At 64.1% G+C, this 106,781-nt stretch carries 76 protein-coding genes and 6 pseudogenes (1 of these 82 cut by a window edge); 38 read left to right on the top strand and 44 right to left on the bottom strand.

Features of this window, described 5'->3' with window-relative positions:
• Positions 1-450 precede the first annotated feature (450 nt).
• Positions 451-1,084 (top strand): annotated as a pseudogene (locus J2Y49_RS22210) (integrase core domain-containing protein).
• Between the two features lie 144 nt (positions 1,085-1,228).
• On the opposite strand, the gene J2Y49_RS22205 reads toward J2Y49_RS22210, so the two are convergent.
• Positions 1,229-2,413, bottom strand: coding sequence for a glycosyltransferase (locus J2Y49_RS22205; RefSeq protein WP_310117127.1), 1,185 nt, complete (start codon positions 2,411-2,413; stop codon positions 1,229-1,231).
• A gap of 242 nt (positions 2,414-2,655) precedes the next feature.
• Here J2Y49_RS22205 and J2Y49_RS22200 point away from each other — a divergent pair, with 242 nt between their 5' ends.
• Entirely contained in the window at positions 2,656-2,838 is a 183-nt protein-coding gene (locus J2Y49_RS22200; RefSeq protein ID WP_310117126.1) for a hypothetical protein, read from the top strand.
• A gap of 90 nt (positions 2,839-2,928) precedes the next feature.
• On the opposite strand, the gene J2Y49_RS22195 is transcribed toward J2Y49_RS22200, so the two are convergent.
• The 6 genes and pseudogenes from J2Y49_RS22195 to J2Y49_RS22170 all read right to left on the bottom strand — a co-directional run.
• Positions 2,929-5,223 carry a Wzz/FepE/Etk N-terminal domain-containing protein gene (locus J2Y49_RS22195; protein ID WP_310117125.1) on the bottom strand — a complete coding sequence of 765 codons (2,295 nt, stop codon included), beginning with the start codon at positions 5,221-5,223 and terminating at the stop codon, positions 2,929-2,931.
• Between the two features lie 200 nt (positions 5,224-5,423).
• On the bottom strand, positions 5,424-6,692 hold the full coding sequence (locus J2Y49_RS22190) for a glycosyltransferase (protein WP_310117124.1): 1,269 nt from the start codon (positions 6,690-6,692) through the stop codon (positions 5,424-5,426).
• Positions 6,680-8,044, bottom strand: coding sequence for an O-antigen ligase family protein (locus J2Y49_RS22185; protein ID WP_310117123.1), 1,365 nt, complete (start codon positions 8,042-8,044; stop codon positions 6,680-6,682). The genes J2Y49_RS22190 and J2Y49_RS22185 overlap by 13 nt, the downstream gene beginning before the upstream one ends.
• Before the next feature lie 444 nt (positions 8,045-8,488).
• Positions 8,489-8,857: a hypothetical protein gene (locus J2Y49_RS22180; protein ID WP_310117122.1), complete on the bottom strand. Its 369-nt coding sequence runs from the start codon at positions 8,855-8,857 to the stop codon at positions 8,489-8,491.
• Positions 8,858-9,061: 204 nt separating this feature from the next.
• A complete protein-coding gene (locus tag J2Y49_RS22175) occupies positions 9,062-11,329 on the bottom strand; it encodes a pre-peptidase C-terminal domain-containing protein (protein WP_310117121.1) in 2,268 nt (755 codons plus the stop codon).
• Between the two features lie 518 nt (positions 11,330-11,847).
• Positions 11,848-12,129, bottom strand: a pseudogene (locus J2Y49_RS22170) (transposase); the annotation flags it as partial.
• Positions 12,130-12,811: 682 nt separating this feature from the next.
• On the opposite strand from J2Y49_RS22170, the gene J2Y49_RS22165 reads away from it, so the two are divergent.
• A complete protein-coding gene (locus J2Y49_RS22165) occupies positions 12,812-14,032 on the top strand; it encodes a GNAT family N-acetyltransferase (RefSeq protein ID WP_310117120.1) in 1,221 nt (406 codons plus the stop codon).
• Positions 14,033-14,177: 145 nt separating this feature from the next.
• Here the strand turns inward: J2Y49_RS22165 and J2Y49_RS22160 are convergent, their stop codons facing one another.
• Positions 14,178-15,230 (bottom strand): polysaccharide deacetylase family protein, encoded by a 1,053-nt coding sequence (locus J2Y49_RS22160; RefSeq protein WP_310117119.1) that lies wholly within the window; start codon positions 15,228-15,230, stop codon positions 14,178-14,180.
• A gap of 339 nt (positions 15,231-15,569) precedes the next feature.
• Positions 15,570-16,251: pseudogene (locus J2Y49_RS22155) on the bottom strand (transposase).
• Positions 16,252-16,332: 81 nt separating this feature from the next.
• Between J2Y49_RS22155 and J2Y49_RS32460 the strand changes: the two are divergent.
• Positions 16,333-16,501 (top strand): annotated as a pseudogene (locus tag J2Y49_RS32460) (transposase); the annotation flags it as partial.
• 71 nt (positions 16,502-16,572) lie between these two features.
• Here the strand turns inward: J2Y49_RS32460 and J2Y49_RS22145 are convergent.
• Complete coding sequence (locus tag J2Y49_RS22145) at positions 16,573-17,430, bottom strand: GNAT family N-acetyltransferase (RefSeq protein WP_310117118.1); 858 nt, start codon at positions 17,428-17,430, stop codon at positions 16,573-16,575.
• Between the two features lie 463 nt (positions 17,431-17,893).
• Between J2Y49_RS22145 and J2Y49_RS22140 the strand changes: the two genes are divergently transcribed.
• From J2Y49_RS22140 to J2Y49_RS22130, 3 genes are all read left to right on the top strand, one after another.
• On the top strand, positions 17,894-18,184 hold the full coding sequence (locus J2Y49_RS22140; RefSeq protein WP_310117117.1) for a transposase: 291 nt from the start codon (positions 17,894-17,896) through the stop codon (positions 18,182-18,184).
• Between the two features lie 574 nt (positions 18,185-18,758).
• Positions 18,759-20,375 (top strand): amino acid adenylation domain-containing protein, encoded by a 1,617-nt coding sequence (locus J2Y49_RS22135; protein WP_310117116.1) that lies wholly within the window; start codon positions 18,759-18,761, stop codon positions 20,373-20,375.
• A 289-nt stretch (positions 20,376-20,664) separates the two neighbouring features.
• Positions 20,665-20,925: an acyl carrier protein gene (locus J2Y49_RS22130; RefSeq protein ID WP_310117114.1), complete on the top strand. Its 261-nt coding sequence runs from the start codon at positions 20,665-20,667 to the stop codon at positions 20,923-20,925.
• 175 nt (positions 20,926-21,100) lie between these two features.
• Here J2Y49_RS22130 and J2Y49_RS32455 read toward each other — a convergent pair.
• The 4 genes and pseudogenes from J2Y49_RS32455 to ftsH form a co-directional block, all read right to left on the bottom strand.
• Positions 21,101-21,621 (bottom strand): annotated as a pseudogene (locus J2Y49_RS32455) (transposase).
• A gap of 539 nt (positions 21,622-22,160) precedes the next feature.
• The gene (locus tag J2Y49_RS22120; RefSeq protein ID WP_310117113.1) at positions 22,161-23,858 is read right to left on the bottom strand and encodes a long-chain fatty acid--CoA ligase; all 1,698 of its coding nucleotides are present in this window, start codon (positions 23,856-23,858) and stop codon (positions 22,161-22,163) included.
• Positions 23,859-23,870: 12 nt separating this feature from the next.
• Entirely contained in the window at positions 23,871-25,748 is a 1,878-nt protein-coding gene (locus J2Y49_RS22115; protein ID WP_310117112.1) for an alpha/beta fold hydrolase, read from the bottom strand.
• Positions 25,749-25,906: 158 nt separating this feature from the next.
• Complete coding sequence (gene ftsH / locus J2Y49_RS22110; protein WP_310117111.1) at positions 25,907-27,838, bottom strand: ATP-dependent zinc metalloprotease FtsH; 1,932 nt, start codon at positions 27,836-27,838, stop codon at positions 25,907-25,909.
• A gap of 186 nt (positions 27,839-28,024) precedes the next feature.
• Here ftsH and J2Y49_RS22105 point away from each other — a divergent pair, with 186 nt between their 5' ends.
• Both J2Y49_RS22105 and J2Y49_RS22100 read left to right on the top strand, forming a co-directional pair.
• Complete coding sequence (locus J2Y49_RS22105) at positions 28,025-28,480, top strand: DUF3775 domain-containing protein (RefSeq protein ID WP_310117110.1); 456 nt, start codon at positions 28,025-28,027, stop codon at positions 28,478-28,480.
• 47 nt (positions 28,481-28,527) lie between these two features.
• Positions 28,528-28,806 (top strand): hypothetical protein, encoded by a 279-nt coding sequence (locus tag J2Y49_RS22100; protein ID WP_310117109.1) that lies wholly within the window; start codon positions 28,528-28,530, stop codon positions 28,804-28,806.
• A 412-nt stretch (positions 28,807-29,218) separates the two neighbouring features.
• Here the strand turns inward: J2Y49_RS22100 and J2Y49_RS22095 are convergent, their stop codons facing one another.
• From J2Y49_RS22095 to acsA, 6 genes are read right to left on the bottom strand one after another with little or no spacing between them, the layout of a single operon-like run.
• A complete protein-coding gene (locus J2Y49_RS22095) occupies positions 29,219-31,282 on the bottom strand; it encodes an isoamylase (protein ID WP_310117108.1) in 2,064 nt (687 codons plus the stop codon).
• A gap of 19 nt (positions 31,283-31,301) precedes the next feature.
• Positions 31,302-31,571: an acyl carrier protein gene (locus J2Y49_RS22090; protein ID WP_310117107.1), complete on the bottom strand. Its 270-nt coding sequence runs from the start codon at positions 31,569-31,571 to the stop codon at positions 31,302-31,304.
• A complete protein-coding gene (locus tag J2Y49_RS22085; protein ID WP_310117106.1) occupies positions 31,568-32,734 on the bottom strand; it encodes a dihydrolipoamide acetyltransferase family protein in 1,167 nt (388 codons plus the stop codon). Before J2Y49_RS22085 ends, J2Y49_RS22090 begins: the two co-directional genes overlap by 4 nt.
• Complete coding sequence (locus tag J2Y49_RS22080; RefSeq protein ID WP_310117105.1) at positions 32,734-33,744, bottom strand: alpha-ketoacid dehydrogenase subunit beta; 1,011 nt, start codon at positions 33,742-33,744, stop codon at positions 32,734-32,736. The genes J2Y49_RS22085 and J2Y49_RS22080 overlap by 1 nt, the downstream gene beginning before the upstream one ends.
• Complete coding sequence (pdhA, locus tag J2Y49_RS22075) at positions 33,741-34,748, bottom strand: pyruvate dehydrogenase (acetyl-transferring) E1 component subunit alpha (protein ID WP_310117103.1); 1,008 nt, start codon at positions 34,746-34,748, stop codon at positions 33,741-33,743. The genes J2Y49_RS22080 and pdhA overlap by 4 nt, the downstream gene beginning before the upstream one ends.
• On the bottom strand, positions 34,745-36,502 hold the full coding sequence (gene acsA / locus J2Y49_RS22070) for an acetate--CoA ligase (protein ID WP_310117102.1): 1,758 nt from the start codon (positions 36,500-36,502) through the stop codon (positions 34,745-34,747). Before acsA ends, pdhA begins: the two co-directional genes overlap by 4 nt.
• Positions 36,503-36,770: 268 nt before the next feature.
• Here acsA and J2Y49_RS22065 point away from each other — a divergent pair, with 268 nt between their 5' ends.
• Both J2Y49_RS22065 and J2Y49_RS22060 read left to right on the top strand, forming a co-directional pair.
• Complete coding sequence (locus tag J2Y49_RS22065) at positions 36,771-37,073, top strand: hypothetical protein (RefSeq protein WP_310117101.1); 303 nt, start codon at positions 36,771-36,773, stop codon at positions 37,071-37,073.
• Positions 37,028-38,728 (top strand): HAD-IC family P-type ATPase, encoded by a 1,701-nt coding sequence (locus tag J2Y49_RS22060; RefSeq protein WP_310117100.1) that lies wholly within the window; start codon positions 37,028-37,030, stop codon positions 38,726-38,728. The genes J2Y49_RS22065 and J2Y49_RS22060 overlap by 46 nt, the downstream gene beginning before the upstream one ends.
• 63 nt (positions 38,729-38,791) lie before the next feature.
• On the opposite strand, the gene J2Y49_RS22055 is transcribed toward J2Y49_RS22060, so the two are convergent.
• A complete protein-coding gene (locus J2Y49_RS22055; protein WP_310117099.1) occupies positions 38,792-39,352 on the bottom strand; it encodes an Hsp20/alpha crystallin family protein in 561 nt (186 codons plus the stop codon).
• A gap of 173 nt (positions 39,353-39,525) precedes the next feature.
• Positions 39,526-40,353 (bottom strand): trypsin-like peptidase domain-containing protein, encoded by an 828-nt coding sequence (locus tag J2Y49_RS22050; protein ID WP_310117098.1) that lies wholly within the window; start codon positions 40,351-40,353, stop codon positions 39,526-39,528.
• 196 nt (positions 40,354-40,549) lie between these two features.
• Between J2Y49_RS22050 and J2Y49_RS22045 the strand changes: the two genes are divergently transcribed.
• From J2Y49_RS22045 to J2Y49_RS22035, 3 genes are all read left to right on the top strand, one after another.
• Positions 40,550-41,005: a phasin family protein gene (locus J2Y49_RS22045; protein ID WP_310117097.1), complete on the top strand. Its 456-nt coding sequence runs from the start codon at positions 40,550-40,552 to the stop codon at positions 41,003-41,005.
• A 24-nt stretch (positions 41,006-41,029) separates the two neighbouring features.
• Positions 41,030-41,803, top strand: coding sequence for a phosphoribosyltransferase family protein (locus J2Y49_RS22040; protein ID WP_310117096.1), 774 nt, complete (start codon positions 41,030-41,032; stop codon positions 41,801-41,803).
• A gap of 70 nt (positions 41,804-41,873) precedes the next feature.
• Positions 41,874-42,185 carry a GYD domain-containing protein gene (locus tag J2Y49_RS22035; protein ID WP_310117095.1) on the top strand — a complete coding sequence of 104 codons (312 nt, stop codon included), beginning with the start codon at positions 41,874-41,876 and terminating at the stop codon, positions 42,183-42,185.
• Positions 42,186-42,250: 65 nt separating this feature from the next.
• On the opposite strand, the gene J2Y49_RS22030 is transcribed toward J2Y49_RS22035, so the two are convergent.
• Positions 42,251-42,700 (bottom strand): c-type cytochrome, encoded by a 450-nt coding sequence (locus J2Y49_RS22030; protein ID WP_310117094.1) that lies wholly within the window; start codon positions 42,698-42,700, stop codon positions 42,251-42,253.
• Positions 42,701-42,841: 141 nt separating this feature from the next.
• On the opposite strand from J2Y49_RS22030, the gene J2Y49_RS22025 reads away from it, so the two are divergent.
• On the top strand, positions 42,842-43,714 hold the full coding sequence (locus J2Y49_RS22025; protein WP_310117093.1) for a universal stress protein: 873 nt from the start codon (positions 42,842-42,844) through the stop codon (positions 43,712-43,714).
• Positions 43,715-43,748: 34 nt separating this feature from the next.
• On the opposite strand, the gene J2Y49_RS22020 is transcribed toward J2Y49_RS22025, so the two are convergent.
• From J2Y49_RS22020 to J2Y49_RS22010, 3 genes are read right to left on the bottom strand one after another with little or no spacing between them, the layout of a single operon-like run.
• Entirely contained in the window at positions 43,749-44,804 is a 1,056-nt protein-coding gene (locus tag J2Y49_RS22020; RefSeq protein ID WP_310117092.1) for a hypothetical protein, read from the bottom strand.
• Complete coding sequence (locus tag J2Y49_RS22015) at positions 44,791-45,771, bottom strand: ribose-phosphate pyrophosphokinase (RefSeq protein WP_310117091.1); 981 nt, start codon at positions 45,769-45,771, stop codon at positions 44,791-44,793. Before J2Y49_RS22015 ends, J2Y49_RS22020 begins: the two co-directional genes overlap by 14 nt.
• Before the next feature lie 37 nt (positions 45,772-45,808).
• Positions 45,809-46,696: a universal stress protein gene (locus tag J2Y49_RS22010; protein ID WP_310117090.1), complete on the bottom strand. Its 888-nt coding sequence runs from the start codon at positions 46,694-46,696 to the stop codon at positions 45,809-45,811.
• Between the two features lie 217 nt (positions 46,697-46,913).
• Here J2Y49_RS22010 and J2Y49_RS22005 point away from each other — a divergent pair, with 217 nt between their 5' ends.
• Positions 46,914-47,435: a BCAM0308 family protein gene (locus J2Y49_RS22005; protein ID WP_310117089.1), complete on the top strand. Its 522-nt coding sequence runs from the start codon at positions 46,914-46,916 to the stop codon at positions 47,433-47,435.
• Between the two features lie 165 nt (positions 47,436-47,600).
• Here the strand turns inward: J2Y49_RS22005 and J2Y49_RS22000 are convergent, their stop codons facing one another.
• Together J2Y49_RS22000 and J2Y49_RS21995 are read right to left on the bottom strand one after the other, a co-directional pair.
• Complete coding sequence (locus tag J2Y49_RS22000; RefSeq protein ID WP_310117088.1) at positions 47,601-48,425, bottom strand: Crp/Fnr family transcriptional regulator; 825 nt, start codon at positions 48,423-48,425, stop codon at positions 47,601-47,603.
• A gap of 21 nt (positions 48,426-48,446) precedes the next feature.
• Positions 48,447-48,821: a hypothetical protein gene (locus J2Y49_RS21995; protein ID WP_310117087.1), complete on the bottom strand. Its 375-nt coding sequence runs from the start codon at positions 48,819-48,821 to the stop codon at positions 48,447-48,449.
• A gap of 296 nt (positions 48,822-49,117) precedes the next feature.
• On the opposite strand from J2Y49_RS21995, the gene J2Y49_RS32450 reads away from it, so the two are divergent.
• Entirely contained in the window at positions 49,118-49,354 is a 237-nt protein-coding gene (locus J2Y49_RS32450) for a hypothetical protein (RefSeq protein ID WP_409017883.1), read from the top strand.
• Positions 49,355-49,461: 107 nt separating this feature from the next.
• Here the strand turns inward: J2Y49_RS32450 and asnB are convergent, their stop codons facing one another.
• The 3 genes from asnB to J2Y49_RS21975 form a co-directional block, all read right to left on the bottom strand.
• A complete protein-coding gene (asnB, locus tag J2Y49_RS21985) occupies positions 49,462-51,438 on the bottom strand; it encodes an asparagine synthase (glutamine-hydrolyzing) (RefSeq protein WP_310117086.1) in 1,977 nt (658 codons plus the stop codon).
• A 36-nt stretch (positions 51,439-51,474) separates the two neighbouring features.
• Positions 51,475-52,626 carry a glycosyltransferase gene (locus J2Y49_RS21980; RefSeq protein WP_310117085.1) on the bottom strand — a complete coding sequence of 384 codons (1,152 nt, stop codon included), beginning with the start codon at positions 52,624-52,626 and terminating at the stop codon, positions 51,475-51,477.
• 141 nt (positions 52,627-52,767) lie between these two features.
• Entirely contained in the window at positions 52,768-54,222 is a 1,455-nt protein-coding gene (locus J2Y49_RS21975; protein ID WP_310117084.1) for an oligosaccharide flippase family protein, read from the bottom strand.
• A 1,312-nt stretch (positions 54,223-55,534) separates the two neighbouring features.
• Here J2Y49_RS21975 and J2Y49_RS21970 point away from each other — a divergent pair.
• Positions 55,535-56,364: pseudogene (locus J2Y49_RS21970) on the top strand (IS110 family transposase); the annotation flags it as partial.
• Between the two features lie 47 nt (positions 56,365-56,411).
• Here the strand turns inward: J2Y49_RS21970 and J2Y49_RS21965 are convergent.
• From J2Y49_RS21965 to J2Y49_RS21935, 7 genes are all read right to left on the bottom strand, one after another.
• Complete coding sequence (locus J2Y49_RS21965; RefSeq protein WP_310117083.1) at positions 56,412-57,104, bottom strand: response regulator transcription factor; 693 nt, start codon at positions 57,102-57,104, stop codon at positions 56,412-56,414.
• Between the two features lie 478 nt (positions 57,105-57,582).
• A complete protein-coding gene (locus tag J2Y49_RS21960) occupies positions 57,583-58,308 on the bottom strand; it encodes a response regulator transcription factor (protein ID WP_310117082.1) in 726 nt (241 codons plus the stop codon).
• 348 nt (positions 58,309-58,656) lie between these two features.
• A complete protein-coding gene (locus J2Y49_RS21955) occupies positions 58,657-59,160 on the bottom strand; it encodes a hypothetical protein (RefSeq protein ID WP_310117081.1) in 504 nt (167 codons plus the stop codon).
• Positions 59,161-59,275: 115 nt separating this feature from the next.
• A complete protein-coding gene (locus tag J2Y49_RS21950) occupies positions 59,276-59,980 on the bottom strand; it encodes a hypothetical protein (RefSeq protein WP_310117080.1) in 705 nt (234 codons plus the stop codon).
• A 130-nt stretch (positions 59,981-60,110) separates the two neighbouring features.
• Positions 60,111-60,710 carry a hypothetical protein gene (locus J2Y49_RS21945; protein WP_310117079.1) on the bottom strand — a complete coding sequence of 200 codons (600 nt, stop codon included), beginning with the start codon at positions 60,708-60,710 and terminating at the stop codon, positions 60,111-60,113.
• Between the two features lie 188 nt (positions 60,711-60,898).
• A complete protein-coding gene (locus tag J2Y49_RS21940; protein WP_310117078.1) occupies positions 60,899-61,984 on the bottom strand; it encodes a CsgG/HfaB family protein in 1,086 nt (361 codons plus the stop codon).
• Positions 61,985-62,071: 87 nt separating this feature from the next.
• Entirely contained in the window at positions 62,072-62,491 is a 420-nt protein-coding gene (locus J2Y49_RS21935; protein WP_310117077.1) for a curli assembly protein CsgF, read from the bottom strand.
• An 811-nt stretch (positions 62,492-63,302) separates the two neighbouring features.
• Here J2Y49_RS21935 and atoS point away from each other — a divergent pair.
• The 6 genes from atoS (at position 63,303) to J2Y49_RS21905 (ending at position 71,009) form a co-directional block, all read left to right on the top strand.
• A complete protein-coding gene (gene atoS / locus J2Y49_RS21930) occupies positions 63,303-65,156 on the top strand; it encodes a two-component system sensor histidine kinase AtoS (RefSeq protein WP_310117076.1) in 1,854 nt (617 codons plus the stop codon).
• A complete protein-coding gene (atoC, locus tag J2Y49_RS21925; RefSeq protein ID WP_310117075.1) occupies positions 65,153-66,577 on the top strand; it encodes an acetoacetate metabolism transcriptional regulator AtoC in 1,425 nt (474 codons plus the stop codon). The genes atoS and atoC overlap by 4 nt, the downstream gene beginning before the upstream one ends.
• A 376-nt stretch (positions 66,578-66,953) precedes the next feature.
• Positions 66,954-67,616, top strand: a complete 663-nt coding sequence (locus J2Y49_RS21920; RefSeq protein WP_310117074.1) for a 3-oxoacid CoA-transferase subunit A — start codon at positions 66,954-66,956, stop codon at positions 67,614-67,616.
• Complete coding sequence (locus tag J2Y49_RS21915) at positions 67,609-68,265, top strand: 3-oxoacid CoA-transferase subunit B (protein ID WP_310117073.1); 657 nt, start codon at positions 67,609-67,611, stop codon at positions 68,263-68,265. Before J2Y49_RS21920 ends, J2Y49_RS21915 begins: the two co-directional genes overlap by 8 nt.
• A 106-nt stretch (positions 68,266-68,371) precedes the next feature.
• Positions 68,372-69,745, top strand: coding sequence for a TIGR00366 family protein (locus tag J2Y49_RS21910; RefSeq protein WP_310117072.1), 1,374 nt, complete (start codon positions 68,372-68,374; stop codon positions 69,743-69,745).
• An 88-nt stretch (positions 69,746-69,833) separates the two neighbouring features.
• Positions 69,834-71,009, top strand: coding sequence for an acetyl-CoA C-acetyltransferase (locus J2Y49_RS21905; protein ID WP_310117071.1), 1,176 nt, complete (start codon positions 69,834-69,836; stop codon positions 71,007-71,009).
• Between the two features lie 58 nt (positions 71,010-71,067).
• On the opposite strand, the gene J2Y49_RS21900 is transcribed toward J2Y49_RS21905, so the two are convergent.
• Positions 71,068-71,268, bottom strand: a complete 201-nt coding sequence (locus J2Y49_RS21900) for a hypothetical protein (RefSeq protein ID WP_310117130.1) — start codon at positions 71,266-71,268, stop codon at positions 71,068-71,070.
• Positions 71,269-71,579: 311 nt separating this feature from the next.
• A complete protein-coding gene (locus tag J2Y49_RS21895; protein ID WP_310117070.1) occupies positions 71,580-73,130 on the bottom strand; it encodes an FAD-binding oxidoreductase in 1,551 nt (516 codons plus the stop codon).
• 229 nt (positions 73,131-73,359) lie between these two features.
• Here J2Y49_RS21895 and J2Y49_RS21890 point away from each other — a divergent pair, with 229 nt between their 5' ends.
• From J2Y49_RS21890 to J2Y49_RS21865, 6 genes are all read left to right on the top strand, one after another.
• Positions 73,360-73,992 (top strand): response regulator transcription factor, encoded by a 633-nt coding sequence (locus J2Y49_RS21890; RefSeq protein ID WP_310117069.1) that lies wholly within the window; start codon positions 73,360-73,362, stop codon positions 73,990-73,992.
• Positions 73,993-73,997: 5 nt separating this feature from the next.
• Positions 73,998-76,028, top strand: coding sequence for an ATP-binding protein (locus tag J2Y49_RS21885; protein ID WP_310117068.1), 2,031 nt, complete (start codon positions 73,998-74,000; stop codon positions 76,026-76,028).
• 191 nt (positions 76,029-76,219) lie between these two features.
• Positions 76,220-77,317, top strand: coding sequence for a hypothetical protein (locus J2Y49_RS21880; protein ID WP_310117067.1), 1,098 nt, complete (start codon positions 76,220-76,222; stop codon positions 77,315-77,317).
• A gap of 103 nt (positions 77,318-77,420) precedes the next feature.
• The gene (locus J2Y49_RS21875) at positions 77,421-78,791 is read left to right on the top strand and encodes an NHLP bacteriocin system secretion protein (RefSeq protein ID WP_310117066.1); all 1,371 of its coding nucleotides are present in this window, start codon (positions 77,421-77,423) and stop codon (positions 78,789-78,791) included.
• Position 78,792: 1 nt separating this feature from the next.
• Positions 78,793-80,934 (top strand): NHLP family bacteriocin export ABC transporter peptidase/permease/ATPase subunit, encoded by a 2,142-nt coding sequence (locus tag J2Y49_RS21870; protein WP_310117065.1) that lies wholly within the window; start codon positions 78,793-78,795, stop codon positions 80,932-80,934.
• Between the two features lie 15 nt (positions 80,935-80,949).
• Positions 80,950-83,805, top strand: coding sequence for an ATP-binding cassette domain-containing protein (locus J2Y49_RS21865; RefSeq protein ID WP_310117064.1), 2,856 nt, complete (start codon positions 80,950-80,952; stop codon positions 83,803-83,805).
• Between the two features lie 191 nt (positions 83,806-83,996).
• Here J2Y49_RS21865 and J2Y49_RS21860 read toward each other — a convergent pair whose 3' ends face one another.
• Both J2Y49_RS21860 and J2Y49_RS21855 read right to left on the bottom strand, forming a co-directional pair.
• The gene (locus J2Y49_RS21860) at positions 83,997-85,487 is read right to left on the bottom strand and encodes an AMP-binding protein (RefSeq protein ID WP_310117063.1); all 1,491 of its coding nucleotides are present in this window, start codon (positions 85,485-85,487) and stop codon (positions 83,997-83,999) included.
• Complete coding sequence (locus J2Y49_RS21855; RefSeq protein ID WP_310117062.1) at positions 85,484-86,650, bottom strand: acyl-CoA dehydrogenase family protein; 1,167 nt, start codon at positions 86,648-86,650, stop codon at positions 85,484-85,486. The genes J2Y49_RS21860 and J2Y49_RS21855 overlap by 4 nt, the downstream gene beginning before the upstream one ends.
• 207 nt (positions 86,651-86,857) lie before the next feature.
• On the opposite strand from J2Y49_RS21855, the gene J2Y49_RS21850 reads away from it, so the two are divergent.
• From J2Y49_RS21850 to J2Y49_RS21820, 7 genes are all read left to right on the top strand, one after another.
• Positions 86,858-87,700, top strand: coding sequence for a phytanoyl-CoA dioxygenase family protein (locus J2Y49_RS21850; protein WP_310117061.1), 843 nt, complete (start codon positions 86,858-86,860; stop codon positions 87,698-87,700).
• Between the two features lie 5 nt (positions 87,701-87,705).
• Positions 87,706-88,821 (top strand): Zn-dependent alcohol dehydrogenase, encoded by a 1,116-nt coding sequence (locus J2Y49_RS21845; protein ID WP_310117060.1) that lies wholly within the window; start codon positions 87,706-87,708, stop codon positions 88,819-88,821.
• Positions 88,814-89,617: an enoyl-CoA hydratase-related protein gene (locus J2Y49_RS21840; RefSeq protein WP_310117059.1), complete on the top strand. Its 804-nt coding sequence runs from the start codon at positions 88,814-88,816 to the stop codon at positions 89,615-89,617. Before J2Y49_RS21845 ends, J2Y49_RS21840 begins: the two co-directional genes overlap by 8 nt.
• 102 nt (positions 89,618-89,719) lie before the next feature.
• Positions 89,720-91,000, top strand: a complete 1,281-nt coding sequence (locus J2Y49_RS21835; RefSeq protein ID WP_310117058.1) for an ABC transporter substrate-binding protein — start codon at positions 89,720-89,722, stop codon at positions 90,998-91,000.
• A gap of 133 nt (positions 91,001-91,133) precedes the next feature.
• Entirely contained in the window at positions 91,134-91,850 is a 717-nt protein-coding gene (locus J2Y49_RS21830; protein WP_310117057.1) for a GntR family transcriptional regulator, read from the top strand.
• Between the two features lie 287 nt (positions 91,851-92,137).
• Positions 92,138-92,500 carry a cupin domain-containing protein gene (locus J2Y49_RS21825; protein ID WP_310117056.1) on the top strand — a complete coding sequence of 121 codons (363 nt, stop codon included), beginning with the start codon at positions 92,138-92,140 and terminating at the stop codon, positions 92,498-92,500.
• A 59-nt stretch (positions 92,501-92,559) separates the two neighbouring features.
• A complete protein-coding gene (locus J2Y49_RS21820; RefSeq protein WP_310117055.1) occupies positions 92,560-94,080 on the top strand; it encodes an AMP-binding protein in 1,521 nt (506 codons plus the stop codon).
• Between the two features lie 173 nt (positions 94,081-94,253).
• On the opposite strand, the gene J2Y49_RS21815 is transcribed toward J2Y49_RS21820, so the two are convergent.
• Entirely contained in the window at positions 94,254-103,886 is a 9,633-nt protein-coding gene (locus tag J2Y49_RS21815) for a calcium-binding protein (protein ID WP_310117054.1), read from the bottom strand.
• A gap of 1,002 nt (positions 103,887-104,888) precedes the next feature.
• Between J2Y49_RS21815 and J2Y49_RS21810 the strand changes: the two genes are divergently transcribed.
• Positions 104,889-106,106 (top strand): DUF3616 domain-containing protein, encoded by a 1,218-nt coding sequence (locus tag J2Y49_RS21810; RefSeq protein WP_310117053.1) that lies wholly within the window; start codon positions 104,889-104,891, stop codon positions 106,104-106,106.
• Here J2Y49_RS21810 and J2Y49_RS21805 read toward each other — a convergent pair.
• A protein-coding gene (locus J2Y49_RS21805) for a hypothetical protein (RefSeq protein ID WP_310117052.1) crosses the window boundary here: on the bottom strand, positions 106,014-106,781 show its end. It continues 2,046 nt past the right edge of the window; only the last 768 of its 2,814 coding nucleotides appear in the window; the start codon falls outside the window, past its right edge; it ends in the stop codon at positions 106,014-106,016. The genes J2Y49_RS21810 and J2Y49_RS21805 overlap by 93 nt on opposite strands.

Here is a 106,781-nt window from a genome sequence, read left to right as displayed (position 1 = left end):
TAGGTGCCGCCGCGCAAGTAGATCGTGTCGCCCGGTTGCGCCAGGTTGTGGGCGTGCTGAAGCGAGCCAAAGGGCTGGGCAATGGTGCCGGCCTGGAACTGATCGGTGATTCCGTCCTGACTGTCCCGACCGGAAGGGGATACGTAATAGGTCGCCATCGTTGGGATCTCTCGTTGCGAGGTGATCCAGGCATGCGGCAGAGGGCCGCGCGCAAGCAGATTGCTCGTGCTGTTGCTCTTCTTACTAGAGTACGGTTTTCATCGGGTTCTCCGCACCAGCGGAACGCAACTTGAACATGGCTGTAAGCCCTCGGACATGAAAAGGAATGTTGAAACTTGTCGAATGCGCTTGCTCCTTCCGCTTCTGCCTGACGCCAAGCAGGCTGATCTGCTGACCTGAACCGCGCCGGGATTGTCGGAGGCCCCACTTCTTGAGAAACTTGGGGTCCTCATGACGAAACATGCATCCCCCAAATACGCCCCTGAAGTCCGTGAGCGCGGGGTTCGGATGGTGTTCGAGCACGAGGGCGAGCACGCCTCGTAATGGTCGGCGATCAGCTCGATTGCGGCGAAGATCGGCTGCGCGGCGGAGACGCTGCGCGGCTGGGTCCGGCAGACCGAACGGGAGCAGGGCGAGCGGCCCGGTCCGAGCACGAATGAGCAGGAACGGATCAAGGCGCCGGAACGCGAGAACCGTGAATTGCGCCAAGCGACCGAGAACCTTCGCAAGGCGTCGGCGTATTTCCAAGGGCAGCGGTCTCATTCACCACTCGAACCCCGGATCGCAATACGCTGCTATTCGGGACACCGAGCGTCCCACCGACGCTGGCGTCGAGCCGTCGGTCGGCAGCGTCGGCAACTCCTATGACAACGCCTTGGCCGAGACGATCAACGGCCTCTACAAGACCGAGGTGATCCGATGCCGTGGACCAGGGCGCACCCCGGAGGCCGTCGAATTCGCCACCCTGGAATGGGTCGACCGGTTCAACCACCGGCGCCTCATCGAGCCCATCGGCAACAGTCCTCCCGCCGAGGCCGAAGCACGCTACTATGCTCAATCCGAGGACGTCGCCATGGCGGCGTGACTCAACACAAATGGCCTCCGGAAAACCCGGTGCGGTTCAATGCTGTAGCTAAATCAAAGGTTTATCGGCAATCTGACCGTGGGTGTGTTTGCTACCGAATACCGCAGGACGGCGACCTGACCGGCTGCCGAGCAGCCGGGTCACTCACCGGATGGATACGGTCCGGGAGACGGTGGCCGCCTTGATGTCGTCATCGGGCGCCTCTGCCCCACCCATCATGACCGTCCAGTAGCGGTCCAAGACGGCATCGGTGGTGAACCTTTGAACCGCGCCCTTCAGATAAGCCGACGGCAGTGGATCGCGGAGCACGGCCTCGATCGCTCCAGCAAGCGCCGCCACATCGGCGGTGGGAACCAAGTGGCCATAATGACCATCCATCAAAATCTCGCGTGGACCGCTCGGACAATCGGTGGAGACCACCGGACAGCCGGCAGCCATGGCTTCGATAAGGACCGTTGGCAAACCCTCCCAGCGTGACGACAGCACCAAGGCGCCAGCACGCGCCATATAAGCTGCTGGATACTGCACGTACCCCGGCATGTCGATGCTGTCAGCTAGGCCGAGTTGTCTTGTCAAAGCAAGGAGTGCCTCGCGTTCCGGACCTTGCCCCAGAATGATGAGCCGGACCGGGCAGCCGCGGTCGTGAAGCAACGCGCAGGCCTTGATCAACGTGGAAAAATCCTTTTGCGGCACCATGCGCCCGACGCCCAAAAGGACCGGCGGTTCTCCATCCGAAAACCATCGATGCTGGACCGGCTCTCCGAACGAGGCTAGCAAATCCTGAGTGATCACTGGATTGGCGATGACGCCAATGCGATCCACCGGAATTTGCAGTTGCGTGGCAATATCGTCCCGGACCCCGGCGGACACGCACAAAATGGCGTCGGCGCGGCGATAAAGGCGCTTCATCAGCCATGGCAGGGCATGGCGGTCGATCCATGAAATCGCGTTGTCCCTGTTGCTGGACAAATGGCAGTGTTCGGCGACGATTATACGGGTGCGGGTGCCGGCAAGAGCGGCGGCCATAAGGGCGGCAGCGTTGGCATGTGACATCGCGGCCGTCACGGAGACGGGCCTTTCCCTGCGGAGAAAGGCTGCAAGCCGTGGAACGGCCGACAGGGTACGCGTGCACCCAAGATCATGGAGGCGCACGGTAGCATCCAGCTTTGATCGGAACGGCCCCTGGCCCTTGGCGACGACGAGGTCAACAGCAGCCCCACGACGAACGAAGCCATTCACCAGATTGACGACGACCCGCTGAGCACCGCCGTCGCCTAAGTCTGGCAAAAAGAACGCATGTCGCCCAGAATACGTTGGATGGCTCTGCATGGTATCTCCAATCACATGCGTCTCTTATCTTCGTGACACCGCCGCCCGCGGAAGGGGGCACCTTCTCGGACCAGCGATGGGGCAACCCGTTGGCTTGACGCCCGAAGGCCGTGCCCGGCGGCCCCGGCCCCGTCTGATGGCCCGCTGTGGGCTGCGCCGGCGCAGCGTCCTCGCCGCTCGCCTCGTCCAGGGGGGCGGCCATGCTCGTGGCGCGGAAATCCGGCCTTGCTGGTGCTCGTCCGGTGCCAGAACGCCTGGAACGCCTTGTCGAGGCGGAGCAGCCCGGCGGCGCGGCGGCGCTGACACCGCCCCGCGCCAGCCGGTCGTCGGCAGCCTGCAAGGAGCTGGGGCGGACTGCCGTGTCGGCGGCATACCTCGATCCGTTGCTGCAGGGCCGCGTTGCGCAGATCGCACAAGGCCCCTGACCATCGCTTCCAGCGCCGCACATGGGGCGGCGTTGGGAGAAAGCCGGGGAACATGACGGAGCTGCCGTTCCGGGGCGATGGTTGCGGCCATCAGGTTCTGTAATACCGGGTAAGAGAGCCAGTATAGAGGCCGGAGTCCTTGTATCCGTACCGCCGGTTCTTCTTTACGTTGACACGAGTCAGCACCACGCCGGCCAGAGGAGCCCCGCAGCGCTCCAACTCCTTGAGCGCAACATCGGCAAGCTTCCAATCCGTCGATCCCCACCGAACCGCAACCATCGTCCGGTCGACAAGTTTGGCCAGGATCGGCGTTCCGGTGACCGCGAGAACTGGCGCGGAGTCAAAAATCACAAGGTCGTAATGCTGGCGCAGCTGATCGATGACGTCAACCATTTGCACCGATGACATAAGGCTGAATTCATCATCTTCCGGTGTGCCGGCAGGCAGAACGTGAAGCCCAGACCGCTCATCAATCTGAATTGCTTCTGAGAACGGGACTGCACCCGCCAGCACCTGCGCCAATCCAGGAGCGCTGGGCAAGTTCAAAAGGTGGTGCACCCGTGATCGATGCAGATCACCATCCACCAGCAACGTGCGGCGCCAGGTAGCCGCGGTCAGCGCCAGCGAAACGGCCAACGTGGTCTTGCTCTCACCGGGAAGCGCCGAGGAGATCAGGAGGCACTCACCGCGGCCCAGATTGAGGTGCATGTAGAGGCGGCGGACAGCCTCGGTGTAAGCCGTCTTGCGCAGCCGCAAAGGAGAACGGAAAAGGCTGCGCTGTACGGCCGGATCCGTTGGCACAAGACCAAGAGCGGGGGCCCCAAGCCACTCCTTGACCTGCTCCATGCTGCGCAACGATTGGTCTGAGTGCTCGATCGCCAATGCTGCTCCCGAGCCCAGAATAACCCCGATGACCACACCCATGATCACCAAGACGTTGGTTCTGGGATAAGACGGCGTTGCTGGCACACGAGCGCTCGACACCACTTGCGCTTCTGGCCTTTGGAAGCTGTCGATCTGCTGTACCTGTTTGGCTTGCGTCAGGTAGCGCTCCAAAATACCCCGCGCCACCGTGGCCTTGCGCTCCAAATCACGCAGCTGGATTGAGGCCTGATCGACTTTCATGAAGGCAGCCTTCGCGTCCTCCGTGGCTCCCACCAGCAACTGCTCTCTCTTGCGAGCGGCCTCCAGTTCCCCACGCAAGGAGGACAGCACCTGCGCGGTTTCCTCCTGGATCGATTGCTGTACAGAAGCGATTTCGGCGCCGAGCTGAACGCGTGTCGGATGGAGCGGCCCCATGGACTGATCCAGCTGCGCGCGCCGTGCCAACAATTGCGCTTTGCGATCACGCAACTGCTGCAGCCCCAACGACTGCCGCAAATCGGGCGAGCTGATCCCGTCACGGAGTCCAGACGCCAGATCAGCCTCGGCGGTGCGCAGGCGGCTTTCGGCCAACATGCGCAAAGCTTGAGCCTGGGTCTGCTCCTGGTTAAGGACAAGGAGCTTTTGCGACGACGGTGAGACTTCCCGCTCGCCGACAAGCCCATTGCGTTCGCGGAACTCGTGCACGGCGCTTTCCACCGTTTTGACCTCATCTTCCAGTTCACGCAGCCGCCCGTTGAGCCAGCTGGTGGCGCTGTCTGCCATCTTCTGCTTTGTCGCTTCACGGTCGGCGATGTAGAGGTTGGCGATGGTGTTGGCCGCCTTCATCGCGGCCGAGGGGCTGTCAGAGGTGTAAGCGATCCGAACAACGCGTGAACGCCCTTCCTGATTGACCGTCAAGCGGCTGGCGAACCGCCGGATTGCCAAGCCGCCCACATCCTCGGGCGCCGTGGCTGCTTCCGATGCGCTGAAGGGTTGCTGGCTCGATGGAGCGGGTGTCTCCTCGTCCGTCAAAGTCGAAAGCCAAGCCGGCCCCCAGGAGCGAAGGTTGGCCTCAAGCCATGCGATCGACGCCTTCCCCCAATCCTGAACGCGTTCGCTCCAACTGGCGAGGCGAAGCTCCCAAGAGCTGGGCTTGCGGCTCAGCTCCGGCAGTTCCTTGATGCCCAACTCATCCAAGGCCCTAGCGATGATGTGCGTCGAGCGGATGATCTCAATTTGAGTTTGCACCAGTTCGGCATCGGCCGGCGGAGCGGCACTCCTGTCCTGGCTGACATCGGGCAACTGCATATAACCCGGCTCGATCATGACCAAGGCCTCTGCCGTATATCGTGGCACGGCGTTCATAGCGAGGGCCCCGGCTGCACCGGCCGTCAGCAACGCGGCGCTGACGATCAAGCCGCTGCGCCGGCGCAGCCGGCGCAGTATTTCAGGCAGATCGACCTCGGAGGTCGGCGGCAGCCGCTTGTATGCACTGATGTGCATCTGAGGAACGTCGGTCATGCCCTATCCTCATCCTCTTGAGCGCATCGGGGAGGGAGCGGCAGAGGCGGCGTGGAAGCGCATGCCCTTGGCGTGCTGTTCTTAAGAGATCGCAGCGGACCATCCGAATGCCTCGCCACCTCGCTACGTATGCACATCACCATCACCCCCTGACCCGCAGCGTTGGATTGTGGAGACTTTCACTTCGGCCGCTCGCTGGATTAAATATCCGGTATGGAGCGAGGCGTAGTCTTGTTTATCAAAGGAAGCGCGGCAACTGGACATGTACTTGTCTCCAGTCCCGCGTCTTCAATTAGCATGTCGTAGAAGCCAACCACCCTTTCGATCATGCGCTCGACTTGGAAGATGCCGAAGACGCGGCGATACAGGTTGTCGCGCTGGAGCAGCAGCGGTTGGGGATCGTCGAGGAAAGCCGCCATGGCCGCACTCAACGCGTCGACGTCCCCCGGCGGCAGCAAGGCCTTGGCATGCGTCGGCCCAAAGATCTCCGGAATTCCGCCGACCTTCGTGGTTATGAGCGGCTGGCACGCGGCGGCCGCTTCGAGCACGATGTAGGGGAGCCCCTCAGCGCGGGATGGCACCACGAGGCAGCGGCCCAGGCGAAACGCACAAGACGCCGGACACACCGCCCCCAGCCACGCCACACGCTCAGCAATTCCCAACTGCGCGGCCAATTCCCGAAAGTATTCGCCCTCGGCTCCGTCACCGGCGATGGCAAGGCGCAGAGTGGGCCGGTCGTCGCAAAGCCGCGCGAACCCCTGCAGCAGGACATCCACCCCCTTAAGCCGCCTCAACTCGCCGACAAAGACGAAGTCGTAATGGCATTCGGCCAAGGGCGGCACGCCCCCGTCGAGGGCAAATTCCGAGGTATGCAGGCCATTGTAAACGACCCGGAAATGCCCGCCGCTGAGGCCCACTTTCGAGGCGTAGGTCGACATACTGGCCGTGCTTTCAAAAATGAGCCCGGCCGTCAGAGAGCGTAGTGCCCGCTCGATGCTGAGAAAGGTGAAACCCGCCAGCGACGTCTTGGAATAGTGCAGCGAGCCACCATGCGGCGAGTACACCGCCAGCGGGCCGCCCGGACGCGCAAGACATCTGGCCAGAATGCCACCCTTGGCACCATGCCCGTGGATGATGTCCGGGCGAATGTCCTTGGTGATCCGATGCGCCGCCGGCAACGCGACACAGTCGTTCAGATCCGGCGTGCGGGAGATCGGGACACGGTGCACCGCGATGCCGGCGTGCTTCGGCAAATCAGCCAGCTGTCTTTCGACGCCTTCGCTGTACTGGCCGGCGTCGCACAGAATGCCGACACGCATCCCACGCGCCACTTGGCCGTGCGCCAGATCAAGAACATGCCGAAACAGGCCGCCCACCGGACAGCGAAAGACATGAAGGACCGAGCACGGCTTACGCGTTTCTATCCTGCCCCTCCGGAGAGGCACAGCGTGGCGTGCTAGCGTGTGCATTCGTTTTCCTCCGACATGAGGCTTGCAGGAACAGATTCGCAGCCCGCAGCACGAGGAGTACTGCCTTCCCACGCACTCGCTTCCCGTTCTGCCGCTTCCCATGCGGCGAGCGCGGCAAGAAGGCCAATAAACACGTTGACCGGCCGGTCATCGAACAGATTGTGGTTAAAGAACGCGTATATAAAGAAAGCGATGGTGAACACCACGCCACGAGCGTCCCGGAGCCGAATGAAATGTGCGAACAAGGCGACGTACAGCACAACTGCCGAAATGAGCCCGGCCAAGCCCGCGCTGAGCCACAGTTCCAGGAACATGTTGTGCGGCCCGACTTCGTAGTAAAAGTGATAATAAAGCCCCCGCCCAAGAAGCGGCGACTCCTCGATCATCTCCAGGAAAAAGGCAAGTTTGCGCAGCCGCTCGTCATCCTGTACCGAGGCCACGTCGCCGCCCAATAGCTTCAGCAGCGAATCCATGCGACCCGACGTCACATAATATGTTGAAAACATCTCTTGTCCATTGATGAAAGAAAGGACAGTTGGACCAAGAACGGTTCCCACAAGGCTCAAGCCAAAAGCCAATCTCAAAAATGTCTGGAGACGGAGCGTGCCATTCTTTAGCATGATAATGATATACGCCGTCACGCAGACGAAATACACCAAAGCACCGGAACGTGACAGGGTGCAGTACAAGGCCAAGCCGGCGATTCCCCACAGGACTGTATCTCGCCAGAGAAAGCGCCGCCAATTAACCGCAGCGATAAGAGACAGGTTGACGACTTCGGATGCATAATTTGAGTTGAAAGCAAAGCCAGCGGCACGATCACTGAATGCGGCAAACATCCCAGGGTTTGCGATATCCATCGCAATGGAACCGGAAATAAGCAGCAGGCTAACGCCGGCGATTTTGCGATGGTGTTGGCGGAAAGTCGGAATGGCGACCACTCCAGTCGCCAAGAAGAACAAAATGAAATCGTACAGTGGAATATAGATGTATTCACTCTTTATCCAATAAGTATCGGGCAACCAAGCGCCGCTGGTGCGAACGATGGCGACCATAGCACTTGCAACCAAAACGGGAACGATGCCGGAATAGGCGAAGACCAACGAGCGACCGTTGTCGGCGTGAACACTGCGGACAAGGGCTATGGCGAACATGGCGCCAACAAGGAAGAGCCCCAGTTCCGTTGACCGGAGAGGCACCAAGCCTGCGGTCCCGGACCCCATGTAAGTGTCCGCCGAAGAGAGTACAACACTTAGGCCCATCAAAATGATGAGCACAGAAGCATCGCCACCACGATTATGTGAATTTCCGTTTGTGTCTGCCATCAGCTGCCTAGTGGTGGTATTCACCACTCCCCATTAACCTCAACAGCTTCACCATAATTTTGCCGATCTCCCGAAGCGATGGCAAGTGGCGATGGGGTTTGTTTGCCAGAGAATCAGTAGTATGTGACCAGCTGATTTGGTGGCAACTTACCGTCTGATAGTATGCTAGCGCCCCACTGCATAATCCTCTTTGTCGAAATCTATACGTTCTTTATTTCCTGATTGGGCCGCGCAATGCGCGCGTCTTGCGCCGGGCGGCGGCAATGGCGTGGGTGGTGTATTTTAAATTGACGGCAGAATACTGTGACTATGATTTTTGCTGAAGTTTTCTAAAATAAAACCTCGATTCGGCTTGGGACGAATGCCAATCGCTTGTGTGCGCGTGCTCCAAAACAGAGTGGATCAGCCCCTTCGAACCGTCATGGGAACGCGGAGTTCGGCAACAGTGCCGCTGGATTGCAGCAGGTGCTGTCAGGCTGCCGACCGCCGGATTTTGGCATGGCAGGGTGCCGGGCATGAACACGACGCCGCATTCTCCAAGTTCGGCCCGAGTTGCCAGGAGAATTTGGCCCGCACAGTGTCGATGCCCTGATTGGCGTATTCGACGACTGTGTCTTCCGGCCCGTTCATCCAGAAGGTATCATTTCCGAGCGCGCCAGCCAGACGATCGGGAGCGGCGTCGTCACCGGCGTAAAGCACATCGTCGCCCGAACCCCCATCCATAGTGTCGGCCCCGTCGCCACCGTCCAGCGTATCATTGCCGACCTCGCCGTACAGAAGATCTCTGCCGGCGTGCGCATAGATGAGATCGTTTTCCCGGAGCAACAAAGACGGTGTCATTGCTTGCCTTGGTCGAAAAGATGTCATTGCTATCTGTGCCGCGAAACCAGTTATTGGAATCGTTTACTCAGAAGCACCCCATCTTGCAACACTCCTCTTGCCGATACGCGCGGCATATCGTTTTTATGGAAATATGCAGCAAATAAGGATGGTGCCTTGACTGGAGAGCACTGTTTGACTTGCGGATAAACCCCTCAGACTCGCTCAGATGATAATGAGATCACTGCTACCCAGCCGCTGTTGGCCGAAGTCGCTGATCGTCAAGACAGGAACGTCTTGGCCCCTCTGTCGCACCGAGAGCAGAAGATCCTCTCCAACCGAGGACTGGAGAATGTCAGCAGGGCTCAGCCCCAGACCACCGAAGCCGATGATGTCAGAGCCGGGCGTGAAGTCGGTCAGCGTGTTCGGACTGTCCGGCAAGGCGGCCGCCGTCACCCAAAACAGGTCGTCGCCTGCTCCTCCAGTCATGGTGCTGCCGCCCGGCCCGGCGAACAGTTCGTCCGCGCCATCGCCGCCAAAAAGAAAATCCCCCTCACCGGCAAATAGGACGTCGCCATCGGGACCGCCGTACAGCCGGTTTCTACCCCCACCAGCCGCGGCATTGAGAACGTCCGCTCCACCCTCCCCGAAAAGTTGGTCATGTGATCCGGCCAGCAGTTCATCGTTGCCGGCTCCTCCGAACAGCAGGTTCGAGCCGGGCGACTGGGAGGAGTCGACGAGGTCGTTCCCAGCACCGCCGAGCACCGTAATGGACCCGCCGGACAAATTGATGACGTCGTCACCCGCCGTTCCAAATACCCGATCCGTTCGCCCCTGATTGAGGGCCTCGACATTCAAGACATAGCGCCCCACGCCGAAACCGGCAGAACCGCTGCCCTCAATATTTGGATCGTAGTTGGAGTTCGCGAAACCACTGACGCCGACGATGTAGGTTCCCTGTTCCGGCGCAGTAAATGTAATTCGCGAGTCCAGCCCATCTGAATCGTCGTTGTAAGCGAGTTGATTGCCTTGATCGTCGAATATGCGCAGGATCGTGTCTAGATTGGACACACCAGCATTGGCCGCGTCCGTATCGATCAGGACCCGCTGTCCCGGTGGAAGCCGGAACTTCACCAGGTCAACTTCATTGGGCCTGCTATCAACGCCAACATTATCGCCAAGGAAACCACTCAACGAGAGCTTTCTTTCCTGTCGGAGTTCGGCAGTAAAGTCCCCCGCCTGCTGAATTGTATCGTTGGGTTCTATGACATCGACTGTCTGGGACGGAATCAAGGCCGGGCGCAGAGTAGGATCCCCCTGCATGGTCATCCCGTAGAACCAGTCGACTTTCCAATCATCCGATGGGACGTCAGTTGGCGCGACGTTCGCGTTGAACCAGTCTTTGAATGCCTGCCCCATACTAGCAAGACCGCTTTGGGGAGAATAGAAATCCGCAAAATTCAGCATGCCGCCGGTTTTGGTACTGCCAACGGCATTGACGACATTGCCCTGCCCAAACACGTAGGCGCCGATCAGGTTGTCCGCCGTCGTATAGTCGGCACTGGAACAATTAAACATATTCAGGAAGCCAAAGCGTTTATCGATCTGAGCAACCTCTTGGCTTGTCAAAATCCCGCCGTCGACACCACTCACCGAATGGCCCGCTGACCAACTGTGGATCTGCTCGATCACAGTTTCGGCATTCTCACCGAGCGCCTGAATATAACGAGGCAGCGTTGTCCCGCTGGGGTTCCGGATGTCTGTGACATGACTGTAAAGCGATCCCAAGCTTTGCAGGTCTCCGACATAGGGAGACCAGTCGTCGTCGGCAAACCAGATCGCACGATCCTCATACTGAAGCGCGCCCATGCGGACGTTGTGGACCTTCTGGAAGTACGAATTGATGAGGTCTGCCTCGGTTCCGGCAATGATTCCCTGGAGGTTATCCGCAGACAGTCGTGACACGTAGATCTCGCAATCGACGTCGCCGGTGTGGCTGTCCAGCCCCTGCTCATTCAAGACATATGTTCCATCGAGATCCATGAAGTACAAGTCGTGGGGATAGGTTGTTTGAGAAGCTCCGCCCCAATTGTCTTCGCTGGTAAAATCGACATGGGGAATGTTGCCGACAAACAAAGCGCCTTCCAGCCCAGACTGCTCCCATTGCGCATGCAACTCGTCGCGTAGTTCCATATCGGAACCGTTCCAGGGCCGGATAGAGACATCATAGCCTTCGGCAGCGAGGTCCGCCGCATAGACGTCCAGTGAGCCCGCGATCTGTGGCATCAAGGAGGCTTCGACAAAAACGTCAAAGATACCGGTGTTCAAAGCCACGGAAGGTGCTTGGCGGCTTTCTGCATCGGACAGGTTTTCATTGAGAACGCCGGCACTAACGAGGCTCTCCAGCGAATTGGGCCCCTTGCCCTTAATCGACTGAATGGAGCGTTCAATGGATGCTCTATCGCAAATCTCGCATTCTTGTGCTCCGGTCATCGTTTATTCTCCCCCTGTGATACTCTTTACTGTCCAGCATAATGTTGGCACCCCATGAGATGCGGCACCTGCCGGGCAACGAGTTCACCTTCTGAACGGTCCCGCAATCTGCGGCCCTTAGGTCTTCACGCCGTTTGAGAGATAATTTGCCTTGCAGCCTTGTAGCACGGATGGTGAGGATTGAGGGACGAGGCAATGGGAGATGAGAGTTATCGGAGGTAGGTTTCGCGTATTGAAGTTGTGCATGTACTATTTTTCTCTCTGGCATGGACCAATACCACATCTGTGTCGCGTTCGAAGCTATTCCCTGTACAGGTGTGACCAGATACCTCCCCTTTGTAAGACAACATGTCTCCTTCGAGAGCTGGCACTGAATTTTTGCGAGCAAATCGGTGTCATTGGAGGGATTCCGTCAGGTGTCGCGCCAAGTCTGAGCTGACGATGCCGAAAGACGCTGGGCGGACGTCATAAATTGAGGACAGTTTTCAGAATCGTGCTCGGCGGGGCCGATTTCATTTTCAGGCGGTCATCGCCTTTGCGAACCGCTCGCCGAAGATGACGGCCATCTGCGCCTTGCCGGCCGTCCATTCCCGTGGCGGCATCTTCCAGTCTTTCTCGGCGCGGTTCAAGACGAGAAACAGGAGTTTCAGGGCGGCCTCGTCATCGGGGAAATGCCCCGGGGCCCGCACCGCCCGGCGCAGCTTTGAGTTCAAGGCCTTTATGGCATTGGTGGTGTAGAGGATGCGCCGGACCTCGCGGGGGAAGGCGAAGAACGGAATAACCTCCTGCCACGCCCGCCGCCCCAGTGTCAGCCTTGCTGAGTTATCCGGGCTAGGCGTTGCCACCGCCAAGCCCACCACTCCCTACCGGAAAGCCGGTGATCGGGCGCCGCAGTCGCCGCGCTGACGCATTTCTGCCACCAACAAAACTTAGGCCAAGTATTCATGTTTCCGCGAAGCCCACTGCCGCAATCTTCATCTATATGCGATCCGTCCGTTTGCGGCCTTGATAACCGATTGCGCATAGTTTGCGTCAGCGAAGCACCCCTAATGGTGTAATATGCGTTATGTTGTTGATTTGCTTGTTGTGTAGGTATAAAGGTCAAGAGAAGTCACTTGACAGCGCCCATTCCGCAAATGTCAAATCATACCTTCGGGTGGACCCGCGAGGAAAAGCAGGAAATCTGGCGTAGAATGGGCGGCTTCCAGAATATTGCCCAGAAAGCTTACCGATCCACTTATCAGATCACATTGAGTACATCGACAGCAAGAACGCTATAGGGAATATCCTAAACTTGATAACCTATGGCCCGCCAGTCTGCACCAATTGGGCAATCTGCTTTATGCAACAGTAAAAGCGAATCCAATCTCAAATAAGGATAAAATATTACAGTAGACAGCGAGACGGAGCAGATCCGTACTTATTGCGTTTGCGAAGAACGCAGAGACAGTCTTCCTTGTGCGTAGAAATAAGGAGGTCGTAATGGAAGGGCTTGGTGTTGACCTCTTCTCTAAGTCCGCCTTTCAAAATAAAAATGATGGAATACAAGATATTGTTGCGGTAACTGCGTATGATTTCGACGCTCTTCAACCTCATATTCCAGCATGGGACTCTCTTGCGTGGAATTCGCCTCAGATGTCCCCGACCTTGCTGCCAAGCTGGGTCGACGCGTTTCTCCGTCATCGCTTGCGGCGCACAGAGCGCTGGTGCTGCAGCTTTGCGTATTCTGGCGAGAGATTGATTGGGGTTTTGCCGGTCATCATCACGCCACACCGTATTTTGGGACGGAATCACCCAACTCTTCGCACACCCTATGATGAGCATACGCCATCTGGAGACATTCTGCTTGCCCCGGGTCAAGCCGCCGGCGCGCTCCAAGCCTTACTTGCACAAATACGCCGGGAAATTCCGACGCATGTTTGCATCGAGTTGAAGCGTGTGCGTCAAAGCTCCCCAGTGATGGTCGCCGTTGAGCAACCGTTGGCCGGCTATATCATGCGCCACGGCCTGACGACCAAAGGGTCCGTCGTCAGACTTTCAGGTCCCTCCAGCTTTGGTGTCAACAGTATCAGCGCAAAAATGCGCAGCAATCTGAAGCGTAGGCGAAAAATGCTCGAGAGCAGGGGGGGCGCTTCGTTCGAACTGCAGACGGGGTCGGCGGTCGAGCCGGACATGCTTTCAAAATTTATGGCAATTGAATCGTCGGGCTGGAAAGGGCGAGAAGGGACGGCCATTTCCAATGGACCGGAAACGACCCTGTTTTACAAAAGTATAATTGACAACTTTTTCGCTCATGGACGCTTGGAGTGGCATATTATTCGTGTCCATGATCGAATCATTGCTATAGAAATGGGACTTCGATGCGGTCATTCCTTGATGATACCGAAAATTGCTTATGATGAGGCTTATGCCGATGGCTCCCCTGGCGCCATTCTAACGGAAGAGACCATCAAAAGTTCTATTTTGCGCGATGACGTTGCGGAGATCAACTATATGAGCGATGAGGACTGGCATCGTTATTGGCATATGGAGCGAGACGATTATGTCGATGTATACTTGGTGAGGGATAGCGTAATTGCCCGGTCATCCGCATTTGCAATCATCATGGAAGAAGTCATCATGCGAAAGCACGTCAAGAAGATTGCCAAAGAGATATTGCCGGACGGTATCATCAGATCGCTGAAAAAACTCAGAAATCAATGATTGAGAAACCGTCCCCCTCTGGCAACCGGCCATAGGTTGGCGCAACACGGCCAAGCCATTGCCCGGATCGCAGTTCCTGGCCCCGTCTTGCAAAGCCAGCCATTTCCGCATGAGCCGGAGAGGTGGAAGCGAGAGTGTCGATGCTTCACATCGCGACGCGGCGCAATCCATGCGCCAGAGCCGTGGTGGCGCCGCTTAGGAAGACTTCAATCGTCTGGAGATTCTGGTGGAAGCCATTGATGCTGAGCCGTGGGAGCGCGTGCAATTGGGCTTTGTGCTCGGGCTGCAACGTGCCGTGGCAAGTCGTCACCGCCGTGGAGAAACCGACCCGCTTTGCCAACGCGAACTCCCTTGCGCCAACATCCGCAGAACTGCCGAAGGGATAGGCAAAATGCTCGACCGGGAGCCCCAACCGCTTGGCAAGAACGGCACGGCTGGCCGCCATCTCATGCTCCGCATCCGCCTCTGAAAGAGTCCGGAGCACCGGGTGCGTTAGGGTATGGGCGCCGAACTCCACAAGACCACTGTCGCGCATTTCATACACCATATCCCATGCCACCATGAGCCGCTGGCAGATCTCCTGGAAATCCGTGTTGTTCAGGCGCTCGAGTTTCCGCAGAAAGTCAGCGGCTATGCCGCGATTGGCGGCGCGTAGCGATTTGTAGAGCTGACTATAAGCCGCTGTCTTGGCGCTCAATGTGCTTGTGTCAAGCTCACGGTTTCCCGCCTTCGTCGGGATGATTATGCGCTCGCGGTGCTGGACGAATTCTTCGATCGCGTCCCACCACGGAAAACTCGTTCCATCGACAAAGCCGGTGGTTACGTTGATGACCATCGGAACTCGAAGCTTTTGGCAGATCCGGAAAGCGTTTTCGTAGTTGTCGCGGTAACCATCATCAAACGATAGAACGACAAAGCGTTTGGGCCGGTCGCTCTTCACTAGCCGCTTGTGCGCTTCGGTCATGGACATGATGTCAATGTTCTGCTTTTTGATGTGCTTAATAACGTCCTCAAAGAACTCTGGAGTAACAGATAGCCCTGCATTCGGAGAAAAGTCTCCCAATGTCGAGCGAACTCTATGAAAAGTAAATATAGATCCAATTCCTGAATACCGATTACTGAGCAGGAGATCCAGCCCCGTTGCATGGACGCCGCCAATTATGGCGCCAATCGCACGGTGTTGGAGCTTTGATGTCATGCGTCTCCCCTCAGGAACGTTTTGTCGCGCGGACGGGTGTCCGATTGGTTCTTAGAAAATGACGGCTTCCATAGCGCGTCGAGAGATTCCGCTCGCAACCTAACATTAAGAATACCGGTTTCAGTAGAACACAAAACCTTGATCCAAGCACATGAAAGCGCGATTTACCTCGATAGCGGAAGAACTCTTAACAGGACGCGGGAAAACGGGGCTATGCAGCGCCCTTGCCTCCGCTGAAGCTTGAAAGCGGTGTTTCCAACGCCCGTCCTAGGTGGAAATGAGCGCCTTTCCTCGCTCAGATGTCCTTGGAGCCGCCGTTCAGGCGGACTTCGGGCGTGCTTATGCCGCCGCCAGCAGCTTGGGCAGGCGGATCAGGTTGTAGGCGGCGGCGGTCAGGGTGAACATCCAACCAACACGGGCCGTGCCGCGATGACGCGTTTTGCGCAATCCGGCCACAGGCTGCGCAGGTTCGCCACGAAATCCTTGGGGTCGTTGGCCTTGTCGGCTCCCACCGTGATGCGGTGGCGACCGGGGATGGCCTCGACCATGGAGGCCGCCGCCGCGCGTTTGGCCAAGCCGGTGGCCGCCGTCAGCCGGACATCGACCACCGGGGCGTGGCGGTTCTCCATCAGCGCATGGCCCATGTTGGCCAGCTTGGCCGCCACATCGCCGGCCAGCAGGCGCTCGCAATTCCCGATGAACACGGTGACATCCCACACCGACGCGTCCGTCGACAGGCCAACGAACCAACGGAACAGCAGATTGTAGTCGAGCTGCTTGATCAGCTGGCGCTCCGAACGCACCGAGTAGAGGCCTGGAGCAGCAGAGCCCGGAACAGCTTCTCTGGTGGGATCGACGGCCGCCCGATCTTGGAGTACAGCCCCTCGAACGCTGGCGACATCATCTCCGACGCTTCGTCCACAATCGCGCGGATCGGCCGCAGCGGGTGGCTCGCCGGAACCCGCTCTTCACAGCTGACGTAGCTAAACAGACCCTCGCTGCGTTCGTTCGGGCCTCGCATCGTCCATTCGCCGGCCGTATTCTCCTCGACCCGAGAGAATCACGACTGGCCGACCGGGCACAGCCCATTTTCCGCGTCCTGCTAGCCGCCCGGATCAAGGCGCGCTGGATCTGCGAACAGGGGCACCAGCAGATAAAGGAAGAACTCGGCCTCGATCACTTCGACGGGCGGGGTTGGCATGGCCTGCACCACCATGCCGTGCTGGTGATGATCGCTTCGGCCATTCTTCAGCACCGGCGCCTCGCGACCGTGCCGGAGGGGGAAAAACGAGCGGCGCTCCATTGGAAGAAGAGTGCGGCCTGGCGCCTCTTTGCGGTCGGATCACATCGGAATAAGCACGAGTTCCGTATAAAGGTTGTCGATGCTCTCTGGGGCGACTGATTCAGACCGAAACAAAACCTCCCTTCTCATCAGTATTCCACAAGGCCTGCTCTTTCCGAATAGGCGGCTATCCCCCATTACGGCAATCGTGCACTGCTTTGCCATGACATACCATTTGATGGCTTCCAGGTGCCTTGCGAAAAGCTCAGCCGAGCTGATAAACAAGATTTCGGAGAAAGGCACGCCGCGCTTGATGCGTTTCTTTGAAACAATAAGGCATTGCTCACCTCTGGATCGGATCAATACGGCAAGACAGCCGTAGGGGACGTGATCATTGATAGCCTGACGAAGGGCCTCACTGATGTGCGGCTTAATGAATTCGATTCGAGACTCGAAACGCGGAAGACCTCTCATAAGGCCGAGCGCATTCATAACCGGAGGATAGATTATCCTGCCGATATCAAGGGCCTTGAACCCCATCATCTCCATCAGTCGAGCCACAGTCGGGATTGGAGAAATGCTGGTAACAGTGCAATTGGCCGAACGAATCGCTGTGGTCAGCAACGACAACGCCATCCCACGATATTCTTCATCCACACAGAGGGTTGTGAGATTGCAGAACCTCTCTCGGCGGCCATTGATTTCGCGCTCCGAGTATACTGTTCCGATGAATCCGACGACGCCCCCTTTTGCCTCCAGAACCCACCCGTACTCTCCCTCATTGTTGCTCCAGTTGTTTTCAAGCAAATTTTGCCATGCGGCCCGGTCAATCCCATTGTTAAACTGTCTGAGAATCAGACTGCAGATTTCTTCCGCATCATCCTGGTTGGCAGGGCGCACACACTTTTCTTTCTTCATGGGATTTTCTTTCAGTAAAGTTGCGGGCTTGCTAAGCACAAGTCGCCTCCTGATGGGGCTCATTGAATTTTCTCGAAGGCCTGTCCGTATGGATGCGGCCACCGTGTGCGGTCGCCTGAACATCGTTGCGCGTGGGATGAGCTAAGAGTTTGCGGGCGAACTGGTGCTTGGCTGCAAGACGCATCGTTCATTCAAAGGTTGTTCATCAATAATATCCATCTTTATCACACCTTCTCGCAAGCAAGTCTGGAAATTTTTAACGGTATTTGATTGATATCTACTCTGGAAACGCAATGGTGAGGTTTTCGTTATTCATGAGCAAAATTGTTTTGCTGGCTGTTGTGTGCGCAAATGGATAGGCCCCTTGTCTCTGTCGAGCTGAGGGTGGCTCGTATCACGTCCTGTCGCCAACGAGGGTGTGCCGGGTAGGCCGACACCTTGCCTCAGACAGAGGAGACGAGCCATGGAGCAGGATACAGCCGCATTCGTTGCCATGGACACGCTCAAAGAGACGATCGCCGTCGCGGTAGCCGAAGCTGGCCGTTCGGGCGAGGTGCGCTTCGTGGGCGAGATCCCCAACCGCGCCGACGCAGTGCGCCGGCTTCTGGACAAGCTGGCCCGCACCTGGACCTTACGGCCGCTGGTGGAGGCTTTGCAGGCCATGCGGGGCATCGCGTTTCTGTCGGCGGTCGTGCTGGTGGCCGAGATCGGCGACTTCCGCCGCGTTGCCAATCCCCGTCAGCTTATGGCCTAGCTTGGCCTGGTGCCATCCGAACATTCGAGCGGCCGCAAGGTCCAGCGCACCGGCTTCACCAAGGCCGGCAATACCCGGCCACAAAGGGGGGCCCTGGCGAAGCTTCAGATGCCGCCACCGGGAGGGCCTTTCGTGTCGCTGGCAGGCGGCCCCGGAGGACCACCCGCAAGCGGGCGGCGCTACTACGATCAACACGACGCGACAGTGGAAAAGGGTGCGGCTGGCGCAACATAAGGAGTACTTGCATAGGCGCGACGTTGCTCGACCTTCGCGCTTTCGCATTGCTTTGGTCAGTCTGCGATAGTTCGATGCGCAGAAAGAGGTTCTGGCAAAAAACCTGTCAATCGGCTTCCTGACTTTTTGCCAACTCCAGGCCTGACGGATAAATACTGAGAGGCTTCGCAATGCCTGCTCGCCGCGACCCCATTCAGCTTTGTTCAGCTTGCCCGCACTGGAAAGGCGCCAACGCCACCGAAGGCTTGGCGATGGGCCGTCGCATGGCCGATTTGGGCAGTGCCCTATCGGCCGAAGCGCACGATCGCATCCATCCGGAGTCGTGAGAGGTGGTGGACCGATGAGCACTCTGATCCACGAATTGGTCGCGCGCACCGCACGGGCGCATCCACACACCACCGCAATCGTCACGCCGCAGGGCCGCGTCTCCTACGGCGAGATGTGGGCGGCCGCCAACCGGTTCGCCCGCGCCTTCCGCGAGGCCGGCTGTCGCGACGGCGACCGCGTCGCCATCATGGTGCCGAAGTCGGCCGACGCCATCATCACTATGCTGGCGTCTCTGCTGGCACGGTGCCTGTACGTGCCGGTGGACGTGCACAACCCGGCCCCGCGGGCCGCGCGGATTATCGACGCCTGCCGTCCGCGGGTGATCCTCGCCACCGCATCATCGGCACCGCTGCTTAGCGACGTCGCCACGCTCAGCCCAGCGGCGCGCGAGGCCACGCTGGGTCGGTTGGGCGACGGCCCCGTACTGCTCGATGGATTGTCTTGCGCCTTCGGCCCCGATGACGTTGCGGCGCTTCCCGGCGCCCCGCTGTCCTTGCAAGGCGACGCGGAGCCGCGCGCACATATTCTCTTCACCTCCGGCTCCACGGGGCAGCCGAAGGGTGTCGTGATCCCACATTCCAGCGTCGTCGCCTTTATCGAGTGGGCCGTCGGCTACTTCGGCATCGCCGCCGGCGACCGTGTGTCCGGCCACGCGCCGCTGCATTTCGATCTGTCCACCTTCGACATCTACGGCGCCTTCGCGGCGGGGGCGGAACTGCACATTGTACCGCCCGAGCTGAACCTGATTCCGGCCAAGCTCGCGGACTTTATCCGCCAACGCGCGCTGACGCAGTGGTTCTCCGTGCCTTCGGTGCTGAACTACATGGCCCGGATGGACGCCGTGCGGGAAAATGATTTCCCGACCCTCAAGCGCCTGATGTGGTGCGGCGAGGTGTTTCCGACGCCACCGCTGATCCACTGGATGAAGCGCCTGCCGCATGTGCGCTTCACCAACCTCTACGGTCCCACCGAGGCGACCATCGCGTCCAGCTACTACACCGTGCCAGCCTGCCCGGAGGACCCGGGCTTTCCCGTGCCCATCGGCACGGCTTGCGGTGGCGAGCGGCTCTATGTGCTGGATGATACCAATGTCCCGACTCCGCCCGGCGAGATTGGACACCTGTTCATCGCGGGCGCCGGTCTTGCCGAAGGGTACTGGGAGGATCCGGAAAAGACGCGGGCCGCCTTCGTGCCGGAGGTCGGGCGCAGCGACGGCAGCCGGATGTATCGCACTGGCGATCTGGCCCGCTCGGGAGAGGATGGGTTGGTGTATTTCGTCGGCCGTGCCGACACTCAAGTCAAGAGCCGCGGCTATCGTATCGAGTTGGGAGAGATTGAGGCTGCGCTCGGCACCATTGAGCAGCTGAAGGATTATGCTGTCGTCGCCTTGGACCAGGGCGCGTTTGAGGGGGCTACCATCTGCTGCGCCTACACACCGCAGGACGGGACGGAGCTGCATCCGGCCGAGTTGCGCGCCCGCCTGGCTGCCCGGCTACCCGGCTACATGCTTCCGACGCAATGGGCCATCCTGGACACCTTGCCCAAGAACGCGAACGGTAAAATTGACCGCCCATACCTGCGTACCGAGTTGTTTGCCAAGCGTCTGGCAAGCCCGGAGACTGGTGCCTGATGGTCGTTGGTTCAGAGGGAATGGGGCTGCTTCTCAGGCTGGAGACGGCGGCCAGGTTTCAGCCCCTCCAAAGTCCGCTCCGCACGCCGCACCACGCCGCCGTGCAGCGCTGCGGTGTTCGGATGCGGCAGGCGCCCCGTGCCAGGGATGCCGTTTTCGTTGCGGCGATGTGGGCAACCAGAGTGGGGGTTGCGACTTGATGAACGCGTTGCGGTGAGCGACGCCTTAGCGCTTGGATACCGCTTCCAAGCTTGCTCCGACCATGCCGAACCTGGAGAGGTCACCTGACATGCTGACACCACCGAAAAATACCGAAACCACTGCCGTCCTGTTGACCCTGTTCCGCAATGATCTGCACATTGCGGTGCCCTCCGTGGAAACCGATCTGATTGACGAGGGGGTGATGAACTCGCTCGTTTTCGCCAACCTGATCGTTCGGCTCGAAGAGCGGTTCGGGATAATCGTTCCGCTCGACAGCATCGAGATCGATCAGTTGCGTAGCATCAGCAGCATGGCGAGCTTGATAGACAGTCTCCAGTTCAGCGCGTGATCGTGATGTCGGCCGTCGAAGATTTAACAGGATGCGGGAAAACGGGGCTATGCAGCGCCCTTGCCTCCGCTGAAGCTTGAAAGCGGTGCTTCCGACGCCCGTCCTGGTCGGAAATGAGCGCCTTTCCTCGCTTAGATGCCCTTGGAGCCGCCGTTCAGGCGGACTTCGGGCGTGCTTATGCCGCCGCCAGCAGCTTGGGCAGGCGGATCAGGTTGTAGGCGGCGGCGGTCAGGGTGAACATCCAACCGACACGGGCCGTGCCGCGATGACGCGTTTTGCGCAGTCCGGCCCACAGGCTGCGCAGGTTCGCCACAAAATCCTTGGGGTCGTTGGCCTTGTCGGCTCCCACCGTGATGCGGTGGCGGTCGGGGATGGCCTCGACCATGGTGGCCGCCGTCAGCCGGACATTGACCACCAGGGCGTGGCGGTTCTCCATCAGCGCATGGACCATGTTGGCCAGCTTGGCCGCCACATCGCCGGCCAGCAGGCGCTCGCAATTCCTGATGAACACGGTGACGTCCCACACCGACGCGTCCATCGACAGGCCAACGAACCAGCGGAACAGCAGATTGTAGTCGAGCTGCTCGATCAACTGGCGCTCCAAACGCACCGAGTAGAGGCCTGGAGCAGCAGAGCCCGCTCTTCACAGCTGACGCAGCTAAACAGCCCCTCGTTGCGTTCGTTCGGGCCCCGCATCGTCCCCTCGCCGGCCGCATTCTCCTCGACCCGAGAGAATGACGACTGGTCGACCGGGCACAGCACTTTTTCCGCGTCCTGCTAGGTCCATGCTTGTACTTTATGGACGTGCCGATATCCAGCCCACCTCATTGCACTGAGGGCAGCCACCCCCATCACAGATTGGACAGAGAATCCAATCGTCGTTGCTCCAGCGGATAACGACTTCGCCATCGCACCGGCCGGAAGCAGTATCGGTCATGCATCCATCAAAAACCGGTGCCAGCGCGTAGTATGGTTTTCGACACGCAAGACAAACAGCTATTGGCTGATTCTTTGTAATCATTGCAGCCTCCAAGCATTCGGACTGCTTTAATGGCAGATATGATGACTCTGAATGCGATATCTGTCCACGAGTATGATGTCGCAGGCCGTTGTATGCAGGTCAACCTATTCGGCTGTTCGGATTATTGACCGACCGACCGATGCGCAGATTTACATGTCCATTCAAACATTTAAGAAAATTTGGCGGTGTGTCTCTCTATTGTGAGGTCGTCGTTCTAAGTTGCGGAGCGCAGATCACGTTTCAGGATCTTGCCGATGATCGACGTGGGCAGAGCCGAACGGAACTCGACTGTCGATGGCCGCTCAAAACGGGACAGGCGGGGAACAAGGAAGGCGTGCAGGTCATCCTTCGACAGCATGGCACCGGGCATCAGGACGATGAACGCCTTGACCGCTTGGCCGCGCACCGAATCGGGTTCACCGATCACCGCCACATCGCTCACCGCCGGGTGTTCGCGGATAGCTGCTTCGACGACGCGCGGGTAGACGTGTTGGCCACCGGCAATAATGAGCTCTTTCAACCGATCGACGAGGTGAAGATAGCCGTCCTCATCGAGAAAGCCGATATCGCCGGTATGGAGATGTGCGCCAACCATCGCTTTCGCGGTCGCATCGCTGTCGTTCCAATAGCCGGCCATGAGCTGAGGTCCGCTGACGCAGATTTCCCCGACCCTGCCGACCGGCTGCAAGGTTCGGCCGTCTTCCACGGATACGATCTCGACGACGGTACCCGGCAACGGCAACCCGGCCGATCCTGGCTTGGTGGCCCCTTCGTAAGGGGTGCAGGTTACGACCGGTGAAGCTTCCGTCAGGCCGTATCCCTCGACCAGCCTGCTGCCGGTCATCGCTTGGAAACGCTCCTGCAATAACGGTGGCAGGCCGTCGCCGCCCGAGATACACAGCCGTAGCGACGAAAGGTCGTGGAGGGCTGCGGTAGGGCAGTCGACGATCGCCTGGAAAAGTCGTGGAACGCCGGGCATGAAGGTCGGGCGCTTGCTTTGGATGGTGGCGAGGATCTCCCGCACGTCGATCCGCGGCAGCAACACCAATTCCACGCCCAACGCGATGGCGAAGTTCATCGCCGCGGTCATGCCGAATACATGGAATAGCGGCAGCACGGCGAGGAGCCGTTCCTGTCCTGTCAGGCTTCCGGTGAACCACTGCTGGCACTGTCGGGCATTCACGTAGAGGCCGGCATGCGTGAGAACAGTCCCCTTCGGCAGTCCGGTGGTGCCGCCGGTGTATTGGATGACGGCCGGCGCGTGCTGCGGATCGACCGACGCTGGCACATAGCGGCCGTCGTTGGCGAGAAGACTGGAAAAGGAGAGATGGTGCCCATCATCCGGAAACCGCGCCACATCCCCGCGGTGGAGCAGCGGGTATAGCCAGTTCTTTGGGAATGGCAGGCTTTCCGCCAAAGAGGCAACGATGATCCGGCGCAGCCGGCCCGGCCATCCGACCGCCGCCATGGTCGTCTGGAATCTCGGCAGATCGAGCGTGATCAGGATTTCGGCGGAGGAATCGGCGATCTGGCGTGCGAGTTCGAGTTCGGCATTCAGAGGGTTGGCGTTGACCACCGTCCCTCCGGCCTTGAGGATGGCGTAGAAGGCGATGATGAAATATGGGCAGTTTGGCAGCAGCAGCATGACCCGGGTGCCCTCGCCGATACCCAACTTTTGCAGCCCCTTGGCGGCCCTGTCGACAAATTCGAGGGTTTCGCTGAAGGAATGGCGCCGCCCGAGGAAATCCATGCATGGGCGGTTGGGGTGGGTCGCGGCCGCCTCGTCGAGCAGGGCAGTCAAGGGCCGCGCCGGCGGTGGGCGACGCCAATCCAAACCGGGTGGATAGCTGCGCTCCCAGGGATAGGTGATCCCATGTGAGTTTGCCTCCGTGTCGGCGATAGACCTGATCATGGCCTTGGTTCCTCACCGTTCCAGAACATAGTGTCCTGGTGCCGGGCACAGCGGTCCGAAACCGCGCTCCTCCGACCCGACGGGCCGCGCTGAAACGGCCTTCGCATCGGATTGCCGGTCCAGCCAGACCGCCCAGGGGCGCCACCACGACCCGGTGCAGGCAGGGGTGGACTCCAGCCACAGGTCGGGGTCGACATAGTGATCGTCCGGTCTGCGCTCGCTCATGCGGTACTGACGGTCCTGACGGTCGGGGCCGGCGACAATGCCGGCATTGTGGCCGCCGTCCGTCAGCAGGAAGACTGTGGTCGTGTCGCTCTGCAGATTGATCTTGTAGACCGACCGCCAGGGCGCCACATGGTCGCGCCGCGTCCCGACGGCGAAGATCGGCGCCCGGATGTCGGACAGGACCACAGGACGGCCGTCCACCCTGTACCGACCCTCCGACAGGTCGTTGCCCAGCAGCAGCTGGTGCATGTATTCCGAATGCATGCGGTAGGGTAGCCGCGTTCCATCGGCGTTCCAGGCCATCAGGTCGGTCACCTCCGGTCGCCGGCCGCGCAGATATTCCTGGACCACCTGCGACCAGATCAGATCGTTCGAACGCAGCATCTGGAAGGCCCCGGACATCTGGGTGGTGTCGAGGTATCCCGCCTCCCACATGATGTCCTCCAGGTAGGCCACCTGGCTTTCGTTGATGAAGAGCATCAACTCCCCCGCCTCGGTGAAGTCGGTCTGGGCGGCCAGCAGGGTCAGCGTCTTCAGCCGCCGGTCGCCGTCGCGCGCCATCGTGGCGGCGGCGATCGTCAGCAGCGTGCCGCCCAGGCAATAGCCGCAGGCGTGGATCGGCGGCGGTCCCTTTTCCGTGCCGCAGATCGCCCCGACGGCGTCGAGCGCCGCCATCACGCCCAGCCGCCGGTAATCATCGAGGCCGCAGTCACGCAGCTCCGGCCCCGGATTGCGCCAGGAGATGATGAAGACGGTGAAGCCGCGCCCGACCAGATAGCGGACCAGGGAATTCTCGGGCGACAGATCGAGAATATAGTATTTCATGATCCAGGCCGGCACGATCAGCACCGGTTCTGCATGTACCGACGCGCTGGACGGCGCGTACTGGATCAGTTCTATCAGTTCATTGCGGAAAACGACGCTGCCCGGCGTCACCGCCACGTCGTGGCCGACCTGAAATGCGTCCAGCCCCTTGGGCCGGCGTCCGGTCATCATGCGCAGGGCGTCTTCCGTCCAGTTCGCCATGCCATAGACGAAGTTCATCCCGCCGGTTTCGATGACCGTGCGCAAGATTTCGGGATTGGTGAAGGGGGTGTTGGAGGGGGCCGCCACGTCGAGCAGTTGCCGGGCGACGAATGGAACGATGCGGGCGTTGGCCTGCGACAGGCCGGGAATGCCGGTGGTCGCATTGTGCACCCATTGCTGGGCCAGCAGGAAGGACTGGGCATATAGCGTGTAGGGAAACAGCTGCCAATCGGGATGGGCGAAACGGCGGTCGCCCGGCAGCGGCTCGATACAAGGCGGAGTGTCGCGGTCTATGGCTGCAGCGCCGGCATAAACCATCAGCCGCACCATCTTGCGCACCGCCTTGTCGACCAGGACAGCCTGCTTGCCCGGTGCGTTTCCAAGATGCATCGCCCAGTCGGCGAAGGCCAGCGTCACGGCCGAGGGGGAGATCGACAGCGTGAAGCGCCCCTGCCACGCATGCACCAGTCTGTCGATGATCTCGCCGCCGAAGGGCAGATAGGGAAAGCCGTAGGCCGGGCTGCGAATCGCTTTTCCGGGATGGGATTCCGGAAAGTCCGTCGGAACGGCCGCTGCGGGCACGGCTTCAGGCAACGGGGAGACGACGGGGAGTTCGGTGTTCGATTGGGCCATCGGCATGGCTCTTCTCCTTCCCTTCGACCGCATCACCCGAACCGATTGGCCAGGGTTGGCCGCTACCAACGGGTGACACGTCCCGCCATCCCAGCATCACGCGACGAGTTTGGCCTTAACGTCGGTTAAGGGCCCGGCCTTCGGCGAAGGAAAATGCCGGAATCTCAGTGTGCATCAAGGGCGCATGGCGGGGCTTCCGCAGCAATCTTCGACTCGACCGGTGTGGCTGCGGAACTTGATTCAGATGCTTCAGGATGTCCTTCCGCGCTGGCAGGCTCCGGCAGCGGCTGCGGCAGTTCGTCCGCAGTCAGGGTTTCTCGTTCCAGCAGGCGTTTTGCCCCTTGCTCCAGCACGGCATGGTTTCTGCGCAGGATGTCCGATGCCCGTGACCCGGCGGTTTCGACCAAAGCGCGGACAGCCGCATCAATGCGGCTCGCCGACGCCTCCCCGTAATGCCGGGGTTGCCAGAAGGCGCCCTGCGGTTGGCCCAGGAGATGGCCTGGTTCGGTATCGTAGCAGACCGCCCCCAGCGTTTCGTCCATTCCGTACCGCATCACCATGCCCCTGGCGATGTCGGTGACCTTGGCCAGATCGTCGGCGCTGCCCGTCGATACCTCGCCGAATATGAGTTGTTCCGCCGCACGCCCGGCCATCAAGACGGTCATTTTGTCTTCCAGTTCGTGGCGGCCCATCAGGAACCGGTCATCGGTCGGACGCTGGATGGTGTAGCCGAGCGCCCCGATGCCGCGCGGGATGATCGATACCTTCTGGACGGGATCGGTGCCCGGGATCGCCATGGCGACCAGGGCATGCCCCAATTCGTGATGGGCGACGATCGATCGTTCATGCAGGCTGAGAATGCGCGACTTCTTCTCCAGCCCCGCGACGATCCGTTCGATGGCGGCCTCGAAATCCTCCGTCGATACGGCGCTGGCGTCTCGCCTCGTCGCGATCATCGCCGCCTCATTGACCAGATTCGCCAGATCGGCGCCGGTGAAGCCCGGGGTCAGGGCTGCCAGATGATCCAGGACAACTTTAGGGGCGAGAACCACCCGTCTGGTGTGGATTGCCAGGATTTGCGCCCGTCCCGATTTCTCCGGCCGATCCACCAGAATCTGACGGTCGAAGCGGCCCGCACGCAGCAGGGCCGGATCGAGGATCTCCGGCCGGTTGGTCGCCGCCAGCAACACCAGCCCGGCGCTGGGGTCGAAACCATCCAGTTCGGCCAGAAGCTGGTTGAGCGTCTGTTCCTTCTCGTCGTGTCCGCCCAGCATCGGCAGTGACCCGCGCGCGCGGCCGAGCGCATCAAGCTCGTCGATGAAGATGATCGCCGGTGTTCGGGAACGGGCGAGCGTGAACAGGTCCCGCACCCTGGCGGCCCCGACCCCGACAAACATCTCGACGAATTCCGACCCATTGGTGGATATGAAGGGAACCTTGGCTTCGCCGGCGACGGCCCTGGCCAGCAGCGTCTTGCCGGTTCCGGGCGGGCCGACCAGCAGGATCCCCTTGGGCACATGGGCGCCCAGGCGAGAGAACTCTCCCGGATTCTGCAGGAAATCCACCACCTCCCGCAGTTCCTCCTTCGCTTCGTCGACGCCCGCGACATCGTCGAAGCGGATGGAAATGTCGGTCTCGGCGAACAGCTTAGCCTTGCTGCGGCCGATCGACAGCAGGCCGCCGCCCGTCCGCATGCCGGACAGCCCGGCCAGACTCCAGACGGCGAACAGGATCAGGATCCAGCCGAACCAGCCGACGATGCCTGATGCCCACCCGGATTCGGTCACACCGCTGAAGGGGATGTGACGGGCCGAGAGGTCGCGGGCGATGTCGGGCGCGACACGGACGGTCTCGAAAGTCCGCAACCCGTTGGGCAGGGCTTCGCTCAGTGTCCCGGTCAGAGCGGTTTCGCCCACCATGACCTGCTCGACCTTGCCATGATCCAGCAGATCGAGAAACTGGCTGTAGGGGATCGTTCGGACCTGCCGAACCCCGGGGAGCGCCCACAGGAGGAACAGCCCGACACCGATCGACAGGGCCAAGGAGAGCCACAGAAGCAGGTCGGTGCCTCGGTCACTGTCCTGCTTGTCGTTCATGACGCCTCCCGCTGCGATCGAAGCCGTCCGTACGCCTTCATGCCGGTAAGGCTGCGGGTGAGTTGGCGTCCTGTCCTTTATTCAGGTTAAGGTCGCCCCTGGGAAGCCATGGCTCAATGGCGGCATTCTCCCATTGCGGTCGCACGAAGGCCGTTCTGGGAGTCCGCCAAAGGAGCCCGGACCGCCATGGCCAAATTTGCCTCTCCCCAGCCGGCCCCATCCGCTGAGCCGGTGCCGGAACTGAACATCGGGTTGCAGAAGCTATTCTACCTGATCGTCAAGGCTCGGGAATTCGACGCCAAGGTGGAGCCGTCCGATCTGGATGAGGGCTCGAACCCGAGCGACGACGGTATGCGGGCGGTGCTGGAGGATCACGCGGATGATCCGACGTTGGCGGAACTGAAAGATGCTATCGACGGCCTCGACGACGACGAGGTGGTCGATGTGATCGCCCTGGTCTGGCTGGGGCGCGGCGACTTCTCAGCAGATGAATGGGCCGAGGCGCAGGCGCTGGCGCGGGAACGCCATACGGGCCGGTCGGCCGAGTATCTGATCGGCATTCCAAACCTGGGGGACTGCCTGGAGGAAGGAGCCGCCCAGCTTGGCTATTCCTGCGAGGAATTCGAAATCGGTCGCCTGTGACGGCGGGATTGATGACCTTCAAGAAAGCGGAAAAGGGGAGACCAGCCATGATGATCACCTTCGAAGACTGCGTCGGCATGAGTGGGCTGACGAAGGAAGAGATCGATGCGATCGCCGCGCACGAGCATCTGCCGGAGATCGTCGCCGCCGAACTGGGCAGCTATCTGGTCGCGACGGAGGCTGGGCAGAGCGAGATACGCCGCATGATCGAGGATGACATTGCCGAAGCGAAGGCGCATGGCCAGCATGGACGGACCGCAGTGCTCAAGCTTGCGCTTTGTCATTTCCTGCAAGAGCACGAGGCCGCCCGGACCGTCAAGCCCTGACGGCGCGGTCTCCGACAGGAGGGTCAGCTCGGTGCGGAAGGGGGCTCGCCGGGAGTGTTTCCGGACCGGACTCGCCGCAGCGACCCATCCTTCCGACGGACCCAGACATCCACATCGTATCCCAATTCGCGAACCCGCACCGCATCATGCAACGCGGATTCCAGGGCCGCTCGCCGCGACGGGTATTTTCCGCAATCGTCTCCCGGTGCGAAGCCGACGGTCCAGTGATTTTCGTTTTGGGAAACGATGTAGCTGAGGTGCGGTATCGGTGCCATGGCTGACCTCCCAGGGCTGAGTCTCGTCCATGCGGGCAGTATCCTTAAGGAACCCGTTCCGGGCCTTTATCAAGGTTAAGGACGATACGCAGTCGGCTTGGGCGTTGGGGGTAGGGAGCGGGATTCCAGCGAGCGCTTCAGCACCGAACGAGCACGACCACGGATCGCGCCTCCACCCTGTAGGGCGGCTCGGTTACCGGTTTCGCGTCGCCCAGGGAAACAATGTCATCGGGGCTGTCACGTGCCGTGTCTATGACCCGCTCCCAGCGGTCTGGCGCCGGGCCGTGGGGCACGGGATCCTGGATCAGGAACTCCTGCTCCGCCGCCGAGCCATTGATCATGACGTAGAGATCGACATCGCCTTGCGTGCTGCCGCGCAGGTGGAAAGCGAGGGTGCCTGTGTCCGCCGACGGGTCGAGGCTGCCGGTCGGTCCAAGCCACGTCACGTCCTCGCGCCAGCTGCGGCTACGGCCCAGTGAGGGATGGGCCTTGCGGAATGCGATCATGGCCTTGCAGAAGCGGTGGAAGCCGGCGTTGGTATGCAGCAGATCCCAGTCAAGCCACGTCGTCTCGTTGTCCTGGTTGTACGGATTGTTGTTGCCGCATTGCGTGTTCAGAAACTCGTCGCCGGCCACGAACATCGGTGTGCCGTTCGCCAGCATCAGCAGGCAGAACAGGTTCTTAGCCTGTCGCCGCCGAAGCCGGAGGACCGCCTCGGGCACGCCGTCGTCGCCCTCCCAGCCGCAGTTCCAAGAGCGGTTGTCGTCGCGGCCGTCCCGGTTCCCTTCGCCGTTGGCCTCGTTGTGCTTACGGTCGTAGCTGACCAGATCGTACAGGCAAAAGCCATCGTGGCAGGTCACGAAGTTGATGCTCTGGTAGGCGTGATAGGCGTCTTCGGGCGTGTCGGGGAAGATGTCGTCGCTGCCGCCGAGACGGTGCATCAGGCCGGCAACGACTCCCCGGTCCCCACGGATGAAGGACCGCACCTCGTTGCGGAAGGCATCGTTCCATTGCAGCCATGTGGTTCCGGGAAATGAGCGGCCGAGCTGGTAGTTGACCATATCCCAGGCCTCGGCGATCATCCGCAGGCGCGCCAGATCGGGATGCGTCTGGATCGCGCTGATGACCGGCGGCTCTTCGAGATCGATGGAGCCGTCCTCCCGGCGCGTGAACAGCGAGGCGAGATCGAAGCGGAAGCCGTCGATGCGGAACTGCCGTGCCCAATGGTGCAGGCTGTCCATGACCATGCCGGCGACATAGCGGTTGGCCGTATGCAGCACGTTCCCGGTGCCACTGTCGTTGCGATAGCGACGGCGGTCTTCGGCCAGAAGGTAGTAGGTGGTGTTGTCGACCCCGCGAAAGCTGTAGGTGGGGCCGTTCTCGTCGCCTTCGGCCGTATGGTTGTAAACGACGTCGAGGATGACTTCGATGTCGGCGGCGTGCAGCGCCTTGACCAGCGTCCGGAATTCGTCGAGCTGGCCGGTCGGCTCGGGGTGAGCTGCGTAGGTGTGATGCAAGGCGAAGAAGTTGAGCGGCATGTACCCCCAGTAATTTCCCTCCTGGGGATCGAACTGGAACACGGGCATCAGTTCGACCGCCGTGACGCCAAGGTCCCGCAGGTACGGAATTTTGTCGATCAGGCCCGCGAAGGTGCCCCGCCGGTCGGCCGAAACGCCGGAGTTTGCCCGTTGGGTGAAGCCGCGGACATGCAGTTCATAGATGATGGTGTCGTGGGTATGGCGCGGGGCATGGTCGCCGGCCCAGTCGAAGCTTGACGCCTTGGCATGCAGGATGCCGAGCGGGGCCCGGCCGGGATTGGTTCCCGGATGTCGGGCGGCCGCCCGGCTGAACCCGGATGGGAAAAATACCGCCCTTGCATAGGGATCGAGCAGGATCTTTTCGGGATCGAACCGCTGTCCATCGGCCAAGGCGTGTGGTCCGTCGACGCGGTAGGCATAGTAGGTAGCGCGGTGGACCGTGGTCGCGGGCAACCGGCAATGCCAGATACGGCCACTCTTGTTGCGGCGGGGATCGAAGGGCTGGATCGTGATGGGGTCAATCGAATTCTGTGCGGCGAAAAGCAACAGAGTGACGGATGTGGCGTGCTTGGAATAAAGAGCGAAGTTGTAGGCGTCTTCATCGGGTATGAAAGAAACTCCAAGCGGCGAGGGTGAGCCTTCGTGTCTTGTCCAATCGTCCATCGGAACATCGCACTCCGCGTCATGCGATCCCGGCTTTTGCCGCAATCGCCGGTTCGGCCATGAGGTAGGCGACCGCTCCATCGAGGGTGGTCAGGCGCGGGTAATCGACCTCGGGGATCGCGACGCCCAGACGGTTGTGCAGCGCCGTCACGAAGTTCAGGTGATCCATGGAGTCGATGTCCAGTGCCTCCCGGAGGTCGGTCGCCGGATCGAGGAGGGCAAGGTCGGCTTCGGGGGCGATGTTGCTCAGCTCCTCCAGCACCACACATCGTACATCGTCGGGAGTCATAGCGATCCGGGCTCCTGCAGCAGACGATCGATTTCGACAAGGAGAAGGGCGCCGCGGTGCCCGTCGCTGACCCGATGGTCGGCCGCGAGGGTCGCCGTCATCACGGGGCATGGAACGACTTGGCCATCCACCACCCAAGGCCGCTCGACCGGCTTGCCGAAGCCGACGATGGCGACCTGTGGCGGGTAGATGACGCCGAACACCCCCTCTACCCCGCGGTCGCCGAGACTGGTGACGGTGATGGTGGGATCCTGCAGCTCGGAACTGCGCAGCCGCCCGGAGCGTGCCCGGGCGACCAGATCGCGCAGGCGGGCCATCACCTCGTCCACGGCCAACCGGTCGGTGTCGTGGATCGCGGGTGCGACGAGGCCGCCGCCGCGGATCGCCACCGCAGTGCCGATGTGGATGCCCTCGGCCGGCCGGAATGTCCCTTCGATACAGGATCCGTTGAACTCGGGCAGGCGCCGCAAGGCGAGCGCGACGGCCTTCAATTGCAGTGCCGCCATGAGCAGCCGTTTTTCGGGTGGGCGCCCCGTGTTCCGATCCACGAGCCAGGCGTTCGCTTTGGCCAGGGCCACCGTGGTGCTCAGGTAGTAGTGAGGGATCTCCTGATTGGAGCGGGCCATGGCCGCGGCGATCGCCCGCCGCATCTGCACCACATCCAGCCCACGCGGCTGCGGGGTGGCGGACGGCATGGTGGCAGCCCGCTCGACATCGGCCAGAAGCACGGCGCCTCCCGGCCCGCTGCCGGTAACCGCGGTCAGGGCGATGCCGTGCTCAACCGCCAGTCGCCGTGCCGCCGGCGACGCCGGCGGATGGGCGGTCGCCGCCGTGACCGGAGGGGACGGAAGCGGCGCTGGCGTCCGCAGCGGCGGGGGAGGGGGCGCCGATGGCTGCGGCCCGGGGGTGCGCAACTCGACGCTCTCGCCGGCTCCGGTGAGCAGGGCAAGCGGTGTGCCGACCGGAACCGAGGTGCCGGGAGTGACGAGGAGGCGTTCGATCACGCCGGCCTCGAAGGTTTCGACCTCGATGGCGCCCTTCTGCGTTTCCACCACGGCAACGATGTCGCCGCGGGCGACGGCATCGCCCGGTTGCTTGAGCCATTCGACCAGAACCCCCGCCTCCATGTCGGCGCCCAGCGAAGGCATGCGGAAAATGCCCATCACGCCCCCATCAGTGCCTTGACCGCCGCCACGATGGCGGCCGGCTGCGGAAGCGCCGCCTGCTCCAGATGCCGGGGGTAGGGGATTGGCACCTCCGCCGTGCAGACCCGCGCCACCGGGGCATCGAGCGACCAGAAAGCCCCCTCCATGATGCGGGCGCTGACCTCCGCGGCGAAGCTGCCGGTCCGCCAGCCTTCGTCGACGATCACCGCCCGGCGGGTGCGGGCGACCGAGGCCAGCACGGTTTCGCCATCGAGCGGCCGCAGGCTGCGCAGGTCCACGACCTCCGCCGATATAGTGTCCGCCGCCAGGGCTTCCGCCGCGGCGAGTGTCTTGAGCAGGCTGCCGCCGTAGGTGATCAGCGTCACGTCCCTGCCGGCCCGGCGAACCACCGCGCGGTCGATGTCGACCGGACCGGCTGCGGCATCCAGGGTGCCTTCCATGTTGTAGAGCATCACATGCTCGAACATCACCACCGGATCGGGATCCTGCAGTGCGGTCCACAGCATGCCGCGCGCGTCCTCCAGGGTGGCCGGCGCCACCACCCGCAGGCCCGGCACATGGGCATACCAGCCCTCCAGACTGTGCGAATGCTGCGCCGCGAGCTGCCGCCCCGCCCCGGTCGGAATGCGGAAGACCACCGGTACGCTCACCTGTCCACCGGACATGTGACGGAGCGTCGCTGCGTTGTTGACGATCTGGTCGAGCGCCAGCAGGCTGAAGTTGACGGTCATGATCTCGACGATCGGACGCATGCCGTTCAGCGCGGCGCCGATGCCGGCGCCGACGAAGGTGGATTCCGACAACGGCGTATCGCGGATGCGGTCCGGCCCGAATTCGTCGTACAGGCCTTTGCTCACGGCGTAGCATCCGCCGTAACACCCGACATCCTCACCCATCAGGAAAACCCGCTCGTCGCGCACCAGCGCATCACGAAGCGCCTCGCGCAGGGCATCGCGGTAGGAGATCGTGCGGCCGGCCGCCGCAATGGTGGTGTCCGCATCGGTCATGGATGCACCTCGCGGGTATAGACGTCCTTCGCCAGATCCTCGACCGGCTCCCATTTCCCGGCCTCGGCGAATGCGACCGCAGCCTCGACTTCCGCCTCGGCATCCCGCTCGATGGCGGGGAGATCGGCGTCGTGCAGCATGCCGGCTTCCCGCGTCCAGGCCGACAGCCGGGCAATGGGGTCATGGCGCTTCCAATCGTCGATCTCAGCCTTGTCGCGGTAGAGCTGGGGGTCGAACATGGAATGGGCGCGGAAGCGGTAGGTCCGGCATTCGAGGAATTGCGGCCCGGCGCCATCGCGTATCGCATCGGTCATGCGCCGCGCCGCCGCCTCGACGGCGACGACGTCCATGCCATCCACGGCCTCCGACAAGACCTGATAGACGGCGGCCTTGAGGTGCAGGTCGGTCTGCGACTGGGCCCGGTCGAGGCGCGTGCCCATGGCGTAGAGGTTGTTTTCGCAAACGAACAGGACCGGCAGTTTCCACAGCGCGGCGAGGTTCAGGCTTTCGTGGAACTCCCCCTCGGCGACCGCACCGTCGCCGAAGAAGCACGCCGTGACCTGCGGCCGGCCACGCATGCGGTCCGCCAGCGCCATGCCCACCGCCAGGGGCAGTCCGCCGGCGACGATGGCGTTGCCGCCGAAAAAGCGGGTGCCGACATCGAAGAGGTGCATCGACCCGCCGCGCCCGTGGCTGCATCCTTCGGCCTTCCCGTACATCTCGGCCATGACGGCGGTCATCGGGACACCGCGCAGGATGGCGTGCCCGTGTTCGCGGTAGGTGGCGACGACGGCGTCTTCGGGATGCAGGCACCCCATCACCCCGGCCGCCACTGCCTCCTCGCCGATATAGAGGTGAAGAAACCCGCGGATCTTTTCCTGCTGGTACAGCTCGCCGCACCGTTCCTCGAAGCGGCGAATGCGCACCATCTGCCGCAGCAGGCCAAGCAGATGGTCGCGGGTCAGCCGAGGTTTCGCATGCGGGGCCGGAGACAGGTCGCTCATCGCTCGTCCCTTTCCAGCGTCGACAGATCGCCTTCTGGCAGGCCCAACTCGCGCGCCTTCAACAAACGGCGCATGATCTTGCCGCTGCGCGTGCGTGGCAGGGAAGCCCGGAAATCGATTGCCTTCGGAGCAACCGCCGGACCCAGCCGGGCGCGGCCGTGCCCGAGCAACTCCTTGCGCAGCGCCTCCGACGGAGTCCAGCCCGGCTTGAGCGCAACAAAGGCCTTCACTACCTCGCCGGCGATGGGGTCGGGAACCCCGATCACCCCGGCTTCGGCCACGGCGGGATGCTCCATGAGGGCGCTCTCGACCTCGAAGGGGCCGATCAGGTGGCCGGCGGACTTGATCACATCGTCCGCGCGGCCGACGAACCAGAAATAGCCTTCGGTATCGCGCATGGCGAGGTCGCCACTCAAATACCAGCCGTCGACGAAACAGCGCCGATAGCGTTCCTCTTCGCCCAGATAGCCGCGGAACATGGAGGGCCAGCCGGGCCGCAGGGCCAGTTCGCCGACGGTCATCGGCTCCGTCACCGGGAGGATTCGGCCGTCGGGAGAGCGCGCGACGACCGCCGCCTCGACGCCGGGGATCGGACGGCCCATGGACCCCGGCTTCACGTCGGCGGAGGCGTAATTGGCGATCATGATGCCGCCGGTTTCGGTCTGCCACCAATTGTCATGGAAGGGGCGGCCGAACGTCTCCTGGGCCCATGCCACCGCCTCGGGGTTGAGCGGTTCCCCCACGCTCGCCATGAAACGCACCGACGACAGGTCGTAACGCCGCGCCACCTCGGCGCCCACCTTCAGCAACATGCGGATGGCGGTGGGGGCGGTGTACCAGACGGTGACGCGCTCCCGCTGGAGAATGCCGTACCACCTCTCGGCATCGAACTCCGCTTCGTCCACCAGCAGCGTGGCACCGATGGTCAGCGGTGCGATGATGCCGTAGGACGTGCCGGTCACCCAGCCGGGATCGGCGGTGCACCAGAATACGTCACCCGGCCGCAGGTCGAGGGCAAGCCGGGCCGTTGCATGATGGGCGACGACGGCCTCATGCACATGCACGGCACCCTTCGGACGGCCGGTGGTGCCGCTGGTGAAGTGGAGAAGCGCCATGTCGTCCGGTGTCGTTTGCGCACAGGTGAAGGCCGGTGCCGCTTCGGGAAGTGCGCGCTGCAGGTCCAGGACACCGCCGTCCGGCCCGGTTCCGCCATCGACGAGCAGCACATGCCTGAGGCCGGGCAGCTCTTGGCGCCAGGGTTCGATCTTGCGGCGGTACAGCGCCTCGCTGGTTACCAGAACCCGGCCGTCGCCGAGCGACAGGCGCGTTCTTATGGGCTCCGGACCGAAGGCGGAGAACAGAGGCGAGAAGACGCAGCCGCACTTCAGCGTCCCGATGGCCGCGACATAGAGGTCGGGCTGGCGACCGAGCAGGCTGAAGACGCGCTCGCCCTTGCCGACGCCCAGCGACCGCAGCAGGTTGGCAAAGCGGTTGGACTGTTCGGCCAGATCACGATACTGGAACTCACGGCACGTGCCGTCTTTGGCCAGCCAACGCAGAGCGATTCGGTCGCCCCCGCCATGCGCGAAGTGCCGGTCCACGGCTTCGTACGCGATGTTGAGCCCACCGTTCGGCAGGCCGTCCAGATCGGCACGCGCAGCCGACCACGTGAAGGCGGCGCAGGCCTGTTCGTAATCGGTCAGGACGGCGGCAGCCTTGTCCTCTGGTCCTTTGCGAATGGTCTCCCAGGCCATGGCACCTCGTCCCAAACGCGCACCGTCCGGCGAACTGGCGCCGATCCTGGCGGGTATCACGCGGCATGATACGGCTGTGCCCAAGGGGCGGGCTTAACCCAGGTTAGGAACCGCCGGAAAATTCACTGCTTTGATGTCTTGGAGAAGCAAGGGCCTCCATGTCGACGGGCTTCAGGCGGCATGCCGGCCGAGCGTTTTAATGATTGCTTGATCTGTGGATGTTTGGCCGCTCCGCACAAAGTCGATCAGACAGGATGACGAGGCTTGCATGGAGGGAGCCGAGCCGAAAGGCGTTGCCGGTCCCCAGGAATCAGGAGGGCAAGGGAAGGAACTCGGCCAGACCGAGGATTCGAACCATAAAGAGCTGCTGTGCTGGTCGGCGGAGCGTGAGCGGGAGGCTGCGGAAGAACGGCGCACTGTGGCGGAGGAGGAACGCATCACCTCGGAAGAGCTTCGTGAGCATGCGGAAGACATCCGCTTGGCGTCTGAAGGTTGCCGGTCGAGCGGCTGGTTCCGGGCGATGTCGTGCGTCTCGTCGCCGGCGACCTTGTGCCGGCGGATGGCCGGCTGATCGAGGCGCGCGATCTCTTCGTGAACCAAGCGCTGCTGACCGGCGAACCCTATCCCGTGGAAAAGCGGGCGGCCGACCTGCCGCGTGCTGTCGATCCCGGTGGGGCCACCAATACGCTGTTCATGGGAACCTCGGTCATCAGCGGGACGGGGCGGGCAGTGGTCCTGCGGACCGGCGGCGCCACCCTGCTCGGCGGCATGGCCCACAGCCTGACCACGCCCCCGCCTCCCACCGATTTCGAAATCGGCGTGCGTCACTTCGGTCTGTTGATCCTGCGGATCACGGTGTTCCTGGTGCTGTTCGTTCTGCTCGCGAACGTGCTGTTCCACAGGCCCTGGCTCGACTCCCTGATGTTCGCGGTCGCCCTTGCGGTCGGGCTGACGCCGGAACTGCTGCCGATGGTCGTGACGGTGACCCTCGCCCGCGGCGCCCTGCGCCTTGCCGAGCGCAAGGTGATCGTCAAGCGGCTGACGGCGCTGCACAATCTTGGGGCCATGGACGTCCTGTGCACGGACAAGACCGGCACCCTGACCGAAGCGCGCATCCAGTTGGTCAGGCACATCGACGTCCAGGGGCGGGACAGCGAGGAGGTGTTCCGGCTGGCTTGGCTCAACAGCTATTTCGAAAGCGGGATCCGCAGCCCATTGGACGACGCGATCCTGGACCACGGACAGCCGGACACGGTCGACTGGCGCAAGTTCGACGAGGTGCCCTTCGATTTCGAGCGCCGGCGCGTCTCCGTGCTGCTGGAACGCGGCGGCGAGCACCGGCTGATCGTGAAAGGGGCGCCGGAGGACGTATTGAGCCTATCCAGCCATCACCAACCGGATGATCAGGGAGAGCCGCGCATCTTCGATGCCGAGGCCAGGAAGCGGGGCCAGGACCTGTTCGAAGAGCTGGGTGAGGACGGCTTTCGGGTTCTGGCCATCGCGTCGCGTGTGGTCGGGCCGGAGCAGAGGGAGGCGCGGGTCACGGACGAAGCCGAACTGGTCTTCGCCGGCTTCCCAGCCTTTCTCGACCCGCCCAAGGCCGATGCGGCGGCGGCTTTGCGCGCGCTGGCGCAGGCCGGGGGCATCGTCAAGATCCTGACCGGAGACATCGAGCGTGTTACCCGCCATGTCTGCCGCGAGTTGGGCCTTGCCGTGACCGGGCTGATCAATGGCGACGAGCTGCGGGGGATGAGCGAAGAGGCCTCGCGCGTTCGGCTCGCCAAGGTCAACGTGTTCTGCCGGCTCTCGCCGCCGCAGAAACAGCGGGTGCTGCTGGCGCTGAAGCAGCGCGGCCACGCCGTCGGATTTCTCGGCCACGGCATCAACGACGCGGCGGCGCTGGTCCTGCCCTTCCTGCCGATCCAGGTGCTGCTGAACAACCTGCTCTACGACGCCTCGGAGATCGGCATTCCCTTCGACCGTGTCGATCCGGAAACCATCACTCGGCCGGTCCGCTGGAACATGGCGCTGATCCACCGCTTCATGCTGGTCCTGGGGCCGGTGAGCTCCCTGTTCGACTTCCTCACCTTCTACGTCCTGCTGACCATGTTCGGCGCCGGGGAGGCGCTTTTCCAGACCGGCTGGTTCGTCGATTCACTAGCGACCCAGGTGCTGATCATTCTCATCATCCGGACACGGAGATCACCCCTGGACAAGGGGGCATGACATGGCATCGCCGGCGGCGGGATCGTCCGTCGGCGATGCCGGTCTTCCAATCGCCGCGACCGCCTAAAGCTTGGCGATCTCGATGTTGCGCTTGCTGGGCTTGCTCGGCTCTGTCTTCGGCAGCACGATGGTGAGCACGCCGTTCTTGACGGTGGCGGTGATGCCGTCCGCATTCACATTGGCCGGCAGCCGGAAGGACCGCGCGCACATGCCATAGCGGCGTTCGGAGAAGTAGCGGTTCTTGCCCTTCTCTTCCTTCTCCTCCTTTTTCTCGGCCTTGATCGTCAGGATGTCGTCCTGGAGGCTGACTTCGGCGTCCTTCTCGTCCATACCGGGAATTTCCAGCGTGACCCGGTACTCGGTCTCGCGCTCGTCCACCTCGGCCGGCGGGACGATTGCCTCCAGTTCGGCTTCACTGCGCAGCAACGGCTCCAAACTGAACATGGGGCGTCGGCTCCACGGAAAGCGCAGCATGGACGACGCCTCATCGAACAGGCGGTCGAACTCGTCGCGCAAGGCGAACAGCGGATGGCGATTGTGTTCAGCGCCTTGCTTTGCGGCCAAACCGGTGCCCGCGAGTTCCTGCTTCGGCTTTTCGCTGGCGTTTGGATCGGTCATGGTCATGGCATCCTCCTGGATTACCCTGGTGACGCCATGGCTTTAGCATCCGGCGGGACCGACCGACTTTATCTGGATTAACGTGGGAGGCGTTTCATCGGGGGCACGCCGCGTGAGATGCTGAAACTGACTGCAATTGGTGGAAGCAAAAGTGGGCAGGTGAGGGAATACATGCCTTCTCAGGGCCGGGAGGGGCCATGGCCGAGGAGGTGGTCGACGGACTGCTTTGCCCGGCTGACCGGAATGGCGAAGCCGATGCCGCTGTTGCTGAGGGCTGATCCAATCAGACTGTCGTTGATCCCGACCAACTCTCCCCTGAAATTCACCAGGGCTCCACCCGAGTTGCCTGGATTGATCGCGGCGTCGGTCTGGATGAAGGGACCCTCGGGTTCGGCAGGGTTCCTCGCCCCGATGCCGCTGACGATCCCCAGCGTCGCTGTCTGGGCGAGGCCGAACGGATTTCCGATCGCCACCACATAATCGCCCACGCGCAGGGCATCGGAATCTCCCAGCGGCACGGCAACGAGATCGCGTGCCTCCACCTGTATCACCGCGATGTCGCTGACCGCGTCGGAGCCGACCAACCGGCCGGACAGCTGCCGCGCGTCTGCAAGCGTGATGGTTATGTCCTCGGCTCCATCGACGAGGTGATGGGTGGTGACGATGATGCCGTTGACCGCATCGATGACGATGCCGGAGCCTTGGACAAGAAAGCGACGCTCCTCCGGCTGCACGCGCTTGGGCAGGCCGAACATGCGGCGGAATTCGGGATCGCGAAGCAACAACATCTCTTCTGCAGACAACTGGCCGCTTACGGCAATGCTGACCACGCCCGGAAGCACCCGTTCCAACATGGGAGCCAATGTGGGCATGGCTTCCGTGGCCGTGTCATCCCCCGGGTTCCCGACCCTGTTGGGCGCGCAAGCGCCGATGCTCATGACCATCGCCAGCGCGAGTGCCATGTGTCGGACCAGATCGGCAATCCTGATTCCGGTTTGTCGAAGCATGCGCTATGCCCCTGCCAGGTGACGCCGCAATCCTGCCGCGTCCGGGCGGCCGAGCCTTTCAACGGAAGTATACCCGTTCCAATGCGCCATATCGCCATTAACCTGGGTTAAGTGGAGGCGAAGTTCCTCCCTTGTATACCTCTCGGAAAAACCGGCGTGACGGCGGAAGCAGGCCGTTGAACGAGGAGGGCCATCGATGAAGAGCCAAGCATCACGCACATATGCTGCCCCCCGATTGGCGAACGAGTTTTCGGCGTGGACTTCCAGCAACCTCGTTCAAAACACCTTCTTGCAGCAGACGGAAGCGATCCTGCGAATGCAATCCAACTTGTTTGATGGTTTCGAGAACCTAAGCCGGAACTGGCTGGAGCACCGGCAGGACGACATCCGGTCGGCACTGTTCACCGTGGAGCGGATGGGAACGATCGAGGATGTGGCGGAGCGATCCTCGCTGTGGAACGACTGGTTGGCAGACCGCATGAAGCGTTGGTCCGATGAGGCATCCGCCATGGTGGAGCAGGCGCAGAACGTTTCCCGCACCATCGCCGATCAGGCGTCCGCCACCGTCGAGCGGTCCTTCCAACCGAATGAAAGGCAGGCCGGCAACACAGGGGCGCGTCGGGACCGCAAGAGCGAGGAAACACACAGCTGAAGCCCGGAGACGCCGGGAGGGAAAATGGTTCATCGGCTGGGGAATAGAGGAACGGATAACCGCCCGGCCCTGTTCAGGGACCGGGCCGATGCCGGCAGGCGGCTGGCCGACAGGCTGCTGCCTCTGCGCGACCAGGACCCGGTCGTTCTGGCGCTGCCACGGGGCGGTGTCGCGGTGGCGGCGGAGATCGCAAGAAGTCTTCACGCCCCGCTCGGGCTTGTTCTGGTCCGCAAGTTGGGGGCTCCTCATCAGCCGGAGTTCGCGATCGGCGCCATTGCCAGTTGCGGGGCCAGTTGCGGGGCCAGTTGCGGGACGGGCGGAAGCGAGGCGATCGAAACCGTGATCAATCCGGCCATCGGTGGGTATTCGCCGCAATCCTGGCCCCGATCCTGGATAACCCGGGAAACTGAAAATCAACTCGAAGAGTTGGAACGTCGCCGCAACACCTATCTCGCCGGTCGGAAACAACCTGCCATCGCTGGCCGCATCGCCATCCTGGTCGATGACGGAATCGCGACCGGAGCGACCATGCTTGCCGCCCTGCAGGCTGTCCGCAAGGAAAGGCCAAGAGCGGTCGTGGTGGCGGTTCCGGTGGCGCCAGCAAATCGCTTGGCGGAATTCAACGGGTTGGCGGACGCAACCCTATGCCTGGAAACTCCCGTCGACTTCCAGGCGATCGGACCCTGCTACCGCGACTTTCACCAACTCGACGACACGGACGTCATCCGCCTGCTTGATCGCGCAGGCAAGACGAACCCTGCGCCCGAGGTGCAGGGTTCGCGTCACCGGATTTCCTGATTTCCGTTCTGCAGTGCGGTTGCAGTGCGGTTGGACCGTCCGGCCGCAACGGCGACTGGGAGGAGAAAACATGGCCACATTCATCATGTTGACGCGGCTCATCCAAAGTCAAAAGGGGCCACCGCTGTCGACGGAGGCGTTTCAAAAACAGCTTGTCGAGAGGATCGGCCAGGCCTGTCCCGACATCGAGTGGCGAGGCAGCTTCGCGGTGCTTGGACCTTATGATTTCCTCGACATCTTTTCCGCACCGGACATCGACGCAGCGATGCGGGTGGCGGCAACCGTCCGTGGAACCGGCCATGCCCACACCGAAATCTGGGGGGCGGCCGAACTGCATCGCAACAAGGACAACATCAGAGCGATTCACCCGCTGGCGGGATGAGGAGTCTTGAGCAAATCCCAGATCCGGGCCGGTTCGGCGATCCGCACCGGCCCGGACAATGGCGGCTATTTCTCCTGTATCGTCTGAATGTAATAGACCAGCTCCAGTATTTTTCCGCGCACCACCTGCTCCGATCCCCAGGGCCAGAAGTCCTGAACCGATTCCGTCCTGAACACCTCCCCCCAAATCGGCATGTCGCGTGTTCCGTGTGCCGCGATCATTTCGCGACCGTCGATAACCTTGTACAGGTATTCGAGCGGGAAGATGCCGTGGTTGCGCTCCCGGATCGTGGTCAGCGCCGCCGGCTTCCTGTTGAGATAGCCGGCATAGGGGCCGTCACCTTGCCCGCCGGCACCATGGCACACGGCGCAGTTGGCCAGGTACGACGACTGGCCGATCGGTTCCCCGGACTTTCCGGTGCGCGATTGTGCGAAGCCCGGCGAGCACATCGTGAGGATGCCGATTGCGACGACGCCGTGAGCGAAGAAATGCCCTCCCGTCAGGATAGACCCCATGGAACCCTCCTTCTTCGGTTTGGCTCCCAAGATGGCGGGAATGCGCCCCGCGGGCCTTAACCGGGATTAATGCCGGGCCGTCCGCGACATCGGATCTTGCGTTCGGGAACGCACGGCTCCCGACCCTCGGAGGGATGGACCATGTACCGCAAGATCCTTGTTCCTCTGTCCAATGCGGCTTTCGGCATGGCGGCGGCCCTCGACGCCGCCATTCACGTCGGGCGCATCTTCGGCTCTGAGGTCGAGGTGCTCTATGCGCGCCCCGCTCCGGAGGCACTGATCCTGGTGCTTGGCAAGGGCTTTGCCGGAACAATGTTGGAAAGCGCCCTCCGCGAGGTGCAGGCGAAGATTGGAAAGGACTGCGAAGCAGCGCACGAGCGGATGCAACGGATTTGCGGCCAAGCCGGCAGTTCCGCTGATGATGATGCAGTATCCCGACCATGCCCGCAGGTTGTGTGGCGGGAAGTGGAGGGACCGGCCGACAGAATGACCGGTATTGCCGCGCGCTTTGCCGACCTTATCATGTTCGCCAAACCCGAAACCGGCGATGTGACGGACAGCGTCTGGAGATCGATGTTCGATGCGGCATTGTTCGCATCCGCACGTCCGGTGATCTTGATGCCATCGCTCCCTGTGCCGCTCTCAGCTTCCAGAATCATGATCGCCTGGAACGGAACCCCACAAGCAACCAGAGCGGTTGCCGCGGCACTTCCCCTGCTGCGTCGAGCACAAAGTGTTTTCATCGGGACAGCCGGACTGGATGAAGATCTGCAAAGAGATGCCGAAGGCTTGAAGGAATACCTTCTGGTACACGAGGTGGATGCCCAGGTGGAGCATCTGCCGAAAAGTTTGCGTGAAACTGGAAGCGTTCTGCTTGGCATGGCGTCGCAGTTCGAAGCCGACCTCCTCGTCATCGGCGGGCATGGCCGTAACCGCTTGCGGGAATGGACGCTGGGAAGCACGACATCCCACGTGGTGGAGCTTGCCACCATCCCGGTGTTCCTGGTGCACTGACCTCAAGGCGGCGCGACCGCCTTGTCGGGCATGGTCAGCGTTTTTCGATGCATTCGAGATAGCCATCGATTCTCTTGAGCCAATGTTCGCGTTGGCCGGCGGTTGCATCATCCAGTCGGCATGCGGCAAGACGGATGCGGATGCAGGCGCGGAACGTCCGGTAGAATGCGATCAGGCGGAGATCGGGACGGTCGCCGCTGCGCAGCATATAGCTTTCCAGGATGCGGTCGCCGATCCAGCCCGCCCCCAGACGATCGCATTCAAGAGCAAGATATGAGAGTTCATCGACCGGGTCGAGCAGCCGGAGAGTCCGATCGAATTCAAGACAGTCTATGATTTTGGGAGGGCTTTCCAGAAATACATGTTCGGGGCGAAGGTCGCCATGCCCTTCAATGATCCGCCCTTCCACGACCCTCCTCCGCAACAGGGTGCGCTGTGTCTTCAAGAAGGTCCGCTGCCAAAGTGCAGCTTGGCTTGCTCGGTCCAGCATGCCCTTGGGCAGTCTGGTTCTGACCGCCTCCTGATTTTCCTCGACGTTCTTCCTGAAGTGGCCGAGATACCGGTCCGTCGACATCGGAACGGGCAGGCTGAAGCGGTAAAATTGCCAGAATATGACCGAAAGCCTGCGGACGTCGCTTGGAAGCATGGCTTTGGAGCGGATCAGTTCGTCCATCCGCCGCTCTGTCGGAAGCCGCCGCATCCACACCACCCAGTCGACAATCCTGTCTGTAGGCTGGGGCCGCGCGCACAAGCGGAGGGTCCCATCCGCTTGTAGGGCGAGGCTGAGGGCGTCGTGATAGACGGTGGGGGCAAGGCGGCGGTTGAGCCGTATTTCGGTCAGGCAATTCGCGCGGCGTAAAGCCACCGTCGAGAGGTCGAGTTCCGGCAACTTCCGGGGCTTCTTCAGTTTGAAAGCATGACGCTCCGTCAGGAATACCCAGGAGAGGCGTGTCTCGATCGCCTCAACATGGCGGGCATGGTAGAACCGATAGGCATCCGGATGCCGCAAATAGCTTATCTTCGCTTCGAGCGGGCAGTCCGGCTCGGGTTGTGCAACGGCTGATCCGTCTCCTCTGCTAGAGTAGGTCACTGAGAGAACCGCCGGCATGCAGGCGGGCAATGGCTTCGGCGAACAATGGGGAGGTGTCCAAAATCGTGAGCTTTCGGATCGATTGGCCATCCTCCAATCGCCAGGGCGGCACCGTATCGGTTACAACCACGCTGTCGAAGGCCGGCGACTGCAGCATTTCGACGGCACCCGGCGCGAACACTCCGTGGGTCGCGAGCGCCGTCACGGAGATCGCACCGGCTTTCCGGCACGCTTCGGCGGCCCGCAGCATCGTCGTTCCGGTGGCAATGAGATCATCCAGGATCAGAACCCTGCAACCGTCGACATCGCCGACCAGCTGGCCACCGCCAACGATGCCGGCGCTGCGGGTCTTTTCCATGAACGCCAGACCGATCGGGTGAGGAAGGCTGCACGCCAGTGTTTCGTAGAGTTGCTCGACCCGTTTCATGCCGCCGACGTCAGGCGATACCACGACAATGGCGCCACCCTCCACTGTCGACCTGACATGTTCGGCGAAGAGCGGCCGTGCCAGGAGATTCTCGGTCCGGCATCGGAAAGCATTCTCGAAGGCAGCCAGATTGTGAACGTCGATCGTGACCACGCGGTCGGTTCCAGCCGCCTCGAACAGGGTCGCCAGTTGGCGCGTCGCGACCGGATCGCGCGGCTTGGTGCGGCGGTCCTTGCGGCCGTAAGCGAGGTACGGGGCCACGACCGTGATCCGCCGAGCGGACGAGTCCCGCAACGCCCCGATGAAGAGCAGCAGTCGCCATAGCTTGTCATGCACGCTGTCATGGGCGTCGCCCAGCAGCGATTGCACCACGAACACGTCCCGGTCCCTGACGCCGACCAGTGGCCGGACCTTCATTTCGCCATCCTCGAAACGCCTCTCTTCATGAGGAGAGACGGGAATTTCCAGATGTGCCGCGATCCGGTGGCCATGCCGCCAATTCGGATCCAGATCGAACAGCATCAGTTCTTTTTGCGGCATCGATACCTCCCATGCCGGACGACCAGGGATGGCGGCATCAGTGCGCCATCAGGACCGAACAGCCGAGTGCGGTTTCCAGTACGTAGCGGGTTGCGCCGCCGAGAACCATTTCCCGGAAGCGGCTGTGTCCATACCCACCCATGACCAGCAGGCCTGCACCGATTTCCTTCGCCCGGTCCGCCAGCAATTCCCCGGTCGGGCGGCCATCCTCGTGAAGCACGTCGACCGCGGCCGAGATGCCATGCCATGCGAGGTGGTCGGAAAGACGCGTGATCATCGGCGCCGTGGGGCCGGTGACGTCATTGCTGCCCGCGATCGTCAGCACTGTGGCGGTTCGCGCACGCCACAGGAGCGGCATGGCCGCGGCAATCGCCCTGGCCGCCTGCCGGCTGCCGTTCCAGGCGATCGCAACCGACGACAGCGCTTCGGCGTCGATGCCCGGTGCCGCCAGCAGGATCGGCTGACCGGTTTCGAACAAAGCCGTCTCCAGCCGCATGACGTTGGGGGGAGCGTCGACGGGCTGAGCGAACAGGATCAGGTCGGCACATCGTCCCCGCTGGAGGAGAATATCCTCGGACAGCCCCATCACCTCCCGCCATGTCGCGGTGATCGAACCGGACGTAACGGCGATATCCGGATCCGGATAACCGACGCTGTGAACGCCGGCGGCGGCGATGGCCGAGTTGAAGCTGCGCCGGGCTTGCGACGCCCGCTCCTGATCGGCCTGCTCTGCCTCCCGGATCAGGCGCTCCAGCATGTCGGACGAGAAGCCTTCGGCAACCAGCGGAATCGCGATCCGCGGGTCGGGCCGGATATGCACCGCATCCACATGCCCGTTGAACAGCTTGGCGATGGCAAAGGCGGCGTTCAGCGCCCGCTCATCCGCAGCGGCGCCATCGAGCGGGACCAGAATATGCTTGATCATGAACCGTCTCCTGGTGCGGAGGGGAGGTTCCATGACATTTGCGCGAAGGGCGGTGCCCGACCTTGATCCAGATTAACCTCGCTGACTCAAGCGGCTGATCGTCAGCGCTACTCGGCCGATCGCAGCCGGGTTTATCCAGGTTAAGGCGGCGGGCGATCGACATGCGAGCATAGAGGGTGAGCATACCGGCTATTCGCCCATCGGGGAGAAACCTGCCATGACACAACGGCATCGGGACAATGGTCCCGTCCGCGATCATCGCCCGCAACCTGAACGCCGCGACCGGCTGATCCAGGAGCATGAACACGATCCCTACAAGTCGGCTCTCAAGCCCGCCGATCCGAGCGTCTGTCCGCGTTGCCACGCGATCTACCAGGATGGGCGCTGGCGGTGGGGCGCAAGGCCGGCCGAGGCGTCCGAAATGGTTTGCCAGGCCTGTCAGCGCATTCACGATGGCATCCCGGCCGGCATCCTGACGATGAGCGGCGATTTCGTGCAGGCTCATCGGGCGGAAATCCTGGCGCAGGTCCGTCATCAGGAGACGCTTGAGAAGGCCGAGCATCCGCTGAACAGGATCATGGACATCAGAAACACCGCTGATGGGATGACGGTAACCACCACCGATCTGCATTTGCCGCGGCGCATCGCCGAAGCCCTTCGGAGTCATCACCAGGGCGTGGTCACATGGCATTACGATGAGGGCGAGTGCTTTTTGAGGGCGAATTGGCAGGCCGACTGAACGTCCTGAGCGGGCGCTGCAAACGCCGGTCGTCGCAGCAGATCCGTGTATCGGTTCGACTGCGCGACGAAGGGCTGAATCGTGTCGTCGGCATGGCGACGATGGGTGGCCGGATCCGTCGGCGATGAACGGAGAAAAGGCCGGGCTGGTGGCCGTCCGACAGGGTCACGTCGACCTGTTGTGGGCCGACCTTGCGCCCCAGTCGGCCATTTTGCGCCAACTCCCTTCGCTCCATGCCTCATGTGCCGGTGGAGGGCGCGGAATCAGAAAAGGGGGATCGGGAGCCCAAGTTTCGGTCAACTCCGCGAGTTTTGCCAACCGCGACCAATCCATAACGCGCAGGCGCCCCTTTAGGAAACTCAGCAACCCGGCCGCGCGCATCTCCTTCAAGGTCCGGCACACATGCACCGGTGTAAGGCCGGTGGCATCGGCGATCAATGTCTGGGTGATGGGAAGTGCGAATTCTTCCTCACAGGTGTCGAAGGCATGACTCTGGCGCTGGCACAGGGCAAGGAGAAGTCGGGCGATCCGCTCGGTTGCGTTGCAGGTGCCGAGCCCCCCCAACAGGCGCCAGTCCGCGATCGTTTCTGCCGCAAGCAGCGACGCCATCCGCAAAGCCAATTCCGGCGCGGACTGGCAGAAGCGCATCAGCGACGGGCGCGGGATCGGACAAACCGTGAGGTCCGTCACCGCTTCCATCGTGCAGGGCATGCAGCCATCGGCGGTCGTCTCGAAACCGACCATGCTCCCCGGCATGGCAAAGCGGAGCACTTGGCGACGCCCATTCTCATGAAAGGCGGAAGCGACCGCCCAACCGCGGCGGATGATGAACACCATGTCGCTCGCATCCCCTTCGGCGAAGACGCAGCCTCCCGCCTGCACATGCCAAAGCGGGTGTTTGATGTTGCCCAGCGCAATGAGTTGCGCATCGGAAGCGCTGGCGCACAATCCGTCGCGTCGAACCGGGCAGGACTGGCATTCTGGCCGCATGGGAAGCCTTTCTCACAAATCTCAATGCCTTGGATCATTCCGATTCGTGGGGAGCAGTTGGGCCTGCGCGAGGGAGTCGATCAGGGCTGAAACGATGATGTGGCTGCCGACCGGTCCGTCAGACGCCTCCTGGGCTGCATCAAGATATCCGTCGAGACGACAGGCGACCGAGAGCTTTACAGCGACACCGAGAGGGGTTCGTGCAGGAGTGCTGATGAGCGACCGCAGCAACCATTTCCTTTGAACCGCTTCGCCGCCTTCTGCTTCCCGATAGCGTTCGTGCAGCAGCAGCAGAGCATGGTCACTGTGCGTCCCAGTGGCGAGTGCGGCAATAGCAGAATTGAAGAGTTCTGCGTACAGCGCTTCGCTTTTTGAAAAGCCATGCGATGACGGCATGGTCATCTCCACGGAGCTGAGGTAAACTTAATGGCGATGTCGGGCTGCTCGTTCAGCACCAAGATTTGCCCCAATCATAGTGGAAGGCGATCTGATCTGGATCAATTCCATGTGAGACCATACCAATGGACCAACAGGCAACCCCAAATAAATGGCGGTGAAGCTTTCGGTTCGGAGATGTTGCCGGAAGGGCATCGCTCCAGTGAGAGGACGTTGGTGCATAAAGCAGGTGAGCGTTGGTGGCATCGGTGCTGTCAGGTTGCCGACCGCCGCATTGGCATGGCAAGGTGCCGGGCATGAGCACGACGCCCGATCCGTACCGCGGCTTTCGTTTTCCGGCCGCGATCATCAAGGAAGCGATGTGGCTGTACCATTGCTTCAGCTTGAGCCTGCGCGAGGTCGAGTTGATCCTGCCCGCGCGCGGTGTCGAGGTCAGCTACGAAACCATTCGGCTTTGTTCCAAAGTCGGCCGGCACGCGGCGGAATGGCACCGTCATTTGTCGGCGCTGGTGATGGTGGCGGGCACGGTGTGACCAGGAATGCCCGGTGGACAAAAGTGAATGCGCGGCCAGGGGTGAGCCGCGCCGTCAGGAGCGAGCCAAGAAGGCGCCGCTCCAGGCGGTCGGAAGCCGGGGGAATGTCAACCCACGAGCTCCTCATGGGCTATTTGGCTTCTGCGCGCCTCGTCTAGCCATACCTGCAGCATGAGCACATGCCACAACAGATGCTGCCAGTTGCGCTGACCGGAGCTGTGCTCATTCCACAGCCGACGGATCGCCGATGCCTGGAAAATCCCATCTTGGTCAAGCCTGTCGGGGGCCAGCATTGCCTCCGCCCAATCGCGCAGAGGCCCGCGCAGCCATTGCCCGACCGGGACCGCAAAGCCCTGCTTGGGCCGATCGATCAAGGAGGTTGGGACGAAGCGGCTTAACAGCTCCCTCATGATCCACTTCTCGCGTCCGGCGTGGATTTTGAGCGACAACGGCAAGCGCCAAGCGAACGCCACCACCGCGGGATCGAGCAGAGGAATGCGCCCTTCCAGACCAACGGACATGCTCGCCCGGTCGACTTTGACCAGAATGTCTTCGGGCAGATAATTGGTGAGATCGGCAAACGCCATGTGGTGGTAAGGGTCGAGTCCAGGCGGGCGTTGCGAGCGCTCGGCAATGCCTGCTCCGGTAGGCTCTTTAAGGAAACGCCACGGTTCAGGGCAATGCGACGCCAGGGCGGCGGTGATGTCGTCGAGCGTTCTATGCTTCAACAGGTCAGCTACCCGATGCAGCCGATGCCCTGACAGCTCCCGACGCGTTTTCGATGGGAGCAGGGATAGCACCCGGTCCCAGGCGGATGGCGGCAAAGTCCGGATTAGCACCGACGCCGCGCGACGGGCCGGTGCCGGCAGCGTGCCGAATTGTGACCAGATCCGAGCCCCCCAGCGGTAATTGTCATAGCCGAGGAACAGCTCGTCCCCACCGTCGCCGGACAGCACCACGGTTACGGACTGGCGCGCAAAACGTGATACCAGCAGTGTCGGAATCTGGGACGGATCGGCAAAAGGTTCGTCGTAAACTCTGGGCAGGTCCGGCACGACGGCCATCGCCTCCTGCGGCGACAGATACAGCTCGTGATGCTCCGTGCCCAGATGCTGGGCCACCGCGCGCGCGTGCGGCGCCTCGTTGTAAGCCGCTTCGGAGAAGCCGATTGAGAAGGTCTGCACGGTGCGGACCGATTGCGCCTGCATGAGCGCGACCACCAGGCTCGAGTCGATGCCGCCGGAGAGCAGGGCGCCGACCGGAACATCCGCTTCCATGCGCAAGGCCACGGCTTGCTGTAGCAGGCGCTCGAGTTCGGAAACCGCGTCCTGGGGAGAGCCCGTGAAGGGAGAGGCCAATGCCCCTTCGACCATGGACCGTGCCGACCACAGGACGGATTCCTCGATTTCCACCCCCCGCGGACCCAGACCGATCGTCAGGCGCATCCCGGGGGAGAGTTTGGAGATGCCGCGAAAGATCGTGGCCGGGGCGGAAATGAAGCCGTGGCTGACAAATTGGCTCACCGCCTCGGGATCAACATCGGGCAGCGTCGAAGCAACCGACATGATTGCCTTCAGCTCAGAGGCGAAAACGAAGCGGCCATCAATGGCCCCGAAATACAAGGGCTTCTCGCCGATGGGATCGCGCGCAAGGTGAAGCTGGCGCTTGGAGCGGTCCCAGGCGGCGATGGCGAACATGCCGTTGCAGCGCTCGAGGGCCTTGCCGATACCCCAGCGGCTGATCGCCTCCACGAGGGTCTCGGTGTCGGAATGTCCGCGCCACGGTCCGTGCGCCGGCTCCCGCAAATCGGCTCTTAAAGTCCGGTGATTGTAGATTTCGCCATTGAACGCTATCACCCAGCGGCCACACGAGGACACCATGGGCTGGCGACCGTGCGGCGAAAGATCGACAATCGCCAGGCGGCGGTGGCCCAGGAAGACGCCGGCCTGCCGGTCGATCCAGAAGCCTTCGTCATCCGGGCCGCGATGCCGGAGGCGGCCGTTCATGCGGCGCAACGCGTGCTCGGCTTCGATGGCTGAAGTGCCCTGGATGCTGCTGTCGATGAATCCCACAAGACCGCACATGAAATTCCCCTGTGGCTGCGTAGGGTTGACGCGGTCTCAAGCCACCTCCTGCTCGCAGGGAAGGCCCAAGACTTCCTCGTAGAGGCTCACGTACCGACGGGTGATGGCGCCCAGCGAGTAATGATCGACGACGCGCTTGCGCGCGAGCCGGGCGATGGCGGCGCGTTCGTCGGGGGCGAGCGCCAGTATCCCGGTGATCGCATCGGCCAGCAGGGCGTCGTTCTGCCGGGGCACGACACGACCGGCATCGCCGACAACGATCCGTGAATCCCCGACGTCGGTGACCACGCAAGGCAGGCCGCACGCCATTGCTTCGCCCACGACGTTGGGGAAGGCTTCGCGGTGGGACGACGACAGCACGAAAACGTCCAGGGAATTGTACAGCCCCGGCATTTCTCGCCATTCGCCAAGCATCGTGAACCGCTCCGCAAGGCCCGCCTCGGCGATGGCGCGGATCAGGTCCGGATCGCTGTCCATCCCGCGACCGGCGATCACGAAGCGCGCGTCGCTCCGTTGCGCCGCGACGCGGCAAACGGCACGGATGAAGTTGTGAGGGTCCTTTTGCGGATTGTTCCGGCCGACGAGTCCGATCAGAGGCACGCCGTCGGGAATGCCGAGGCGCGCCCGCGTCGTGGCACGGGCGTCAACTGATGGCGTGAACTCGTTGCAGTCGAAGCCGTTGGGGATCACTTCCTCCCGATGCGGCTTGAAGCCGTAGCGCTGGTGCTGCCGGGCCGCCGTTTCGGAATTGTAGATGACGCAGGCTGGACCGCGTGACAGCGCGGCGTTGGCCAGGATGACGCCTCGGCTGGTCACATGTTCGGTGCTGAGCGATTCAAGGGATTGCCGGACGTTCCACAGCGCCCGAACGTCGCTGCCAAGCACATTGCGCACCATCGTGGCCGCCAGATTGCTGTGATACATCCAGCCTTGGATAACATCCGGCTGGAAGCGCCGAGCGATGCTTCGCAACTCAGCCAGAGCTTGCGGCGCCCGGATCGGCGACGATACTCCCAGCGTCCGCACCGGAACGCCGAGGCCCTCGATTAGCCTTCCCACCGAACCGTTGTCGCGCAGTGAAACGACCGCCGCATCCAGCGGCGTGGCGCCGATCTGGCGAAGGAGCTTGTACAGCATCATCTCCGCACCGCCCATGCCGAGATTGGTGATTATGTGAAGGATTTTCATCGTGCACCAGCTCACGATTGCGAAATGGAATAAAGAATCATCTCTAGTTTGTATGAAATTGAATGCAGCGTTGTTTATCAACAAAAATTATTGTCTGCTTCCATTGCTCTGACGCTCCGCTCCGCACATTCCTTTTCGGCATCAGGAAGAACCGACATTTGCCGTCCGCAGCAGCATTTTGACCAACATGCTCCGTAACCCAGCGAAATCGGCGATGATGAGCGTCGCCGCATAGACTGAGAGAACGGCGGTCGTCGCTATGGCAAAGGCACTCATGCCCGTGGGCTGCGGCATGAAGAGCGCCGTGGCCTGCGCCAACGCGAAGGCCACGGCGATGGTCAGCAGCGGGCGTGGAGGAAACGGCAGTTTCAGCGCCCAGGCGCGGCCGAGCCCGATGCTGGCGCAGAGCGCCATGAACTGCGTGACGGCGGTCGCGACAGCCGCGCCCCAGACCCCGAACCTCGGCACCAGCAACAGGCCAAGCAGCAGGTTCAACACCACCGCACCGACGCTGATGAGCAATTGCCCTTGCGTCTGCTGCCCCAACTGGAAGGCAAGGTCCGCGTAGAAGGCGCGGAACCCGGCCACGGCCGTGCTCACTGCAATCCATGGGATCACGCTCGGCGCCACCGTGGCATACTCGTGGCCAAGCGCCACGCGCGCCACCTCGGGGGCGAACGACACAAACACCAGGATAAAGGGGCCAATCACCAGCAAGAGCACGGCCGCCTGCACCTCCATCGCCGGCTTGGCAGCGGCAAGCCCACCATTCTCGAACGCCTTGACGATGGCCGGGTAACCAGCGAGGTTCACCACGTTGAGCGTGAAGGCCACACTGAGGTTGGTCAGATCGCTGCTGGCGGCGTACAGCCCTACCTCTACCGGGCCGTTGAACCAGCCGAGCAGCAGCCGGTCGGTGGCCAGCATCAGCATCATGCACAGAAAGGAACCCGCGAGCGGTACTCCGAAGCGGAACAACTTGCGAATCAAGCCGACTTCGATGTGGAGCCACCGCAAGTCCGCCCAGCGGCGAAGTGCTGTACGAGAGAGCGCAGGGACGCTGCAGCCGAGAATGGCCGCCGCTATGAGGCCGTATGAGCCGAGGGATAGATAAACGCCGGTCACGCCGGCACACAGCATCAGCGTCGCCCGCACCAGCGCCAGCACGCCGTAGCGCGATTGCAGCATCTGCGTGGCGGCGATCTGAAGCTCAAGATCATACCAGGACTGCGCAACAAAAAGCGCGGTGCCAAGAAGCAGAAGCGCGCCGAGATGGCGGTCTTCGAGCAGGAAGAAGGCGGCGAGCCCGCCGGCGAAAGCCGCAATCGAAATGGCGGCCATCAGCTGGAACACCGTTCGAAAGCACTCGCTATTCGAGAAGCTGCTATCGTAGAAGTATCGGCCAAAGCTCACAAGAATCCAATAAACAAGCGCTGCCTCTGCTACGCCGACCATGCTGACTGCTAGCGCGTACTCGCCATATATTTCCGGTCCGACTGTGTTTATGTAGTATAGAGTGGTGAACAGCACCATCGCTCCTGGCCCAGCCTTGGCCAAGGAGTAAACGACGACGCGTTTTAGGAAGGTGTGGTCCATAGTGTCCTTCCTCCAGAAAGGCGGACCGCGTCACTCCTTTGAGCGCGGGTGCGCTTTCGCCGTGGATAGTTTAGCAGGTGCCGTGCCATGATCTCGGGAGACGGTTGAGTACCTCGTAGCGATGCCGTCCTAGCAATAGGGCTAGCGCAACACTTCACTCTGGCTCAGCCCGCGATCCGGCGCCCTAAATCCGACTGGAAGTGTTTCGGGGAGAGTTTTGCCGGCACGATCGCAATACTTTGAATAAAACAGCGCTATGATCGCAGTCGAAACAATCTGAATGCACTTTATCAGTCTTCCCCAAATAGGCTCGAAAGCAACTGCACAAACTGTGAGACGCGCTGTAGCGTCAGCATCAAACCTGACTTGGCAAGCGCAGGCGGACCCTGCCGCCGGGTCCACTACCCACAAGGCGCAAGATAAATTGTGGTATGCACGAAGTTCGTTATGCTGTCCTGAAAGCCAGCGCCCTGCAATGCCAAATTAGTATGCTACCGGAAGCAATATATGTATTGCATAACCCTTTTCCGATTAGTGCGTAGCAACAACATAAAACCTGTTCCCGCAAAAAGGCAACCCACCGGCACATTAAAGATAATTCCAACTCGCAAAGGGGCGAAGGAAATTTTGATATATCCTACTGGTTTGAGATATCCTACTGGATGGTATGCTTCATTTAAAAAATTGGTTTATTTGCTTCAGCGTTGCGGACTGCCAGTGCATCATGCTGGCATGATATGTCTACAGCCCAAGACAACGCCGCGCTTTCAAGAAATAAGCGATGAGAGACCTCACTGCCACTGCTCGCCGCAAAAGGAGAGACAAAATGGGAGATTTTCTTCCCGCGGAGGGCCGTGCTTGGCGGAAGGCGGAGTGCGGCGGACAGTCAAACAAACTGGTCTGGCCAAGGACATCAGTACAATAATGTCGAAACGCACGGCGGACGTTGCAATATCCATCATTCGCGTAATGGTATTTCTCCCGATGATGGCTCTGCTGTGCCTGATCATCATCCGCGACGGCGGGCCAGTGTTTTTTTGGCCCTCGGCCGCATTGGGGGCGGAGGAAAGCCTTTCGTCTGCTAGCCCGGATCATTCATCAGTGTTTTGGAACAGCTGCTCGAAGGCGCGTTGATGGGTGGCGCCAACGGCGCGTCATGGTGGGGCTGGAGGGTTGCCGGGACAGGTTCGTTTGAACCGCGTTGGGTTTTCCGGAGGCCATTTGGTTGATGGTGTGGACGACCGCTGCCCACCGGCCTGAACTGGCCATAAAGTGGTCGGTGTCGAATGCCACGTCAGGGAGGGCCGTCCACATGAGCATTGTCACTGTCGGTCTGGATCTTGCAAAACAGGTCTTTCAGGTCCATGGGGTCGACGAAACCGGCCGAGTGGGTGTTCGCCGTCAGCTCCGGCGCGATGCCGTTGAGAGCTTTTTCCGGACTCTGCCTGGCAGATCGGCATGGAGGCGTGCGGCACGGCGCATCATTGGGCACGGAGGATCCTGGCGTTCGGCCATCGTGTCCGCCTGATCTCGCCGGCTCGGGTCAAGGCCTATGTGGCGCACGGCAAGAAGAACGACGCGACCGATGCTGCCGCCATCGCCGAAGCGGTGACACGGCCGCACATGGCCTTCGTTCCGGTCAAGGGTGAGGAGCAGCAGGCGGTCTTGATGCTGCACCGGACACGCGATCTGCTTGTGCGTCAGCGGACCATGTTGATTAACGGCCTTCGCGGACATCTGGCTGAGTTCGGCATCGTTGCCGCCCAGGGACGGCGAAAGGCTTCAGCGCTGATCGCCGGACTGGATGACCAGGATATCCCGGAACCGGCGCGTGCCGCCTTGCAGGAATTGGCCGGGCAAATCGAGACATGTGACCAGCGGATCGCCGTGATCGAGCAGCGGATCGTTCGATGGCATCAGAACAACGAGGCAAGCCGGCGGCTGGCCACGATCCCCGGCATCGGACCGATCATGGCATCGGTTCTCTCGGCCACCGTCACGGACCCGTCGGTCTTCAAGAGTGGCCGGCATCTGGCGGCATGGCTAGGGTTGGTGCCCCGGCAGAATTCCAGCGGCGGCAAGCAGCGGCTCGGCAAGATCACCAAGACCGGCGACAGGTCCATCCGCCGCCTGCTGGTCATCCTCCGCGCGGAGGGCATCGCCGCGTGGATTTGGGCGTTGCGGGGCGCTCAGTGGACCGCTTCCAGATGCCGGACGTTGGCTGCGGTGAGGGTGGGGGCGGCCGACGCCGCAAGATCCGGCGGGCAGCCATGCGTCATCGCCCAGACCGCGACCTGCGTCCGGTTGGTGACCTTCAGCTTGCGCATGACGTTCTTGACGTAGAACTTCACGGTGGTTTCCTTCAGCCGCAGATCGAGGCCGATCCGCTTGTTGCTGTGGCCGCGGACGATCATATCCAGGATTTGCGCCTCCCGCGGGGTGATCGTGGCCTCAAGCTCGTCCGGGGACGGCGGCGCGATCACATGCGTGTCGTGCACGAGGTCCATGACGAAGCTCGGAACCAGCACCTGCCCCAACAGCACCAGCCGAAGGGACAGCACCAGCGCCTCGGCGGAGAGTTGCGGGCCGAGAACGCCGTGCGCGCCATGCCGTATGATGTCGATTGCCTGCTCTGGGGCGTTCCGCCGCAGCAGGAACACAAGTTTGGCGGCCGGGAAGCGGCGGAGAAGCGCCGTGCAGATCGGCTGTTCCTGGCCGTCGGCATCGTCCACGAGGATCAGGTGGGGCTTTTCGGGCCACAGGGCCGCATCGGAAATCCTGGCCGCCTCGAAATCGATGGTGAACCGATCTGCCAGGAGGGCTTTGACACCCCTCCGATACAACTGGCTCTCCGCAAGAAGGCCAGTGATCACGTCAGCCATGGCAACACCTGCGCAGTGATGAACGATCGCAAGAAACGGACAAGACTCTGGCGAAGAAGCGCCAGAAACGCGGCATGCTCTGATTGCAACGGCCAGGGCGAGACGGAGGGAAATCGCGACAGCAGACGCAACCGGGCGCTTCAAGGCGAGGCAACCGCCTGGAGCTTGCCGTTCACACATAAAAATTGCGGGAAAACCGACCAAAAATCAAGAGGAAAGCAGAAACCCTGCTTCAGTGGACGAGTATTTTCGAACGAAACGAGAGACCTTGCCGCGCCGCATACGTCCTTTGATAAGGGAAACACGGAAGTGCTCCTTCTTCTTATCAGGGAATATGACTCTGAAGAGACTCGATTGCTTCAAGTGCCGACTGTGGCGCCACTGGTCTGTTTGCCGATATGGTGATGGCCGACATCAAGGCCGGACATCGAGGCGCCGGTCCTGATGGCGCAAGGAATTGCGGCGGAAGCGGCCCGTCTCAGTGCGTCACAGGATTTGGCACCGGTTCAAGCGCGTGGGCGCTGTCATGCTCGTCGTCTTGCGGCGCCATGCCGGCGGCCAAGTCGTGCGAAGCCGCGTGGGCGACGTGGCTCAGGGCCCAAATGGCGGCTTGCGTCCGGTTGGTGACCTTCAGCTTGCGCATGACGCTTTTCACGTAGAACTTCACGGTCTGCTCGCTGATGCCGAGCATGCGGGCGATCGACTTGTTCCCGCGGCCATTGGCGAGCTCTTCCAGAATTTGCCGTTCACGCACCGTGATCGGAATCTCGACGTCATCCCCCAGGATCCTGGGGAGCTGGTGCTCTGCCGGGTTGAACGAGAGGGCAAATTCCGGAATGGCGGTCTGGCCGGCCAGGACGAGGCGCAGGTAAAGGACCAGGACCTCGGGCGTCAGGTCGGGTCCAAGGACGCCGTGCGCACCGTGCCGAATGAGGGCGACCGCGTGGTCATGCGACGCGTGCCGCAACATGTAGACGATGCGGACGTTGCGGAACCGGTTGGTCAGCGCAGTGTGGACGCAATCATCCCCGCCATCCGCGGCGTCGATGACGATGAGGTCCGGTTCAACGCTCCATCGCGCCACGTCGTCGGCGTGTTCGGCTTCCAGGATCAGAGGGAAATGCTCTCTCAGAAGAGCCTTTATCCCTTCCCGGTAGATTTGGCCTTCGGCGACAAGCCCTAAGGAGGGATCGGACACGGTCATGCCCCTGCGTTTGCGCCCACGGCGTGGGATCGTCCAAGATCGATCGATGCAGTCTGATTAGGGGAGATTATTTCTATTTTTACGGAAAAGTCAACCAAAGGTTACCATTAAAGGCGCAATGAGAGGTTGGTTATTGATAGAAATTGATGTCGAGTAGTAGGTCTGTAAAGCAAAAAAACAACGGTTCCAGATTGTAACCATTCCAATTATCTTCCGATGAGTTTACGTTGCCATTGTTGTTTGTCGCGATTAATGTACGTTTACTCAATCAGTGCGACCTCATGCAATCGGATGGTGGCGCCAACTACGTGCCGGTAAACAGGGCGGCACTGTTCTGACGCCGGCCGCTCATTCGGGACGGGGCGAGCAGGCGCTTTCATCCGCGAAGGGCGTTCGGGCAGAAGCCCGGAACATGCCCCGGTTCAGTTCGATGCAGCCGTAGCCAACGACGGCGTGATAGGTTCCCAGTTTCACCGCCTTCGGCGTGCCGGTCGAGGCCAGCAGCGCCTGGACGGTGACGGCCTGTTCCCGAAGCGCTCCATAGACCTCGCCCAGGTCATCCGGCCGGAGCCAGAGGACGTTGGCCAGGATCGCCGCGATGATGTCCGGCGCCTGGTTGGCCGCCCACCGTTCCGGCGGGGTCTTCGCCGCCAGGGCCAGTGCATCATCGAGCGCGAGGCTGGCGCCGAACCGCCGTAAGGCCGCGGCAGGACCGCCACGATCGGAACGGCCGGGCCCCTGCGACCGGACCGGCCACTGGATCTGCGCCTGGGCGCAGAATCCGCGGTCCTGCGCGACGGCGCAGATGCCCGGCGGGCCGCTTTGGAAGACGTAAGACCGGTTTCCCGTCATCGGGTCGCTCCGGCATTGGCAGGAGCCGGACCGGACCGGACCGGCGGTTCCGACCAGGGTACCCGCCAGGACCGCGGCGGTGGCTGCGAGCATGGGTCTGCAGCGCATGGCGCACCTACCGCGTGATGATCTTGATGGTGGCGCCGACGCCGGTCTGGGTAACTTTCACGCCGTTCGCCATCACGATGCTCTGGCTGTCGAACGTAAGGTCGGAGCCGCGCTGGACGAGGTCGATGCTCTCGCCGCCGGTCTGTTCGACAACGGACTTGTTTCTGGCCCCCACCTGGGTGGTTTGCGCGCTGTTGTCCTGGCCGCTCTGGGCCACGACGGACAGGTTGTCGGTGCCGTCCTGGACCTGCGTCAGCGAGTTGCGCGCTCCGCTTTGATAGGCGACGGCGCGGTTCGCCGTTCCTGACTGGCTCTGGGCGGCGTTGTTGCCTTGCCCCTTCTGCGACAGCTCGGTGACGTTCGCGGTGCCGGCCTGGAGCTGCAGGCCCACATTGGCCACTCCCGCCTGAATGGCGCGTGCCCAGTTCCCCGAGCCGACCTGATCCTCGATCAGCAGATTGTCCGAGCCGGCCTGCAGGATGGCGGAGGAGTTCTCGCCGACCTGCGTCTGAGCCGCCCAGTTGCCGAAGCCGGACTGGAGCACGGCCGCCCGGTTGCCTCCGGACGTGTGGATGAGAGACGCGTCGATCTGGTCGATGTAGGCGACGCTGCCGCCGGCTTGGGCCGGTGCGATGGCGAACGCCCAGGCGATCAGCGCGATTGTCGTGATCAATCCGGGTTTGACATGGCGGAACCCGATGGTGTGAGACATGGCCTTTCCTCCCGTGCGGAAGAAAACGCGCGCCCAGCCCGATGGTCTGCACCGGAGTTGGGCGCTTGCGCCGACGGATCGGCGGGAGGGGCGGGGACCCTCCCGTCGACCCCGGCTTCGGACCCGCGGATCACCGCTGGGTCTGGGTGCTGTAGTTCGACGCACCGGTCTGGTTCGCGATCGCCAGATTGCCGTTGCTCATCTGGGTCTGGTAGGCGGTGTTCACCATGCCCTTCTGGGCGATGGCGGCCTCGTTCATGACGCCGTCCTGATACTGGGAGGCGAAGTTGCCGGCATTCACCGGCCCCCAACCGAAGTGGCCGTCAAAGCCCGACTGGACGATGCTGGCCTCGTTGGCGGTGCCGAACTGCTTCTGATGGGCCGTGTTGCCGGCGTCGGACTGGTCGACCTTGGCCAGGTTGGCCGTGCCGTCCTGCAACTGGTTGGCGTAGTTGCGGTCGCCGTTCTGGTTCACGAAGGCCCGGTTGGCCGTGCCGTCCTGGTAGGTGACCACCGCGTTGCGGCTGCCCTTCTGCCAGTTGTCGGACAGGTTGGTTTTGCCGTACTGGGTCTGCGCGTTGCTGTTCAGGTCGCCGATCTGGTCGATATAGGCGGCATTGCCGCCGTTCACCGGCACCGGCGGCCAACCGGGCTTGCTGCTGTCGGCCAGAGCCAGGCCGGCGGTCATCGAAGCGATCATGGCGACGGAGGCGAAAAGGACGCGTTTCATGGCGTATACCTCATGTTGGTGTTCAAGGGAGGCGAACCGGGGTCCGCTTTTGCGGGCGGCGCCCAATGCCGTCGATCCACCGGTCAGGTCTTCAATGGGCTAACGAATCACTTCGAGACAAATGCTTCGGATCGGGCTGTGGCGGGCGGTAAAAGCCCGGCGATCGCGCCCGATCGCTGATGGCCCGGTCACCTCTGGATGGATGGGGGGATCGGGCTGCGGCTGCGATCGCCTGGAAGAACGTAGGTCGGTCCTGAACTTTGTGCGGGCTGCTCCGGCGGCATCGGGGCGACTTTCTGCTCGTCGGCTCCGGCGCCCGGCGTCGGCGTCTGCGCGGGCGGCGGCGGGACCGAGACCGGCGTGGCCGAGGATGGTTCTGCCATGGCATCGGGCCCGTGCAGCACGGTGACGTTGTACGCGCCGTCGCGTTCCTGCAGATACTTCGGCACCAGCCGGGACGCCGCGCCGGGATCGAGGAAGCTCCAGTAGCCGTCGATTACACCCTCCAGTACCAGGTCGTGCACCGCCTTCTCGATGGCTTGCTTGACCGCCAGGGTGGCAGGCTCGTTGGTGGTGACGCCGGTTTCGATTTCCAACAGGTCCTTGAACCCGATGTAGCGGAAGGCGCTGCCGTTCAGGGCGGCGGAATAGATCGTCTTGCTGGTGTTGACGGACTTCAGCACCTCGCCGGTCTGCACGGAGACGGCCCGGATGTAGACGGTAACCGTGTCGCGCCGGTATTTGACGTCGCCGCCGACACCCAGGAAGCGGGCGCCGAAGCCGCCCGTCAGCGTGTTGGAGTCGTAGCCGATGATGCCGCCGTCGATCAGCAGGCCAGCGTAGAGCAGCGGCGGCAGCGGGGGCAGATTGTCGCCGGCGTAGGCCTGTCGGGTCTGGCGGATGATCTGCCGTTCCTGTAGGAGCTGCGGCAGCGAACTGCGCTCCACCACCTTGAACCAGCTTTTGTTGCCGGTCCGCTTCAACGCGTTGATCAGCACGGAATTCCCGCCCTGGGTGACGGCGCGCGAGTATTCGGAAAAGCTGTCGTTCGGCTTGTTCTGGCCGGTCTGGTCGGTGAAGCTGTAGACCGCGACCGTCAGCGGGCGCGTCGGCGGCGGCAGCGTCTGGAGCGTGTCGAGGGTCTGCGACTTCTGCTCGGGCAGCGGCTTCTCGGAAAAGGCGGTCTCCGGACGGGTCGACGCGCAGGCCGACAGTGAAAGCACGCCGATGGCCAGCGCCAGTGCATGGCGGGGAGATGCGATCAAGATCGACATGATGCTGATCCCTTCGTGTGAAGGACGCGGCGGGCCTCACCCGGCGTTTCACCGGCCTTCGCCTGGGCTTTCGCAGTGGAACTGCGCTCAGTAGGCCGGCAACTCGATGAACTGAGTGCTCTTGCCGTTGTTGAGCGTAAGCTTGATCTGACCGTTCACCTGAACCCACTGCAGCGTGGTTCCCCCGACGGAGGCTGTTCCGCTCGTCTTGGCGTTCTCGCCGTAAATCTGATCGGCGATCTGGCTGGCGACGCGGCTCAGCACGCTCGCCTGGATCGTGTTGGCGAAGGAGTCGGTCGCGTCGGTCGCCGAACTCGTCGTCGAGGATTTCGGATCCTCGAACTTGTTGATCGCGTTGGCGATGCCCAGCAGATGGCTGCTGTTGAAGGGATCACCCCCGAAGGAGGGGTTGACCGGCCGATACTTCAGTTCCCCGGCGCCGGCGGATGCGGTCGCCATGGCTAGTCCGACGGCGCTCAGGGCCAGGATTCCGCCGATTGTGCGCATGATTTCGAACTCCCGACTGTGCGGCGCTTCCCCTTCGACCCATGTTGGCCGAAAGCCCGATGCGAGAACGGAAGCCCAATGACGTAAAGATTAAAGAAATGTTCGGTCAATCATCGTCCTGCTGAGGCGCCGGCACATGGATAAAAACAAAGAACCGGTCTGTTCGGTTGCTGTTTTTATTTCTGCATGCTCGCGTCGTCAGCGTTGATTGCGAGATATTTATAACCCAGAAAACCGAAAATGCATCGCGATCTTCGGTACGGAGGGACCGCCAACTTTTGTATCGTGTTGGCTTTGGTTTTTATCCATGGGTGGGAAGCGGGTGAAGACCCCTCCCGGAAAGATGCCCCTGCGTGAGAGGGGAGGGGCATTTGCCACGCTTTCGTATCAAATGCTTTTGATCGTCCTCCCGGCGAATGCGGGGAGTGCAGGCGCGGCGGTCCACCGGTGGTAGTCTGGCCTTCAGAAACGCGGCCGCGCCCTGGAAAAGGATTTACCCTGCCCGATGAACCGAACCTCAACCCAAGCAGGTGCGTCATGTTCGGGAACATCACCACGCATCGGACATCGTCCCTTGTTGACAAGAGAACCTCCGAATCGCTTCCAGCGTCAGCAGGACTGATCCTGCTCTCGTTCGGAAGACAATCCGCCATTGGTCGGTCAGATGGTCGTGAACGACGCCGGGTCCATCGGGCTGGTGGCAATCGCGGCTCAAAGGGGGCGTTCCTCCTTTCCTCCCCTGCCGCAATTCTGCTATGGCCGCGATAACGGGCGGGAGTAAGGCTTCGCCCGGTCGAAAGGAGTGGGCGTCATGCGGCCCCTGGACTGGATAAGCCATTCTCTGCCAAGCACCCTGCGCGGTAAGTTGCTCCTGTTTTCCCTTGCCGTGGTGGTTCTGCCCATTTCGCTGACCGGCTACCTGTTGGAACGGGAAGGGCGGCAGGCGCTGGTTCACGAAAAGTCGGAAAAGCTCTTCGGTCTGACGCGCCTGCTTGACGTGCATCTCGGTCCCGGCTTCGATCCTCTTCTGGCCGATACGGGTGTCGCGGCCGGCGACCGGGGCGCTGCCGTCCGGGCGCTGTCAGGTCGTTTGACCCCCTTTACCGACATGATCGCAGGGGCGAACCCGGGGGTGGGGGTCGGCTATTACAGCAAGGCGCTCAACGCCATCATCACCTATGGACCCAGCCGGGATTACAGCGCGACGGTCGGCACCAGCATACCGCCGGAGCATCCGGGTTGGCATGTGCTGGAAAGCGGAAAGCAGGCCCTCGAAAGCGGCCGGCAGGTGCGCGGCTTTATCCTGAACGCGATGCTGCCCATCGTCCGCGATGGCACGGTCATCGGCTATATCTGGGCCAATGAACTTTCCGACGATGTGGAGCGGCAGGCCGCGGCGATGGACCGTGCGGTCTTGACGGTCAGCCTTGGGGGAATACTGCTTGGACTGACGCTGACACAGGTGCTGGCGCACGGAGTCGGCCGCGACATCCGGCACATCATCGACGGTCTGCTCCGCATGCGCGGCGACCTTGGAGAACCGATTCAGCCGCTGCCTGGCGAGTTCGGTGCAATCGCGCTCGAGGTCAACGCCATGGCCCGCGCCCTACTTGACGCCAGATCGCTGACCGAGAATATCCTGCACAGCATTGCCGACGGCGTGATCGCCGTTGATCGGGCCGGACAGGTCACCGCGCTGAACCCGGCCGCCGAAGCGATGCTCGGGATCGCGGCGGCCGACGTGATCGGGCGGCCATACGAGTTGCTGTTCAAACCGGATGGCCGCTTCGCCAGCCCGCTGCTCGACACGCTGAAAACCGGCCGACAGCATGTCGGCGTGACGCTGGATTTTCCCGGGACCCGGCAGACGCTTCATCTCACGGTGTCGAGCAGCGTGCTGCGCGACAGCCACGGTGAGGCGATCGGCGCGGTCGTCGTTCTGAAGGACCTGACCGAACAGCAGCGGCTTCGCACCCAGGTCATGCGTGCCGACCGGCTGGCGGCGCTGGGCGAACTGGTCGCCGGTCTCGCCCACGAGGTGCGCAATCCCCTGACGTCGATTCGCGGCTTCATGCAGTTCCTCGAAAGCTCCGACGATGTCGCGGAGTGGCAACGCTATGCCCCGTTGATCGTCCGGCAGGTCGACAGCCTGAACCGCCTCGTCACCGAACTGCTGGAGTTCGGCCGGCCCCGCCCGCCGGCCTTCCACCCGGTCCAGTTGAACGATCTGATTCGCGAGGTGTCGCTGCTGGCCGGGCGCAAGTCGAACGCCCGCATCGCCCTGCATCTCGCCCCCGATCTGCCCCTGGTCGAAGCCGATGGCGAGGCGCTGAAGCAGGTCATGCTCAACCTGATCATCAACGCGATCCAGGCGACCTCTGAAACCGGGGGCATCACCATTGCCACCGCCTCCACGGTGCAGGACCGCCGGGAAGCCATCGTCACGGTGGCAGACGATGGCGAGGGGATCGCGCCGGAAAACCTCGACAAGGTGTTCGATCCCTTTTTCTCGACCAAACCCCAGGGGACCGGACTGGGACTGGCGATGGCCCACCGGATCGTGGATGCTCACCACGGCACGATCACCATTGCCAGCCGGCCCCAATCCGGCACCACGGTAACCTTGCGGATTCCCTTCGTTCACAGCCAAACGGTTGATGCATGACGCCCCCGTTTCCAACCGTGCAGACCACGCCGGTGCCCGCCGTCCTGGTCGTGGATGACGATGAGGCGATCCGCGAGATGCTCGCAGCAGTCCTGTCGCGCGATGGTCTGTCGGTGACCATGGCCACCGACGGTGTGGAGGCCGTCGCCGCCTTCGCGGCGCAACGCCATGCCGTGGTGCTGATGGATGTCCGCATGCCGCGGATGACCGGGCTGCAGGCGCTGGCGGAGATCCGGAAGCTCGACCGCTCCACCGCGGTGATCCTGATGACGGCCTTCGCCGAGGTCGGATCGGCGGTCCAGGCGATCAAGGACGGCGCCTTCGACTATGTCATCAAGCCCTTCGACATCGCGGAGATCCAGCTGCAGGTCGGGCGGGCGCTGCAGATGCGCCGGATGCGCGACGACATCGCGACCCTGCACCGCGAACTGTCCAGCAGCTATCACACCGACCGGATCCTGACGGCCAGCCCGCGCATGAGCGAGCTTCTACAGACCATCGCCAAGGTCGCCAAGAGCAACGCCACCGTCCTGGTGACCGGCGAGAGCGGCACCGGCAAGGAGCTGGTGGCGGCGGCCATCCATTACAACAGCCCGAGGAATGCGGGTCCCTTCGTCAAGGTCAACTGCGCCGCGGTGCCGGAAGGGCTGTTAGAAAGCGAGTTCTTCGGCCATGAGAAGGGGGCCTTCACCGGGGCGCAGGCACGCCGTCGCGGCCGGTTCGAACAGGCCGAACACGGCACCCTCTTCCTCGATGAGATCGGCGACATTTCCGCCAGCCTGCAGGTAAAGCTGCTGCGCGTGCTGCAGGAGCGCGAGTTCGAGCGGGTCGGCGGCACGGAACTGGTGCGCACGGACGTGCGCGTCGTCGTCGCCACCAACCGGAATCTGGAGGAGATGGTGCGCCAGGGTTCGTTCCGGCAGGACCTCTATTTCCGGCTGAATGTGGTGACGCTGAAGACGGTGCCGTTGCGCGAGCGGCCGGAGGATATCAGCCTGCTCGCCACCCATTTCCTGCAGCGCTTTGCGGCCGAGAACCGGATCGAGGTCGGCGGCATCGACGAACAGGCGTTGGAGCGCCTGCGGGCCTATCGCTGGCCGGGCAACATCCGTGAGCTGTCCAATGCCATGGAGCGTGCGGTGGTGATGAGCACCGGCGCGATGATCGTGGCGGAGGATCTGCCGGAGCAGATCGCCGGCCTTGCCGAGAATGAGGAACTGGCCGGCGGCAGCGACATCGCCCCGCCCACCGCGGAAGAAGGCGGCGGAGGGGGCCTGCGCGAGCAGGTCAGCCGGTTCGAGGCGCGCGTGGTGGCCGATGCGCTGGCCCGTAACGACGGCAACCGGTTGCGGACGGCTCAGGAACTGGGAATCAGCCGCCGTTCGCTGCTCTACAAGCTGCAGGAATACGGCATCTCCTGAACGGAGCGACGTGCCGCCGCTGTGCAAGATCTTGCGCAGCACGCACAAAGTTGCGCACCGGGACAGGGCGGTTGCCGTCTCCAGCCGGGTATTTCGACCGGCTTCCGTGACGGGAATCCTCGGCTTCCCTGCTTTCCGATCCGGCGCGGCATGCTGGCACATCCATTGCAAATTTGTGGGTATGCCGGCGGGCTCCGATGCGCCGCAGCGATGGCGTGGACGTCGCAGCCCTTCCGGTCGCAGCGCTACGAAACCAAGAATGAGCGCGCAAGCCGCCTCTCAAATCCGTCTTGGGACTTGGGAGGCGGGCTCCGCGCCCGCGGGGTTGCCGGCGGAGATCGATCCGCCGCGCCCCGACGTCCAAGGGAGACGTCGAATGAGTAAAGTGCGAAAGCTGGAAGAGACCGTGGCCATGATTCCCGATGGCGCGGTTTTGATGATCGGCGGGTTCATGGGGGTCGGCACGCCGCCCCACCTGATCGATGAATTGCTGCGCCAGAACAAGCGCGACCTGACCGTGATCGCCAACGACACCGCCCGTCCGGCCGTCGGCATCGGCCGGCTGATCGCCGCCAAGGCGGTGCGCAAGGTGATCGCCAGCCACATCGGCACCAACCCCGAAACCCAGCGCCAGATGATCGCCGGGGAGACGGCAGTGGAACTGGTGCCGCAGGGCACGCTGGCCGAGCGGGTGCGGGCCGGCGGCTTCGGCCTCGGCGGCGTGCTGACCCCGACCGGCGTCGGCACGGTGGTGGAGGACGGCAAGCAGCGCATCGAGCTGGACGGAACCGTCTATCTGCTGGAAAAGGCGCTGAAGGCCGATTTCGCCCTAATCGCCGCCAAGCGGGCCGATTATCTTGGCAACCTCGAATACGCGCTGACGGCGCGCAATTTCAACCCGCTGATGGCGATGGCCGCCGGAATGGTGATCGCCGAGGCCGAGGACATCGTGCCGGTGGGCGTCATCCCGCCCGACAGCGTCGTCACCCCGAATGTGCTGGTCGACTGCCTGGTCGCCAAGGAGCATCGCCATGGATGAGAAAACCCTGATCGCCAAGCGCGTCGCGCTGGAACTGCGGCCGGGCAACCTGGTGAATCTCGGCATCGGCCTGCCCACCATGGTCGCCGCCCATCTGCCGGCCGGCGTCAACGTCTTCTTCCAGTCGGAGAACGGCATCGTCGGCATGGCCCCGGTACCGGAACCGGGGGCGGAGAACGAGGATCTGAGCGACGCCGGCGGCAGCCCGATCGGCGCCGTTCCGGGGGCCGCCTCCTTCGACAGCGCGATGTCCTTCGGGCTGATCCGCGGCGGGCATCTGGACGTGACCGTGCTGGGCGGTCTGCAGATCGACGAGGAGGGCCGGCTCGCCAACTGGATGGTGCCCGGCAAGATGGTGCCCGGCATGGGCGGTGCGATGGATCTGGTCTCCGGCGCCAAGCGGGTGATCGTCGCCATGCAGCACAGCGCCAAGGGCACGCCCAAGATCGTCAAGCGCTGCGAACTGCCACTGACCTCGGTGCGGCGCGTCGACCTGATCGTTACCGAACTGGCGGTGATCGAACCGACGGATAAGGGGCTGGTGCTGCGGGAGGTCGCTCCCGGCGTCACGGTCGCCGACGTGCTGGCCCAGACCGGCGCCGAACTGATCGTGCCGTCCGCCGTACCGACCATGCCGGTCGCCGCCTGACCGTCGCCATTCAAGCATCGTGAGCATCGGGGAGCCGCTGTCCCCGCGCCGCCCGGCTGTCGTGCCCGGCGGCGCGGGAACGCCCCCCTCGTGCCGGAGACCTGCCATGAGCGTCACCACCGCACCCCCGCCGGCGCCGGACGCCAGCGTCCGTTTCAACCCGATCACGCCGATTTCCCGCGCCCTGACCTGGCTGGTCAGCCGCTATCTGCCCGACCCGCTGATCTTCGCCATCATCCTGACCGTGCTGACCTTCGGCTTTGCCTGGTGGCTGACGCCGAGCGGGCCGGTCGATCTGGTGCGCATGTGGGGCAACGGCTTCTGGAACCTGCTGGCCTTCTCGATGCAGATGGCGCTGGTGCTGGTCACCGGCCATGCGCTCGCCAGTTCCGAGCCGGTGCGCAACGTCATGGGCCGGGTGGCCTCCATCGCCAAGACGCCGGCCCAGGGCGTCATGCTAGTCTGCTTCGCCGCCGCGGTGACCAACGTCGTCAACTGGGGCTTCGGCCTCGTCGTCGGCGCGATGTTCGCCCGCGAGGTGGCGCGCCGCGTCCCGAAATCCGATTACCGGCTGCTGATCGCCTCGGCCTATATCGGCTTCATGACGTGGCATGGCGGCTTCTCCGCCTCGGTTCCGCTGGTCGCCGCGACCAAGGGCAACCCGATGGAGAAGACCGTCGGCCTGATCCCGATCGCCGACACCATCTTCACCACCTACAATGTCGGCATCACGCTGGCGCTGATCGTCGTCCTGCCGCTGATCTGCTGGATGATGCATCCGAAGCCGCATGAGGTGGTGGCGGTCGACCCGGCCCTGCTGAAGCCGGAGCCATCGACCAAGCGCGTGCTCGGCCCCGACGCCAGCCCGGCCGAAAAACTGGAGGAGAGCCGCATCCTCGGCTTCGTCGTCGCGGCTCTGGGCATCGGCTACCTGTTCCTGCATTTCCAGGCCAAGGGCTTCGACCTGAACATCAACACGGTCAACCTGATCATGCTGGTCGCTGGCCTGATCCTGCACGGCACGCCGATGGCCTATGCCCGCGCCGTCGCCAACGCCGCCCGCGGCACCGCCGGCATCATGGTGCAGTTCCCCTTCTATGCCGGCATCCAGATCATGATGGAGCATTCCGGCCTGGGCGGGCTGATCACCAACCTGTTCGTCGACATCGCCAACAAGGAGACCTTCCCGGTCCTCGCCTTCCTGTCGTCCGGCCTGATCAACTTCGCCGTCCCGTCGGGCGGCGGCCACTGGGTGGTCCAGGGTCCCTTCATCATGCCGGCGGCCCAGCAGCTTGGCGTCGATCTCGGCAAGGCGGCCATGGCCATCGCCTATGGCGAGGAGTGGATGAACATGGCGCAGCCCTTCTGGGCGCTGCCGGCGCTCGCCATCGCCGGGCTGGGGGTGCGCGACATCATGGGCTACTGCGCGACGGCCCTGGTCATCACGCTGCCCATCTTCCTGATCGGCCTCTATTTCTGAGCCTTTGCGACCAACCGGCCGCCGCGCCCGCCGGACGGACGCGGCGGCCTTCCATCCTGCAAGAAACCTTGTTCCGGAGGAGTCCTCCATGACCGAGATCGTCATCGCCAGCGCGGTCCGCACCGCCATCGGCAGCTTCAACGGCGCACTGGCCGCCGTCCCCGCCCATGAGCTCGGCGCCGCCGTGATCCGCGAGGCGCTGTCGCGCGCCCACACCGACGCCGCCGAAGTGACCGAGGTGATACTGGGCCAGGTGCTGACCGCTGGCCAGGGGCAGAACCCCGCCCGTCAGGCCGCGGTGAAGGCCGGCATTCCGGTCGAAAAGACCGCTTTCGGTATCAATCAGGTCTGCGGGTCCGGCCTGCGCTCCGTCGCGCTCGGCTATCAGGCGATCCGCTGCGGCGACGCCGAGGTGATGGTGGTCGGCGGCCAGGAGAACATGAGCCTGTCGCCCCACCTCATGCATCTGCGCAACGGCACCAAGATGGGCGGTGCAGAGATGCTCGACAGCATGATCAGGGACGGGCTGTGGGAGGCCTTCCATGGCTACCACATGGGCACCACCGCCGAGAATGTCGCCCGCGCCTGGGACCTGAGCCGCGAGCGGCAGGATCTGTTCGCGCTGGCCTCGCAGCAGAAGGCGGAAGCTGCGCAGAAGGCCGGCCGCTTGCGGGACGAGATCGTGCCGGTCACCATCAAGGGCCGCAAGGGTGACGTCGTTGTGTCGGACGACGAGTATCCCAAGCACGGCACCACGCTGGAGGCGCTGGCCAAGCTGCGCCCGGCTTTCGCCAAGGACGGCACCGTGACCGCCGGCAACGCCTCCGGCCTCAATGACGGAGCCGCCGCGCTGGTGCTGATGACGGCTGAGAACGCTGCCCGGCGCGGGGTGACGCCGCTGGCGCGCATCGCTTCCTGGGCAACGGCCGGCGTCGATCCCAGCATCATGGGCACCGGGCCGATTCCGGCCTCGAAGCTGGCTTTGCAGAAGGCGGGCTGGTCGGTGGACGACCTCGACCTGATCGAGGCGAACGAGGCTTTCGCGGCGCAGGCGCTGGCGGTCAATGCCGGAATGGGTTGGGACGAGGGCCGGGTGAACGTGAATGGCGGCGCCATCGCGCTCGGCCATCCCATCGGCGCGTCAGGTGCGCGCATCCTGGTCAGCCTGCTGCATGAGATGGCCCGGCGCGATGCCCGGAAGGGCCTTGCCACACTGTGCATCGGCGGCGGCATGGGCGTGGCGCTCTGCGTCGAGCGGGGCTGACCCAAACCCGGCGGCGCGGTGGCAGCCTCGGCCGCGCCGCCATCTGCAACGGGCGGATTCAAGCGGCCGTCGCAACAGCCTCTTCTGGGCCTCCCTTATCGATGGATTGGAGCAGTTCGTCCAGCGCCTCGGCCGGAGTTTTCCAACTGAGGGTTTTGCGGGGTCTTGTGTTCAGGGCAAAGCCGATCATCTCGCGCAGCATGTCGGCATCCGCGCCATTCTCAAGCATCGCGCGAAGCGCAATCATCTCGTCGGTCATCGTGGTCACCCTCGGTGGAGGTTGTGTTGTGGTGACCAGACTCTACCGAAGAACCGCGATGACCGCCCCGCTGTGGATAACCGGCCCGCCTATGCCAGCCATGGGAGGGCGCTACGGCGGGCCGGTTCCCCATAGCTCCTATACCACGTTCAGGGACGTGACCACCTGCCGGCGAAACCTGCAGCACAGTTCCCGGCGAATTCGGACCGTTCCCGCTTCCCTCCCCGGCCTCGTGCTCATGCCGACGAACTTGTCGTAGGCGATCCGATCCCGGCAACCTCACATCACCCGGTTCGCTGCAACAACGCCCATCACGGCAACCGACCGATACCGTTGCGACCGGGCGACAGGACACCGGCGGGGTCGCCCACCGCACGCAGTTCCGCCAGCAATGCGGCCGCGGGCGTCCGGCGCATCGTCTCAGGCACCGGCAGGCCGTTTGCCAGCCGATAAGGGACGAAGCCCCGTTCCAATGCCGTTCCGATCAGATCCCGGTAGGCGGCGAGAGCCGCCTCGTCCGCCCCCGGCGCAGCACGGTCGAACCCCAGCGTGAAATAGCTCAGCAGGCAGCGGAAGCCGTTCGACTCGATCCCGACATTCAGGTCGATCCCGGCCTCTTCCAGCCGGCCGCGCGCCCAGGTCAGGTAACTGATCAACGCTTGGCATTCGAAGGGAAAGGCGAGGCAGAGCCAGATCAGCCCGCAGCCGTCGCGGTCGGGATCGGCGGTGGTGAGATCGGGATGCCGCTCCTTGCGCCAGTAGACCGTGCGCAGGTTGCGCCCATCCGGCACCCCCAGCCAATCTTCGAATCCCTCGATCCAGGTGCCGTCGCGCCTCGCGATGTCCACTTCCACCGACCGGGACACCGCGGCGAAACGTCGGGACAGACGGGCGGCGCGGGCCTCCAGTATCTCCGGCGCCTCCGCCCGGATCACGGCGGAGGCATGCCACTCGTCCAACGCCGCCGATGCCAGCCGGTCGGCCGGTATCGCCGCGCGCACCTCGTCCAGTGCCAGCCACTTGATGCCGTTCCACAGGGTCAGCGATCGGTCGGGCAGGGATTGCTCGCGCTGGCAGTCGCGCCAAATCTCCATGAAGGCGGGCAGGGCATCGAGGCCCCCGATGTCCACCGACAGGATGGCGAGATCGCCGGGCATGGCTTCCAGCCGGATGACGGCGCTGGTCACCACCCCCAGGTTCGACTGGCTGAACAGCCCGTCGATCAGCGGGCCGGCCGGCGCCGGGTCGAGCCCGACCGTCCTGTCCGCTCCGAGCGGTCCGCAGCCGGTCCGCAGCCGCCGACCGTCCGCAAGGGCGACGTCCAATTCGCAGAGCGAAGTCCAGCGCTCGCCCATGCTGCCGTCACCGCGGTCGAGGGCGTTGGCGAGCGCGCTGGCCTGTGCCGGGCCGCCGATGACCGGCACGAAGAAGCGGTCGGTCCTTTCCGCCAGGAAGTCTGCCAGGGCCTGAAAGGTGACCCCGGCCTCGACCCGCACCAGCCCGCGCCGCCCGTCGAAGCCGGAGATGCGGTCCAGCCGGCGGAGATCGAAGACAACGGCCCCGTCCCGCGTCGGCGCCCGCGATCCCATTCCCCAGTTGGCGCCGCGGCTGACCGGATGGACCGGCAGGCGGTAACGGGTGGCGGCCGACAGGCAGGCGGCGGTCTGGTCGGCATCGCCCGGACTGACGACGGCCGACACCCGCACATCCGGTGCGAAGGTGCGCCGGCCCCAGTCCAGCCGGTCGGCTTCCCCGGTCCGGACATGCTCCGGTCCGACGATGCGGCGCCACTCCTCCAGCGCGCCGGCGGGCAGTTCGATGCCGGAAGGGGAGGCGGCAGGGGAGGTGGTCGGCAAGGGCATTGTGGCAGTCCCGTTGGCGGGTTCATGGCGGCGGGTTCATGGCGGCTGGTACATCGTCGCAGATCGTGCACCGGCTGCGGCATCCCGCATTCATGGTATGTGACTTCCCGCGCCTGCCCGGTATGATGAAGTTTGATTCGAACCATCGAACCGGCAGTCTGCAGGGGGCGTCACAGTGGATCAGGCAGGGTCAGCCGCCAGAGCCGACCACGTTATCTCGGTGATCCTGGTGGAGGACGATGCCCCGACCCGGGACTTCCTGGCTGCATCGCTGGCCGCGGGCGACGGGATCGCCCTGCAGGCGTCCGTCGGAACGCTGATGGAGGCGCGCACCGCATTGGAGCGCTGCCGTCCGAGCGTGCTGGTGACCGATCTCAAGCTGCCCGACGGTCACGGCAGCGACCTGATCCGGGAGGTCCGGCAACGCCTGCCCGAGACGGAGATCATGGTCATCTCCGTCCTGGGGGATGAGCCGTCGGTGATGCAGGCGGTGCGGGCCGGCGCCTCCGGCTACATCCTGAAGGATGCGCGGCCGATCGACCTGATCGCGGCGGTGCATGACCTGATCAATGGCCGGTCTCCGATCTCCGCGTCCATCGCCCGCCACATCATCCGCCAGACCCAGGCAGGTCCGCCCGCCAAGACGGAGGAAGCGCCGCCTCCTCTGACCCCGCGTGAAATGGATATCCTGTGGGGCATCGCCAAAGGCTTCACCTACAACGACATCGCAGCGCGCCTGGGAATCAGCCGGCAGACGGTTCCCAGCCATATCAAGAACATTTACCGTAAGCTTGAGGTTAACTCCCGAAGCGAAGCGGTCTACACTGCAGTGGAGCGGAGAATCATCAAGCTGTCGGACTGACTCCAGTGAGCCAACACATCGCCGGATTGCCGGCCTCCGGTCCGCACTTGCCGATGCGCCTGCGGGCATGGCTGAAAGGCCGCGGTCCGCTGCTGCTTCTCTATTACGGACTGGCTGTCCTTCTCGGCCTCGGACTGGTGATGGCGACGCCGCCCACACCCGATGGCGCACTGCCGATCATGGAGGCGCGCTTCACCGCGGTGGCCGGCGACCACTCCGTGGACAGTCCGCCGCCCGAAGCGATGCCGCCCGGCGTCGCCACCGTCCCGCTTCCTCACCGTTGCAAGGCGGTTCCTGATCCGGTCGGCTGCTCCGGCCTGTTCCGACTGACCTTCCGCTACGCTCCGAATGAGGACGGGCCCTGGTCCGTCTATGTGCCGATCCTGTCCGGGCGCATAACCCTGTGGGTGAACGGAGCGCTGCTGGCCGACAGCCAGACCACCCAGTCGGACGTGGTCGTCAATCAGGCGATGCCGCTGATCCAGCGGGTCCCCTCCCAGTTGCTGAAAGATGGAGAGAACCGGATCGACATCCGGATGGACGCCTGGAGCCAGTCCGGCGGATTTCTCGACACGGTGCTGGTCGGCCCGGACCGTCTGCTACGTGCGGCTTACAGTGAGCGTGAGTGGATGACGGTCACGCTGCCGCGCCTGCTGGTCGCGTGGCAGGCGGCCTTGTGCCTGTCCCTGCTGATCGTGTGGATCGGTCACCGGGACGAGCCGATCCATTTGGTGATGAGCCTGATTCTCGGGCTGGGCGTGCTTCAGGGCCTGCCGATGTTCAGCACCGGACCGAGCGGGCTGGAATGGCTGTTCCGCGTCGTCAATTTCGCCGGCCAGTGGCAGGGAGCGCTGCTGCCCTTCGTGATGTGCCGTCTGGTCGGGCGTGAACTGGCCGTTCCGATCCGGCTGCTGCTGGTGGTTCCGGCGGTGATTGCCATTGCGTTCCTGATCACCGCCCTCGACCCGCCGCGGCTGCAGCCATGGTTCGCCCTGCTTTGGCTGGTCGCCGTCATCCCCTGGGCGATCGCGATGCTGGGCTGGTCGGCCGGGATCCTTATTTCGGCGGCGGTCCGGCGGAGTCATGCTCCCGCCCAGATCGTGCTTGGCGGCCTGATCGTCATCATCCTGATGGCCGCCCATGACATCCTGTCGATGACCGGCGTTCTGGACCTGCGCGTGCCGTCGATGACCCGCTACATGGCGCCGCTGCTGATGACGGTGATCAGCGCGACGCTGATGTGGCGGTTCGCCAAGGCGCTGGGCGAGGTCAGCCGCTTCAACGACGTTCTGCGGCGCGAAGTGGCGACGGCGGAGGCCGAATTGCGGGCCAGCTTCGCCCGCGAACAGGCGCAGACCCGCGCCGCCGCCCTCGAAAGCGAGCGGCTGCGCCTGACGCGCGATCTGCATGACGGGCTGGCCGGGCAGCTGGTGTCGATCGTCGCCCAATGCGAGCTGCCGCAGCACGACTATCGTCGCATCGGTGCGGCGGCCCGGCAGGCGCTCGACGATCTCCGGCTGGTCGTGGCATCGCTCGACGATGTCGGCAACGACCTGGGCATGATGCTGGCCCAGTTCTATGACCGCATCGGTCCGCAACTCCAGGCCCAGGGGATGGAACTCGACTGGCAGATGGCGCCGCTGCCCGACATCGAGGGGCTCAGGTCGGAACATGCCCTGACCCTGTTCCGCATCCTGCAGGAAGCCGTCACCAATGCGGTGCGCCATTCCGGTTGCCGCCGGGTCGCCATCGTCATGGCGCCGTCACCGGCCTGCGACCATGAGGGCCACCCCAAGGGCAAGGGGCGGTTCGCGGTTCGCATCGTCGTGCGGGATGAAGGCAGGGGGATTCCAGGTGGGATTCCAGGTGGGATTCGGGGCGGGATCGCTGCCGCACGCCCCGGCAAGGGGCTGAACAACATGCGCACGCGCGCGGTGTCGCTGGGTGCCGAACTGACCCTGCTCAGCGGACCTGACGGAACGCGGGTCATCATCGATCTGCCGTTCCGCCTCCCTGGCTTGCAAGACATCCAATAGAAAAACCCGAGGCTGCAGCGCCACCGAGGATTGCCGGAAATCGGGCTCCTCAAGGTCTCCCATAAACATGGGATTACCTCGAACGGTTATCGCCCATAGAAATGACTTAGCGCGAACTTTGCGCATTTCCCGGCCGCGACAAATGTCGGGTCGAAGGACTTCCGATCATCCAATAACCAGGGATTGCAAGCATGAGCAAGATGCAGGCGGCGATGGTCGAAATCTCCGATGACGAGCTTCTGGTGGTGGTCGGGGGTACCGGCACGACCAATGCCCAGTCGGGTCATGCGCAAGAGGATGAGAACGGGGTCAGCGTCAGCGTCGGTGTCGAGGTCGCCAGCGCTTCGGGCAGTGTCGGAGTTTCCACTTCCACCAGCCACAATGTCGGCGGCGCCACCGTGACGGCCGAAGTGGGAGCCGGCGCGAGCGGATCGGCCGGCGTCACCATCGGGTCCGGCGGCGTGACCGCCACGGCCGAGGGCTTTGCCGGCAGCCAGGGCAGCGTTTCGATCTCCAGCGGGCCGGTGACCGGTACCGTCAGCTACGAGGCCGGCGTCGGCGGCAGTGCCAGTGTCTCGGTTTCCGTCACCGGGGTGGAGGCGTCTGCGTCCGGTTCGGTCGGCGTGTCGATGACCACCGAGGTTTCGGCCGGCGGAAATGTCGGCAACGGCGTCACGGTCGAGGGCACGGCCAGCCAAACCATCGCGATTGGCGCCGGCGGCGAGGTCACCGCCTCCATCGGCGCGGGCGGCGTCGATGCCGGGGCCAGCGGCTATGCCGGCATCTATCAGGAGGTCTCGGCCTCCGTCACCGTGGGCGACAACAATGTCAGCGGCACCGGGCAGGTCGGCTACATCAGCGGCGGTTCGGTCGGCGGCGGCACCGAGGTGACGGCCGGCTATTCCGACGGCCATGTCACCATCGGAACCGGCGTCAGCGTCGCGGTCGGCATCGGCGGCGTCACGCTGAGCAGCGAGGTCACCGTCAACACCGCCCCGCTCGAAAATGCCGGCGCCCAGGCCGTCACCGCGGCCACTCCGGCTGTCACCGATGCCGCCCACACCGTTGCCAACACCGCGCAGTCCGTCGCCACCACGGCGGCTCCGGCGGTGACCGACGCGGCGCACACGGTGTCCAACACCGCCCAGAGCACTGCGAACACGGTCAGCAGCACCGCGCAATCGGCGGTGCATGATGTGTCGAGCACTGCGCAGAGCACCGTCAACAGCGTGTCGAACACGGCGAAGAGCGTCACGAACACCATCAAGAAGAAGATGAAGAAGTGGTGATGCCGGGCGGCTCGGCGGCGGACGGCATAGCGGCATGAGCGAGAGCGCGACGACGGAAAGGCCAGGGACGGCGTCGTCACCGGCCGGTGGCGGAAATCCAACGGTGTCGGGGGACAAAGGCGGCAAGGCGAGCTTCCGTGCCGAAGCCGCGGCCGCCGCCACCTCCGTTTCCCAGGTGGACGATGCCCTGGAGGTGGTGCGCCCGCCTGTGCTGGCCTTCTGCGTCACGCTGGCGTTGCTGGTCGTGGGCGTCGTCGTCTGGGCGTCCCTCACCGACGTTTCGATCAAGGTGACCGGTCAGGGCATCCTGGTCAGCCCTGCCGGCGTCATCGATGTGGTGGCGGAATCGAGCGGCCGGATCAACGACATCCGCTTCAAGCCGGGCGACATGATCCGCCAGGGCGACGTGGTGGCGCTGGTCGACCAGAGCGAGCAGAAGCTGCGGCTTGCCGAGGCGGAAGGCGAGTTGCAGGACGCGCTTGCCGCCCGCGACGACATGCGGCGTTTCCAGGAGCGCGACCTGCATGCCGACGAGGTCTGGCGGCAGGCGCGCGAGCAGGCGGTCAACGGCAACATCGCCTCGTTGCAGGAACGCCAGCGCATGATGACCGAGCGCGAGGAACTGGTCCGCCAGCTCGCCGACCGTGGACTGACCACCCGCGACCGCGCCATCTCCGCCAAGATCGAGCTGTTCACCATCCGCTCCGACCTGGAAGCACAGCGCAACGAGCTTCAGACCATGACGCTCGACGCCGCCCGCCGCCAGACCCAGCGCGAAAAGGACATGCTGGCCGCCGAGCAGCGGGTGGCGACCGCCTCGCGTGCGGTCGAATCCGCCCGCGACCGGCTGACGCGCTATGCCGCCGTCCTGTCGCCCTATGGCGGCCGCGTGGTGGAGGCCAAGGCGAACATCGGGCAGGTGGTGTCGAGCGGCGCGCCGATCGTCAGCGTCGAGCGCGACGGTGCCTTGCCGGGCCAGGGAAGCGATCTGGTGGCGCTGGTCTATGTCGGGGCGCAGGACGGGAAGAAGCTGCGCCACGGCATGGAGGCCGACGTGTCACCGGCGTCGGTCCGCAAGGAGGAGCACGGCCATCTGGTCGGGCGCGTCGACCGGGTGGCCGACACCCCCGCCAGCAGCGTCGGCATGCTCCGCACACTTCAGAACGACGCGCTGGTCAACGAGTTCCAGAAGACGCTGCGCACCCCCTTCGAGATCATGATCCGGCTGGACCGCGACGCGGCCGGGGCGCTGCGCTGGTCCACCGGCAATCCGCCGAAATTTTCGATGGACGGCGGCACGCTGGTTTCGGTGGAGATCACCGTGCAGAAGGTGCGGCTGATCGCGCTGGCCCTGCCGATCCTCCAGCAGTGGCTTCGGCTGGATCTGAGCAACGTGGCGACGGAGCCGGCACCCCAGCCGGATCGGGCTTCGGGCAGGGCGCCCGACGCCGCGCCGGCCGCCTCCGGGGCCTGAGATGCGCACCCCGTCGATCCTGCAGATCGAGGCGGCGGAATGCGGCGCCGCGGCGCTCGGCATTGTCGCCGCCCATTACGGCCGCTGGCTGACGCTGGAGGATCTGCGCGAGCGCTGCGGCATCTCCCGCGACGGCAGCCGCGCCGCCAATCTCGTCCAGGCCGCGCGTGAGTTGGGCCTGCAGGCCCGTGGCGTGCGCACCGAGCCCGAAGGGCTGCACGGACAGTCGGGGCCGATGATCCTGCATTGGGGAATGGACCATTTCCTGGTGCTGGAGGGACGGCGCGGGCGCTGGTGGTATCTGAACGACCCGGCGCGCGGACGCCGCCGCGTGGACGATGCGGAGTTCCGCCGCCAATTCACCGGCATCGCCCTGCTGATGTCGCCGGGGCCGGAGTTCCGCAAGGGCGGCTCCGCCCCCAGCGCGCTGCGCGGCCTCGCCCGACGGCTGCGCAAATCCTGGGGTGCGGTGTGGTTCGCCGCGGCGCTCAGCCTGTTGCTGGCGATCCCCGGCATGCTGTTCCCCGCCTTCCGCCAGATCTTCATGGACAGCGTCCTGGTCGGCGGGCTGGCCGACTGGTTGACTCCGCTGATCGGCGCCATGCTGGTGGTCAGCATCGTCACCCTCACCTTCACCTGGCTGCAGAAGAGCGTGCTGCACCGGCTGGAGACCCGTCTGGCCCTGCTGGGCGGCATCGGCTTCATGGAGCGGGTGCTGCGGCTGCCGATGGGGTTCTTCGGCCAGCGCGGGCCGGCGGCGGTCGCCGACCGCATCATGCAGAGCGACCGGCTGGCCGAACTGCTGGCCGGCGAGATCGGCGGCTGCCTGTTCGCCATCCTGACCGCGTTGACCTATCTGGCGGCGATGGCGTTCTACCAGCCGGCGCTGGCGCTGGTTGCCGTGATTGCCGCCGCCAGCCTGGCCCTGGCGCTGGCCCTGCTGTCGCGCCAACTGGAGGAGGGGCAGCAGCGTCTGCTGAACGAGTCGGCGCAGGAAGGCGCCGATGCCAAGCAGGGGCTGCGCATGATCGAGACCTACCGCGCCGCCGGGGCGGAGCGGTTGCTGTTCGAGCGGCTGGTCGCCCGCCATGCCCGCGTGCTGAACATCCGCCAGTCGCTGATGCTGCGCCGGGCGGTCCTGCGGCTTCTGCCGGCCTTCGTCGGCGGGGTGGCGTCGGCCGCCGTGGTCACCATCGGCGGCGGCATCGTCGCCGAGGGCGGCATGACCATCGGCGCCATGATGGGCTTCCTGGTGCTGCTGTCGGCCTTCCTGACGCCGGTGTCGCGTCTGGTCCAGCTCGGCGCCCGCATCCAGGAGGCGCGATCCTATCTGCGCCTGCTCGACGACACCATGCAGCATCCCATCGCCGAGGAGTTCCGGCAGGCGGAGCCGCAGCAGGCGCCCGCCGTGCTGCGCCGGCTGACCGGGCGGATCGAGCTGCGCGACGTGACCTTCGGCCATTCGCGCCGGGCGCCGCCGCTGATCCGCGGCCTGTCGCTGACCATCGAACCGGGCGAGCGGGTCGGGGTGGTCGGTGGCTCCGGCTCCGGCAAATCGACGCTGGCGCTGCTGACCGCCGGCCTCTACGAGCCCTGGTCGGGCGAGGTGCTGCTCGACGGCAAGCCGCTGCGCGAGATCCCGCGCCGGGTGCTGCGCCAGAGCGTGCAGGTCGTCGATCAGAATGTGACGCTGTTCGAAGGCAGCGTGCGCGACAACATCGCGCTATGGGACCCGACGGTGTCGGACGAGCGGCTGTTCGCCGCCGCCCGCGACGCGGTGATCCACGACATCATCATCGATCGCCGCGACGGCTACGCCTCCATGGTCAGCGAAGGCGGCGCCAACCTGTCCGGCGGCCAGCGCGCCCGCATCGAGATGGCGCGCGCCCTGGTGCAGAACCCGCGCATCCTGGTGATGGACGAGGCGACCGCCGCCCTGGACGACCACACCCAGGCGCAGCTGTTGTCCAACCTGCGCCGCCGGGGGTCCACCATGCTGGTGATCGCGCATCGGCTGACGGCGATCCGCGATTGCGACTGCGTTCTGGTGATGCAGAGCGGCGAAATCGTCGAATCCGGTCCGCCGGCCGAACTGGCGCGACGCGCGGGTCCCTTTTCCACGCTGATGCTGAGCATGGCCTGACCGGATGAGCCGCAGATGACGACCTCAGCAGACGCGACCGCAATCGCAGCAGCCGATACCTCCGCAGCGGCCGGCGTTCCCGTCATCGATTTCCAGCAGCCGGCCGTGGCGCTGGAACCCGCCGGGTCCGTCTGGTTCCTGGAGGAGGGCGAGGCCGACATCTTCGCCGTCGCCGCTATGGGGGCCAATGCCGGCTCGCGCCTGTTCCTCGGACGGTTGCCGGCCGGCAGTCTTCTCGTCGGCATCGACAGCTTCATGCAGGGGCTGATCGCGGTGCCGGCCGCCGGGTCGCGGTTGGAGGCCGTCGCCGATCCGCTGGAGGAGATCGAACCGGACGCCCTGCTGGCCGGGATGGAATCCTGGTCGTCCACGCTGATTTCCGGCATCGCCGCCATCCTTTGGCACCCCGAGCGCATCGACCGCCAGGGGCGGTGCGGCACGGCGGTCGAACTGGCCGAATCCCAGCTGGTGATGGTGCAGGAAGCCGGATTGTGGTGCGCGGTGCCCGCGCCCGGCGCCCTGCTGCTGGAGCAGGAGATGGTCCAGGGCATCATGCCGCTGCCGCCGCGCGCGTGGCTGAAGGCGGCGGGGCCGATGCGCATCGTCTTCGGCCGCCGTCCCCTGCAGCGCGACCTGCCCGCCGCGCTGTCCGGCATCCATGCGCTGACCGCCGCCTGCGGCGAGATGCTGATGGGCGCCCGTGGTCTGGCCGAGGCGGACGAAGCCGGGCGGCTGTCGCTGCGCGGCGTGCGCGAAGCGGAGGAGGGCGAACGCTTCGTCCATCTGGCCGGCCGCCTGCTCGACCATGCCCGCAAGCCGCCGGCGCGGGCGGATGGCGGCCATCACGATCCGCTGTTCGCCGCGATGAGCGCGGTCGCCGCCCGCACCAATCCGCGCCTGCGGTTGCGCCGGCCGACGCTGCTGCGCGAGCGCGATCTCGACGTGCAGCCGACGATGGAGGAGATCGCCCGTGCCTCCGGATTGCACATCCGGCCGGTGACGCTGATGGACGGCTGGTGGCGCCGCCCGCTCGGTCCGCTGGTCGGGGCGAGGCTGGACGGCATGCCGGTGGCGCTGTTGCCGAACCGGCGCGGTTACGAACTGCTGGCCGGCGAAGGCGCCAAGCCGGCCCCAGTCACCGCGTCGGTCGCCGCCGGGCTGTCGCCGTCGGCCTGGACGATGGTGGAGCCGCTGCCGGACCGGCCGCAGACGGTCGGCTCGCTGATGCGCTTCGTCCGGACGCCGCCGGCCTTCTGGTTGCTGACGCTGGCGGTGGCGGCGCTGGGCGCGCTTCTCGGCCTCGCCATGCCGTTCGGGATGAAGTTCGCCTTCTCGTCGCTGGTGCCGGCGCGCGACCATGCCGGCCTGCTCGAACTGGGCATCCTGCTGGGCGCGGTAGCCGCGGTCACGCTGGTGATCCAGCTCGTCGGCGAGGTGACGCGGCAGAGCATGCAGACCATGCGCGAGGCCGGGCTGCATGCCGGCCTGTGGGACCGGGTGCTGCGGCTGCCCATGCCGGTGCTGCGCCAGCATTCGGCCGGCGACATGGCGGCGCGCGTGGGCATGGCAATGGCCTTGCCGCTGGCCGCCCAGGGGTTCATGGTCGCCGGCATCGGGACCGGCGCCGTGCTGGTGGCCAGCATCTTCGCCATGGCGTCCTTCCATGGTGGCGGCGCGGTGGTGGCCCTGCTGGCTCTGGCGGTCCAGCTCGGGCTGGCGGCCTTGTCGGCAGTGCTGCGGGCACGGGTCTACAAGCTGGGCGAGGCGTTGAACGGGCAGGCCGATTCCCTGGCGATGCAGTTCCTGACCGGCATCGCCAAGCTGCGTCTGGCCGCCGCCGAGCATTGGGCGCTCTCCCATTGGGCGGAGCGTTTCATCGGCATGCGCGAGAAGCGCATGGAGGTGCAGAAGGTCGAGGGCCGCATGGCGGCGGTCAACGCGGCCTTGCCGGTGCTGGCGATGGCGGCGCTGTTCCTGGTTTTCCACGCCGCCGGGACCGACAGCGCCAGCATCGTCGCGATGATGACCGCCTACATGATCGCCAACGGGGCGGCGGCGGCGCTGGGTGACGGGTTCGGCGCTTTCTATCAGGTCTATGCCGCCCGCGGCTTCGCCGATCCGGTGTTGAGTTGCGCGCCGGAACCGGCGCTGGGGCGCATCGATCCCGGCCGGCTGTCCGGCCAGATCGCGGTCAGCGGGCTGTATTTCAACTATGCCCAGGCGGAGACCCCCGTCTTCGCGAACCTGAACCTGACCATCGCCGCCGGCGAGTATGTGGCGATCCTCGGCCGGTCCGGCTGCGGCAAATCCACCCTTGTGCGGCTGCTGCTGGGGCTGGAACGGCCGCGGGTGGGCAGCATAACCTATGACGGCAACGACCTGTCCTCGCTCGATCTGGGGCTGTTGCGGCGGCGGGTCGGCACCGTGCTGCAGGGGGCGCAGCTGCCGCCGGGTGCGCTGATCGACGTGGTGCGCGGCCTGAGCGGCGCGACCGAGGCGGAAATCTGGGACGCGCTGGCGGCGTCGGCCATCGCCGACGAAATCCGGGCGATGCCGCTGGGCGTGCGCACGCCCATCGCCGATGCGTCGCGCACGCTGTCGGGCGGACAGGTGCAGCGGCTGCTGCTTGCCCGCGCGCTGGTGACCAAGCCCGACGTCCTGATCCTCGACGAAGCGACCAGCGCGCTCGACAACGCCACCCAGGCGGCGACCATCCGCACCCTGACTTCGCTGGACTGTACCCGGATCGTCATCGCCCACCGGCTGGAGACCATCCGCGGCGCCGACCGCATCCTGATCCTGGACGGCGGCCGCGTCGCCCATGCCGGCCGGTTCGCCGACCTGCAGGCCCGTGGATTGCTGGGGGCGTAGTGCCGATCACCGGGCCATTCTCGGCTGCTCGCTTCGCTGGGGTTCTGGTTGAACTCTCTGCTGGACGTGATTCGGCCCATGCTGTGCACTCCAGCCTTTATGAAGATGCTACAATTCTACATCAAAGCGAGGACCGTCAGAAGAAACGTAGGTACAATCCTACAAAGTGAGGGGCAGGGAAACGATCTCCGTCATTGCTTGTGCCGACCCAAATCCACGATGCCGTCACGCTGGTCCTGCAGCAGATGCCGCTGCACCTTCTGTGTCGCAGTCTTTGGGATTTCCGTCCTTGTCTCGACGAAGCGCGGGATCATGAAGGCGGGGATGCGGCCGGTCAGGAATGCCGGAAGCTCTCGGGGGTCGAAGCCGGGACGGGGAACGATGACCGCCTTGATCTCTTCGCCGAGAATGTCGTCCGCCACGCCGACGACGGCGCAGTCCTGAACGGCCGGATGCTTCAGCAGGGCCATCTCGATCTCGACGGGCGCGATCATTTCGCCGGCGCGGCGGATCAATTCCTTCACCCGGCCATCGAAATGCAGGAAGCCGTCGGTGTCGATCATGCCGCAGTCGCCGGTGTGCAGCCACAGGTTCCGTGTCGCCGCCACCGTCGCTTCCGGTTTTTTCCAATAGCCGCCGAACATCAGGCCGGGACGGCGGGGACGGACGACGATCTCGCCCTTTTCGCCGGGAGGGAGCGGGTTGTCTTCGGCATCGACCACGCACAGCTCTGTGTCCGGCCGCGGGGCGCCGACGCTGCCGAACTTGGCGGCCTGGGCGGTGTTCATCGACACCCAGCCGCCGGTCTCTGTCATGCCGTAGAGCTCGCGCACCGCCAGCCCCAGACGCTCCTCGATCTCGCGCCAGACACCGGGGGGCGCGCCGCCGCCGACGGCCCAGCGCAGGGAATGATCGCGCTCCGGGCCGGTCAGCCGCTTGGCGAGGATGCTCAGCACCGTGCCGACATAGGTGAAGCCGGTGGCGCCGTAGCGCCGCGCGTCCTCCAGCAGTCGCGACGCCGAGAAGCGCGGCAGCAGCGCCAGCGCCGCTCCGGCCCGCAGGCACGACATCACGCCGTACATCTGCGGGTTGGCATGGAACAGCGGCAGGAACAGCAGGATGCGATCCTCGGCCGTAAGCTCCAGCGCCGCCGCCATATGCTCGCCCGCCAGCTCGTAGCAGGCGTTCGGAATGACCGCCCCCTTCGGCAGGCCGGTGGTGCCTGAGGTGTAGAGGATGGCGTTCGCCGTTCCGCCGGGCAGGGCGAGGCGGAGCCGCGGCGCCCGTTTCCGGCCGGAAGCCGTCTCGAAGCGGTCGTCCATCGGCAGAAGCGCCGGGGCGGAGGCGGGCAGGGCCGCGCGGAACTCCTCCTCGGCGATCAGCAGGGAGGCTTCGCTCTGTTCCAGAAGATAGCGCAGTCCCTCGCCGACCAGGGCGGTGTTGAGCGGAACCGTGATGGCGCCGAGTTCGGACAGCGCCAACCATGCGACGAGGAATCCGGGCCGGTTGCCGACCATCATCGCCACGGTCTGGCTGGCCGTCACGCCCTGGGCCGCCAGCCGCTCGACGGCATCGTCCACCAGCCCCGCCATGGCGCCATAGGTGATTGTGCGGTCGCTGAACAGCAGGAAGGGACGGTCGGGCGTGGCGGCGGCGCGGGCGTAGAGCGGATCGGCGATCACGACTGCGCCTCCTGTTGCCGGATCACATGCTGCTGCAGCCACTTGGCGATGGTGTTCTTGAGAATCTCCGACGATCCGCCGGCGATCTCGTAAGCCTTGGCATCGCGCAGGTAACGCCCGAAACGCGCCGATTCCATGACGCCGTAGGCGCCGCAGATCTGCACAGCGCGGGCGGCGGTGCCGGTGGCGACCCGGCTGGCCAGCAGCTTGGCCTCGCTGCCGAAACGGGCGATGTCGTCATGCGCGTCCAGCTTGCGCGCGGCTTCGTAGGTCAACAGCCGGGCGGCGTCGATTTCCGTCAGCATGTCGGCGAAGTACCATTGGATTCCCTGGAAATCCAAAATCTTGCGGTCGAAGGCGCTGCGCCCGGCGGCAAAGGCCAGGGCGCCGTCGAAGGCTGCCCGCGCGATGCCGAGGCTGATGGCGGCGGCCATGGTCCGCGAATAATCGAGCGTCGTCATCGCCTGGCGGACGCCCTTGCCTTCCACGCCGATCAGATGGTCGGCGGGCAGCGCCACCCGGTCCAGAACCAGATCAACATGCGGCCCGTTGCGCAGGCCGAAGGTGGCGGCGTTCGGCCCTTCCTCCGTGGACACGCCGTCCATGCCTTGACGGACGAAGAAGGCCGACACCCCGACCGGCGTTTCCGCCAGGATCACGTAGGCTTCCGCGGCCGAGCCGGAGGTGATGAAGGATTTGCGGCCGCTCAGGATCCAGCGGTCGCCGTCGCGCACCGCCTTGGTGTCGAGGCTGCGGACGTCGCTGCCGTGGTTGGCTTCGGTCAGGGCGTAGGAGGTGATCAGCCCGCGGCCGAACTCCGGCAGAACCGTGCTTTTCAGGCTGTCTGCGCCGAACAGGCGGATGATGGTCTGGGCCTGCAGGATGGTGATCAGGCTGATGCCGACCGCGGCGCTGGCGTAGGAAGCCTCCTCGAACAGCGCCGCGCAATGGGCGAAGCCCAGGCCGCGCCCGCCGAGATCCTCCGGTAGCGTCAGGCTGGTGTAGCCCTGGCGGGCCAGTTCCTTGATCGCGGCGACCGGATAGACGTCCTCCCGGTCGATGGCGTCGGCGTCAGGCTCCACATGTTCGGCGACCGCGCGCCTCAGAGGAGCGAGAAATTCCGGTTCGACCAGGTCGGTCCACAACCCTGTCGGCATCTGCATCGGCCGTATCCTCCCTTGGGATCCTGTCGGCATTGGCACCGGTCGCCGGCTCGAATCAGCCGGATGATCCGCTCTTTCCCCGGGCGATTTGTTCGATATGCGGATCGTTGACGTTTTCCATTGAACTCGTTCGCATACGATAATATCGTACCGATATATCGGCTGTACATCAATCATATCTTCAAGGCGGAACCGAGGGAGGATGCCATGAGACTGACCGACGCGCAGGTGGCCGAGTATGAGGAGCGCGGATATCTGGTGTTTCCCGGCCTCGTGGCGCGAGAGGAGGTGGAAATCCTGCGCCGCGATCTGCATCGCGTGACGGGGGTCGAGGCCGAAAGCGTCATCCGTGAGAAAAGCGGTGCGGTCCGGTCGGTCTTCCGCGTGCACGACGAGACCAGTCCGACCGCATCGCCGCCGTTCCAGGCGCTGGCGACCCTGCCGCGGGTGATCGACCCGGCGCGTCAGGTGCTGGGCGACGAACCGGTTTACGTCTATCACACGAAGTGCAACCTGAAGGACGCCATCGACGGCGCCATCTGGCAATGGCACCAGGATTACGGCTACTGGAAGACCGACGGCGTCGACCGGCCGGATATGACGACCTCGCTGCTGATGCTGGACGAGGCGACGGAGATCGGCGGCTGCCTTTACTTCATTCCCGGCAGCCACAAGCTGGGCCGGCTCGACCCGGAGATGGACGAGACCACGACATCCTACAAACTGTGGACGGTGCCCAAGGATCAGGTCATTGAGATCATGACGAGGTTCGGCGATCCGGTGCCGATCACCGGCAAGCCGGGCACCGTGGTCCTGTTCCATCCGAACATCGTCCACGGCTCCGGCCACAACATGTCGCGCCATGCGCGCTGGCACATCTACACCGTCTACAACCAAGTCTCGAACCGGCCGCATGGCATCGAGAATCCCCGGCCGGAATGGGTGGTGGCGCGGCGCTGCGAAGCTTTGGAGACCGGCAGCGACGACGGCATTCTGCGTCTGGCCGATGCCAATGCAGATGCCGAGACCCGGCGGCCGGCGGCGGAGTAGGGGGGATGGCGGGATCGACCTTCCAGGCGGCGGTGCTTCGCGAGACAGGCGTGCCGCTGTCCATCGAACCGCTCACCCTGGCGCCGCTTGAGCCGGGCGATGTTCTGATCCGCATGCATGCGGCCGGCCTGTGCCACACCGACCGCGAGGCGATGACCGGCGCCTTCGCCGTGCCGCTGCCGGTTGTGCTCGGGCATGAGGGCGCCGGCGTGGTCGAGGCGGTCGGATCGGCGGTTCAGCGGGTGAAGCCGGGCCAGCATGTGGTCTGCACCATCTATGCGGCCTGCGGCCAATGCTATTACTGCCGCCATGACCAGCCGATGCTGTGCGACATGGTGGTGCCCAACCATCGCGCGGCGACCCTTTCGGCGGGATGCAGGCGGCTGCGCGACGCCGCCGGGGCGGAGGTCGGCCATTTCCTCAGCGTCTCGTCCTTCGCCGAATATGCGGTGGTGCCGGAGGCCGCGGCCATTCCAGTGCCGGATGAGATGCCCTTCGACCGCGCCTGCCTGCTGGGCTGCAGCGTCATCACCGGTGTCGGAGCGGCGCTGCGCGTCGCCCGCGTCGGGCTGGGCGACAGCGTGGTGGTGATCGGCTGCGGCCCGGTCGGGCTGAACGTGGTGCAGGGCGCCAGGCTGGCCGGGGCCGGGGCGATCGTCGCCGTCGACCGCCGCGCCGACAAGCTGGAGCGCGCCGGCGCTTTCGGCGCCACCCACACCATGTTCGACGACGGGGACCTGGCGGCCCGGGTGCGCGCGATCACCGGCGGGCGCGGGGCAGACCATGCCTTCGAAGCGGCGGGCGTCATCGGCTCGCTCCAGGATTCGTTGGACTGCACCCGGCCGGGCGGCAGCGTCACCATTCTCGGCAAGACCGATCCCAACCGGTTGGTCGAACTGCGTTTCGGCTCGATCAGCGGCGAGCGGCGCATCCTGCGCTCCAGCCTGGGCGGGGCGAAGGCGGCCGACGATTTCCCGGCCTATGCGCGGGCCTATCTCGACGGCCGGCTGCGCCTGGACGAACTGATCGACCGGCGCCTGCCGCTCGACGCCATCAACGACGCTTTCGAAGACGTGGAGCGCGGCGACGTGATCCGCGCCGTGGTGGTGATGCATGAGTGACGACATTGTCGAGAACGCCGGCACCGCCCGGCTGGAGCGCCGTGGTGCCGTCGCCATCCTGACGCTGGATGCGCCGAAGACACGCAACGCCGTCACCGATCCTCCGGTGCTGAACCCGCTTGTCGCGGCGCTGGAGGAGGTGCGGGCCGACCGCTCGGTGCACGTGCTGGTTCTGACCGGCGCGGGCAAGGCGTTCAGCGCCGGCGGCAACATCCACGACATCCGTGACCGGCGCGGCATGTTCGGCGGCCCGGCCGATCAGGTGCGCAACGCTTACCGCGCCGGGGTACAGCGCATCCCCCGCGCCATGGTCGATCTCGAAATTCCGGTGATCGCGGCGGTGAACGGACCTGCCTACGGCGCCGGCTGCGATCTGGTCTTCATGTGCGACCTGCGCATCGCTGCGGAGTCGGCGCGCATCAGCTCCAATTTCGTGAAGCTGGGTCTGATTTCCGGCGACGGCGGGCTGTGGTTCCTCACGCGGATCGCGGGTCCGGCGGTCGCGGCGGAAATGGCCTTTACCGGACGGGCGGTCGGCGGTGCGGAGGCCGCGGCACTGGGATTGGTGTCCTGCGTGGTGCCGGATGCCGAGTTGATGCCGACGGCGCTCGCCCTGGCGGAGGAGATCGCCGCCAATCCTCCGGAAGCGGTGCGCATGACCAAGCGCATGCTGCAGCAGGCGGGCCGGGTCGATCTGTCCACCATGCTCGATATGGCGGCGGCGTTGCAGGGCATCTGCCACGCGGGAGAGGAATCCCGCATGGCCATCGCGGCGGCAACGAAGCCGGCCTCCTGATCCGTCGCATTACCAGCCGACGCAAGGGCCGGCGCCCAACGACCGGCCCCTGATGAAGGCTTCGGCCAACCAGACAATCACCTGAAAAGGGAGGGACGATTCATGATGAAACTCATGTCGCACGGGGTGCTGGCGGCCACGGCTGCGGGCATCGCGCTGGCCTTCGGTGCGCTGTCCTGGCCGGCCGCCGCCCAGACACCCGCCGCCCAGACGCCATCGGCGCAGGCGACCGGCCCGATCCGCATCGGCGTGCTGACCGATCTGTCCGGATCGCTCGCGGATCTCAGCGGCGGGGGAAGCGTGGAGGCGGTGAAGATGGCCGTGGAGGATTTCGGCGCCTCCGTGCTCGGCCGTCCGGTGGAAGTGCTTTCCGCCGATCACCAGAACAAGGCCGACATCGGCGTGCAGATCGCCTCCGACTGGTATGACAACAGGAATGTCGAGGTGGTGATCGACCTGCCCAATTCAGCGGTGATGCTGGCGATCCAGGAGCTTACACGCCGCAAGAACAAGATCGTCTTCGGCACGGCCGGCGGTTCGTCCGATTTCACCGGCAAGGCCTGCTCGCCCAACGGCATCCACTGGGTCTACGACACCTATGCCCTGGCCGCCGGTACCGGACGGACGATGGTGAAACAGGGTGGCGACAGCTGGTACTTCATCACGCTCGACTATTCCTTCGGCCTGTCGCTGGAGCGCGACACCGCCGCCTTCGTCACCGGCGCCGGGGGCAAGGTGCTGGGTTCGGCCCGTCATCCGCTGAACAGTGCCGACTTCTCCTCCTACCTGCTGCAGGCGCAGGCGAGCGGCGCCAAGGTCATCGGTCTGGCCAACGCCGGCGGCGACCTGATCAACACCGTCAAGCAGGCGGCGGAATTCGGCATCACCAGACAGGGACGGAAGCTGGCCGGGCTTCTGATGTTCCTGTCCGACATCCACGCTCTCGGCCTGGAAACGGCGCAGGGGCTGGTGCTGACCGAGGCCTTCTACTGGGATCAGAACGAGGAGACCCGCGCCTTTTCCAAGCGCTTCTTCGAGCGGACCGGACGGATGCCGACCATGGTGCAGGCCGGCAATTACGGCGCGATCACCCATTACCTGAAGGCGGTCAAGTCGGCCGGCTCCGCCGACGCGCCGACCGTGCTGAAGACGATGCGCGACACGCCGATCAACGATTTCATGACCAGGAACGGCCGCATTCGCGAGGATGGCCGGGTGTTGCGCGACATGTACCTGTTCGAGGTGAAGACGCCGGCGGAATCCAAGGACAAGTGGGATTATTACAAGCAGCTGGGTGTCATCGCCGCCGCCGATGCGGCCCGCCCCCTGGCCGAGAGCGAGTGCCCGCTGGTCCGCAAATCGGCCGATGCCGGCAAGCCGTAACCAGCGGATCGGTTTCGGGCGCCTCCGCCCGCTTGCGTCCCCGGTCCCGGCGCGTTAAAGCCAGGATGGAAAACGCCAGCGGGCGTTGGATCGGACCGGGCTCGAACCGGCGGCAGGAGACGGGGGCGACAGGGTGACAGAGCCGGCCAGTCAGCAGATGGGGCAGCAGGCGGGAGCCCAGATCGAAGCCGGATCGATGGCCGATCAGGCCTATGCCGCGATCGAGGAGCTGATCGTGTCGGGCACGCTGCCTCCGCGCAGCTTCGTGTCGGAGAAGCAGATCAGCACGCAGCTCGGCATTGGCCGCACCCCGGTGCGCGAGGCGCTGAAGCGGCTGGAGATGGACGGCATGGTGACCATCGTCCCGTCGCGCGGGATCATGGTCACCGAAGTGGACGTGAAGCTTCAGCTCTACGTGCTGGATGTGCGGCGCGAGTTGGAACGCCTGATCGCCCGCCGCGCCGCCCGTTATGCACTTCCGGCCGAACGGGAGCGATGCCGCGCCATCGCCGGCGAGATGCTGGAGGCGGCCCGCAACGGCGACGGCATGCGCTTCATGCATCTCGACCAGGAGGTGAACCAGCTGCTGGACCAGAGCGCCCGCAACCCGGTGGCGACCCAGACCATCCGGCCGCTGCGGTCGCTGTCCCGCCGTTTCTGGTTCCAGAATTACCACGCCCATATCGGCAGCCTGGAGGATGGGGCCAAGACCCATGCCGACCTGATGCTGGCGATCCACCGCGGCGACGCGGAGGAAGCGGCCGCGGCCTCGGACCGGCTGATGGCGTATGTCGAGGCCTACGCGCGCGAGACACTGCGTTACCCGTTCGACGGTCCCGCGCCTCAATAGAGCGGGCCGACGGATCCATCGCCGCGCGGTGGGCGAATAGAACCCGGCCGTCGGCGTTCGGCGCGTCGGTCGGCCGCTGCACCACATCGGCGATGGTCAGCCGGGCCACCAGCGAGGGATAATGGATCGATACGCCGAGCCCGGCGGCCACCAGTTCGATGGGAGTCCAGGCGCCGCGCGCCTCCTGCGCCATGATCGGGGCGAAGCCATGGGCGGCGCATAGGCCGTGGACACGGCCATAAAGCCCGGTTCCTGCTTCCTGCCGGGCTGTTGCACGGAAGGGGCTGATGCTGCAGGCCATGGCTCCGCCCACGTTCAGGTTCCTGGCCGTGCCCTACAACGCGAATGCTGCCCGCCGTCACCACATCACACGACCGAAGCGGCGCGCGACCAATTGGGCCGCTTATGACAAGGCCTTGCATCGCCTGATGCCCGGCCATGAGCCGCGCCCGCACAGCCATGTGCATGAGCAGATCGTCCTCATCCTGGCCGGCACCATCCGCTTCCACGTCAATGGCGAGCAGCATCTGGTCGGCCCAAACGGCCTGCTCGCCATTCCGCCCAGTGCCGAGCATTGGGGGGAGGCCGTCAGCGACGAGCCGGTTCCGAGCCTGGACATCTTCACGCCGAAGAGGCCAGAATATTTGTAGCACGAACGGACGATCCGCCGTTCGACGCAGTGGACCAGTCCAACAAGGGAACAGTGCCGGTGAATCTCTTCGCCCTCCTCGATCAGGCGGCGGCCCGCCATTCCGACCGCGGGGCGGTGTTCCGCGGGACCAAGCCGGTCCACAGCTTTGCCGAGCTGCGCTCGCGCGTGTTGCGGATCGCTGGCGGGCTGCGCGCGTCGGGACAACCGGGCGACCGGATCGCCATCGCCAGCGAGAATGTGCCGGACTATGTCGAGCTGCTCTTCGCCATCTGGGCGGCCGGGATGGTGGCGACGCCGGTCAACGCCAAGCTGCACCCGCGCGAGCTGGTGCAGATCCTGGAGGATTCCGCGGCGTCCACCGTCTTCGTTTCGCCCAAGCTGGCCGGCGGGTTGGAACAGGCTCTGACCGGGTCGCCGGCGGCGTCCTGCCGCCGCATCGTCATCGGCGGGGCGGAGCATGCGGCGCTGGCGGCAGGGGAGGAATGGGCCGGACCGGTGAACCCAGACCCGGAAGCGCTGGGCTGGCTGTTCTACACCAGCGGCACCACCGGCCGGTCGAAGGGGGCGAAGCTGTCGCACCGCAACCTGCTGGCCATGACCATCGCCCATCTCGCCGATGTCGAGACGGTGGACGAGGAGTGCAGCCTGCTGCATGCCGCGCCGATGTCGCACGGCTCCGGCCTGTACATGGCGGCCTATGTCGCCCGCGGTGCCCGGCAGGTGGTTCCGGCCTCCGCGGCCTTCGAACCGGCGGAATTCCTCGACCTCTGCGACCATCATCCCGGCTGCGGCGCCTTCCTGGCCCCGACCATGGTGCAGCGGCTGCGGCTGGAGGCGGAGCGTAGCGGGCGGCGGCCGGCGAACCTGCGCTCCATCGTCTATGGCGGCGGCCCGATGTATGTGGAGGAACTGCGCCGGTCGCTCGCGACCTTCGGCCCGGTCTTCGCCCAGATCTACGGCCAGGGTGAAGCGCCGATGACCATCACGTCCTTGCGCCGGCGTGACCATGCCACCGACGACGACGCGGTGCTGGGCTCCGTCGGCTTCGCCCGCAGCGGGGTCGAGGTGGCGGTGGTGGACGCCGACGGCCGGCCGCTGCCCCCCGGCGAGGTGGGCGAGATCGTCTGCCGCGGCGACGTGGTGATGGCCGGATACTGGAACAATGCCAAAGCGACGGCCGAGGCCCTGCGCGACCGCTGGCTCTACACCGGCGACATGGGATCCTTCGACCGGCGCGGATACCTGACGCTGCGCGACCGGTCGAAGGACGTCATCATCAGCGGCGGCACCAACATCTATCCGCGCGAGGTGGAGGAGGTGCTGCTGCGCCATGCGGACGTTGCCGAGGTCTGCGTCATCGGCCAGCCCGATCCGGAATGGGGCGAGATCGTCGTCGCCTTCATCGTCGTCGAACCCGGCCGCGAGATTTCCACCGACAGCCTCGACGCCCACTGCAACGCCAGCATCGCCCGCTTCAAGAGGCCCAAGCGCTACCTGTTCGTCGACGACCTGCCGAAGAACAACTACGGCAAGGTGGTCAAGCGCGAACTGCGCGAGCGTCTGGTTGCCGGTGCATAAGACAGGAATGGAGAAAGCCATGGCAACGTCGAGGTCGACGACCGCACCGTCCTGTTTCCCTATGGCAAGTTCCTGTCCCACATCGCCCTGAGCGAAGAGGACGCGGCAGGGGACGGCGCCGTCCGGCTGGCCCCTTCCCTTTACCGCGGTGCTTGGGCTTAAGCCCCCAGTCATCAACCGAGGTTGATGTCGGAGAGCGAGAGCACCGTGCCGTTGTACACGCCGAGCAGGCGAACCTCGGAGTTGGCGACCTGGCCGTCGCCGTTGGTGTCGACCACTTGGTAGAGACCCGAGTTCGTGCCGTTGTTGGTCAGAACCAGCGTGCTCGCACCAGCCGACGAGTTCGTCAGCGTCCCCAGGGCCGTGCGGAAGTTGGCCAGCGAAGCATCCGTCAGGCTGCCGCTGACGACCGAGGTCAGGCTCACCAGCTCGTTGGAGCTGATGTTCACGCCGTTGGTCGCCGCAGAGGCCGTCGACAGCGAGGCATCCCCGTTGCGGTCCGCAGTGGTCCGGGCCGTACCGGTCAGTTGCACCTTGTCGGTGCCCGACTGGAAGTTCGACACAGAGACGAAGCCGGTGTTCGAACCCAGCGACGCGATGTCGAGGGACGAGTACACGACCGTGTCGGTGCCGCTGCCCGAAGCCAGCGTCAGGCTGTCGCCCGAGCCACTCTGGAAGCGGATGCCCGAGCCGCTGGTGACCGTGATCGAGTCGGTGCCGGCACCGCCGATCAGCGTCTCGATACCGGAGACCGACATCGTCACACCGGTGTCACCCAGCGTGATCACGTCGTTGCCGGTACCGCCGGTCAGGGTCTCGATACCACGCAGCAGAACCGTGTTGCCGCCATCGCCGAGGCTGACGATGTCGGAACCGGCGCCGCCGACCAGGATCTCGATCCCGCTCTCGGCCCGCATGGTGACGCCGGTGTCACCCAGGATCACCAGGTCGCTGCCCGCGCCGCCCGACAGGGTGTCGATGCCGCGGGTGATGACGGTGTTGCCCGACGCACCCAGGGTCACGATGTCCGTACCGGTGCCGCCGACCAGGAACTCGACGCCCGAAGCCGTCATCGTCACGCCGGCCGAACCGGTGAAGACAATGTCGGTGTTCGCACCGCCGACCAGGGTCTCGGCGCCCGACACGGTGACCGTGTTCGGCGTGTCGCCGAGCGTGATCACGTCGTTGCCGGTGCTGCCGATCAGGGTCTCGACCGCACGGGTCAGCAGGGTGCTGCCCGCAGTGCCGAGATTGACGACGTCGGTGGCCGCACCACCGATCAGCAGTTCGATGCCCGAACCTAGCGCCATGGTGACGCCGGTGTCGCCCAGGAACACCCAGTCAGTGCCCGCACCGCCCGACAGGGTGTCGATGCCGCGGGTGATGACGGTGTTGCCCGAGGAGCCCAAGGTCATGACGTCCGAACCGGTGCCGCCGACCAGGAACTCGACGCCCGAAGCCGTCATCGTCACGCCGGCCGAACCGGTGAAGACGATGTCGGTGTTCGCACCGCCGACCAGGATCTCGATGCCCGCCACGGTGATCGTGTTCACCGTGTCACCCAGGGTGATCACGTCGGTGCCCACGCCGCCGGTCAGGGTCTCGACGCCGCGGGTCAGCAGGGTCGTGCCCGAGGTGCCGATGGTCACCACGTCGGTGGCGGTGCCGCCAACGAGGATCTCCAGGTTCGCACCCAGGGTCAACGTGTTGCCGGAGTCGCCCAGGATCACCAGGTCGGAACCCGCACCGCCGATCAGCGTCTCGATGCCGCGGATCGTGGTGGTGTTGCCGGCCGTACCCAGGGTCAGGACGTCGGTGCCGGCAGCGCCGACCACGAAATCCGCACCCGAGACGGTGAGGGTCGAACCAGCCGTGCCGGTGAGGATCACCTCAAGGCCCGTGCCGCCGATCAGGGTCTCGATGCCAACCGCCAGCAGCGTGCCGCCGGCCGTGCCGATGGTGACCGCGTCGGTGCCCACGCCACCGGTCAGCGTCTCGACGCCGCTCACCAGCAGGGTGTTGCCCGCCGTGCCCAGCGTGACGATGTCGGAGGCGATGCCGCCGATCAGCGTCTCGATCCCGCTGACGAGCAGCGTGTTCGCGGTGTTGCCCAGCGTGACGACGTCGGTGCCCGCGTCGCCGGTCAGCGTCTCGATGCCGCGCAGCAGCACCGTGTTGCCTGCCGTGCCGAAGGTGACGACATCCACGCCCGTGCCGCCGACCAGGATTTCCAGAGCCGAAGCCAGCAGCGTCGAACCGCCCGAACCCAGGAACACGAGGTCGGAACCCGTGCCGCCCGTTATGGTCTCCAGCGCGTTGGCAACCAGGGTGTTGCCCACGGTGCCCAGCGTGACGACGTCGGTGCCTACGCCACCGGTCAGGGTCTCCAGACCCGAAACCAGCAGGGTGTTGCCCGCCGTGCTCAGCGAGATCAGGTCGAGGCCTGCGCCGCCGGCCAGGGTCTCGATGCCCGAAGCCAGCATGGTGGTGCCGGTGTCGCCGATGGTGACGACGTCGGTGCCGACGGAGCCCGTCAGGGTCTCCAGGCCACGCAGGATCAGGGTGTTGCCGGACGTGTCCAGCGTGACGACGTCGGTGCCGGTGCCGCCGACCAGGATCTCGATGCCCGGGGCCAGGACGGTGCTGCCGGCCGAACCCAGGAAGATCACGTCGGTGCCCGAACCGCCGGTGATCGTTTCCAGCAGGTTGGCGAGCAGCGTGCTGCCGGCCGTGACGATGGTGATCAGATCGGTGGTCGAGGAGCCGGTGATGGTTTCCAGACCCGAGACCAGCAGGGTGTTGCCGCCCGTGCCGAGCGTGATCGCGTCGATGCCCGTACCGCCGCTCAGCGTCTCGATCAGCGTCACCGCGAGGGTGATGCCGGCCGAGCCGAGGGTGACGATGTCGGTGCCGACGTTGCCGGTCAGCGTTTCCAGAGCCGAGACCAGGACGGTGTTGCCAGCCGTGCCCAGCGTGATGGCATCGGTGGACGCGCCGCCGATGATCGTCTCGAACAGCGAAACCGTCGCGGCGTTGGCCGTGTCGCCCAGCGTCAGGATGTCGGTGCCGACATTGCCGGTCAGCGTCTCAATGCCGCGCAGCAGCAGTGTGTTGCCGGCGCTGCCGAAGGTCACGACGTCGGTGCCCACGCCGCCGATCAGGATGTCGATGTCCGACACCGATACCGTCGAACCGGCCGACCCTAGGAACACCAGTTCCGAACCCGTGCCGCCGGTGATCGTCTCCAGCAGGTCGGCGAGCAGCGTGCCGCCGGCCGAGCCGAAGGTGACGATGTCGGTGCCCATGCCGCCGGTCAGGGTCTCCAGACCCGAAACCAGCAGAGTGTTGCCAGCCGTACCCAGCGTGATGACGTCGGTGCCCGAACCGCCGGCAAGCGTCTCGAGACCCGATACCAGCATGGTGGTCCCGGTGTTGCCGATGGTGATGACGTCGGTGCCGACGGAGCCCGTCAGCGTCTCCAGTCCACGGACGATGGTGGTGCTGCCGGTCGTCCCCAGCGCAACGATGTCCGGAGCGCTGTTCGCCGTCTCGACGTTGCTGCCGCCGACCAGCGTTTCGATGCCCGAAATCAGCAGCGTGCTGCCGCCAAGTCCGGTGAAGACCACATCTGCACCCGCGTCTCCGGTCAGGCTTTCCAAACCCACGACCAGCAGCGTACCGCCGGCCGAGCCCAGCGTGACGGCATCGGTGCCGACGCCGCCGGTCAGCGTCTCGAAGGCCTGGACCAGCAGGGTGTTGCCGGATGCGCCCAGTGTCGCAACGTCCCTCGCGGTTCCGCCGATCAGCGTTTCCAGGGCAGAAACCAGAAGCGTGCCGCCGGCCGAGCCCAGCGTGACGACGTCGGTACCGGCAGCGCCGATCAGCGTCTCGAACGCCGAGACGAACAGGGTGTTGCCGGCCGTGCCGATGGTGACGACGTCGGTGGCGGTGCCGCCGACGAGCGTCTCGAACAGTGAAACCGTCGCGGTGTTGGCCGTGTCGCCCAGCGTCAGGACATCGGTGCCGACGTTACCGGTCAGGGTCTCGATGCCGCGCAGCAGCAGCGTGTTGCCGGCGCTGCCGAAGGTCACGACATCGGTGCCCACGCCGCCGATCAGGATGTCGATGCCCGACACCGAGACCGTCGAACCGGCCGAACCCAGGAAGACCAATTCCGAACCCGTGCCGCCGGTGATCGTCTCCAGCAGGTCGGCGAGCAGCGTGCCGCCGGCCGAGCCGATGGTAACGACGTCGGTGCCCATGCCGCCGGTCAGCGTCTCCAGCGCCGAAACCAGCAGGCTGTTGCCCGCCGTGCCCAGCGTGACGACGTCGTTGCCCGAACCGCCGGACAAGGTCTCAAGACCCGATACCATCATCGTGGTGCCGGTGTCGCCGATGGTGATGGCATCGGTGCCGACGAAGCCCGTGAGGGTCTCCAGGTCGCGCAACAGGATAGTGCCGCCGCCGGCACCGAGGGTCACGATGTCGGCCCCGGTTCCGCCCAGAAGGGTTTCCGCCGCATCGATCACAAGCGTGTTGCCGGCGGCCCCCAGTTGGATGAATTCGGTACCGGCACTGCCGATGATCGTTTCCAACAGATCGGCCAATAGGCTGGTGCCGCCTGTCCCCAACATGATGAGGTCGGTTCCCGCAGAGCCGGTGATCGTTTCAAACGCCGATGCCCGGATCGTCGTGCCGGCGGTGCCGATCAGCAGTGTGTCGGCGGTGGACGAACCGATAACCGTCTCCAGGGCGCCGGTGAGGATCGTGGCACCGGCCGAGCCGATGGTGACGATATCTGTGCCGGCGCCGCCCACCAGGGTTTCCAGCAGGGATACCAGCAAGGTGCTGCCGGCCGAGCCCAGCGCGACGACGTCGGTGCCGGTGCCTCCGGTCAGGGTCTCCAGCCCCGAGACCAGCAACGTGGTCCCGGTGTTGCCGATGATCACGACGTCGGTGCCGCCCTGCCCCGCCAGGGTTTCCAGGCTGCGCAGCAGGATCGTGCTGCCACCGCCGTCGAGGGTGACGATATCGGTGCCGGCACCGCCCACCAGGGTTTCCACGGCGGCCACCAGCAGCGTGTCGCCGGAGGAGCCGAGATAGAGCAGGTCCGATCCCGCACCGCCGGTGAGTGTTTCCAGCAGATCGGCAAGGATGGTAACGCCGCCGGCGCCCAACGTGACGATGTCGACCCCTGTCGACCCCGTCAGCGTCTCGACGGAGGCGAGCAGCAGCGGGACACCCGTGGTGCCAAGCGTCACCACATCGGCGCCGGCCCCGCCGATCAAGGTTTCCAGCCGGTCCGCCAGCAGGGTTCCGCCTGCACTGCCGAGCATGATGACGTCGCTACCGATCCCACCGGCGATCGTCTCGATCATGGTCGCCAGCAGGGTGATGCCGGACGTCCCGATGGCCACGGCATCGCCGCCGGCGGACCCGGTCAGCGTCTCGAGACGCTCGACGAAGACGGTCCGGCCCCCGCTGCCGAGCGTGATCACATCGGCTCCGGACGATCCGATGATGCTCCTGTATTGGGCCGAGACGGACAGGGTGCTGCCGCCATCGCCCAATATGAGGACATCGGCGCTCGGGATACTGACCAGGGTTTCCAGCCCGCTGAGATGAAGCGTCTGGCCGGTTGCGATGACGGTTTCGATGCTGCTGACCTGGATCGTCGCGCCGGCCGTGCCGATCACGACGACGTCGGTGCCGACCCCGCCGATCAGCGTCTCGACCGCGTCCGCCAGCAGCGTGTTGCCGGTCGTGCCCAACGTCACGACGTCGGTGCCCAGCCCACCGATCAAAGTGTCTATCTCGGACACCGAAACCGTCGAACCGGCCGTGCCGAGGAAGACCAGTTCCGTGCCCGCGCCGCCCGTGATCGTTTCCAGCAGATTGGCGAGGATCGTCGCGCCGGCCGTGCCGAAGACGATGACGTCGATGCCGGACGAGCCGCCGATCGTCTCGACCGCCGAAATCATGATGGTGTTGCCGGCCGGATCGAGCATGACGACATCGGTGCCCGTGCCGCCGGCCAGTGTTTCCACAGCCGAGACGGACAGCGTGTTGCCGATGCTGTCCAGCGTGACGACATCGGTGCCGCCGGAGCCCGTCAGTGTCTCCAGGGCAGCGACGACGAGGGTATTGCCGGATGTGCCGAGTTGAACGACGTCGATGCCGGAACCGCCGCTCAGCGTCTCGATAGTGATGACAGACAGGGTATTGCCTGCCGTTTCCAACGACAGAACCTCGACCCCGCTGCCGCCGATCAGCGTTTCAACCGTACCGACGGACAGCGTATTGCCGCTCGTGCCCAGCGTCACAACGTCGGTTCCGGCGGCGCCGGTCAGCGTCTCGATACCGATGACCGACAGGGTATTGCCGCTCGTACCCAGCGTCACGACATCGGTACCGGCCCCGCCGGTCAACGTCTCCAGCAGCGACACCAGCAGCGTCGAGCCGGCCGTGCCGATGGTCACGACCTCGGTGCCGAAGCCGCCGGTTAGGGTTTCCAGCCCTTCCACCAGCAATGTGCCGCCCGCCGAGCCCAACGTCACCTCGTCGGTGCCGATGCCGCCGGTCAGCGTCTCCAGCAGCGACACCAGCAGCGTCGAGCCATCCGTGCCGATGGTCACGACATCCGTACGGGTACCGCCGATCAGCGTCTCCAACCCGCCCACCAGCAGCGTGCTTCCGGCCGAACCCAGCGTCACCCTATCGGTGCCAGCCCCGCCAGTCAGCGTCTCCAGCAGCGACACCACCATCGTCGAACCGCCGGAGCCGCTGGCGATCACATCGGTACCGGTCCCACCGATCAGAGAATCCATCCCGGCGACCAGCATCGTGTTGCCGCCGGTACCGAGAATTACACTGTGATCGACAGAATTCGTACCGATGAGCGTCTCGATATTGGAAACGCCAAGAATATAGGTTCCTGAAAGGGTGACGACATCCGTGGCCGAGGAACCGACGACATAATCAAGATTACCGACCGTTATCGTCCCACCATCCGTTCCGATCTGGACGGTAAGCGTTCCGCTCCCTGAAGCAGTAATCGCCTCGATATCGTTTAATGTTATGGTTTCCGTGGTGCTCAGCACGTAATTGATAATGTCGGAACCGGAGCCGCCGAACAGCGTCTCGACCTGCCTTATGGTAAAACTGTTGCCGGCATCGCTCAGCGTGATGATATCGGTGCCGGCCCCGCCGGTCAGCGTGTCCAACAGCGACACTGTCATCGTGCTGCCGCCGCTGCCCAGCGTAACGAAGTCGGTACCGGCCCCGCCGGTCAGCGCCTCCAACAGCGACGCTGTCATCGTGTTGCCGCCGCTGCCCAGCGTGACGAGGTCGGTACCGGCACCGCCGATCAGCGTCTCCAACAACCGCACCAACAGCGTGTTGCCGCCGCTGCCCAGCGTCACCACGTCAGACCCGATACCTCCGGTCAGCGTCTCCAACTGTGCCGCCGCCAGTGTCGAACCGCCCGAGGCGGTCGTCACAACGTCGGTTCCGCTGCCGCCCGTCAGCGTCTCGATCCGCCAGACGGTCAGCGTGTTGCCGGACGAGCCCAGCATCACCACATCGCTCCCGGCGCCGCCGGTCAGCGTCTCCAGGTCACTCGCCAGCAGCATCGAGCCACCCGTGCCCACCGTCACCACATCGGTGCCGGCGCCACCGGTCAGCGTCTCCAGAAGCCGCACCGACAGCGTGTTGCCGCCGCTACCCAGCGTGACGAGGTCGGTGCCGGTACCGCCGGTCAGCGTCTCCAGCAGCGACACTGTCATCGTGCTGCCGCCGCTGCCCAGCGTCACCACGTCGGACCCGATACCGCCGGTCAGCGTCTCCAACTGCGCCGCCGCCAGCGTAGAACCGCCCGAGGCGGTCGTCACAACGTCGGTTCCGCTGCCGCCCGTCAGCGTCTCGATCCGCCAGACGGTCAGCGTGTTGCCGGACGAGCCCAGCATCACCGCATCCGCCCCCGCACCGCCGGTCAGCGTCTCCAGACCGCTCACCAACTGCGTCGAGCCACCCGAGCTCAGCGTCACCACATCGGTGCCGGCGCCACCGGTCAGCGTCTCCAGAAGCCGCACCAGCAGCGTCGAACCGGCCGTGCCGATCGTCACCACATCGGTGCCGACACCGCCGGTCAGCGTTTCCAGCCGGGAGACCAGCATGGTCGAACCGTCGGTTCCGAGGGTCACGGCGTCGGTGGCGATGCCGCCGGTCAGGGTCTCCAATCCCGCCACTCTGGTGGTGACGCCGGTCGATCCCAGCGTGATGACATCGGTGCCGACGCCGCCGACGATGCTCGTTATCAGTGACACCGTGGTGGTGTTGCCCTGCGCCCCCAGGTTCAATGCCGTCGTGCCGCCTGCACCGCCCGCGGTGACGGATTCCACGCCCCAGGCGGCGACCTGCACACCATTGGAGCCGAACAGAACGGCATCCGTTCCAGCACCACCGATGATGGTTTCAGTGGTGTAGATCGCGATCGTGTTGCCGGTGTCGCTCAGGACGACGACATCGGTGCCGGTACTGCCCAGCATGGATTCCATGCCGGACACCGCGACGGTGTTGCCCGCCCCCGACAGTGTGATGATGTCGGTCCCAACTCCGCCGATCAGGGTTTCCACCTCCCTCATCGTCGTGGTGTTGCCCGCCGAGCCCAGCGTGACGACGTCGCTCCCGACGCTGCCGATCAGGCTTTTCAGCCACGACACCGTGATGGTGTTGCCGGCCGAACCGGACAGTGTGATCACATTGGTGCCGCCGGTGCCGGACAGCGCCTCCAATCCGCTCACCAGCATCGTCGAGCCGCCGGTGCCCAGCGTGACCACGTCGGTGCCGGTCCCGCCGGTCAGCGTCTCGACCCCGCGGACGATGAATGTCGCCCCGATATCGCCCAGCGTGATCACGTCGGTACCGGTGCCGCCGGTCAGGGTGTCGATCTGCGACAGCGACAGCGTGTTTCCCGAACTGCCCAGCGTCATGACGACCGGCGCGATGTTCCTGAAATAGGAGAAATCTCCGCCACTGGTGCCGAAGAGCGCGTCGATGTCGCCATCGCCGTCGAGGTCGGCGAAGGTCGGATTGGGGGAGCCGCTGATGGAGATGCCATAGGCATCCGTTCCAACCGAGGAAAAGGTCGGAGATGCCGTGGTGCCGGTGTTGATGTAGATGGTGCTCTTGACGACAAGATCGATGTCGCCGTCTCCGTCGAGATCGACGAAGGTCGGGGACGCGGAGCCGGCCGCTTCGTTCGTGATGCCGAAGGGGTTGGTCCCCTCCAGGGTAAAGGTCGGAGACGACGAGGTTCCGACGTTACGGTACAGAAGAAGATCGCCTGCCCCATTCCCGATCAACAGATCGGCGTCGCCATCCCCATCCAGATCGGCGAAGGCCGGATCCGCATTGGTGCCGACATTGGTAATCGCGAACGGGTTGGTGCCTTCAAGTGAAAAGGCCGGCGATGACGCCGTTCCAGTGTTGCGGAAGAACAGCGTATCGCCGGCCGCGTTGCCGACGAACAGATCGAGATCGCCGTCACCTTCGATATCCACCAAGCTGGGTGTCGCATTGGTGCCGACGTCGGAAATTCCAAAAAGATTGGTGCCCTGCAGGGAGAATGCAGGGGCCAACGCTGTTCCGGTATTGGAGAAATAGACCAGGTCGCCGTTTTGATTTCCAACCAGCAGGTCCAGGTCGCCATCACCGTCGAGATCCTGGAGTGTCGGTGATGAAGATTCGCCGACATTCGTCACACCGGAGATGCCGCCGCTGACCAGCGTGAAGGTTGGAGTGGCCACGATCGTTCGATCCTTTCAATACAGCGGCAGATTCCGTGCCGGCTCAGCGGTTGCATCGAACCGGCTGGTCATTTCAAAGGGTCTGTTAGGTTCTCTGTCGCTTCGGCCGGCACACACGGATCGACCGCCGGTTGTCGATGAAGCGGAAAAAAAGCAGGCCACATGCCGCATAAATGGAAAATGCGATGATGCAGCCCGCGACCCCCGGCCAATCGAGCAGATGCGGGACGCCATACGGCATTGGATCGACATGTCCCCACCCTGTCACTCCACCGTCCCCGGTTTTTTGGACAACCTTTGCGTGGTATTGTTGATACCAACAGCGTACTGAAGATAAATAGATTCCGAATTAATGGCATCCCATGATCGTGGGATTGTAGGATAGAAAATGGCAGTAATATCCATCAGGAACCAGTTAGAGATTCACCTAACCGCATTACGGTGTCTTTAAGGCCGCCTACCTGTTGAAGGTCGCAGATCGTGTACTATGGAGGGCGGTGAGCTGGTCCCCGTTTCCCGGACAGTCGGATAAGCTTGGTTCGCCCGGGAAGAAGGACGGACCCAGCTGATTTGTTCGGCCGGTTCGCCGGGCTTTGAAGGTGCGCTTCACTGCGGTGCGCAGGGCGTTCTTGGTCGGCGCGCAGCCCAGTGCCTCCAGGCAGAGCTGGAGGAAGTCGACCAGCGGTCCGCCAGATGCCTCGCTCAAGTCGTCCCAGGAGGTACCGAGCGGCCGATCGCTGATCGTCTCGTAGAAGTCCTGCAGGAAGTCTTCACCCGGCGCACGCGCCGCAATTGTCGCACCATCGCCGCCTGGTGGAGGAGGCGACGGAATCCCCGGTGCGCGGCGGCTTCATCCATATGCCGGTGGTCGGAACGCTGCTCGACCTGACGCCGACACCGAAGGAGTTGGCTTCTGCGCCCGCTGATCCGGCAGGGATGGATAAAGCGAGCGGCCCGTTGCGCCCTGCCGGTCCATTCCGGCGCGCTGCGTGTTGTACCACCATGATCCATACAGCCGCCACGCCAAACGCCCGCCTGCGCCTCTCCTTCCATCCGCATGACGCGGTCGATCCGGCGCTCGACAAGCCTGTCCGCAACAATATCTCGGTCGCGGTGGCCATCGGGCGCTGCCTGTTCGTCGCCTCCGACGAGGGCGCGCGGATCGAACGGCTGATCGCCGGCCCCGATGGGCACTACGCCGACCACCGATCCTTCGCCCTGACCGACTTCTTCGATCTGCCCGCCGGTTCCGAAGGTGAAGCGGATATCGAAGGGCTGGCGGTCGATGACGGCTGGCTGTGGGTGGTAGGCTCGCACAGCCTCGCCCGCCGCAAGCCCAAACCGCAGGAGCACAGCGGCGACGAGTGCCTGAAGCGGCTGACCGAGGTGAAGCGCGAGGCGAACCGCTGCCTGCTCGGCCGCATCCCGCTCGCTGCCATCGGCGATGGCGTGTTCGATCCGGTGCGCCAGCATGAAGGCCGCCAAGCTGCCTGCGTGAAGATGGGCCGCAAGCGCAACGCCTTGGCGAAGGCGCTGAAGAGCGACGAGCATATCGGGCGTTTCGTTCACATACCGGCCAAGGAGAACGGGCTGGACATCGAAGGCATCGCGGTGAGCGGGAACCGCGTGTTCCTCGGCCTGCGTGGGCCGGTGCTGCGCGGCTGGGCCTGCATCCTGGACCTGCGCATCGCCGGCAGCGGCTCCGACCGGCTGAAGCTCCGGACACCGGACGGCAAGGCCCCGGCTTATCGCAAGCGCTTCATCGATCTGGACGGGCTGGGTATTCGCGAACTGGCCTTCGACGGCGACGATCTGCTCATCCTTGCCGGACCGACCATGGATCTGGACGGGCCGGTCCATGTCTGGCGCTGGTCCGGCTGCCTGGACGCGGACGCCCCCACGGTGATTCCGCGCGACCGCCTGACCCGCGTGCTGGACGTGCCCTTCGGCACCGGCTTCGACCATGCCGAAGGAATCGCATGGCTGCCGGGCGGCACCGGCGATCCGGAGCGGAGGCTGATCGTCGTCTATGACAATCCGGGACGTGACCGGCTGCATCCCAACGGTACCGGCGTAGACGCCGATGTCTTTGCCGTCGCGGCTGATGCGTCTCCCCGCTGCACGATCTCAGATCGGGATGATGGCCTTCGGGTCGTAGGATGTGCCCAGGAGATCGGCACTGCCGATCCGATCGACGCTCAAGGAGGCCGGATCGAATGAGAAGAGTATCCGGTCCTGTTGAGGATCGGGAGCGCTGTAGACAAGCCGACCGTCGATGGCGCTGAAATCGGCTGCCGCTGTCCAATCGGGTCCGGAAGCGACATCCTTGACCTTGCGCATACCGGCGGCGGTTCCGTCGCTCCGCCACAATTCTGCGCCATGGGTTGCATCGTCAGCCGTGAAGAACGGCGTGCCGTCGATGGCCACCGAGCCGATGGGCTGGGAAGAGGTCGGCCTGGACGCAATGTCCTTGACGAGGGATGTGGTCTTGCCGTCGGTGCCCCGGAGTTCACGGCCGTGGAGCGGGTCGTCGGCCGAAAACAGGGCTTCGGTTCCTGATGGCCCAGGGTCGGGGAAGGTGAAATCGCTTCCTTCGGTGAAGGTCGGCAGGCCGCGCGACACCCCGGTGACATGAAGGGTGGAGCCGTCCTTGAAGGCGATGTCAGCCGCCCAGGAATAGCCGTCCGGGTAGTAGGTGTACGGCTCGATGTCCTTGATTGTCACCGGACCAGCAAGATCGGCGTGGCTGTAGCCGTGGAATTCGATCCGGTCATTGTCGTCGTTGAAACCCGAGATCGTGTCATGGCCGAAGCCTTTGCCACCGCCGCCGAAGTGGAATAGGTCGGCGGCGTCGTCGAAATCGACCGCCCCCCACCGGCCCGGCGCCCCGCCGCC

This window comes from Azospirillum sp. BE72 (genome assembly GCF_031455875.1).
Lineage (GTDB): Bacteria > Pseudomonadota > Alphaproteobacteria > Azospirillales > Azospirillaceae > Azospirillum.
The sequence above is the reverse complement of the archived record's forward strand: the minus strand, read 5'-3'. Positions and strand labels throughout refer to the sequence as shown.

Coding starts and splice junctions, on each gene's coding strand:
- J2Y49_RS21850 (WP_310117061.1), top strand. CDS start 86,858: ATGAGACTGACCGACGCGCAGGTGGCCGAGTATGAGGAGCGCGGATAT.
- J2Y49_RS22120 (WP_310117113.1), bottom strand. CDS start 23,858: ATGATCAGGTCTATCGCCGACACGGAGGCAAACTCACATGGGATCACC.
- J2Y49_RS22085 (WP_310117106.1), bottom strand. CDS start 32,734: ATGGGCATTTTCCGCATGCCTTCGCTGGGCGCCGACATGGAGGCGGGG.
- atoS (WP_310117076.1), top strand. CDS start 63,303: ATGCGGCCCCTGGACTGGATAAGCCATTCTCTGCCAAGCACCCTGCGC.
- J2Y49_RS21895 (WP_310117070.1), bottom strand. CDS start 73,130: ATGCCCTTGCCGACCACCTCCCCTGCCGCCTCCCCTTCCGGCATCGAA.
- J2Y49_RS22115 (WP_310117112.1), bottom strand. CDS start 25,748: ATGCCGATGGCCCAATCGAACACCGAACTCCCCGTCGTCTCCCCGTTG.
- J2Y49_RS21845 (WP_310117060.1), top strand. CDS start 87,706: ATGGCGGGATCGACCTTCCAGGCGGCGGTGCTTCGCGAGACAGGCGTG.
- J2Y49_RS21905 (WP_310117071.1), top strand. CDS start 69,834: ATGACCGAGATCGTCATCGCCAGCGCGGTCCGCACCGCCATCGGCAGC.
- J2Y49_RS21825 (WP_310117056.1), top strand. CDS start 92,138: ATGCTGCAGGCCATGGCTCCGCCCACGTTCAGGTTCCTGGCCGTGCCC.
- J2Y49_RS22005 (WP_310117089.1), top strand. CDS start 46,914: ATGACACAACGGCATCGGGACAATGGTCCCGTCCGCGATCATCGCCCG.
- J2Y49_RS21920 (WP_310117074.1), top strand. CDS start 66,954: ATGAGTAAAGTGCGAAAGCTGGAAGAGACCGTGGCCATGATTCCCGAT.
- J2Y49_RS22190 (WP_310117124.1), bottom strand. CDS start 6,692: ATGCACACGCTAGCACGCCACGCTGTGCCTCTCCGGAGGGGCAGGATA.
- J2Y49_RS22050 (WP_310117098.1), bottom strand. CDS start 40,353: ATGCTTCGACAAACCGGAATCAGGATTGCCGATCTGGTCCGACACATG.
- J2Y49_RS22165 (WP_310117120.1), top strand. CDS start 12,812: ATGGAAGGGCTTGGTGTTGACCTCTTCTCTAAGTCCGCCTTTCAAAAT.
- J2Y49_RS22105 (WP_310117110.1), top strand. CDS start 28,025: ATGGCCAAATTTGCCTCTCCCCAGCCGGCCCCATCCGCTGAGCCGGTG.
- J2Y49_RS22160 (WP_310117119.1), bottom strand. CDS start 15,230: ATGACATCAAAGCTCCAACACCGTGCGATTGGCGCCATAATTGGCGGC.
- J2Y49_RS21810 (WP_310117053.1), top strand. CDS start 104,889: ATGATCCATACAGCCGCCACGCCAAACGCCCGCCTGCGCCTCTCCTTC.
- J2Y49_RS21975 (WP_310117084.1), bottom strand. CDS start 54,222: ATGGACCACACCTTCCTAAAACGCGTCGTCGTTTACTCCTTGGCCAAG.
- J2Y49_RS22035 (WP_310117095.1), top strand. CDS start 41,874: ATGGCCACATTCATCATGTTGACGCGGCTCATCCAAAGTCAAAAGGGG.
- J2Y49_RS22065 (WP_310117101.1), top strand. CDS start 36,771: ATGGAGGGAGCCGAGCCGAAAGGCGTTGCCGGTCCCCAGGAATCAGGA.
- J2Y49_RS21950 (WP_310117080.1), bottom strand. CDS start 59,980: ATGTCTCACACCATCGGGTTCCGCCATGTCAAACCCGGATTGATCACG.
- J2Y49_RS32450 (WP_409017883.1), top strand. CDS start 49,118: ATGAGCACGACGCCCGATCCGTACCGCGGCTTTCGTTTTCCGGCCGCG.
- J2Y49_RS22145 (WP_310117118.1), bottom strand. CDS start 17,430: ATGAAGAAAGAAAAGTGTGTGCGCCCTGCCAACCAGGATGATGCGGAA.
- acsA (WP_310117102.1), bottom strand. CDS start 36,502: ATGGCCTGGGAGACCATTCGCAAAGGACCAGAGGACAAGGCTGCCGCC.
- J2Y49_RS22195 (WP_310117125.1), bottom strand. CDS start 5,223: ATGACCGACGTTCCTCAGATGCACATCAGTGCATACAAGCGGCTGCCG.
- J2Y49_RS21855 (WP_310117062.1), bottom strand. CDS start 86,650: ATGCAGATGCCGACAGGGTTGTGGACCGACCTGGTCGAACCGGAATTT.
- J2Y49_RS21955 (WP_310117081.1), bottom strand. CDS start 59,160: ATGACGGGAAACCGGTCTTACGTCTTCCAAAGCGGCCCGCCGGGCATC.
- J2Y49_RS22030 (WP_310117094.1), bottom strand. CDS start 42,700: ATGGGGTCTATCCTGACGGGAGGGCATTTCTTCGCTCACGGCGTCGTC.
- J2Y49_RS21980 (WP_310117085.1), bottom strand. CDS start 52,626: ATGAAAATCCTTCACATAATCACCAATCTCGGCATGGGCGGTGCGGAG.
- J2Y49_RS21940 (WP_310117078.1), bottom strand. CDS start 61,984: ATGTCGATCTTGATCGCATCTCCCCGCCATGCACTGGCGCTGGCCATC.
- ftsH (WP_310117111.1), bottom strand. CDS start 27,838: ATGAACGACAAGCAGGACAGTGACCGAGGCACCGACCTGCTTCTGTGG.
- J2Y49_RS22180 (WP_310117122.1), bottom strand. CDS start 8,857: ATGACACCGTCTTTGTTGCTCCGGGAAAACGATCTCATCTATGCGCAC.
- J2Y49_RS22205 (WP_310117127.1), bottom strand. CDS start 2,413: ATGCAGAGCCATCCAACGTATTCTGGGCGACATGCGTTCTTTTTGCCA.
- J2Y49_RS22025 (WP_310117093.1), top strand. CDS start 42,842: ATGTACCGCAAGATCCTTGTTCCTCTGTCCAATGCGGCTTTCGGCATG.
- asnB (WP_310117086.1), bottom strand. CDS start 51,438: ATGTGCGGTCTTGTGGGATTCATCGACAGCAGCATCCAGGGCACTTCA.
- J2Y49_RS21835 (WP_310117058.1), top strand. CDS start 89,720: ATGATGAAACTCATGTCGCACGGGGTGCTGGCGGCCACGGCTGCGGGC.
- J2Y49_RS21935 (WP_310117077.1), bottom strand. CDS start 62,491: ATGCGCACAATCGGCGGAATCCTGGCCCTGAGCGCCGTCGGACTAGCC.
- J2Y49_RS21900 (WP_310117130.1), bottom strand. CDS start 71,268: ATGACCGACGAGATGATTGCGCTTCGCGCGATGCTTGAGAATGGCGCG.
- J2Y49_RS21915 (WP_310117073.1), top strand. CDS start 67,609: ATGGATGAGAAAACCCTGATCGCCAAGCGCGTCGCGCTGGAACTGCGG.
- J2Y49_RS21995 (WP_310117087.1), bottom strand. CDS start 48,821: ATGCCGTCATCGCATGGCTTTTCAAAAAGCGAAGCGCTGTACGCAGAA.
- J2Y49_RS22090 (WP_310117107.1), bottom strand. CDS start 31,571: ATGACTCCCGACGATGTACGATGTGTGGTGCTGGAGGAGCTGAGCAAC.
- J2Y49_RS22095 (WP_310117108.1), bottom strand. CDS start 31,282: ATGGACGATTGGACAAGACACGAAGGCTCACCCTCGCCGCTTGGAGTT.
- J2Y49_RS22040 (WP_310117096.1), top strand. CDS start 41,030: ATGGTTCATCGGCTGGGGAATAGAGGAACGGATAACCGCCCGGCCCTG.
- atoC (WP_310117075.1), top strand. CDS start 65,153: ATGACGCCCCCGTTTCCAACCGTGCAGACCACGCCGGTGCCCGCCGTC.
- J2Y49_RS21840 (WP_310117059.1), top strand. CDS start 88,814: ATGAGTGACGACATTGTCGAGAACGCCGGCACCGCCCGGCTGGAGCGC.
- J2Y49_RS22010 (WP_310117090.1), bottom strand. CDS start 46,696: ATGATCAAGCATATTCTGGTCCCGCTCGATGGCGCCGCTGCGGATGAG.
- J2Y49_RS22080 (WP_310117105.1), bottom strand. CDS start 33,744: ATGACCGATGCGGACACCACCATTGCGGCGGCCGGCCGCACGATCTCC.
- J2Y49_RS21880 (WP_310117067.1), top strand. CDS start 76,220: ATGAGCAAGATGCAGGCGGCGATGGTCGAAATCTCCGATGACGAGCTT.
- J2Y49_RS22130 (WP_310117114.1), top strand. CDS start 20,665: ATGCTGACACCACCGAAAAATACCGAAACCACTGCCGTCCTGTTGACC.
- J2Y49_RS22135 (WP_310117116.1), top strand. CDS start 18,759: ATGAGCACTCTGATCCACGAATTGGTCGCGCGCACCGCACGGGCGCAT.
- J2Y49_RS21960 (WP_310117082.1), bottom strand. CDS start 58,308: ATGACCGTGTCCGATCCCTCCTTAGGGCTTGTCGCCGAAGGCCAAATC.
- J2Y49_RS21965 (WP_310117083.1), bottom strand. CDS start 57,104: ATGGCTGACGTGATCACTGGCCTTCTTGCGGAGAGCCAGTTGTATCGG.
- J2Y49_RS22055 (WP_310117099.1), bottom strand. CDS start 39,352: ATGACCATGACCGATCCAAACGCCAGCGAAAAGCCGAAGCAGGAACTC.
- pdhA (WP_310117103.1), bottom strand. CDS start 34,748: ATGAGCGACCTGTCTCCGGCCCCGCATGCGAAACCTCGGCTGACCCGC.
- J2Y49_RS21865 (WP_310117064.1), top strand. CDS start 80,950: ATGACGACCTCAGCAGACGCGACCGCAATCGCAGCAGCCGATACCTCC.
- J2Y49_RS21870 (WP_310117065.1), top strand. CDS start 78,793: ATGCGCACCCCGTCGATCCTGCAGATCGAGGCGGCGGAATGCGGCGCC.
- J2Y49_RS22140 (WP_310117117.1), top strand. CDS start 17,894: ATGGAGCAGGATACAGCCGCATTCGTTGCCATGGACACGCTCAAAGAG.
- J2Y49_RS21945 (WP_310117079.1), bottom strand. CDS start 60,710: ATGAAACGCGTCCTTTTCGCCTCCGTCGCCATGATCGCTTCGATGACC.
- J2Y49_RS22045 (WP_310117097.1), top strand. CDS start 40,550: ATGAAGAGCCAAGCATCACGCACATATGCTGCCCCCCGATTGGCGAAC.
- J2Y49_RS21910 (WP_310117072.1), top strand. CDS start 68,372: ATGAGCGTCACCACCGCACCCCCGCCGGCGCCGGACGCCAGCGTCCGT.
- J2Y49_RS22100 (WP_310117109.1), top strand. CDS start 28,528: ATGATGATCACCTTCGAAGACTGCGTCGGCATGAGTGGGCTGACGAAG.
- J2Y49_RS22015 (WP_310117091.1), bottom strand. CDS start 45,771: ATGCCGCAAAAAGAACTGATGCTGTTCGATCTGGATCCGAATTGGCGG.
- J2Y49_RS22000 (WP_310117088.1), bottom strand. CDS start 48,425: ATGCGGCCAGAATGCCAGTCCTGCCCGGTTCGACGCGACGGATTGTGC.
- J2Y49_RS22175 (WP_310117121.1), bottom strand. CDS start 11,329: ATGACCGGAGCACAAGAATGCGAGATTTGCGATAGAGCATCCATTGAA.